This window comes from Collinsella sp. TF08-11AT, from assembly GCF_003437035.1.
Classification (GTDB): domain Bacteria; phylum Actinomycetota; class Coriobacteriia; order Coriobacteriales; family Coriobacteriaceae; genus Collinsella.
Map to the genome: position 1 here is coordinate 288,357 of NZ_QSRL01000001.1, position 115,343 is coordinate 403,699.

83 protein-coding genes and 1 tRNA gene (1 of these 84 only partly in view) are annotated in these 115,343 nt (G+C 60.3%); 19 read left to right on the forward strand and 65 right to left on the reverse strand.

Annotated elements, in window-relative coordinates; translation table 11 throughout:
* The 11 genes from DXC79_RS01190 to DXC79_RS01240 form a co-directional block, all read right to left on the reverse strand.
* On the reverse strand, positions 1–1,657 hold the 5' portion of the coding sequence (locus DXC79_RS01190; protein ID WP_158550935.1) for a histidine kinase N-terminal 7TM domain-containing protein. It extends 143 nt beyond the left edge of the window; the window shows 1,657 of its 1,800 coding nt (coding positions 1–1,657); it begins with the start codon at positions 1,655–1,657; its stop codon lies off the left edge, out of view.
* A 396-nt stretch (positions 1,658–2,053) separates the two neighbouring features.
* A complete protein-coding gene (locus DXC79_RS01195; protein ID WP_117634553.1) occupies positions 2,054–3,484 on the reverse strand; it encodes a 6-phospho-beta-glucosidase in 1,431 nt (476 codons plus the stop codon).
* A 343-nt stretch (positions 3,485–3,827) separates the two neighbouring features.
* Positions 3,828–4,472 (reverse strand): DUF4867 family protein, encoded by a 645-nt coding sequence (locus tag DXC79_RS01200; protein ID WP_117634555.1) that lies wholly within the window; start codon positions 4,470–4,472, stop codon positions 3,828–3,830.
* A gap of 144 nt (positions 4,473–4,616) precedes the next feature.
* A complete protein-coding gene (locus tag DXC79_RS01205; RefSeq protein ID WP_117634557.1) occupies positions 4,617–5,105 on the reverse strand; it encodes an S-ribosylhomocysteine lyase in 489 nt (162 codons plus the stop codon).
* A gap of 135 nt (positions 5,106–5,240) precedes the next feature.
* Entirely contained in the window at positions 5,241–6,731 is a 1,491-nt protein-coding gene (locus tag DXC79_RS01210; protein ID WP_199408611.1) for a glycerol kinase GlpK, read from the reverse strand.
* Between the two features lie 56 nt (positions 6,732–6,787).
* Positions 6,788–7,729: a transketolase family protein gene (locus DXC79_RS01215; RefSeq protein WP_117634561.1), complete on the reverse strand. Its 942-nt coding sequence runs from the start codon at positions 7,727–7,729 to the stop codon at positions 6,788–6,790.
* The gene (locus DXC79_RS01220; protein WP_197736868.1) at positions 7,722–8,558 is read right to left on the reverse strand and encodes a transketolase; all 837 of its coding nucleotides are present in this window, start codon (positions 8,556–8,558) and stop codon (positions 7,722–7,724) included. Before DXC79_RS01220 ends, DXC79_RS01215 begins: the two co-directional genes overlap by 8 nt.
* A 2-nt stretch (positions 8,559–8,560) precedes the next feature.
* Positions 8,561–9,961 (reverse strand): L-fucose/L-arabinose isomerase family protein, encoded by a 1,401-nt coding sequence (locus DXC79_RS01225; RefSeq protein WP_117634563.1) that lies wholly within the window; start codon positions 9,959–9,961, stop codon positions 8,561–8,563.
* Between the two features lie 257 nt (positions 9,962–10,218).
* Positions 10,219–11,229 (reverse strand): LacI family DNA-binding transcriptional regulator, encoded by a 1,011-nt coding sequence (locus DXC79_RS01230; RefSeq protein ID WP_117634565.1) that lies wholly within the window; start codon positions 11,227–11,229, stop codon positions 10,219–10,221.
* 203 nt (positions 11,230–11,432) lie between these two features.
* Positions 11,433–12,407, reverse strand: coding sequence for a nucleoside hydrolase (locus DXC79_RS01235; RefSeq protein WP_117634567.1), 975 nt, complete (start codon positions 12,405–12,407; stop codon positions 11,433–11,435).
* A gap of 4 nt (positions 12,408–12,411) precedes the next feature.
* On the reverse strand, positions 12,412–13,407 hold the full coding sequence (locus DXC79_RS01240; RefSeq protein ID WP_117634569.1) for a ribokinase: 996 nt from the start codon (positions 13,405–13,407) through the stop codon (positions 12,412–12,414).
* Positions 13,408–13,594: 187 nt separating this feature from the next.
* Here DXC79_RS01240 and DXC79_RS01245 point away from each other — a divergent pair, with 187 nt between their 5' ends.
* Positions 13,595–15,811, forward strand: a complete 2,217-nt coding sequence (locus DXC79_RS01245; protein WP_117634571.1) for an acyltransferase family protein — start codon at positions 13,595–13,597, stop codon at positions 15,809–15,811.
* A 544-nt stretch (positions 15,812–16,355) separates the two neighbouring features.
* Here the strand turns inward: DXC79_RS01245 and DXC79_RS01250 are convergent.
* The 8 genes from DXC79_RS01250 to DXC79_RS01285 all read right to left on the reverse strand — a co-directional run bounded on the left by DXC79_RS01250 (position 16,356) and on the right by DXC79_RS01285 (position 25,583).
* Positions 16,356–17,552 (reverse strand): Nramp family divalent metal transporter, encoded by a 1,197-nt coding sequence (locus tag DXC79_RS01250; RefSeq protein ID WP_055252163.1) that lies wholly within the window; start codon positions 17,550–17,552, stop codon positions 16,356–16,358.
* A 74-nt stretch (positions 17,553–17,626) separates the two neighbouring features.
* Complete coding sequence (locus DXC79_RS01255) at positions 17,627–19,471, reverse strand: magnesium transporter (protein ID WP_117634573.1); 1,845 nt, start codon at positions 19,469–19,471, stop codon at positions 17,627–17,629.
* A 328-nt stretch (positions 19,472–19,799) separates the two neighbouring features.
* Positions 19,800–21,206: a polysaccharide deacetylase family protein gene (locus DXC79_RS01260; RefSeq protein WP_233502635.1), complete on the reverse strand. Its 1,407-nt coding sequence runs from the start codon at positions 21,204–21,206 to the stop codon at positions 19,800–19,802.
* Between the two features lie 72 nt (positions 21,207–21,278).
* The gene (locus DXC79_RS01265; RefSeq protein WP_117634575.1) at positions 21,279–22,034 is read right to left on the reverse strand and encodes a PRC-barrel domain containing protein; all 756 of its coding nucleotides are present in this window, start codon (positions 22,032–22,034) and stop codon (positions 21,279–21,281) included.
* Positions 22,034–22,423 carry a YtxH domain-containing protein gene (locus tag DXC79_RS01270; protein WP_099432470.1) on the reverse strand — a complete coding sequence of 130 codons (390 nt, stop codon included), beginning with the start codon at positions 22,421–22,423 and terminating at the stop codon, positions 22,034–22,036. The genes DXC79_RS01265 and DXC79_RS01270 overlap by 1 nt, the downstream gene beginning before the upstream one ends.
* 136 nt (positions 22,424–22,559) lie before the next feature.
* A complete protein-coding gene (locus DXC79_RS10140; protein WP_222847415.1) occupies positions 22,560–23,393 on the reverse strand; it encodes a hypothetical protein in 834 nt (277 codons plus the stop codon).
* Positions 23,394–23,417: 24 nt separating this feature from the next.
* Complete coding sequence (locus DXC79_RS01280; protein WP_117634577.1) at positions 23,418–24,791, reverse strand: hemolysin family protein; 1,374 nt, start codon at positions 24,789–24,791, stop codon at positions 23,418–23,420.
* Between the two features lie 108 nt (positions 24,792–24,899).
* Complete coding sequence (locus tag DXC79_RS01285; protein WP_187361909.1) at positions 24,900–25,583, reverse strand: hemolysin III family protein; 684 nt, start codon at positions 25,581–25,583, stop codon at positions 24,900–24,902.
* Between the two features lie 186 nt (positions 25,584–25,769).
* Here DXC79_RS01285 and DXC79_RS01290 point away from each other — a divergent pair, with 186 nt between their 5' ends.
* On the forward strand, positions 25,770–26,735 hold the full coding sequence (locus DXC79_RS01290) for an alpha/beta hydrolase (protein ID WP_117634579.1): 966 nt from the start codon (positions 25,770–25,772) through the stop codon (positions 26,733–26,735).
* Between the two features lie 131 nt (positions 26,736–26,866).
* Here DXC79_RS01290 and DXC79_RS01295 read toward each other — a convergent pair whose 3' ends face one another.
* From DXC79_RS01295 to DXC79_RS01320, 6 genes are all read right to left on the reverse strand, one after another.
* Complete coding sequence (locus DXC79_RS01295; RefSeq protein ID WP_117634581.1) at positions 26,867–28,072, reverse strand: DUF362 domain-containing protein; 1,206 nt, start codon at positions 28,070–28,072, stop codon at positions 26,867–26,869.
* 217 nt (positions 28,073–28,289) lie between these two features.
* A complete protein-coding gene (locus tag DXC79_RS01300; RefSeq protein WP_117634582.1) occupies positions 28,290–30,956 on the reverse strand; it encodes an ABC transporter permease in 2,667 nt (888 codons plus the stop codon).
* Positions 30,957–30,964: 8 nt separating this feature from the next.
* Entirely contained in the window at positions 30,965–31,678 is a 714-nt protein-coding gene (locus tag DXC79_RS01305) for an ABC transporter ATP-binding protein (protein ID WP_117634584.1), read from the reverse strand.
* A 290-nt stretch (positions 31,679–31,968) separates the two neighbouring features.
* Positions 31,969–33,174, reverse strand: a complete 1,206-nt coding sequence (locus tag DXC79_RS01310; protein WP_117634586.1) for an ABC transporter permease — start codon at positions 33,172–33,174, stop codon at positions 31,969–31,971.
* Positions 33,161–34,348 carry an ABC transporter permease gene (locus DXC79_RS01315; protein WP_117634588.1) on the reverse strand — a complete coding sequence of 396 codons (1,188 nt, stop codon included), beginning with the start codon at positions 34,346–34,348 and terminating at the stop codon, positions 33,161–33,163. The genes DXC79_RS01310 and DXC79_RS01315 overlap by 14 nt, the downstream gene beginning before the upstream one ends.
* Before the next feature lie 9 nt (positions 34,349–34,357).
* Entirely contained in the window at positions 34,358–35,296 is a 939-nt protein-coding gene (locus DXC79_RS01320; RefSeq protein WP_117634590.1) for an ABC transporter ATP-binding protein, read from the reverse strand.
* Positions 35,297–35,507: 211 nt separating this feature from the next.
* On the opposite strand from DXC79_RS01320, the gene DXC79_RS01325 reads away from it, so the two are divergent.
* Together DXC79_RS01325 and DXC79_RS01330 are read left to right on the forward strand one after the other, a co-directional pair.
* Entirely contained in the window at positions 35,508–36,653 is a 1,146-nt protein-coding gene (locus tag DXC79_RS01325) for a sensor histidine kinase (protein WP_117634592.1), read from the forward strand.
* The gene (locus tag DXC79_RS01330) at positions 36,650–37,279 is read left to right on the forward strand and encodes a response regulator transcription factor (protein WP_117634594.1); all 630 of its coding nucleotides are present in this window, start codon (positions 36,650–36,652) and stop codon (positions 37,277–37,279) included. The genes DXC79_RS01325 and DXC79_RS01330 overlap by 4 nt, the downstream gene beginning before the upstream one ends.
* Positions 37,280–38,077: 798 nt before the next feature.
* On the opposite strand, the gene DXC79_RS01335 is transcribed toward DXC79_RS01330, so the two are convergent.
* From DXC79_RS01335 to bilR, 12 genes are all read right to left on the reverse strand, one after another.
* Positions 38,078–38,419, reverse strand: a complete 342-nt coding sequence (locus DXC79_RS01335) for a 4Fe-4S dicluster domain-containing protein (protein WP_117630030.1) — start codon at positions 38,417–38,419, stop codon at positions 38,078–38,080.
* Between the two features lie 7 nt (positions 38,420–38,426).
* Positions 38,427–39,515, reverse strand: coding sequence for a nickel-dependent hydrogenase large subunit (locus DXC79_RS01340; RefSeq protein WP_117634596.1), 1,089 nt, complete (start codon positions 39,513–39,515; stop codon positions 38,427–38,429).
* 5 nt (positions 39,516–39,520) lie between these two features.
* Complete coding sequence (locus DXC79_RS01345; protein ID WP_117634598.1) at positions 39,521–40,240, reverse strand: NADH-quinone oxidoreductase subunit C; 720 nt, start codon at positions 40,238–40,240, stop codon at positions 39,521–39,523.
* On the reverse strand, positions 40,240–40,857 hold the full coding sequence (locus DXC79_RS01350) for an NADH-quinone oxidoreductase subunit B family protein (protein WP_117634600.1): 618 nt from the start codon (positions 40,855–40,857) through the stop codon (positions 40,240–40,242). Before DXC79_RS01350 ends, DXC79_RS01345 begins: the two co-directional genes overlap by 1 nt.
* 12 nt (positions 40,858–40,869) lie before the next feature.
* Complete coding sequence (locus tag DXC79_RS01355; protein WP_117634601.1) at positions 40,870–43,752, reverse strand: proton-conducting transporter membrane subunit; 2,883 nt, start codon at positions 43,750–43,752, stop codon at positions 40,870–40,872.
* A 180-nt stretch (positions 43,753–43,932) separates the two neighbouring features.
* Positions 43,933–44,328 (reverse strand): helix-turn-helix domain-containing protein, encoded by a 396-nt coding sequence (locus DXC79_RS01360; RefSeq protein WP_117634603.1) that lies wholly within the window; start codon positions 44,326–44,328, stop codon positions 43,933–43,935.
* A gap of 455 nt (positions 44,329–44,783) precedes the next feature.
* A complete protein-coding gene (locus DXC79_RS01365; protein WP_117634605.1) occupies positions 44,784–55,475 on the reverse strand; it encodes a hypothetical protein in 10,692 nt (3,563 codons plus the stop codon).
* A gap of 40 nt (positions 55,476–55,515) precedes the next feature.
* Positions 55,516–56,460 (reverse strand): hypothetical protein, encoded by a 945-nt coding sequence (locus DXC79_RS01370; protein ID WP_117634607.1) that lies wholly within the window; start codon positions 56,458–56,460, stop codon positions 55,516–55,518.
* A 14-nt stretch (positions 56,461–56,474) separates the two neighbouring features.
* Positions 56,475–57,314 carry a hypothetical protein gene (locus tag DXC79_RS01375; protein WP_117634609.1) on the reverse strand — a complete coding sequence of 280 codons (840 nt, stop codon included), beginning with the start codon at positions 57,312–57,314 and terminating at the stop codon, positions 56,475–56,477.
* Complete coding sequence (locus DXC79_RS01380) at positions 57,315–58,364, reverse strand: hypothetical protein (protein ID WP_147327462.1); 1,050 nt, start codon at positions 58,362–58,364, stop codon at positions 57,315–57,317.
* A 296-nt stretch (positions 58,365–58,660) separates the two neighbouring features.
* Positions 58,661–59,965, reverse strand: coding sequence for an ATP-binding protein (locus tag DXC79_RS01385; protein WP_117634613.1), 1,305 nt, complete (start codon positions 59,963–59,965; stop codon positions 58,661–58,663).
* Between the two features lie 234 nt (positions 59,966–60,199).
* Positions 60,200–62,230: a bilirubin reductase, long form gene (bilR, locus tag DXC79_RS01390; protein ID WP_117634616.1), complete on the reverse strand. Its 2,031-nt coding sequence runs from the start codon at positions 62,228–62,230 to the stop codon at positions 60,200–60,202.
* A 901-nt stretch (positions 62,231–63,131) separates the two neighbouring features.
* On the opposite strand from bilR, the gene DXC79_RS01395 reads away from it, so the two are divergent.
* The 5 genes from DXC79_RS01395 to DXC79_RS01420 all read left to right on the forward strand — a co-directional run bounded on the left by DXC79_RS01395 (position 63,132) and on the right by DXC79_RS01420 (position 68,536).
* On the forward strand, positions 63,132–63,548 hold the full coding sequence (locus DXC79_RS01395; RefSeq protein ID WP_117634618.1) for a tyrosine-type recombinase/integrase: 417 nt from the start codon (positions 63,132–63,134) through the stop codon (positions 63,546–63,548).
* Between the two features lie 135 nt (positions 63,549–63,683).
* Positions 63,684–64,598, forward strand: a complete 915-nt coding sequence (locus tag DXC79_RS01400) for an ORF6N domain-containing protein (protein ID WP_117634620.1) — start codon at positions 63,684–63,686, stop codon at positions 64,596–64,598.
* Positions 64,599–65,317: 719 nt separating this feature from the next.
* A complete protein-coding gene (locus DXC79_RS01410) occupies positions 65,318–66,880 on the forward strand; it encodes a PTS transporter subunit EIIC (protein WP_117634622.1) in 1,563 nt (520 codons plus the stop codon).
* A 38-nt stretch (positions 66,881–66,918) separates the two neighbouring features.
* Entirely contained in the window at positions 66,919–67,188 is a 270-nt protein-coding gene (locus DXC79_RS01415) for a hypothetical protein (protein ID WP_117634623.1), read from the forward strand.
* 19 nt (positions 67,189–67,207) lie between these two features.
* Positions 67,208–68,536 (forward strand): 6-phospho-alpha-glucosidase, encoded by a 1,329-nt coding sequence (locus tag DXC79_RS01420; protein WP_233502673.1) that lies wholly within the window; start codon positions 67,208–67,210, stop codon positions 68,534–68,536.
* A gap of 72 nt (positions 68,537–68,608) precedes the next feature.
* On the opposite strand, the gene DXC79_RS01425 is transcribed toward DXC79_RS01420, so the two are convergent.
* Complete coding sequence (locus DXC79_RS01425) at positions 68,609–69,466, reverse strand: MurR/RpiR family transcriptional regulator (protein ID WP_117634627.1); 858 nt, start codon at positions 69,464–69,466, stop codon at positions 68,609–68,611.
* Between the two features lie 438 nt (positions 69,467–69,904).
* Positions 69,905–69,981: transfer RNA gene (locus DXC79_RS01430), tRNA-Met, on the reverse strand.
* A 196-nt stretch (positions 69,982–70,177) separates the two neighbouring features.
* On the opposite strand from DXC79_RS01430, the gene DXC79_RS01435 reads away from it, so the two are divergent.
* Positions 70,178–70,951 carry a type III pantothenate kinase gene (locus tag DXC79_RS01435; protein ID WP_117634629.1) on the forward strand — a complete coding sequence of 258 codons (774 nt, stop codon included), beginning with the start codon at positions 70,178–70,180 and terminating at the stop codon, positions 70,949–70,951.
* 99 nt (positions 70,952–71,050) lie between these two features.
* On the opposite strand, the gene DXC79_RS01440 is transcribed toward DXC79_RS01435, so the two are convergent.
* The 4 genes from DXC79_RS01440 to DXC79_RS01455 all read right to left on the reverse strand — a co-directional run bounded on the left by DXC79_RS01440 (position 71,051) and on the right by DXC79_RS01455 (position 75,779).
* Positions 71,051–72,247: an ATP-binding protein gene (locus tag DXC79_RS01440; RefSeq protein WP_117634631.1), complete on the reverse strand. Its 1,197-nt coding sequence runs from the start codon at positions 72,245–72,247 to the stop codon at positions 71,051–71,053.
* A 252-nt stretch (positions 72,248–72,499) separates the two neighbouring features.
* On the reverse strand, positions 72,500–73,201 hold the full coding sequence (locus DXC79_RS01445) for a hypothetical protein (RefSeq protein WP_117634633.1): 702 nt from the start codon (positions 73,199–73,201) through the stop codon (positions 72,500–72,502).
* Positions 73,202–74,932 carry a dihydropteroate synthase gene (gene folP, locus DXC79_RS01450; protein ID WP_117634635.1) on the reverse strand — a complete coding sequence of 577 codons (1,731 nt, stop codon included), beginning with the start codon at positions 74,930–74,932 and terminating at the stop codon, positions 73,202–73,204.
* A gap of 94 nt (positions 74,933–75,026) precedes the next feature.
* Positions 75,027–75,779, reverse strand: a complete 753-nt coding sequence (locus DXC79_RS01455; RefSeq protein WP_117634637.1) for an NAD-dependent protein deacylase — start codon at positions 75,777–75,779, stop codon at positions 75,027–75,029.
* A gap of 113 nt (positions 75,780–75,892) precedes the next feature.
* Here DXC79_RS01455 and DXC79_RS01460 point away from each other — a divergent pair, with 113 nt between their 5' ends.
* Positions 75,893–76,711, forward strand: a complete 819-nt coding sequence (locus DXC79_RS01460; protein ID WP_117634639.1) for an exodeoxyribonuclease III — start codon at positions 75,893–75,895, stop codon at positions 76,709–76,711.
* Positions 76,712–77,244: 533 nt separating this feature from the next.
* Here the strand turns inward: DXC79_RS01460 and DXC79_RS01465 are convergent.
* From DXC79_RS01465 to DXC79_RS01475, 3 genes are read right to left on the reverse strand one after another with little or no spacing between them, the layout of a single operon-like run.
* Entirely contained in the window at positions 77,245–77,958 is a 714-nt protein-coding gene (locus tag DXC79_RS01465; RefSeq protein ID WP_117634641.1) for a DUF6580 family putative transport protein, read from the reverse strand.
* 4 nt (positions 77,959–77,962) lie between these two features.
* The gene (locus DXC79_RS01470) at positions 77,963–79,606 is read right to left on the reverse strand and encodes an ABC transporter ATP-binding protein (protein ID WP_117634643.1); all 1,644 of its coding nucleotides are present in this window, start codon (positions 79,604–79,606) and stop codon (positions 77,963–77,965) included.
* Complete coding sequence (locus tag DXC79_RS01475; RefSeq protein WP_233502918.1) at positions 79,606–80,493, reverse strand: energy-coupling factor transporter transmembrane component T; 888 nt, start codon at positions 80,491–80,493, stop codon at positions 79,606–79,608. The genes DXC79_RS01470 and DXC79_RS01475 overlap by 1 nt, the downstream gene beginning before the upstream one ends.
* Positions 80,494–80,692: 199 nt before the next feature.
* On the opposite strand from DXC79_RS01475, the gene glmU reads away from it, so the two are divergent.
* The 6 genes from glmU (at position 80,693) to gltA (ending at position 88,479) form a co-directional block, all read left to right on the forward strand.
* Positions 80,693–82,105, forward strand: a complete 1,413-nt coding sequence (gene glmU, locus DXC79_RS01480) for a bifunctional UDP-N-acetylglucosamine diphosphorylase/glucosamine-1-phosphate N-acetyltransferase GlmU (RefSeq protein WP_117634645.1) — start codon at positions 80,693–80,695, stop codon at positions 82,103–82,105.
* 191 nt (positions 82,106–82,296) lie between these two features.
* The gene (locus tag DXC79_RS01485; RefSeq protein WP_089573682.1) at positions 82,297–83,283 is read left to right on the forward strand and encodes a ribose-phosphate pyrophosphokinase; all 987 of its coding nucleotides are present in this window, start codon (positions 82,297–82,299) and stop codon (positions 83,281–83,283) included.
* 455 nt (positions 83,284–83,738) lie between these two features.
* Positions 83,739–84,866 (forward strand): hypothetical protein, encoded by a 1,128-nt coding sequence (locus tag DXC79_RS01490; RefSeq protein ID WP_117634648.1) that lies wholly within the window; start codon positions 83,739–83,741, stop codon positions 84,864–84,866.
* 371 nt (positions 84,867–85,237) lie between these two features.
* Complete coding sequence (gene pth / locus DXC79_RS01495; protein WP_199408613.1) at positions 85,238–85,867, forward strand: aminoacyl-tRNA hydrolase; 630 nt, start codon at positions 85,238–85,240, stop codon at positions 85,865–85,867.
* 372 nt (positions 85,868–86,239) lie between these two features.
* On the forward strand, positions 86,240–87,079 hold the full coding sequence (locus DXC79_RS01500; RefSeq protein WP_117634650.1) for a sulfide/dihydroorotate dehydrogenase-like FAD/NAD-binding protein: 840 nt from the start codon (positions 86,240–86,242) through the stop codon (positions 87,077–87,079).
* Positions 87,070–88,479, forward strand: a complete 1,410-nt coding sequence (gene gltA, locus DXC79_RS01505; protein ID WP_089572633.1) for an NADPH-dependent glutamate synthase — start codon at positions 87,070–87,072, stop codon at positions 88,477–88,479. The genes DXC79_RS01500 and gltA overlap by 10 nt, the downstream gene beginning before the upstream one ends.
* 404 nt (positions 88,480–88,883) lie before the next feature.
* On the opposite strand, the gene DXC79_RS01510 is transcribed toward gltA, so the two are convergent.
* Both DXC79_RS01510 and DXC79_RS01515 read right to left on the reverse strand, forming a co-directional pair.
* Positions 88,884–89,954, reverse strand: a complete 1,071-nt coding sequence (locus DXC79_RS01510) for an LPXTG cell wall anchor domain-containing protein (RefSeq protein ID WP_199408614.1) — start codon at positions 89,952–89,954, stop codon at positions 88,884–88,886.
* Between the two features lie 309 nt (positions 89,955–90,263).
* A complete protein-coding gene (locus tag DXC79_RS01515; protein WP_147327463.1) occupies positions 90,264–91,880 on the reverse strand; it encodes an LPXTG cell wall anchor domain-containing protein in 1,617 nt (538 codons plus the stop codon).
* Positions 91,881–92,096: 216 nt separating this feature from the next.
* Between DXC79_RS01515 and DXC79_RS01520 the strand changes: the two genes are divergently transcribed.
* Entirely contained in the window at positions 92,097–93,500 is a 1,404-nt protein-coding gene (locus tag DXC79_RS01520; RefSeq protein ID WP_158550936.1) for a helix-turn-helix transcriptional regulator, read from the forward strand.
* 42 nt (positions 93,501–93,542) lie between these two features.
* Here the strand turns inward: DXC79_RS01520 and DXC79_RS01525 are convergent, their stop codons facing one another.
* From DXC79_RS01525 to DXC79_RS01585, 13 genes are all read right to left on the reverse strand, one after another.
* A complete protein-coding gene (locus DXC79_RS01525; protein ID WP_117634658.1) occupies positions 93,543–94,166 on the reverse strand; it encodes an AAA family ATPase in 624 nt (207 codons plus the stop codon).
* A gap of 167 nt (positions 94,167–94,333) precedes the next feature.
* Positions 94,334–94,972 (reverse strand): amino acid ABC transporter permease, encoded by a 639-nt coding sequence (locus DXC79_RS01530; protein WP_055285379.1) that lies wholly within the window; start codon positions 94,970–94,972, stop codon positions 94,334–94,336.
* A 3-nt stretch (positions 94,973–94,975) separates the two neighbouring features.
* Positions 94,976–95,722, reverse strand: a complete 747-nt coding sequence (locus DXC79_RS01535) for an amino acid ABC transporter permease (protein WP_035136546.1) — start codon at positions 95,720–95,722, stop codon at positions 94,976–94,978.
* A 25-nt stretch (positions 95,723–95,747) separates the two neighbouring features.
* Positions 95,748–96,623, reverse strand: a complete 876-nt coding sequence (locus tag DXC79_RS01540; RefSeq protein ID WP_117634660.1) for a transporter substrate-binding domain-containing protein — start codon at positions 96,621–96,623, stop codon at positions 95,748–95,750.
* Positions 96,624–96,631: 8 nt separating this feature from the next.
* Complete coding sequence (locus tag DXC79_RS01545) at positions 96,632–97,363, reverse strand: amino acid ABC transporter ATP-binding protein (protein WP_055251548.1); 732 nt, start codon at positions 97,361–97,363, stop codon at positions 96,632–96,634.
* A gap of 350 nt (positions 97,364–97,713) precedes the next feature.
* Positions 97,714–98,157 carry a GatB/YqeY domain-containing protein gene (locus tag DXC79_RS01550; protein ID WP_089572631.1) on the reverse strand — a complete coding sequence of 148 codons (444 nt, stop codon included), beginning with the start codon at positions 98,155–98,157 and terminating at the stop codon, positions 97,714–97,716.
* Positions 98,158–98,211: 54 nt separating this feature from the next.
* A complete protein-coding gene (locus DXC79_RS01555) occupies positions 98,212–99,432 on the reverse strand; it encodes a peptidylprolyl isomerase (protein ID WP_117634662.1) in 1,221 nt (406 codons plus the stop codon).
* Positions 99,433–99,566: 134 nt separating this feature from the next.
* Positions 99,567–100,031, reverse strand: coding sequence for a PTS sugar transporter subunit IIA (locus DXC79_RS01560; RefSeq protein ID WP_117634664.1), 465 nt, complete (start codon positions 100,029–100,031; stop codon positions 99,567–99,569).
* A 65-nt stretch (positions 100,032–100,096) separates the two neighbouring features.
* Positions 100,097–100,564, reverse strand: a complete 468-nt coding sequence (locus DXC79_RS01565; protein ID WP_199408615.1) for a PIN domain-containing protein — start codon at positions 100,562–100,564, stop codon at positions 100,097–100,099.
* A complete protein-coding gene (locus DXC79_RS01570; protein ID WP_117629795.1) occupies positions 100,561–100,905 on the reverse strand; it encodes a type II toxin-antitoxin system RelB/DinJ family antitoxin in 345 nt (114 codons plus the stop codon). Before DXC79_RS01570 ends, DXC79_RS01565 begins: the two co-directional genes overlap by 4 nt.
* Before the next feature lie 151 nt (positions 100,906–101,056).
* The gene (gene purN, locus DXC79_RS01575; protein ID WP_117634666.1) at positions 101,057–101,755 is read right to left on the reverse strand and encodes a phosphoribosylglycinamide formyltransferase; all 699 of its coding nucleotides are present in this window, start codon (positions 101,753–101,755) and stop codon (positions 101,057–101,059) included.
* A complete protein-coding gene (gene purM / locus DXC79_RS01580; RefSeq protein ID WP_117634668.1) occupies positions 101,745–102,848 on the reverse strand; it encodes a phosphoribosylformylglycinamidine cyclo-ligase in 1,104 nt (367 codons plus the stop codon). The genes purN and purM overlap by 11 nt, the downstream gene beginning before the upstream one ends.
* A 157-nt stretch (positions 102,849–103,005) precedes the next feature.
* Positions 103,006–104,676 carry an amidophosphoribosyltransferase gene (locus DXC79_RS01585; RefSeq protein WP_117634670.1) on the reverse strand — a complete coding sequence of 557 codons (1,671 nt, stop codon included), beginning with the start codon at positions 104,674–104,676 and terminating at the stop codon, positions 103,006–103,008.
* 294 nt (positions 104,677–104,970) lie between these two features.
* Between DXC79_RS01585 and DXC79_RS01590 the strand changes: the two genes are divergently transcribed.
* Positions 104,971–106,200, forward strand: coding sequence for a putative ABC transporter permease (locus DXC79_RS01590; protein WP_117634672.1), 1,230 nt, complete (start codon positions 104,971–104,973; stop codon positions 106,198–106,200).
* Positions 106,201–106,290: 90 nt separating this feature from the next.
* Here the strand turns inward: DXC79_RS01590 and DXC79_RS01595 are convergent, their stop codons facing one another.
* The 4 genes from DXC79_RS01595 to DXC79_RS01610 all read right to left on the reverse strand — a co-directional run bounded on the left by DXC79_RS01595 (position 106,291) and on the right by DXC79_RS01610 (position 114,910).
* A complete protein-coding gene (locus DXC79_RS01595) occupies positions 106,291–106,707 on the reverse strand; it encodes a molybdenum cofactor biosynthesis protein MoaE (RefSeq protein WP_117634674.1) in 417 nt (138 codons plus the stop codon).
* Between the two features lie 67 nt (positions 106,708–106,774).
* A complete protein-coding gene (locus DXC79_RS01600) occupies positions 106,775–107,779 on the reverse strand; it encodes a class B sortase (RefSeq protein WP_117634676.1) in 1,005 nt (334 codons plus the stop codon).
* A 35-nt stretch (positions 107,780–107,814) separates the two neighbouring features.
* Complete coding sequence (gene purE / locus DXC79_RS01605) at positions 107,815–108,279, reverse strand: 5-(carboxyamino)imidazole ribonucleotide mutase (protein WP_006235810.1); 465 nt, start codon at positions 108,277–108,279, stop codon at positions 107,815–107,817.
* A gap of 217 nt (positions 108,280–108,496) precedes the next feature.
* Positions 108,497–114,910 (reverse strand): discoidin domain-containing protein, encoded by a 6,414-nt coding sequence (locus DXC79_RS01610; protein ID WP_158550937.1) that lies wholly within the window; start codon positions 114,908–114,910, stop codon positions 108,497–108,499.
* Between the last annotated feature and the right edge of the window lie 433 nt (positions 114,911–115,343).

Here is a 115,343-nt window from a genome sequence, read left to right on the forward strand (position 1 = left end):
AAAAAAGCGTGGCGCGCAGCTCGACACTGCACCGGTCATGGTCGCCCAAGTGATACATAAGCGCCGGATGGTCGGTGGTGTAGGCAAAAAACGCAAAGTCATACACGCAGTCGTACAGGGCGCTTACCGTACTGGCGTGCATCGGGCGCCGTATGGCGATAATCGAGGCGCAATCGACATCGATGGTGCGCAGGTCACTTGCGAGCTCGTTGGCGATGAGCTGAATGCGGTCGCGGTCAAAACCGCTCTCCCCGTGCTGTGCCAACGTGAGCGACCCCTTGCGTTTGCAATAGGCGACGAGCATCTTGGCGCGCTGCAGCATGCGGTAACGCTCGTGCGAAGATGCCTCATCGGTCAACGGCGGCAGCGAGCTCAGCAGGTCGTACATCCCTTCGAGCGCACGGGCAAGCGCTTGGTCCACGTCTTGGACCAGCAAGGTCTCGGCCTCTTGATCTGCCAGGTGCGTCTTAAGGTCGTAGTCGGCGGCGAGCAGCTCGTTTTGACGCTGCAGTTCCATGCGACGATGTGCCAGTTCACGGTTAAGCTCGTTGAGATCCGACACGTCTTGGGCAAGCAGGGCCGATCCGCCCAGCAGTGGAAAGGCACGGTACACCGCATCGGGATCGGACGCCACAGCAAAGGCATGGGCGTGGCCGTGCTCCTGGGTCCGCAACTCCTCGCGCACGCCTACCGGCATTGGCTTTGACGCCGGCGTGGCATAGACTTCCTGCAGGTCGCGCGTTAGAACTTTGAGGTCGAGCGGCAAGGTGTCGAAGATGCCGGCGATGTCGTGATACGACGGAATGACACCGCAATCGAGACAGATTTCCATCGCCACCACGCACAGGACGCAATAGACGAGCGAAAAGTTGAGCCTCCATGCCCAGGGCACGCGCAACGCATACGAGACGGCAAAGAATGCGCCACCCAGCAGTACGAGCGCCGCCGTGCCCGAGAAACGCTGGATGCGAAAGGACGAGGACCGACCCACCAGGATAAAAAAGGCCGCGAAGTTAAAGGCTGTCCATACCAGAACGGTACCGTAGCCCCAACCATATGTGTAATCGTTGCTCCAGGTTCCACTCGATCGATCGAAATGGAAGACCTGCTGATGAACATCGTTAGTAAGCACAAAGCCGATAAGCAGGACAGCCATGACCCACAAAACGGTGCGGTACCGACGCCCCATACGATGCTGTTCCAAACCCGCGAGGCGCAGACCGCACAGCTGGTAGATCAGCGGAATGAGCGTCATGGGCACGTAGTACAGGTACCACAGCACGGTGGCATAGAACGGCGTGAACGACTTATATTTGAGGATGACCTCGATCATCCACAGGGCACAAATGGCGGCGATGGCAACAAGGCGGCGGCGCAAGACGTAGTCCAAGCAGCGTAGGTACGCCAACACACCCCAGATTGAAAATGCAATTGCGGCGACAAGCAACGGGAGAGAGCTCGAGTGGACGAGCGCATCCACGACCTCTTCGGACACCTCGCTATAGGCGGGCACGGCGTTGGAAAGCTTGGGGTCGGAGGCAAACAGCGCCGGCAAGACTGCCAAAAGCATGAGGAACAGCACGGTGATGGCGCCGGCGATAGCAAAGACGCGGTGACGGTACACCTGATGTGTTATACCAACAAGGAATCGCGGCATGGCGAAGAGCCTGCCGCCCCTGGGATCCGCCACGGGTGCGGATCGGGCGGTCGCGTGGCCGATATGTCGCTCGCGGGTACCCATAGTGCCTTTAGTGTACCGACAGGCAGGCCCAAAAAGCGGGCCACATGTCCCAAAATCCGCCGACGGCAAAGGGTGTCCCCAGCTGCCACTCATTTAAGTGCGTCCCCAACGAGTGCAAATGACGAGAGTGGATAATCTCCCACTTTGAGCCCACAAACAAGCCAAAAACGGGAGATTATCCACTCTCATTCTGCGGGCACTCATTTAAGTACGTCCCCAATGAGTGCTTTCGCTTCTTTTAACAAAACGCCCGGCGGGCATTAACTGCTCGCCGGGCGTTTTGGTTAGGAGGCTGTGGTTGTTGGGAAAGCCTTAGGCCAGGTCCTCGCCGTTCGTCTCGATGACGTGTTTGTACCAGTCGAAGCTCTTCTTCTTGGAACGCTTGAGGGTGCCGTTGCCTGCATCGTCGCGGTCCACGTAGATAAAGCCGTAGCGCTTGGACATCTCGCCCGTGCCGGCCGAGACCAGGTCGATCGGACCCCAGGTGGTGTAGCCCAGCAGGTCAACGCCGTCCTCGGTCACCGCATCGCGCATCGCGGCGATATGCTGGCGCAGGTAGTCGATACGGTAGTCGTCGTTGATGGAGCCATCCTCCTCGACAACATCCTTGGCGCCCAGACCGTTCTCGACCACAAACAGCGGCTTCTGATAACGGTCGTACAGGTCGTTGAGGGTGATGCGGAAGCCCAGCGGATCGATGGCCCAGCCCCACTGGCTCTCCTGCAGGTAGGGGTTCTTGGCGCCGGCGAAGGCGTTGCCCTGGGTGCGCTCGACATCGGGGTTATCGGCACCGGCGGAGCAACGGGTGCTGTAGTAGCTAAAGCTGATGAAGTCGACGGTGTTGGCGGCCAGGATCTCGCGGTCCTCATCCGTCATGCCCACATCGATGCCCAAACGCTCGAGCTTCTTGACGGCATAGGCCGGATAGTAGCCGCGGCTCTGAACGTCGACGAAGAAATAGTTGCTCTGGTTGTCAATCTGCGCCTGGCGCACATCGCCCGGACGGCAGCTGTAGGGGTAGTAGCTACCTGCGGCAAGCATGCAACCGATCTTGACCTCAGGGTCGATCTCGTGAGCGATCTTGGTTGCCCAAGCGCTGGCGACGAGCTCGTTGTGGGCGGCCAGGTACTCGACGGCCTCCTTGTTCTCGCCCTCTTCAAAGACCAGACCGGCACCCATAAACGGCAGGTGCAAGATCATATTGATCTCGTTGAAGGTAAGCCAGTACTTTACCAGGCCCTTGTAGCGGGTGAAGATCGTGGTCGCGAGGTTCTTGTAGAAGTCGATGAGCTTGCGGTTGCGCCAGCCGCCGTACTCCTTGATGAGGTGAATCGGGCAGTCGAAGTGCGTGATGGTCACGAGCGGCTCAATGCCGTGCGCCTGACACTCGCGGAACACGTCCTCGTAGAAGGCCAGGCCGGCCTCGTTGGGCTCAGTCTCGTCGCCGTTGGGGAAGATGCGGGTCCAGGCCAGGCTCATGCGGAAGGTCTTAAAGCCCATCTCGGCAAAGAGGGCGATGTCCTCCTTGTAGTGGTGATAGAAATCGATGCCGGTCTGCGCGGGGTAGTAATAGCCGTCCTCGAAGTCGAGCATCTTGCGCTGGCCGGAGACCACCGCATAGCGCTCGGGGCCGTGCGGGGCCACATCCACGTTGGCCAGGCCGCGGCCGTCCACGTCGTAGGCACCCTCGCACTGGTTGGCAGCCGTTGCGCCGCCCCACAGGAAGTCTTTACGGAAAGCCATACATCGATCCTTTCACACGCTGTTTGTCGTGGTTTCAGTATCCCCGTAAGCAGCGCGCTACTCAACGGCAACGACGCAGGCCGACACTTCTTTTCGCACACGGCGGCCCGGCAGCCGCCCCTGCCTGACACTTTCTGATACCGCCGCCCCAAACCACCACAAAGGGGACAGACACCTTTGTGGTGGTTTGGGGCGGTTTGTCTCGATCTGTAACAGGTAGGCAGCCAAAACCGGGCTTGGTGTTACAGATCGAGATTTTCGGGCAGCCCCCGCAGTTTGTCTAAATCTGTAACAGGTAGAGACGATTTAGCCCGCTAGATGTTACAAATCGAGACGGAAGATGCTAGTCACAGGCGATGTCGAGGTTCTTGCCGACGAGGCCCACGTAGCCGCCCTCGGCAGCCTTGGGACTATCTGCGTGGCAGAGAACCCACTTGTCGGCCTTCCAGTAGCAGTAGCTGTCACCGGCCGCGGGCATGTCGGCCGCAGCCTCGGGGCGCGGGCCATTGGTGCCCGCCGGCAGCGCCACCATCACCTGGAAGCCGCCGTCGTCGACCATGCAGGGCGTGTAGTGGAGCGTGGTGTTGAAGACTTCGACGACCGTACCCGCCGGCACGCGGAACGCCTTGACGCACGCGGTGTCGAGCTTGCCGTCCTCGATCTCCCAGCGATGCGCCACGAGCAGGATAAAGTCGCGGGCGCCCAGGTTAAACTCGCTGGCGCGGTGATACTCCAGGCAGTTGAGCTGCGTGTTGTGGCCGTTGCACCAGCCGAGCTGGAAGGGGCGGCCGCCAAACATGAGAAAGCCCAGTTTGCCGGCATCCTTGACGCCCTCGAGCTCCGGCGCACTTGCTACGTACTTGCTGCCCTCGGGAATGGGCGTGGCAGAGAGCGCCTCGAGCACGGGCGACGTGAGCTCGGACGGAACGTCATCCCAAACGTTGCCATAGGATTTGAACTCGGGATCGTTGACAGAATAGATATGCATGTTCACTCCTGTTCGTAAATGTGACTATACGAACATTCTAGAACAAACATGAGCGATTTTGAACACTCGTCCCGACCACTCAACAAAAAGGCGCCCCCGCATAAGCGAAGGCGCCCAATGCGCGCGCTTTGGGCGATAAAGCCCTTACGCCTGCTGGTAGTGAAGGTGCTTCTCGTCGATATTGGCCAGGTCGCGGTCGAGATAGCGACGCGCAAGCCAGTTTGCCATGGGGAGGTTCTGGTCAAGGTAGTTACCGCACTCCTCGGGAGCGGCACCGGGAACATCGCCCTCAAAGCCCGCGACAAACTCGAACAGCTCGCGCACGAGCGGCAAGATCTCCTCGCTCGTCAGCTCACCAAAGACAACCAGGTAAAAGCCCGTGCGGCAGCCCATGGGCCCAAAGTAGACAATGCGGCTCGACCACTCGGCATGATTGCGCAGGAACGTCGCACCCAGGTGCTCGATGGTGTGGCACTCGGCCGTGTTCATGACCGGCTCCTTGTTGGGCGTGGTCAGGCGCAGATCAAAGGTGGTGACGGCGGCGCCGGTCGCCGGATCGCGGTCGATGCGGCTCACATACACGCCGGGCTCGAGCAGCAGATGGTCAACGGAAAAACTCGCGATACGCTCCATGGCAGTTCCTCTCGGTAGTCAATTTAGGACGGGGCTCTTTTAGCTGGTTCGAATGATCGCACCAATCATACCAGTCAAAAAAGCCCCGTCCCAAATGAGCTACCCGGGAATAGCCTGCGGGCGCCGCGCAGCCGCCTAGGCAGTGTAGGCGATGGTCGCGTCGACGGCGTGACGCCAGCCGGCGATCTTTTTGGCTCGCTCGTCGGCAGGCATGGCAGGCTCCACGATGCCGCGGGCGCCGTAGACGTCAACGACATCGCGCGTGTACATGCCCAGCGCAATGCCGCAGGCCCAAGCCGCACCCAGACCGCTCATCTCGTCGTTGCTCGCAATGCGGATGGGCGAGCCGACCAGGTCGCTCTCAAACTGCATCAGGTACGCGTCGCGCGTGGGACCGCCGTCAACACGAAGCTCGGCCAGTGCCGCGCCCGAATCCTCGACCATCGCATCGATCACGTCGAAGATCTGATAGGCGATCGACTCGTCGGCGGCCTTTACGAACTCCGCACGGCCCGTGGTGCGCGTCATGCCAAAGATGCAGCCCTCGGCATCGCTCGCCCAGTGCGGCGCGCCCAGGCCAGTGAACGCCGGCACGAAGTAGACACGGCTTGCCGGATTGGCGGCGTAGCACAGGTCGGTGACTTCCTCGGGATTGTTGATGAGTTCCAGGTCGTCGCGCAGCCACGTCTTGACGGCGCCGGCGTAGCTCACGTTGCCCTCGAGAACATACTCGGTCACACCGTCCATACGCCATGCGAGCGAGCTCGAAAGCCCATGCGAGCTGGCGACGAACTCGTCGCCGACGTTCATCATGACCGAGCTTCCGGTGCCATAGGTCGCCTTGGCCATGCCGCGGCTATGGCAGCCCTGGGCAAACAAGGCGGCATGGCTGTCGCCGAGCACGCCGTGAATGGGCACGGGCGCCGGCAAAAAGCCGCCCAGGTCCGTTGTACCGAACAGGCCATCGGAATCGGTCACCTGCGGCAGACACGCCGGATTGACACCAAAGGCCTCGCACACCGGCTCGCTCCAGCAGCCACGGCGCAGGTCAAAAAGCTGCGTGCGGCTGGCATTGGACCAGTCGCAGCGGAACTCCGCGCCGCCCGTGAGCGTCCAGACCACCCAGGCATCGATGGTGCCCAGGCACAGCTCGCCCGCCGCCGCGGCCTCGGCAGCCGCGGGAACGTTCGCGAGGATCCAGGCCATCTTGCCCGCCGGATAGTAGGGCGAGAGCACCAGACCCGTCGTGTCACGCACCAGCTCGGCCACGCCTTCGCGCGCAGCCAGCTCGTCGCACAGCTCGCGGGCGCGGGCGCACTGCCACACCACGGCATCGCACAGCGGCTCGCCCGTCGTGCGATTCCAGGCAACGGTAGTCTCGCGCTGGTTGGAGATGCCGATGCCGGCGACGTCGGCCGGATCGACCCCGGTCTCCTCCACCACGGCGCGCGCCACGGCCAGCACGTTGGCGGCGATCTCGGCTGGATCATGGCTCACCCAGCCGGCCTCGTTGACAATCTGGCGATGCGAGCGGTCGGCGCGATGGATCAGATGGCCGCCCTCGTCCACCAGCAGCGCCTTGGTGCCCTGCGTGGATTGATCGATTCCGATGATGTAGCGGCCCATGGCCACCCCTTTCAAAACGAATGTGACAAAGGGGCGGTCCCTTTGTCACATTCCAGTTACTCTGCGGGCAAGAACTCGGCGACGGTCTGCGCGATTCCGGCACCCGTCAGGCCGTAGTGCGCAAAGACCTCGGGGCTCGTGCCGGTGATGACCGGCGCATCGGGCAGGGAGAGGCACTTGACCGGACACGGGCAATGCTCGCCCACGACCTGCGCGACCATGGAACCCAGGCCGCCGAAGGGGCTGTGCTCCTCGACGGTCACGACGGCGCGCGTGGCACCGGCGGCCTCGATCACAGCCTCAGCATCGAGCGGCTTGACGCAATACATGTCGAGTACCGTTGCCGAGATGCCCTGCTCGGCCAGCAGATCGGCGGCGTCCACGGCATGGCGGACCATCTCGCCGGTGGCGACAATCGTCACATCGGCGCCGCGACGCACCCAAGTGGCGCGATCCATCTGGAACGGGCACTCGTCCTCGGTGTACACGTCCTCCACCGGGTTGCGGCCCACGCGGATGTAGGCCGGCTTGTTGTCGGCGACCAGGGCGCGCACGAGCTCGGCGGTCTGGAATCGATCGCTCGGCAGATACACGCGCATGTTGGGAATCGCGCTCATGGCGGCGATATCCTGCGCGGAGTGATGGCTCATGCCTAAGGCGCCGTAGGACACGCCGCCCGAGATGCCGATGAGCTTGACGTTGGTGTTGGAGTACGAAACGTCGACCTTGCACTGCTCATACGAGCGCGTGGTCGCAAAGGACGCCGGCGAGGCGGCCCAGGCCTTCTTGCCGCACGAGGCCATACCGGCGGCGATACTCACCAGGTCCTGCTCGGCGATGCCGACCTCAATGGACTGCTGGGGATACTGATCGAAGAACGGCGTGAGCGATGCGGAGCCGCGGGAGTCGGAGCACAGGACGACGATGTCTTTATCGGTTGCGGCGGCCTCGAGCAGCGTGTCGCAGATAGCCTTGCGGTTGGCGATCTTGTTAGCCATTGATAGCCTCCTTATGGGCAGCGAAATCGGCGATGATCTGGGCATATTCCTCATCGTTGGGCAGGTGATGATGCCAGGCGGCCTTGTCCTCCATAACCGGCGAGCCGTAGCCCTTCACCGTGTTGAGGATGATGACCGTGGGCTTACCCTTGGTCTCGGCGGCCAGCGTCAGCGCGGCGTCGATGGCCTGGACGTCGTTGCCCGGAATGGACAGCACGTTCCAACCGAAGGCGGCCCAGCGCTCCTCCTGCGAATCCTGCTTCATGACGTCCTCGGTGCTGCCGCTGATCTGCAGGCGGTTGCGGTCCACGAGCGCGCACAGGTTATCGAGCTGGTAGTTGCCGCCGCTCATGGCGCCCTCCCAGACCGAGCCCTCGGCAAGCTCGCCGTCGCCCATGATGGTGTAGACGCGGTAGTCGCGGCCATCCATCTTGCCGGCAAGCGCCATCCCGACGGCCACGGGCAGGCCATGACCCAGCGAGCCCGAGTTCATCTCGATGCCCTTGAGCTTGTTGTTGGGGTGGCCGATGTAGGGGCTGCCGAACTTAGAGAAGCGGGCCTTGACGTCGTCGAGGTCCAGATAGCCCTCGTGGCAGAGCACCGCGTAGTAGGCCTCCATGGCGTGGCCCTTGGAGAGCACGAAGCGATCGCGGTTGGGATCGTCGACGGTCTCGGGAGAAATGTTGAGGTGATTGGCGTAGAGGGTCATCAGCGCATCGATGACCGACATGTCGCCGCCGATGTGCCCGCCGGCGCCAGCCATGATGATATCGACGCAATCGCGGCGAAGGTCCCAACGCAGGGATTCAAGCTCTTCGATAGTTGCCATTTCTACTCTCCTCGCAGGTAAGCTTTGACGTCTTCTTCGATGGGGTCGTACAGGTCGGGGACAATGCCGATGTACTTGCACGCCTCGTAGAGCACCGGCACCACGTTGGCGTGAATGGCGACGCAGTGGTGGATGTAGGGACCCTCGACGATCTTGGCCTCGAGGCGCTTGAGGTTGTCGACCTCGACCCACAGGTAGGTGCCCATGCCGGCCGGGCCGTCGATGCCGCGGGCGTTGCCCAGCAGCAGCGAGTACTCGCCGTTGTCGCCGTCAAAGCGGGCAAGGGTGAGGTCGCCGTGCTTGGCCTCGGCCGTCAGCGCGCCGGGGTGATCGAAGGCCAGCGGGTAGGTGAGCTTGGGCTTGACGGCCGCGCAGCTGCAGGGCCAGGGGCCGCAGTGCTGCAGCAGCTCGCCGTTCTCGTTATCGGGATGACGCACGGTCCAGTCGGCGAACATGCCGCGGTGACGGCCCAGGTCGGCGGCCTCGACCATCAGCGCGGTGATAGCGCCATGGATGTCGGTCTCGCAGACGATGGGGATGCCCATCTCGTTGAGGATTGCGTTGGCGGCGCAGGGCATAATGCCCAACTCGTCCTGCAGGGCGTTCCAGCACTGGATGGCGCCGGCGTTGCAGCCGTACTTCTCGACCAGGCGCTTCATGGCAATGGCGAGTCCTGCGACCGCAGGAACCTTGTCCTCGGGGATGCAGATCTCAAAGCTGTCACCAATGTGGGCGAGCATGGCTGCCATGGCCTGCTCGTCAGCCTGGGCGTCGCGCACGGTCTGGACAAGCTCGGTCATGGGGATGGGCGAAAGCTGGATGTTGAACTTCTCGAGCAGCTCGCCCTCGTTGCACATGGTCGACCAGAAATCGAACGGACGGGTGGCCATCTGCAGGATGCGGGTGTGCTTGAAAGTCTTGACCACGTTGCACACGGCCAAAAAGTCCCAGACACCGCGCTCGAACTCGGGATCGGTCAGACGGCAGTTGGTCATGTAGGTGAAGGGAACCTGGAAGCGGCGCAGGACCTTGCCGGTGGCGAACAGACCGCACTGGCTATCACGCAGACGGGTGCCGTCGGGCTCGGGGCGCTCGTCGCGCGGCCCCCACAGCAGCACGGGCAAGCCGAGCTCGCGGGCAAGGCGGGCGCAGACATACTCGGTACCAAAGTTGGCGTGGCAGAGCATGATGCCGTCGACGCCCTCGGCGCGGAACTTCTCGACGATAGGCGCGATATGGCTGTCGTCGAACAGCAGGCCCTCGTCGTTGATGTCGTCGATATCCACAATCTCGACGCCGATCTCGCGCAGGCGATCAGCCGTCAGACCGCGATACTTGATCGCGTCCGGCGCGCTAAAGATACTGCGGCGCGTGGGCACAAAGCCGAGCTTGATCTTGTCCATGTACGTCCTCCCCTAGTCACATGTTCAGTAAACAGACGCATGTTTCGTTTTGTTCTGTTTACTAAATGTTTTACTCTTCTGTTTAGAAGTTTAGCGCGAAATACCCGTAGACGGTAGAGAAATCAGCCTAAACGGTATGTAAACAAACTGAATATACAAGGGAAACAAAAAGAGGACCCCGAAGGATCCTCTTCTGAATGGCACTATGTTAACTGCCCTAGCGAGCTTTGGCACGCTGCAGGCAATGCCGTCTCCGCCTAGATTTCGCGCACGCTCTGGCGCTCGACAAAATAGGTCGACACGGCCGTTTTGCAGGTATAGCTCTTGGGATTGCGGATGTTGCCCACCAGACGGCGCACCGCGATCTCGCCCACCTCGTGTTTGGGAACATGCACCGTGGTGAGTGGCGGGTTGGAGAAGGCGCCCAGAGATAGGTCGTCAAAGCCGATGATCGAGACATCCTCGGGCACGCGAATGCCGTGCTCGTTGAACGCGCGCATGGCACCCACGGCGAGCACGTCGTTCTCGGCAAAGAAAGCCGTCGGCAGGTCGTCGCGTGAGACGCTGTCGAGCCATGCACCCATATCGCGATAGGCACCTTCGAGCGTGGTGCCCAGCGTGACGCGCCATGCCGGGTTTGCCTCGAGGCCCGCATCCTCAAGTGCTTGGCGATAGCCGCGCTCGCGATCCTTAAAGTTGCGGATACGAAGATCGCCTGCCAGATAGCCGATTTGCCTGTGACCCTTCTCGATAAGGTAGTCCACGGCGCGCAGCACCGAATCGGTATTGGCAATGACTACGGCATCAAAGTACTGGCGGTCGCTCCAGCCATCGAGCACAATCAGGTGGGCGGCGGCGTTAGCGAACAGGGCGTAGTCCTCCTCGCCCAACTCCGTACCCATTAGTACAATAGCGGCGGCCGGATCGGCAATCAGGCCCTCGACCTGCGGACGCACGGCGTCTAGGTCGCTAAAGTCGAGCGAGACAAAGCTCGTGCTCATGCCGTGGCGACGCGCCTGGCGCTCCACGCCCTCGATGACCGCGGGGTGGAAGGTGCTCTCGTCCAGGATGGCGCCCGTCTTGCGCGCGAGCACAAACTGGATGCTCTCGAGCTGCGTCGACTGCTGATAGCCGAGCGACTGCGCGCACTCCAGGATGACTTTGGCGGTCTCCTCGCTCACGCTGCGCTTGCGGTTGAGCGCGTTGGACACGGTTGCGGGCGAAAAACCGGTGATGCGGCTGATCTCGCGAACACTTGCCTTGGCCATTGTTCCCCCTAGTAACGGTCGCGGTCGAGCATCGTGGCCTGACCGCCCCGTGACTCGACAACTAAACGACCGCAAATTCAATCTAAACAGAATAGTAAATGTTTAATAGCTAGTTTAGCCTGTTGTCAAGCGAAGCGACGCGACTATTCCCCCAACGGGCGTATTTACTCGGTAGCTAATCTGGAACGGGGCACAGAAACCGTTTAGCCAAGGATGCGAGCCATGCGTGCCTTAAACTCCGCGAGGAAACGTGGGGCGTCCACGGTGAGCGCCACGAGCGCGCTCTTATCTGGATCGGACAGACGGTGCTCGTCGCAGATGGTGCGGCCGCGATACTCGCCCAGCAGGTCGACACGCAGGTTACAGCCGAGCGCACCCACGAGCGTGGGATCAATCGCCACGGCAACCGCCAGCGGATCGTGCAGCGCGCAGCCGCCCAGGTAGGGCGCGTTCATTTCGTACGAACCGATATAGTGCTCGACCATGCTCGCAAACGCGCAGCCAGCCATAGTGCCCGAGCCCGTCCAGCCGGCAACGTCGCGGCGCGTGAGCACCACGCGGTGCGTCACATCCAAGCCCACCATGGTGAGCTTGCGGCCCGAGCGCAACACGGCGTCGGCAGCCTCGGGGTCGCCCGCCATGTTGGCCTCGGCGCCCGCGCTCACGTTGCCGGGCACGGTAAGCGCACCGCCCATCACGACCACGCGGCCGATGGACATCATCGCCGCCGCATCGCGCTCCAGGGCAAGCGCCAGATTGGTGAGCGGGCCGGTCGCAACGTAGGCCAGATCGGGACCATAGGTACGCGCGGCATCAATCAGGTAATCGACCGCCGCATTGCCATCGGCCGACGTCGCGCCCACCGGCTCGTACGGCGAGGCGGGCACGCTTGCGCCGCCAATGCCGTTCTTGCCGTGGATAAGCGTGGTGGACGCCGGCGGCGTGTAGGGTTCGGTCGCTTTCACGGGACGATCGGCGCCCAGGTACACCGGCACCTCGGGACGACCCAACAGGTCGAGCACCGCCAAGCAGTTGTGCGCCGACTGCTCGACGCGCACGTTGCCAAAGCACGTGGTGATGCCGACGAGCTCCACCTCGGGGCTCGCGATGGCATAGGCGAGCGCCATCGCATCATCCACACCCATATCCAGATCAAGGATCAGCTTCTTGGTTGCCATTGTTCTACTCCGCTTCTCCGTCTACATCCAAACCGTCTAAACCAAACTTGTGCTCGACTTCCGTACGCGTGGGAATTGATTGCTGAGCGCCCAGGCGCGATACCGTCACCGCCGAGGCGCGAGCACCCGCGGCCATGCACTCAAAGAGCGGCAGACCCTCCAGACGAGCTGCAGCAAGCGCACCAATAAACGTATCGCCCGCGGCCGTCGTATCGACCACCGCGCTCGAAAGCGCCGGCATGCGCAGCGGCTCACCGCCATCGCCGAGCGTAACCGAGCCGGCGCCGCCCAGCGTGATGACCGCGGCGCCGGCGCCCTTGTCGAGCAGCGCATTGAGCGCGGCGACGCAACTCGCATCATCTGTGGGCAGAATGCCCGTCAGCATCTGGCACTCGGTCTCGTTGGGGCAGACCAGGTCGACCGCAGGCCACGCTCCTGCCGGCAGGTCGCAGGCGGGCGCCGGGTTAAAGATCGTATAGAACCCCAGCTCGTGAGCACAAGCAAGCGCCTCGGCCGTCGCCGCAAGGTCACATTCGCCCTGGGCAATAAAGACGCTTCCGACAGCCGGGGCAATCTCGCTGGCATCGCCGTCGAGCTCGTCGGCCACCAAGCGCCTCAGTGCGCGGGCAACGTCCTCGCCCGCAAGCGCATGGTTGGCGCCCGGCGACAGCACGATGCGGTTGTCGCTCTCACAGCGAATGATAGTCGCGGTACCGGTCTCCACGTCATCGCGACGCGCCACAAACTCAACGCCCACGCCGGCATCCTGGAGCCCTGCCACAAGCGCATCGCCAAAGGTATCGCGCCCAACAGCGCCGATCATGCACGTGCGCGCACCCATGCGCGCAGCGGCAACGGCCTGATTGGCTCCCTTACCGCCGGCGTTGGTGATAAAACCGCTGCCACCGACGGTCTCGCCCGCGCGCGGCATGCGCTCGCACGCCACCGAAAGGTCCATGTTCATGCTGCCGAACACCGCAACGATGCTGTGATCCGCCATGGAAACCTCCTCGTCTTCAGGCTTTGCGCCCACCGTCGACCAACGATTGTGCACTCTCGCACCCCCTATAACTTTAGTCCACTTTGATGTGGACGCGCGCTTGAGCTTGCGCCAGCAGCAAGCATTCACAGGGGCAGGCAGCTACAATGAATACGTGCTGATTATTCTCGTCATTGGATGATGTTTTATGGAACAACTCTCGCAATCGGGCTCGCGCGGTCGACGCCGCACGGGCAATGAGCCGGCGCCGCACGAACGCGTGAAGGGCGGGCGCCGCGCCAACGAGCCGCGACGCACCGCGAGCCCCCATCGCGCTTCTGCCAACAACGCGGGCCGCGCCAACACTCCCGCCGCGGAGCAGACGCCTGCTCGCCCCAAGTCCCGCTACATCCCTGCCCTTGACGGCCTGCGCACGCTTGCCGTCGTCGCGGTGGTGCTCTATCACCTCAACCTCACGTGGGCTCAGGGCGGCCTGCTCGGCGTCACGATCTTCTTTGTGCTTTCGGGCTATCTGATCACGCGCTTGCTGCTCAACGAAGTCGCTAAGACCGGCCGCATCGACCTTAAGAGCTTCTGGATTCGCCGCATCCGTCGCCTGGTCCCCGCCGTGGTAACGGTAGTGTTCGTGACCTGCGCGCTGTGCACCATCTTTAACCACGTGATGCTCACCAAGATGCGCCCCGACATCCTGCCGTCGCTGCTGTTCTTTAACAACTGGTGGCAGATTGCCCAAAACGTCTCGTACTTCAATGCTCTGGGCGATCCCTCACCGCTTACGCACTTTTGGTCGCTCGCCATCGAGGAACAGTTCTACCTGGTTTGGCCCCCGCTGCTGCTCGCTATGGTATCCATGCACATGAGCAAGCCCAACACGCGCCGCATGGTTCTGGGCCTGGCTGCCGTCTCCGCAATCGCCATGATGGTGCTCTATAACCCCGCCGCCGACCCCAGCCGCGTGTACTACGGCACCGACACCCGCGTGTTCTCGCTGCTGCTGGGCGCCTGGATGGCCTTTATCCCCGATCGCGACCTGGCTCCGGTGCGCCTCGCCCGTCGTTTGGGGCTCAATCGCCTGGCTGGCGCCGCCAAGCACGGCAAGAACGCCGAGGGCAAGCTTGGCGAGAAGGCCGACAACGCAGCCGAGACCGTCCCGGCACAGCCGAGCGCCCTCGTGCGCTTTTGGTCCTCGCCCGCATCCATCGATGTGTTGGGCGTCGTGGGTCTGGTTGGCCTTGCCGCCATGGTCGCGCTCACCAACGGCTACACCGCGTTCCAGTATCGCGGCGGCACGCTGCTATGCTCCATCCTCACGCTCATGGTTATTGCGGCATGCGTGCAGCCCCAGGGAATGGTTGCCCGCGCGCTGTCAGCCGAGCCGCTCGTGTGGGTCGGCAAGCGCTCGTACAGCATCTACCTGTGGCACTATCCGCTGCTGTTGCTCATGAACCCGGTCGCCAACATCAACGATACGCCCTGGTGGCAGTACATTTTGCAGGTGCTGCTGGTGGTCGCCGTAGCCGAGTGCTCCTATCGCTTTATCGAAACGCCGTTTAGGAAGGGCGCCTTCGGCCGCACCGTCGCCGAATTCCGCGATGGCACCACCACGCCCGCCAACTGGGCTCGCGCGCACGTCCCTGTCTGCGCGGCCTGCGCTGTCGTGTTGGTCGTTGCACTGGGCGGCCTGATTTTTGTGCCCGAGACGTCTGCGCTGAGCGGCGAGGGCGCCGAAGTTCTGAACAAGGAAGCCAAAAACACCGCGCCCACCGACCAGCAGGCGGCCGACGACATCGACAAGGACAACGACGGCTTCCCCGATGGCTCCTACGACCTGTTGATGATCGGTGACTCCGTGTCGCTGCGCGCCGTTGATTCCTTTGACGGCGTGTTCCCGCACAGCCATATCGATGCCGAAAAGGGCCGCCAGTTTGATGCTGGCCGCGCGACATTTGAGGGCTATATCCAGCAGAACCTTGCCGGCAAGATCGTGGTCTTTGCCCTGGGCACCAACGGTTTGGTAACGGACGCCCAGGTCGACGCGATCATGGCCGACGCCGGCGAGCAGCGCATTGTCGTGTTTGTAAACACGCGTAGCCCGCAGCCGTGGGTCGGGTCCACGAACCAGGCCATCGCCAACGCCGCCACGCGCTACAAGAATGTACGCGTTGTCGACTGGTACGGGTACAGCGCCAACCGCAACGACCTGTTCGACGGCGACGGCACGCACCTGTCGACCACCGGCGTGACCGAATACCTCAACCTGATCCACGATGCGGTCAAGAAAGACCTGCCCGTGCACCCCGAGGACCACGTCAACGATCCGCAGCCGGCAGCCGTCAAATCCGCCGCCGACGCACTCGTCAATGCCCTCGCCTACAAGCCACACAAGCTGGGCACCGACAAGTAGCACGCGGCCAAATCTGCTTCCACCCGCAGGGGGCGTCGGCCGTGGCCGACGCCCCCTGCGGCAGTTAGGGACGCTCCTTTTGCACCGGCACCTTGAGGCACTTCTGGCGCAGCCAATGAAGACCTCTAGAGATGAATTTCAAGCCGCTCCGCCGCTCCAGGCATCGTTTCCGCGCCTCGCGCCTGCCCCAAACAATCAAAACAAGCCCTTTTCGCCGCAACCTCAAAGGTCTGTGGGCAAAAAAGGGCAAATATGAGTACTGTTACCATTTTAGTAGCAGGCAAAACCACCCAAAATGACGTCCGAGCAACCCCTACAACCCCCTAAAGCAGCCAACCTGACTTGTTTAAGGTGTATTGGAGCCAATTTTAATGAACATACTATAGGTTATGTTCATTATCTTCTTGGCCGTAAATGTCATCAGTCTAGCAACAGTACTCATATTTGGCATTTTTTGCCCATCGTTATATAACTGACCCCCTGTAGCGGGCAAAAAAGAGGCCGCAGCCCATGGCCGCGGCCCGCTCGAAACCCAAAAGAGGCGCTACGCGCTGTAGCCCATCGCTTGCAGCACAAACATGACGACCGTCAGCACCGTAATCACGCCGATAGTCGCCCACGTGAGCACGTTCCACACGCGACCGTTGCGGTTGGCCCCCATAATGTGGCGATCCGCCGCGATAACCACCTGGAATACCAAAACTACGGGCAGCAGCACGCCGTTGATGACCTGCGAGGTCATCATAATCTGGAACAAATCGACGCCGGGCATGAGCACCAACACGGCAGAAATGCCGATGATGGCCGTAATGATGCCGCGATAGACCGGGGCCTCGTCCCAGCTGCGATCGGCGCCTCGTTCCCAACCAAATGCCTCGCAGATGGCACTCGACGTAACGCCCGGCAGCACGCAGGCAGCCAAAAAGCTCGCTGCGACCAGGCCCGAGGCAAACAACACCGTGGACCACTGGCCCGCGATGGGCTCCAGCGCGCGGGCGGCATCGGCGGCATCGCTAATCTGAATACCCGCCGGGAACAGCACCGTACCGGTCGTGATGATAATGAAGCCCGCAATGATATCAGCAGCAATCGAGCCGCTCACGGTATCAATACGCTGCAGCACGATGTCGTCCTCGCCCGCATTCTTATCGACCACGTTGTTCTGAGCCAAGAAGATCATCCACGGTGCGATGGTGGTACCGATCGTTGCGACCACGAGCGACACGTAGCTGGGGTCGTTTTGAATATTGGGGACGACCAAGTCGACCGCGACCTCGCCCCAGTTGGGGCCGGCCATAAACGCGGCGACGATGTAGGTCACGAACACGCAGCTTACCAGCAGCAAAATCTTCTCGATGCGCTGGAAACTGCCCGACATGGTAAGCATCCACACCAGCAGCGCCACGAGCGGCACCGAAATGCTCGCCGGCACGCCAAACAGGGCAAGTCCGCTCGCGATACCCGCAAACTCCGAAATGGTCACGGCCGTGTTGGCGATCAACAGCGCCGCCATGGCCAGCACGCTCTTGCGCACGCCAAAGCGCTCGCGAATGAGCGACGCCAGGCCCTTACCCGTGACGCATCCGCAGCGCGCCGCGGTCTCCTGCGTCACGATGAGCAGCACGGTCATGACGGGAAGCATCCAGAGCATCTTGTAACCATAGCTGGCGCCCGCGCTGGAATACGTGGCGATGCCGCCGGCGTCATTACCCGAAAGCGCCGCCAACAGACCGGGGCCCATAGCGCCAAAGATGGCGGCGATGGTCAGCTTTTGCTTGGCGCTCGCCTTTTGCTTCGTGTTTTGCACGCGACCACCTATCCCATGACCGACATGGTGAGCAGCACCGCGGCGATGCAGTACGCCACACACGAGATCATGACGGCGATAACGTTCATGGCGGTACCCGACGTGTTAAGGTCGTGCTCGTCGCGCCAGAACAGCACCATCAGGTAAATCACGGCGCTCATGTTGCCCACCAGGCAGATGATGGCGGCAATGTTAAAGCAGCCGGTAAAGAGCTGCTCCTCAAACATAGAGGCATCGGGGAACGCAGCGGTGCGCACCAGCTGCGCGCACAGGTAAGTAACAAGCGAAAGGATCAGACCCATGCCCGTGCTCTGGAAGAAGAATCCCAGGTACGGTTTGGGCTCGTCGTCGTGACCGTCGTACTCGAGGAAGTAGTTCTTGACGAACGACACCATGCGCGAGGCAGCCAGCAGCACGAGCGGCATGGCGCACATGGGGAACACCACCAGATGCGCGGAGCCCAGCGCCGTCCCCAGCACCGTCGCCATAATGCACGAGGCGATGCCCCACACGACAACCCAGTACTGACGATGCACGAACCAGCTGAGCACGTTCGTCGAGTCGTCGGACGCGCTATCGCCCGAGCCGACACCGGCGATCTGCAGGTCCTCCTGATGCTCCTCGGCGATAACGTCCATGGCGTCGTCGAAGGTCACGATACCCAGGATATGACGGTTCTCGTCGCAGACGGGGATGGCAACCAGGTCGTACTTGGTCATCTCGTCCGTCACGTCTTCCTGGTCCTCGTCGGGCGACACGTAGACCAGATCGCGATAGGCGAGCTGGCCCAGCGTGGCGTCGCGGTCGGCCACGATCAGCGTGCGCAGCGAAAGCACGCCCGTCAGCATGCCGCTCGGATCCTCGGTATAGACGTAGTAGACGCTCTCGAAGTCCTCGTCGAGCTCGCGAATCGCCTCGATGGCGTCACCGACCGTTGCCGTGGCGGGCAGGGAGACAAACTCCGAGGTCATGATGCGGCCGGCGGTGTTGTCCTCATACCCCAGCAGGTTACGAATCGCCTTCTCCTCCTTGACGCCCATCAGGCGCAGGAGCTTCTCGGCCTTCTCGTAATCAAGCTCGTCGATCAGGTCGGCAGCGTCGTCCGGGTCCATCATGGCCAGCATCGACGATGCGTCCGTGTCGGACAGGCCCTCGAGCATCTCGGTCATAAGCTCGTCGTCATCGAACTCCGAGATAGCTTCGGCTGCCTGGGCGGTATCGAGCTGCGCAAACACCTGCGCACGTAGGCGCGGGTCGAGCTGCTCGATAATGTCGGCGATGTCGGCAGGGTGCAGCTCGCCGAGCGTCTTGTGCGACACCGAGAGTTGGATGTTTTTAGTCGAGCGGTCGAGCAGGTCCATGTAGGACCAAGCGATGATGTCCTCGCTGAGCGGCTTGCCCAGGTGCTTCATAAAGCCCTCGACGATATGCTCGAGTGCGGGGCTGATCGCGCGCAGCAGACCGCGGGCACCGACCTCGGCACCCAACAGGCGCAGCTGGTTTTCGCCCGACATGGAAAACTTGATGTCGTTGACGCGCACGACCTTCATGCCCTGCGTGTCGACGATCTGCTTATTGAGCACGTCGCGCGCCAGCAGGAGCTCGGTCGGCTGCAGGTACGAGAAGCGAATATTGGTGGCAGACGTGTTGAGATACACGCCCGTCTCGTCGATACGGTCGACCCATTTGCGCCAGCTGATCATAAACGGCGTCTTGCCGGGGCCGCGGAACGCGAGCGACGTCACGTGCGGAAAAACTTCGCCGGTAGCAATGCCAAAATCGTTGACCACGCCGAGCTTTTCGCCGTCGACGTCCAAGACCGGCAATTTGAGCATCTCACTCAGATAATTCAATGGTGCTCCCCATCATTATTCCTCCGGACGCGGCCGCGCGTGCGGCGTCCGGGGGCTTCTGGATATGTATACGCATGCGCGGGCGGCACGCCGCTCGACGCTTACACCCCGTGCATGCGCAAAAAGCACCTGCATGGGGTCATCGACTGTATGGTCGAGGTTTGGATTTCACCTGTAACCTTTCTCTTGACCCTCATTAACCGCAGTAACTATAGCATCAGCATCGCCCTGCGGCATCGAATTTATGCGCTGCACATTGCAGGCATACCAAACGCTGACGTATCCGTGACATAGCCCTTGGGGACGTTCTTAAACGACTACCCAATGACTACTCTGTGGTGTCATCGTCCTCGGCAAGTTGGGGGAACACGGCGTCCTTGGGCATGGTGACCTTCGTCAGCGAGGTGAGCTTTTTGCTGAGCGATGTGTCCGTCTTGACCAGGTCGCTGAGCGTCACGATCTTGTATCCGTCGGCGACAAGACCGTCGATAATCTGCGGCAGCGCCTCGAGCGTCTGCTCGGCGCATTCGTCTCTATCGGTGAGCAGCACGATATTGCCCGGCGTCACCGAATCGAGCACCGTTGAGACCTGCTCGTCGGCACCGTTGAGCAGCCAGTCGCCCGAGTCAATATTCCACGAGACCACGGCGGAGACCAGGTCCATCGCATCAATCCAGTTTTGCTCGTCAAAGGCAGCGTAGGGAGCACGCAGCAGCATCGTCTTCACGCCGGTCGCCGACTTAATCGCATCGGTGCCTTTCGTGATCTGTTCGCGTACCGTCTCACGGTCCTGACCCTTGAGCGAATCGTCGCTGTAGCTGTTGGATCCGATCTCGCACCCGGCATCGACAATCGCCTTGGCCGTGGCAGGCGAGGCCTCGGCCGCATCGCCCGAAAGGAAGAACGTCGCGGTAACGCCCTTTTCCTTGAGCACCTGCAAGATCTGTTTGGTGGCGCCGCTCGGACCCTCGTCAAACGTCAGCGCCACGTACTTTTTGTTGCCCTTGGGCGCCACGCTGGCGCACGCAACGACGCAATCGGTGGCGGGCACAACCTCGCCGCGGTCCTGCGTCTTGCCCGATTGCTCGCCGACCCACACCTCCGAGCGGCCCTGGACACCCCACGTCTGCACATACTCGATAGCGCCCGTGCCCTCGACCTTGAGCTTGGGCTCGATAACCGTAGCCTGAACCTCGTGCTTCTCGTAGGTGTTACGGCCATCCTTGACCGTCACCTTCTCGCCGCCCTCAAGTTCGCGGCTATCCCATTTGCCCTGTTTTATGCGCTTGCCGTCCACCTTAACCGACAGCTTTTCGCCGCCATGGCGCTTGAGCACGCTGTCATCGACGGCCAGCAGGTCGCCTGCGTCGTAGGTATCGGTCAACTCCTGGTCGTCGATGAGATTCTGCAGCGTAGAGCCCACGCGCACCGCGGTCTTTTGCCCGTTAAGTTCCACGTCCACGCTGCGGTTGACGTAGCCCACGACGGCAGCGATAAACAGCACGAGCGCACAGCCCACGGCAATGAGCGCATAGGGCAGACGGGACGGTCGGCGCGGCGAGCGCCCGTTGCCGATGCGCGCGCTGCGGTCGCTAAACCCGCGGCTATGGTTGAGGTACATCGCGCCGGGCTTACGGCGGCGACGGCGCTGACCGCTGGGCAGCTGCCCCAGGTCGCGGCGCGCCGTCGGACGCGCACCCGAACGCCCGTTTAAGTTGGATCCGTTTTGGCGCATGTGCCCTCCCCCATAAACACAGCAAGCCGGAGCAACAGGTCTCCGGCTTGCCTCCCATCATTTGGTACGTCGCTATTTTGTAGCTTTTGACGAGCCTCCGCTCGCCTTTTGGTATTCGTCCTTAAAGGCCTTGAACATGCCGCGCGTCTTGCCGAGCTGCTTGCCCAGTGCGCGACTGCCCTTGTCCACGGCAACCGATCCCTTGTCATCGAGCACCTTGGCGCCCTTCTTGACCTTATCGCCCACCACGACACTGGCCTCGGCAGCCTTGGCGGCCGCGCCGCCCGAATACCCGAGCGCCTTGACCTCGTCCGAGACAATCATCGCGCCGTTCTCGTAGCCGCGCAGCATCGTCGGCGGCACCTGCGTGTCACCAACCAAAACACTCGAAGCAGCACCGGCGGTCACATAGAATGCCTGCACGATGCCCGAGCGCGGCTTGAACTCGACGTCCGAGCAATAGCCCACGACGTCGCCCGATTCCGTGCGCACGTCCATACCGACCCAGATGATGCAATCGTCCAGGTTGATGTCGAGGCGCTTGGCGGCGGCGGCATCGTACGTGTCCTTGACGTCATCGACCGCAATGGCGCCCTCGTAGACACCAATGGCGTCGAGCGCTACGAATCGATCGGGACGCTCGATCATGCCCGCGATATCGGACTGGCGGACCATAAAGCCGACCACGCGCGTACCGCCCGGGGTAAAGACCGGAAAGTGAATCTTTCCGAGCTTTTTAGGGCTGCGCGGCGTGCCGTCCTTTTTGGTGCGCTTGTCCTCGGTAGGCTTGCGATAGATCTTGGCGCCGACAAAATCCCCGGCGCGCATTATGCCTCGGTCGAGGGCTCCGCAGCCTCGGTATCAGCCTCGACGGCGTTCTCGACCACGACGTCGGCGGCAGGCGTCACGTTGCCACCCGAAATGGCGTCGTTGAGCTGCTCGCGCAGCTGGTCCATGCGCTCGCGGGCCAGGTCGACCTTGGCGCGCAGGTCGTCGGTCTTGGCGTCGACCATCGGGCCAAAGTCATTCACCGCAGCACGGGCCTCCTCGGCGCTGTGCTCGTAGGTGTCGCGCATATTGTCCCAGGCGTCGTTGGCGATATCGGCAGCCATGGCGCGGGTCTCGGCGCCCGAGCGCGGGGCCAGAGCAACACCGATAATAGCGCCGGCAGCGGCACCAAAAAGTGCGCCAGAGACAAAGCTGAAAGTCTTACCCATGATCATTCCTCTCCTGCGGGCACGTCGGTGCCCACCGTTTGAATGCTGTCCATTATACCCGCAGCGCATCACTTGCCGCTCCGCTCATCTGCGTACGGCAAAGGTGCAGGTACGTGATGGTGATAAACGCGTAGGCCTACTCCTGAGGCATAGCCGGCATGGCCACCGTGGCACCCGGGTCCTCGCCGGCGCCGTCCACGAGCGGCAGGCCGCCCTCATGCGCAGGTCCTGCCGGAACCGTCGCCGCACCGCCAAAGACGGCAGCGGAGGCCTCGTGGCTCTCGGCAACCGCGCCCTCGGTATCAATCGCCACCTGGGGCTCGTCGTCAAAGTTGGGGACGCCCTGGGGCTCGGTGGGAACGGGCTCGGCGGTCGCATCGGCAACGGGCTCGGCGTCGACCGGCACATCGCCCTCGTCAGCGCCCTCGTCCTCGGCAGCATCTTCGCCGTTCGCAGCGGCGACGGCCTCGTGAGGATCCTTGCCCTCGGCCTCGGCGCGCATGCCCAGCACCAGGTTGCGCAGGCCCGCGACCGTGCCTTCCACGTCGGGGGCAGGCTGGTCGGCGTGCAGGTACGCCCAGTCCATCATAAAGGTGGCCGACGACAGCGCACCGATGGCCAGTGCGTCGTCGGGGCACGAAAGCTCGACCTCAAAGACACGCTCGTCATGCTCGCTTACGCGCGTGCGGCCGCACGAGATGCTACCGGCAAGACCGGTCTCGTTCATGAGCTCGACCGTCACGTGCTCCAGCAGGTGGCAGAGCTCGGTCTGACCCATGCAGTCCTGGAACTCGCGGCCGGAATCACCCAGGCACAGGTGCTTGGCAATCGCCGGTACCAGGTAGTACACGCGCGCCGTGGCCTCGATGTCCTCCGAGGTCATGAGCGGCATGCCGGGGTTCACCAGCACATGCGCGCAGATCTTGTCCTCGCTGACGGTGACCTTAAGGATGTTGAACAGGCCTGCCATAACTCTCCCCTACTCTTCCTTGCCCTACTCGTCGCCGTCGTGCGGATTCGCGGAACCCGCACCCGACGTCGTCGGCTCGTTTACCGAAGACTCGGAATCCTTCTTATCGGTTTCGGCCGGAGCGATCACGCGAATGAGCGAGATGCGCTGGCCACGCATCGACTGCACTTTAAACTTGTACCCCGCGACCTCAAACACCTCTCCGATGTCGGGCACCGAGTCACAAAGCTCCAAAATCCAGCCGGCGATGGTCTCATAATCATCGCTTTCCTCGAGCGGCCAACCAAGCTCAATCGCGTCATCGCACGAAAAACGCCCATCGACGAGCCACTCGCGGCGCGAAAGGCGCGTGAGGTACTTGTTGTCGGGGTCGAACTCGTCCTCGATCTCGCCGACGATCTCCTCGACGATATCCTCGATGGTGATGATGCCGGCCGTGCCGCCGTACTCGTCCACGACCACCACGATCTGGTCGTGCGAGGTCTGCATCTCGGACAGCAGCGGCAGGATGTCCTTGGTGTCGGGCACAAAGGTGGCGTCGCGCAGGTAATCGGCGATGGGCTGGTCGCCCTTGCCGTCGAGCGCGGGCTGGATCAGGTCCTTGATGTGCGCGATGCCCGCGACGTTGTCGGGGTCCTCGTGATAGACGGGGATGCGGCTGAAGCCGGTCTGGCGCATGGTGGACAACACGTCGGCGACCGTCTCGTCGTCCTCGCACATGGTGGTGTCCACGCGCGGCACCATGACCTCGCGGGCAACGGTGTCGCCCAGGTCGAAGATCTCGTGGATCATACGCTTTTCCTCGTCGAGCAGGTCGTCCTGCTCCGAGACCATGTACTTGATCTCTTCTTCCGAGACGTTCTGACGGTCGTCGGCACTCTTGATGCGCAGAATGCGGGCCAGGCCATCGGAGCAAGCGCCAGTCAGCCACACGAGCGGACGGGCGATCTTTTGGAACACGGAAAGCGGTCCCACGACCTGCTTGGATACGCCCTCGGCATTGGCCAGGCCGATGCGCTTGGGGACGAGCTCGCCGATCACGATGGACACGAAGGCGACCGCGACGGTGATGATGACCGGCGCCAGGCCGCGCGCGATGGCGGAGAGCGGCGCGATGCCAAAGCTCATGAGCCACGTGGCGAGCGGGTCGGACAGGCTCGTCGAGGCAACGGCGGACGAGGCGAAGCCCACGAGCGTGATGGCGACCTGGATGGTAGCCAACAGCTGATCGGAGTCGGCGGCGAGCTGGACGGCGCGCTCGGCGCGCTTGTCGCCCTCCTCGGCATCGTGTTCCAACACGGCGCGCTTGGCCGTGGTGAGAGCCATCTCGGACATGGAGAAGTAGCCGTTGATAAGCGTCAGGACAAGCGTGGTAATAAGGGAGATGGTTATGTCCATCGGGAGTTTCTCGAACCTCCAAGATTCGGGACGTTGGGTAGTAAGCGTAGGTGACGGATAGGGCAATTGCGCCGGTCGCCCGTGGGAGCGAGGGCATGGGCGCGGTCGCTAGATTACGAAGAGAATCACCGCCATGAACTGGAAGATGCTGCCGGCGAGCACCCACAAGTGGAAAATACTGTGCAGATAGCGCACGTTTTTGGCGATATAGAACGGCACGCCTGCGGTGTAGCACACGCCGCCGACGGCGAGCAGGGCAAGTGCCACGGGGTTGAGCAGTGCCACAAGTACGGGCAGCTTAAAGACAACGAGCCAGCCCATCAGCAAGTAGACCAGGCCACTTACCCAGTGCGGTTGACGTTCGCGCATAAAGCACTCGAGGGCGATGCCGATAATGGCGATGGCCCATACGGCAAAGAACAGCGCAGGGCCGCCGTCGTTTGCGAGCGTGATGAGGCAAAACGGGGTATAGCTGCCGGCAATGAGCAGGTAGATGCAGCTGTGGTCGATGATGCGAAACACGCGCTTGGCGCGCGCGGGCTGAATCGCGTGGTAGAGCGTGGAGGCTAGGTATTCGAGAATAATGCTGACGCCATAGACAATTGCCGCGGCCATGTGGGCCGAGCCTCCGCCGCGCAGGGCGGCGAATACGATCAGGAGCACCAGGCCCGCGATACCCAGCAGGCAGCCGACACCATGGGTGACGGAGTTCATGATCTCCTCACCCACCGTGTAGTGTGGAACGGCCGCGGTCTTGGGTCGCGGCTTAGAACTGTCGCTCGAATCGGACATGCCGGTTACATCCTCCAATGTAAAGAGTTCTCAACACTATATCAAAGCGTCTGGGTACGTGCGAAATTTGCACCTTACGTGACCCTTTGTTTACCCATTCTTTGCTTGTTGACGCATCAACGGCGAACATCCATAATGCGCTTGCATTAAATGTTGATGTATTAACATCTTATAGGAGAATACCGCATGGCTCAAAACGCACACCCCCATCGAAAGCTCAAGATAGCAGGCATCGTTGCACTGGTGGTTGTCATTGTGCTGCTCGGATTTGCCGGCAACTTTCTGTTTGACTTCGCGCTGAATCCCCGCGCGCCATACACCATGAAGATGATGCAGGACGGCAAGGACGACAAAGAAAGTGAGCAGCCGGATGCCGAGGACACCGAGGCACGGGCATGGTTTAAAAAGAATCGCGAGAGCAGCAGCCTCACCGCAGATGACGGAACCGAGCTCTCCGCTTGGTATTTTGCCGCCTCGGAGAACACCCACGATTACGCCGTCTGCCTGCATGGATATACCAACGAGCCCATCGGTATGGCCCGATACGTCAAGCGATTCCACGACCGCGGCATGAACGTGCTCGCACCTGCCGCCCGCGCCCACGAGCGCTCCGGCGGTGACTACATTGGCATGGGCTGGCCCGAGCGACTCGATGTCGTCGCGTGGATCGGACGGATCGTTGCGGCCGATCCCAAGGCGCGCATCCTGGTCTTTGGCGAGTCGATGGGCGCGGCGACTGCCATGAACGTAGCGGGGGAATCTCTGCCCGCAAATGTGAAATGCATTATCGAGGACTGCGGCTATACAAGCGTTTGGGACGAGTTTTCCCTGCAGCTCAAGGACGTGTTCGGCCTGCCCAGCTTTCCCTTGCTCGATGTAGCAAACTTAGTGTGCAACGTGCGCGCAGGCTACGACTTTCATAAGGCGAGCAGTGTGGACCAACTCGAACACGCGACGGTTCCCATGCTGTTTATCCACGGCGACCAGGACACCTTTGTGCCGTACGACATGCTCGACCAAAACTACGACGCGTGTGCCAGCAAGGTTAAACAGAAGCTCACTATCCACGGCGCCACCCACGCCAAGAGCGCGCAAGTTGACCCCGAGCTCTACTGGAACACGGTCGACGACTTCCTCGACAAGAATTTTTAAGCAAATAGTACGGTTTACTGGTCTATCTGGCCCCTAGCACTTCCAAAAAGCCGCCCGTGGGCGCTGTGCTCACGGGCGGTTTTTACTAACGTTGCGCTACAAAAGCGCTTGATATGTCCAATAGCTAGGCGCTATTTGACCTCGATGAGCTCGTACTTGCTCGTGCCCAGGCCGATCTTCTCGGCATGCGCGATGCACGCGCGCCAGTCGGTGTCGGGATGCGTGATGCAGAAGGGATCCTTGGCCTGCTCGCCCTCCAGATGCTCGTGATTATGCTCCATCTTGGCCGCGCTGTCGGTAAGCTCGGTGTTAGGCAGCGGCTCGGACGCCAGGACGGCGTCGGCGCAGGCCTGGTCGATGGCGACCGGGTCGAAGCTCGCAAACATGCCGATGTCGTTGACGATGGGCGTGTCGTTCTCGGCATGGCAATCGCAATTGGGGCTGATATCCATGGCAAGCGAGATATGGAAGCTCGGGCGGCCGTCGACAACGGCCTTGGTGTACTCGGCGATCTTACAGTTGAGCACGTCGGCCGCGGCGTCATAGCCGGGCTTGATGGCGTCCTGGTTGCACACGCCGATACAGCGGCCGCAGCCCACGCAGCGATCGTGGTCGATGGCAGCCACGTGAACCGTGCGGGTGCTGCCGTTGGCAAGCTCGCGCTCATGCGTACCGTCAAACGTGATGGCGCCGTGCGCGCAAATCTTCTCGCAGGCACGGCAACCTACGCAGTTGGTGGTATCGACGCTCGGCTTGCCGGCGGCATGCTGCTCCATCTTGCCGGCACGGCTGCCGCCACCCATACCCAGGTTCTTCATGGCGCCGCCAAAGCCCGCCTGCTCATGACCCTTAAAGTGCGTAAGGCTGATCACGATGTCGGCATCCATGAGTGCCTGGCCGATCTTTGCCTCGCGCACATACTCACCACCCTCGACCGGGACGAGTGCCTCGTCGGTACCCTTGAGGCCGTCGGCGATGATGATCTGGCAACCCGTGGCATACGGGGTAAAGCCGTTCTGGTAGGCGGTGTCGATGTGCTCGAGCGCGTTTTTGCGGCTGCCGACATAAAGCGTGTTGCAGTCGGTGAGGAAGGGCTTGCCGCCCAGCTCCTTGACGACATCCGCGACGGCGCGGGCGTAGTTGGGGCGCAAAAAGCTCAGATTGCCCAGCTCGCCAAAGTGAATCTTGATAGCGACGAACTTGTTCTCGAAGTCAATCTGCTCAATACCGGCGCGACGGATGAGACGCTTGAGCTTGTCGAGCTGGCTCTCGCGAGCATGCGTGCGCAGGTTGGTGAAGTACACCTTAGCGGGTGCTGCGGGTGCAGTTGCGGTCATAGATCTATCCCCTCGGTCTATATGGCGTTACAGACATAGAGGATGGTACCCGTTAAAGTAGGGTCGAAGTCAAGCGCAACGCCGAGTCGTTAGGCACTCATTGGGGACAGACTTAAATGAGTACCGCCAGGGACAGTCCTTGCCAGCCCGGCCAGCGAGCCGGCGAATCGTCAAAGACTGTCCCCGATGACCAGTCATTTAAGAACGTCCCCGATGACTACTCTTGCACCTTGAGGGCCTCGGCTAGGCTGACGCGCTTGATAGAGCGCGTGTGCAGCAGCGCCACGACCAGGTAGGTCGCAAAGCCAATGCCGACGCATGCAGCCATGGACCAAGCGGGCACGTAGATCTCGATATTGCCGTTGTAGGCGAGCAGCATCGAGCGGAAGATGGCCGTGAGCGAGCCAATAATGACCGGCAGGCTCAGCACGAGCGACGCCGCCACGCACAGCGTGATCGAGCGGATGTACAGATGCGAGATCTCACTATCGCGATAGCCAAAGACTTTCATGTAGCTGATCGAACGGGCGCTGTGGTCGATCACCGCTTTGGTCAGCAGGTACATAAACAGCAGGAAGATAAACACCGCGAGCCCGACCATCATGCCGATCATTTTGCTCATCATGCCGATGAACTGGTCACCCACGGCGCGCATGTCGTCGGGCGTGGTGTCGCCGGCAAAGTAGCGCGCGTCGAGGTCGAGCTTCTCGTCGCTCACATAGCCGTTAAAGTAGGCGGCGTCGTTGTCGAACAGCTCGTTAAAGTCGTCGATACTCATATAGATGTTCATGTCCGACTTGGAGCCCCAGGCACAGTCCTTGCCCGCGTACTCAAAGGAATAATGCTCACCCTCGTACTTGTCGCTGAGCGTGACCTTCTGGCCCTCGCTCCAGCCAAACTTATCGAGCAGACCGCCGCCAAAGACGACGCGGCCATCGCCGATGTTGAGGCCCTTCCAGTAGCGCGAATCGGACGAGATGCCGTAGACAGAAATCGTCTCCTCGCCATTACCGTCGCCACGGTCGTACTGCAGCTGGTAAACGGCATATTTCTCGGCCTGCGCGATTGCGCCCGCGCCGTTGTCGGTCGTATTGACCGGGTGGATATCGTCGTTGTCAGTGTCGATCTTAGAGGCCTTGTCGATCAGGTCGATAGCCTCGTCGCGGTCGCAGCCAAGGGCATCGGCAAGATCGTCAAGGCGCGCGTAGAGCGCATCCTTCTTGTCCTGGACCTTGGCAAGCGCATCCTGCGCTGCGGTCAGGCTCTCGGCAGACGGAGATGCGGTCGCGGCATCGGCTGCCGTCTGCGCCGCATCGGCCGCGCCGTCAAGCTCGTCATCGGCATCCTGGGCGGCAGAAAGCAGCGCGCCGTCAACCGACTGCAAGTGCTCGAGTGCCGACCACTGCTCGCGCTCCTCGGCAGTGCCCTCGAGCTCCAGCGGCGCCTTGAGTGTGTACTGATGCTCGGCGACCAGGCTCGTCTCGAGGTTGTCCGCATAGTGCGTCATCGTGGGCAGGATCGCCAGACCAAAGAGCAAAAGCAGCGACCCAAACGCGATGCCCACGAAGAGCGTGGCGAAGTTGCCTAGGTTGCGCAGGAAGATGCGCAGGCGGAAGCGGGAAACAAAGCCCATGCGCTCCGGCAGCTGCAGGCCACGCTTGGTGCCCGATTTGCCGCTCGCCTCGTGGCGAAGGAACTGCAGCGGCGTCTTGCCCATCTTGCGAAGCAGGCCCACCAGCGTGATAAGGATGAGCGCGGCGGCGGGAACCACGGCGCACTTCACAAAGATCTCCCAGCTCCAGTACACCTGGAAGGGCGGCAGGCTGTACGAACCGTAATAGAGACCGCGCATGGGCTCGGTAAAGAACGCAACGCCGAGCGCGGTGCCCAAAAGTGCCGCGAGCACGCCCACGATGGCGGGAAGCGCGAGGTAGTGCAGCACGATCTCGCGGCGGCGATAGCCGCTGGCGAGCAGCGTGCCGATGATGGCGCTCTCCTCCTCGATGGTGGCGTCGGTGAGCACCACAAAGACAAATGCCATGATCACGATGATGATGTCGAGCAACGTCATCCACATCATGGCGTCGCCGTCCACGTCGTCGCGCGCATAGCCAATGCCCTGATTGGAATCGGCATCGATCAGATCGTCCACGCGCGCATCGGCATCGGTCAGCGCCTCGACCATATCCTGCTCCGCATCGATGCGATCCGCGGTGGGGAGATCGCGGTCGTTAAAGGTAAAGGAGTACGTATAGGCGGGTGCGCCGCCGGCAGCCTCGAGCGCAACAAAACCGGCGTCGGTGACCTCGGCTACGCCATACGTGATGGTGTTCACCGTAAAGTCCGAATTGTCGAGGAACAACGCCTGGCTATCGGGCTGCGTCATGATCCCGCAGATGGTATAGGTGCGCCCCTCGAGCTCGACCTTATCGCCGATGGCGAGGTCGTTATTGGTGGCAAAGACGCGGTCGATGGCCACCTCGTCGTCCGCCTTGGGTTCCTTGCCCTCACAGTAGGACGCAATGTCCACCTTAGCGCGGTGCGCATAGGTGCGCAGGGTCCGCTTGGTGCCGTCGTCGCCAGCCGCCTTTTTGATGATGGCGTCGATAGAGAAGTTCTTGTAGAGCGTAACGCCGCCGACGCCCTCCGCCGCGTCCTCGGCAGCCTTGAGCTGGTCTTTGGTGGCCTCGAAGGAGGTGGTCACGCGGCCGTCCTCGATCGTGTACGCATCGCGCATGTCGTCAATGAGGCAACCGATGGAATGCGCCGCGAGCAAAAAGCCCGAGGTAAGGGCGATGCTTCCGCACATAAGCAAAAAGATGCCCAGGTACTTGCCGATATTGCGGCGCAGCTCGCGCGGGAGACGTTTTGCGAGAGGTGTCATGGCGCCGCCTACCAATCGAGCTCGGCGGCCGAGACGGGCGACTCGTTGAGCCCATCCTCGACGATGCGCCCGTCGCGCAGGCGCAACACGCGATTGGCCATGCGCGCGATGGCGGTGTTGTGGGTGACGATGATGATGGTGCAGCCGTAAGTGCGGTTGACGTCCTCCATGAGCTGCAGAATTTCCTTGGACGTCTTGTAGTCGAGCGCGCCGGTGGGCTCGTCGCACAGCAGCAGGCCCGGATTTTTGACGAGTGCACGGCCGATGGCGCAGCGCTGCTGCTGGCCGCCCGAGACCTGGCGCGGGAACTTGTTGCGGTGTTCGTAGAGGCCCAGCGAACGCAGCAGGTCGTCGACATTGAGCGGGTTTTTGGACAGGTGCGCCGTGACCTCGATGTTCTCCTTGATGGTGAGATCGGGCACCAGGTTGTAGAACTGGAAGACAAAGCCCAGCTCGCGGCGTCGGTATTCGCCCAGATCGGCAGGCTTGAGCACGGTGAGGTCGCAGCCGTCCACCATGATGGAGCCGCCGTCGGCATCCTCCAGGCCGCCGATCAGGTTGAGAAAGGTCGACTTGCCCGAGCCCGAGGGCCCCAGCATGACGCAGATCTCGCCGCGGTTGATGGACGTGTCGATGCCGTCGAGTACCGTCAGGCGCGCATCGCCGTCGCCGTAGTGTTTCTTGAGTCCGTTGACCTGGACGTAGGCACGCTTTGTCGCCATGCTATCCCCCGTTGTTAGCCTTCTGCTACTTTTCTAGGCTAATAGTAAACCCGGGCGAACTATTTTTAAGCGACGTGCGCGGCTTTTTTCCAACCTACTCATTGGGGACAGACTTAAATGAGTGAAATCGCTCATTTAAGTCTGTCCCCAATGAGTGCCGGCAGGAAAGGAACGTCCCCAAGTGCCGACATATTGGGACAGTCCTTGCCAGCCCGGCCGGCGGGCCGGCGAATGGGCAAAGACTGCCCCCAGCGACCAGTCGTTTAAGAACGTCCCCAATGACTAGGTGGCTAGGCGTGGGATTTGGCGCGTGCGAGGGCTAGGCCTACGGCGGCGATGGCCACGGCAAAGAGTGCCGTGATGCCAAGGTCGCAGGCGATGTCACCCAACACGGCGGACGTCAAATCCGAGGCAAGCGCCTTGCCGATCGCGTCGTTCACCCAAAACGTCGGCACAAAATGCGCCACGGTCTGCACGGCCGAACCCATGAGCGACAGCGGCATCCAGGCGCCGCCCAAAAACGTCATGAGCATGCCAAGCAGGTTGCCCACACCGTTGAGTAGCTCCTCGCGCGCACCCAGGCTCGACAACGCAAAGCCAACGGCCAGCGGCGTACACGCCAGGGCAAACGTCGCTGCCAGCGCCAGGCATACACGGCCCACGCCGACCTCGGCGACCGCGCCGGCAAAGCCCACGACACCCATCATGCTCGACACAAACCAGATACAGACGGTGAGCACGGCGGCGGCCGCAAACACGGCAAGCGAACGCTGGCGCTCGGGGATTGGGCCGGCATCCATACGACGCACGCGCTCGGGCGCGTTCATGCCCGAGAACACCAGCCCCACCGACACGATGACCGACGAGATAATCGCGTACGCACCAAAGTTAAAGTACGACTCGAGCGTGGCGGCGGCAGTCGAGTCGACTTTGACCTGCTCGATCCCGACCTCCGCGCGCTTCGCGGCCGCATGTTCAGCAGCCTTGGCAACGTCACCGTTGGAGGCGGTGGGCTCAAGTGCCGCCGCAGCACCCGCGAGCGAGATCCAACGCGAGGCCTCGGCAGACGAAAGCGCTGCCGCCATGGTGCCGGCACCGTAGGTCACATCGAGCTTGGGCAGGGCCTGCCCCGCGCGAGCGGCTGCAACGAGGTCGCCCTCAAACCCCTCCGGGATAAAGAACACGCAGTCGGCGCTGCCCTTGGCGCTGTTGCTCTTGGAGAGCGCGTCCGCAAGGTCGTAGGTGTCGTCGCCGACGCCCGTGACCAGCTCAAAGCGCGAACCCAGATGCTTGGTAAGCGCCCGCGAAAGATCGCTGTCGTCGCGGTCGACCACGATCACGTTGGCATCGTAGGGCTTATACTCGGTGAGCTGCGACGAGTTCCAGCTCACCGATGCCGCGATAAACACACCCAGCAGAGAAATAAACACCGTGTAGATGAGCAGATAGAGCGGGTGCGCGAGCGCCATGCGAAGCGCAGTCTTAAAGGTGCTCATAGCGGCTCCTTCCAAAGATCAGCGTGGCGGCGGCAACGAACAGCAGCGCCATAAGGACCAGCGCGCCGGCGCGAACGGCAAAGGGGCCCAGGTCCTCAAAGAAATACAGGCGGTTGAACATGTCGCAGATGAGCTTGACGGGGTTGAACCAGCACTCGGCCGGGCAGGCGCGGGCAACATCGTCGGCAAGCGCCATCGCCGGCTCGCCGTAGAGGCCGGCGAACAGGGCGCACGTGGTGGCAAAGCCCGTGAGGATGCCCGACTTGGACGCCTTGCCGCCCTTAACGGGAAGCGTGCCCACAAAGAGCCCCAAGCCCGTGGCGGCAAGCGCGGAAGCGGCGGCGCCCACCAAACACAGTCCCTCGCGCCCGCCAAAGTCGATGCCCACGACCAGGCGCACGTAGCCAATCGCAATCGCCATCGAGGCAAAGGAGACCAGCCACGAGCCCACAAAGATGCCAGCCAGCGACGCCGTCTTGGAAAGACCGCCCACGCAGCGACGTGCGCCGAGGCCCGACAGATTGGGCTGCAGATCGACGACGCTCAAGGCGGCAAACTCGGCAGACATCATCGCCACCAGGCCAAAGAGCGCGTAATAGTAGATGACTGTGCCATCGGGCGTGGTGCGCGTAAGGCTCACGCGGCGGGTGCCGCCCTCGAGCGACAGGGCGCGCGCAACCACCTCCGGGTCGGCGAGTGCCGCCGGGTTGTTCTGGGCAATCTGGGACATGAGCTCGGCATTTTGCGTATACGAGCTTGCCACCGTCTCCAAAATGCTACGGTCGGTGAGCACCGATGAGGCACGCGAGCTGTCGTAGCTCGATAGCAGCGTGAGCTTGGGTGCGCCTTCGGCGTCAACCGTATAGATGCCCGCGACCTCGCCGGCCTTAAGCGCACGGTTCGCATCGGCTGCGTCGTCGCACTCATGGATCTCGAGCAGTTGGTCGTCGCCCTCCTCGTCGAGCGACGTCGCCACGCTCTTAAAGGTCGAAGCGTCCCAGGCCTCGTCCGCCACGACGGCAACCGGCACCGGATCGACCGTGCCGTCGGAGCTGAGGTTCGCAAACATAAACATGAACATCGTGGAAAGCGCAATGGGAAAGAGAGCACCCCAGACCCACGTGCTCGGCCGGCGCAGCAGCGTCTTGACCGTGATAATAATGGTGTTGAACATGGCTGCCCCCTAGTCGCGCAGCTCGCGGCCGGTGATCTCGAGGAACACGTCGTTGAGGGTCGGCGGCTCACTCCACACGCGGCCGAGCGCCACGTCGGCGGCGCGCAGCGTGTCGAGGATGTCGACCAGATTGTGCGGACTCGCTTCGCAGGTGCAGACGAGCTCACCGCCGGACAGCTCAACCGAAAGCACATGCTCGAGGGCGCGCAGTCGCTCGACCGTGGCGGGCTCGACGGCGCCGACCTCGACGGTCACACGCTCGCCCATCTGAATCATGCGCTTGAGCTCGTCGTTGGTGCCCTGCGCCAGCACGCGCCCGCCGTCCATGATCATGATGCGGCTGCAGATTTGCTCGATTTCCTCCATGTAATGGCTGGTATACACCACCGTGGCACCCTCGTCGCGCAGGCGGCAAATGCCCTCCAGGATGGCGTTGCGGCTCTGGGGGTCGACCGCCACCGTGGGCTCGTCGAAGAAGATGAGCTCGGGCTTGTGCGCGATGCCGCAGGCAATGTTGAGCCGGCGCGCCAGGCCGCCCGAGAGCTTACCGGGGCGGAACTTGGCAAAGTCGCCCAGACCGACAAAGTCGATCGCCTCGTCCACGAGCGCACGGCGGCGCTTGCGGTCGTTGACGTAAAGACTGCAGAAATAGTCGATGTTCTCACGCACGGTAAGCTCGTCGAACACCGCCACCTGCTGCGGCACCACGCCTATGCGGCGCTTGAGGTCGTAGCGGGCGGGCGTCATGGGCTCGCCGAACAGCTCGATGGTGCCTTTGTCGTAGGCAAGCAGCTGCAGAATGCAGTTGATGGACGTGGTCTTGCCCGAGCCGTTGGGGCCGAGCAGTCCAAAGATTTCGCCGGGGGCGATGCTCAGGTTAAAGTGGTCGAGCGCGATAAGATCGTCATAGCGCTTGACGAGGTTTTCGACGTGGACGATGTCTGTCATGAGGCGGCCCTTCTGTTGATCGTGGCCCGGTACGATTGCATCATCGCAGGAGTGGGCGGCGCGCACCAGTGAGCTTTGTCACGAGTACGAGGGGGCGGAGGCGAAACCCCCGCTCGCGCGAGCGATCGACGCCGCTTTGCCGCGCGGGAGGAATGTCACGGTTGCCCCGGGCGGCGCCTCCCCCGCGCGCAGCATCGCGTACAATACCCGTATGAACAGGCTTTTCGACAAATCGATTGTGCTGGCGTGCTGTATTGCGGCCGCCATGGGTCTTGCCGTGGACGCTCGTCTGGTTGTGGCGTTTTGCCTTGGCGTTATAGCCACCTCGGCGTCGGAAGTCGCACGAGAAGAACACGCCCATCGCGCGAGCGAGGCCGCGAGCTACGCTTACATCATCGCTGCCGTCTTCGTGCCGCCATTTATGCCGTTCGCACCCCTTGCCTTCTATGACATCGCGCGACGCGTGCGCCGTGAACGCATCTGGCCCGCGCTGGCGATTGGCGCCGTGTTTGTCTGCGCGCTTGTCGCGGACCTTCGTGGCGGCGTGCTCACCACCCGAACGCTGTTGCTAACCGCCATCCTTTCGATCGCTGCCACGTTGCTGTCGCTGCGCACTGCGCAGCTGGAGCGCGAACAGGAACGCATGCGTCGCACCCGCGACAAGCTGCAAGAACGCGCCCTGGCACTCGAGGCACGCAACCGCGACCTCGCCGACCGCCAGGACTACGAAGTCGAGCTCGCAACGCTCGCCGAACGCGCCCGCATCGCGCGCGAAATCCACGATAACGTGGGCCACCAGCTCACGCGCGCTTCGCTCCAAACCGAAGCCTTGCGCGTGGTCCACGCCAACGAGCCCGGCGTCGCCGCCGATTTCGCCGATGTCAAACGCACGGTTGACGAGGCGCTCCAGCTCGTGCGCGCCAGCGTCCACGCGCTCAACGACAACGCCGTCGACCTTTCCGTGCAGCTCGAACGCATCGTTGAAGGCGCGCGCTCGGACGGCGGCCCGCAGATTGAGCTTGAAGTTATGACTGAACATACGCCCGCAAATGTCGCCAACTGCTTTGCGGCGGTCCTGCGCGAGGCGCTCTCCAACACCATGCGCCACGCTTGCGCCCATGCTGTCACTGTACGATGCATGGAACATCCGTCATTTTACCAGCTCATCGTTACCGACGATGGCACTGGCGGGACCCGGACGGGTGGTCGCCGCGTCGCAGAAGGCATGGGGCTCGTCTCCATGCGCGAGCGCGTCGAGGCGCTTGGCGGAACCTTCACCGCCGGCCTGCGCGCCGGCGCCCCCGGCTGGCGCGTGTTTGCCACCGTCCCCAAACAGCAAGGAGATGACGCCCGATGAGGCTCATAGTTGTCGACGACGACCGCTTGGTAGTCGATTCGCTCAAGATTATCCTGGGCGCCCAGCCGCAGATCGAAGTGGTTGGCACCGGAGCCGACGGCAACGACGCGGTGGCACTTTACGCCGAGCACGCGCCCGATATCGCGCTGCTCGACATTCAGATGCCGGGGCGCGACGGCCTTTCGGCGGCGCGCGAGATCCTTGAGCACGACCCCGCGGCACGCGTGGTGTTTCTGACGACATTCTCGGATGACGAGTACATTGTGTCGGCGCTCAAGCTGGGCGCCCGCGGTTACCTGATCAAGACCGATGTCGCCGCCATTCCGCCAGCGTTGGCGCAGGTCATGGATGGCAAACGCGTGCTCGAGGGCAAGGCGATCGAAGATGTCGATTTTGATGGGGCGAACGCTGAGGCCGGTGCGACTCGCCGGCCCGCGGCCTTTGCCGGTCTGACCGACCGCGAGTTCGAAGTCGCCGAGCTCATCGCCCGCGGCCTCGATAACAAGGAGATTGCCGCCACGGCTTATATGGGAGAAGGCACGGTGCGCAACCACATCAGCTCGATCCTGGCCAAAATGGGCCTGCGCAACCGCACCCAAATCGCCATCGCCTACCTGCGAGGGTAATTACCCAACGGCCGACCGCTCCGGCATAGCAAAATGGATGCTACCGATTTAATGCCATATCAAAACTATGCCGGTTTACTACGATGAATCGCCCACCTTCGACCACGGTAAATTGTGCGCTTGCAAAACCGCAGGTAGAACGCTTGTAATATTTAGAAAAATGCAGTCATGGTCGGAAATGTCGAATTCATCGTAGTAAACCGGCATAGTTTTGTTCGGTCGGCCCTGCACGAGCGCCTCCGCAAGGCTCGCGGGACCAAAATGATCCGTTTTCTTCCGCCCGCGGAGATCGGCTGACGGCGCCCGCCACGAAATGGGCCCATCTACTACGTTTGACCCGATACCCCTGACCATAGCCGCGTTTCATGAAAAATCGCAGGCGTTCTACCTGCGGTTTTCATTTCACATTACTTGCCGTGGTCGAGGGCTGCCGTCTAAACGTAGTAGATGGGCCCATTTCGTGGCAGACGGGTCACGCGGCAGCCCTCGCAAGGCCAAAATGATCCGTTTCCCTCTGTCCACGGGAGATCAAAGGCTGTTACGGATATGGTGCCATTCCAAAACTACGCCGGATTACGGAGCTAAAGTCGGAGCCCTCATCCATACCCCCTATTTTTGAAAAACAGCAAGCAGTCTACCTGCGGTTTTATTATCTTGGTTTTCGATATGGTCGGAGGTTCGCTATCCAGCCCCGTAATCCGGCATAGTTTTGTTCGCGACGGCCCAACCGCGCGTTTAAGCGCGGGGCCGGTGGGGCAATTTTGCCCCACCGGCCCCTATTCCAGCTCAATTCCAGCGCTATTCCGGCTTGGTTTCTACCGTGGGGGTCTTGTCCGCTGCGACTGGGGTGCGGGCGGTGTCCATAGTCAGGCAGTGCTTGGGGCAGCTCTCGATGCACTCACCGCACACCACGCAGGCATACGGGTCGATCGACCACGTTCCACCCTTGCGATCGACTGCGAGCGCGCCCGCCGGACAGCGACGCGCACACATGCCGCAGCAGATGCACGCGTCCATGTCGTTGACGATATGCCCGCGCAAGCGCTCGGGTGCCGCGAGCTTCTCCTGCGGATAGCACACCGTTACCGGCTGCTTGACCATAGAGCCCAAGGCCGTCTTGGCAAATGTCAGCAAACTCATGCCGCGCCTACCTTTCCGTGCAGCTAATGCAGGGGTCGATGGTCAGGATAATCATGGGCACGTTGGCAAGGAGCACGCCCTGCAGCGCATGTGTCAGACCCGCCAGGTTCTGCGACGTCGGCGTGCGCACGCGGAAGCGGTCCAGGTTCTTGGTGCCGTTACCGCGCACATAGTAATACGCCTCGCCGCGCGGCTGCTCAATCACAACCTCGCCGCGTGCGCCGTCGGCCGGCGTAAGCTTGGTGCGCCCGCCGATCCCGTCGTGCGGAATCTTGCCCACAAGCTCCTTAATGATGTCCATGGCCTGCGTGACCTCGGCACAGCGCACCTGGCAGCGGGCATAGCAATCGCCATCGGTGGCGACAACCGGCTCAAACGCAGCCAGGTCCGCATAGGCACCGTCGCTAAACATGCGCACGTCGTAGTCCACGCCCGAGGCGCGCCCAAACGGGCCGACCATCGACAGATCCAGCGCGTCCTTCTTGCTGATCACGCCCACGCCATGCAGGCGCTCGCCACAGCTGACGTCGTCCAAAAACGTATGCACCAGGGCCTCGTAGTCGGGACGCATGGCATCGAGCGTCTGGACAATGCCAGCCAGCTCGGAGTCCTCAATGTCGTGCTTTAGGCCGCCGATCTCGTTAATCGAAAGGATCACGCGGCCACCGCACGTGCTCTCGAAGATCTTGAGAATCTGCTCGCGCAGGGTCCACGACCGATAGAACAGCGCCTCAAAGCCAAAGGCATCGGCGAGCAGGCCCAGCCACAGCAGGTGCGAGTGAATGCGCGAAAGCTCGTGCAAAATGGTGCGGATATACTGCACGCGCCCGGGCACCTCGATGCCGAGCATGCGCTCGCAGGCGCTGGCATAGCCGTAACTGTGGCCCACGGCGCAGATGCCGCAGATGCGCTCGGCGATGTAGCCAAACTGATGCATGTCGCGCTTTTCGGTGAGCTTCTCGAGTCCGCGGTGCACAAAGCCGATCTGCGGAATTGCCTCGAGAACGCGGTCGTCCTCGATCACCAGGTCCAGATGAAGCGGCTCGGGCAGCACCGGGTGCTGCGGGCCAAACGGAATAACGGAGCGATGTGCCATGGACCTTACGCCTCCTTTTTCTGCTTGTCGCGGACGACCTTGGCGGCAAGCGCCGCGCGGACCTTGGCCGCTTTCTCGGGATCCATGGCGGCGAGCTTTGCCTCCATCTCGGCGGCTTTAAGTGCGGCCTTGGCCGCGGCCTCGTCATGCTGAGCATCGGAGCCGGCAGCCGCAGCGGGCCGAGCGACGGCGGCGCCCGCGGCATCACCAGCGCCCGCGGCGCCCTCCCCTGCAGCAGCCGCAGCAGCGGCGGCCTTCTCGGCCACGGCCTTGCGCGCCTTGGCCTCGGCAGCGGCACGGACCTTCATGGCTTTCTCTCGCGCAGCCTTCACCTCGGGCGTGATAACGCTCATGGGCTCGGCAGTCGAGACCTGGTAGAAAAAGCCCTTAAAGTCGATCTGCATATCGGTGATGGCAAGACCGAATAGGTCGTGCGCTTCGTTTTCAAACGGGAATACCGCCGGATAGTACGAGCTGATGGACGGAATCTCCTGGTACCGATCAATTCCCTCAACCACCAGGTTCTCGATCGCATAGCTGCCGTCCTGCGCAATATGCTCCTGAGCAGCACGAACGTTGATAAACGTATAGACCAGGCGATACGATCCGTCGTCCACACAGCGCTCGGCGTGCATCTGCACAAAGCGGGCACCGGCGCCCTTGAGCGCCTGGACATGCGACAGAAGCTCGTCGAGCCCAGCGGTGGTATAGATAGCCTTTTGCATTACTCGGCCTCCTTTGCAGCGACGGGCGTCTCAGCAGGTGCGTCGCCAGCAGCGGGTGCGGCGGGCTTCCCGGCAGGCGCGTCACCGGCACCGTCAGTCCCGGCCCCCGCAGCCACAAACCCGTCCTCGCCCAGCTCAACGCCACCGTCCCAGGTGGCGGCGCCGCCCACGGTGAGCGGATCGCCGCCGGCGCGCATCACGGCCTCCTTCTGGTCCAGGATACCGCACGCCTCCACGATGGCATCGATCACCGTTTCGGGACGAATGGCGCACCCGGGCGCGTACACATCCACGGGAATCGCGCGGTCCACGCCGCCGATCACGTTGTAGGCATCGCGGAATACGCCGCCCGAGCACGCGCAAATGCCGCATGCCACCACGCACTTGGGCTCGAGCATCTGGTTGTAGATCTGGCGCACGATGGGCAGGTTCTGGGCATTGACCGACCCCGTCACCAAAAAGATATCCGCATGCTTGGGGTTGCCGGTGTTGACCACGCCAAAGCGCTCCGCATCGAACAGTGGCGTGAGCGAAGCAAGCACCTCGATATCGCATCCGTTGCAGCTCGAGCCGTCGTAATGAATAACCCACGGCGAGCGCGACATTTTATGATCCATGGATGCCGCCTCCTAAATAAACACGTCGACGAGGATGGGCATAAGGTTGAGCAGGCCAAACACCAGCGCCACGCCCCAGCCGAGCTTAAAGCAGCTGCGCCAGGTGCTGCGTGCGAAGGTGTTGTCGATCAGCACCTCGACAAAATACGTCGCGGCCATCACGACCAGGGCTACGACCCAGCTCACCGGGTTGTCCCAAACAAAGAACATGCCCACCCACATCAAAAACAGCACGGTCTCGCACCAGTGCATAAGGGTCATCTTGGCCAGCGTGCCGCCGCTCATCTCGGTGGCGATGCCCTGGACAATCTCCTGATGCGCGTGATGCGAGTACGAAAGGTCAAACGGCGACTTGCGTAGCTTGATGGTGAGCACCGCAAGCAGCGCCAGGAAAATGGGCGCACTGTACACGATGATGGGCGCCGACTGCCCGGTCACGGCGATGGAATCGAAGCTATCGGTGGCAAGATACAGGCCCACGCTCATCAGCAGAACGGCGGGCTCGTAGCTCATAACCTGCAGCAGCTCGCGATCGGCGCCGACCTGCGCAAACGGGCTTTGCGTCGAGGCGGACGCCAGCACCACAAAGATCGCGGCGAGAGTCACCATAAAAGCGCACAGCAGCGTGTTGGAGCCCGACACAAAGATGCCGCCGCCCACGACGGTAAAGATGAGCGCGCACGCCATATAGGTATCGTCCATGGTGTTTACGCTGGCAGGGGCCTTGCGCAGCAGCTTGGCAACGTCGTAGAAGGGCTGCAGCAGGCGCGGGCCCACGCGGCCCTGCATGCGAGCCGAAAGTTTGCGGTCGATGCCGTCGATCAAGCCGCCCGCAAGCGGCGCCAGCAAGGCAAACGCCACGGTGCCAATATAGATGCCCACGACGCCCGAACCTTCGAAATACTTGCCGCGCAGCACCGAGGGCGCGCTCATGGCAAGCCGCTCGGGCCCAATCCATGCGCAACACAGCAGCGCAAACAAGATAATGCTGCAGCATACGACGCTACCCGCGGGGCCAATACGCTTCTCGCCAAGGGCGTCCTCCGAGTACCAATTGCGCTTTTCGGCCTTCACCTCGTGTCCCATCGAGCCGCGGAAATGGCGATATTTGTCGGTTCCCACGCCCGAAAGGTACACGTTGACGTGCGGTTTGTTGCTCACGCGGAATGACGTCAGCAGCACCACGGCGATAAAAGCCACGATAACCACCATCAGATACATGGCGTCCTTGCCAATAACGTACGGCACGCGGCCAAACACCATGGCCAAGTAAGGCGACACCAGGCCGCTCGAGATGAGCGGGAACGCCACGCAGCAAAGAATCAGCAGCGCGGCGATGGTGTTGAGGGCCATCCATTCGGTCTTATGGACATTGACCTCAACGTTTTGAGCCGTGGGGTCGACGCCCGAAAGCTTGGCAAGCCACTTGCCCCAGAAGAAGAACGTCGCGGCCGAGCCAAAGGCAAGCACCATGATCATGAGCACGTTGCCGGTCTGCGCGAACGCCACCAGGGCGCCCCACTTGGACACGAGCATGCCAAACGGTGCCACGAACATGCCCATGATGCCCAGCATCATCAGACGCGTAAGGTGCGGCATGCGGCTGAACATACCGTCCATGTCCTCGATATTGCGGCTGCCGATATGATGCTCGGCCGTGCCCACGCACAGGAACAGCAGCGACTTGGCCACCGTGTGGAACAGGATCAGGAAGATGGCGGCCCATACGGCCTCGGGCGCGCCGACACCCAAGCAAGCACTGATGAGGCCCAAGTTGGAAATGGTGGAGTACGCGAGGACGCGTTTGGCGTTGCTCTGCGAGATGGCCATGAGGGCAGCGAGCAAAAACGTGATGGCACCCACGCTCGTGACCATAAAGCCGGTCACGGGATAGATGGCATAGAGCGGGCTGAGCTTGACCATCAGGAACACGCCGGCTTTGACCATGGTTGACGAGTGCAGCAGGGCACTCGTGGGCGTGGGGGCAACCATGGCACCCAATAGCCAAGTGTGGAACGGCATCTGTGCGGCCTTGGTGAGCGCGGCAAGCGACAGCAACAGGACCGGCATCACCAGCAGCGCGGATTGCGCGGTTCCGGCGCTGGAAAGCTCGATCATGCCCGAGATGGTCAGCGGCATGCCGTTAACGTGCAGGTACATGAGTCCGGCCAAAAACGCGATGCCGCCCAGCATGTTGAGGATGATCTGGGTGAAAGCGTTTTTTATGGCCTCGGGCGTGCGCGTGTAGCCAATCATGAGGAACGAGCACACGGTGGTGATTTCCCAGCCACAGAACAGCCACTCAAGGTTGTCGCTTGTCACGATGACGAACATGGCCGAGAGGAACAGGAACATAAGCGCCAGGAACTGCGGGCGACGGTCGGGCGCGGTCTGCCCGCGCAGCGCAGCCTCGTGCTCGTCGTGGGCCTGGAAGTCCTTCATGTATCCCAGGGCATACACGCAGATCAGGCTGCCGACGATGCCGACGGCGAGGACCATGATTACGCTCATGTAGTCCAGGTAGAGCGGGGTTGCGGTAACGGCTTCAGTCGCGGGCAGCGTCATGGCTGCAAAGGCGAGCGAGCCCACCAGCTGGACTATGCCGAGCACCGTGGTGAGCGCGTTCCTATATTCGTACGCGTTGTACAGGATGACGGCGCACAGGATGACGTCGATAACGGAACTGATGATCGAGAGCACATGCGAGGTGCCGGGAGCAACCTCAAAGCTCTGTGGACCCGTGCCAAAAAACATGACGGCGACTACAACTGTCACCGCCATAATAATGCCGGAGCCTATGAGCCCCACCGCATCGCGGGCGCGGTCACCGCGCGCGAGCAGCATGCCCAGCGCCGGTACCAGCGGAAACAGGGTAAGGAAATACAGTAGCGTCATACCATCACTCCCCCATGCAAAAACGCTGCAATTGTTTAACGTTATAGCTCAGTTGAGGAGTAGCGGCGGCAGGTTTTCGGTCAACTGGGGAGTTTTAGGCGTACGGGGTAAGGGCACGCCTGCTTTGGAGCAGAGGCGCGGCAAGAAAAATGCGCCCCTGTGGGCGCACCATCCCGTTCGCTATTCCGCCTTTTTAACGCGCGGCTTGCGTCCGCGCGGCTTATCGACCAGTGCGGCCTCGCCGCCGTCGCGATACTGGCGGCACCAAGCCTTAACCGAAGACTCACTGGGGATCTGGTGCTTGATCATAGCCTCGCGAACCGTCAGGCCGTTTTCCAGGCGATCCTTAACCACGGCGAGCTTAACCTCGTACGAATACGTGTGATGATGAGCGCCCGCGTTGAGCACGGCATCGGCGCCGCCCACGGCATACGCACGGGCCCACTGACGAGCCGTGGCCTGGGGAATGCCAAGCTCCGCGGCGAGGGCGCGATGGCCGACCCCCTCTTGAAGGATCTCGACGGCGCGCTGCCTAACCTTGGGCGCATGCGTGCGAGTCCTAGTTGCTTCTGACATACCTGCCACTTCTTAGCCTCAACCGTTAATCTGCTTTCTTACGTGCATGTTAGATAGTAGCATTTTGCTGTTCCCGCGTAACAGTTAATCGAAAATAGCAACGGCGGCATCTGGACATTTGCCATTTATTTGCGACATTTCTTTACGTTCTATTTACGCAGCTAGTTAGCTCGCGGCTCATTGACGGTGTTTTACCAACCAGATTGGTATCTTTTTGTTTGGCTGGTATGGTTTGTGTAATTATTAACCCCTCTTCAGCCCGCACCTACATGTCAACTTTCCACTTACTTTCCAGCTTTCCACCTAGCTTTCCAGCTTTCCACTTAACTTACCACCTAAGGTGGAAAGCTGGAAAGCTAGGTGGGAAGCTGGGGCAGCAGCAGGCCAGGAGAACAAGAAAAGGGGCGGCAACCGGGTGGTTGCCGCCCCCTTTGCGAAGCCAGTTGGCTTCGGAACTAGTGGTCGATGCCGTTGAGGTTCACCCTCGTGAGCGTATAGGTCACATAGTCGGGCGATTGAGGCGTTGCGCTCGCCACGTCACCCTTAACCAGGCTCGCTGTCATCACCAAGCGATAGTTCGCGTAGAACTGCTCACGCTGTTCAACCTGCGTGTTGACCTTAACGGTAAAGGGCAGGCTAAACGTCGTATTACCGTTCTTCGTTTTGAACTTGCCGTTCTCCTTCGAGTCAGTGAAGGTGATCGTGCTACCGGAGGGAGCGACCGCGGCAAGCTTACTCTCCGTCACTGTTACGTAGTTTGAGATATCATCCGTTACGCTCTCATACGTGCCGTCGGTTCCGCGGCGCTGAAGCGAGAGCGTGTACACAACAGAGTCTGCGTTCGCAATTGCCTCGGCGGCGTTGCTGAGTCCACCCAGTTCATACGTGGCACCCAGACCAATCGTGCCATTCGCGATCGGACGCAGGTCGTCCACGTTAATGCCAAGCTGCGACTTATCTGGCGCAGAAAGCGTAATGGTCGTATCACCCGTGTCCATGCGATAGTACCCGACGTTACCGGGCTTCGTCTGCGTCAGGCTCGAGGTATTAAGGCCTTCCTTACGCGTCGAAAGCTTGGCAGTATAGGACATCTTGGTACAGGCGTCCTCGCCAGACTGCTTGGACAGGGAGATAACCTTGTTGCAGCCGTCCGGCGTAAGGCGAATCTCTTCCACCACCGTATGCACGGTAAAGGATCCGTCCGTTGCGATCTTGCGGATTCCGGCGAGGTCATGGTCGAGCGTGAGCTTCAGCGAATCATCGCCTGTATCCGTCACGGTCTGCGTGAACGCAGGCATCGAAGCGTCACACGGCTCCCAATCGCCGCCATTCCACCTGTAGTTCTGACCGCCGATGGCAACATAAAACTTCGCAATTGCCGAGGTTCCGCTCGGGAAACTACTTACTCCCATTAGGTTGTTGTTGGCGCCATAGCGACACAGCGATGTATCGAGCTGATAGAACAGATGGTCGCTCTCTGTATAGTATTGGCTCGGGCTAAACGTAACCGTATCTTTGACGTCAAGAGAAAGAACGTAGGCGGCACCGTCCTCCGACTTCGAAACCGGAATGCACGCCCCATCTTTTTTGTCGACTACATTCTGCTCATAATTGGACAAGATGCTGTATGTCGATGCCGTACTGTTTTGAATATCGTCGCTGCCATCAGTGCGTAAAACATGATGCAGATTCCAAGATATGCGGCCACCCGAAGAATTCGAGTCAATAGACGAAGCCGTAAAACCGTTGATACTAGCTTGCGTCACGCCGTCGCCCGACTTGGGCACGTTGACAACTAGGTAGACGCTCTCCGATGCACGCTTCTCTCTGCCGGTATCCTTCTCCTTAGGTACCTTTAGCGTATAGCGACTGTTGCTGGGAACGTCAGCACCCGCAACCTTAAACAGCGTCCACTTGCCATCGAGTTTCGCCTTAGCGGTCGCCTCAGCCTCCTTATCACACTTAGTCCATGTGCCGGCGCCATCCTGCGTGGCCGACACATCCAAAATCTCGCTCAGCCATCGCTCCTGATATGGATTGCGCGCAGAATCCCTAAAGCCGTCGTTTCCGCTCAGCGAAACGCTCGTTGCTCCGCCTTCGCCCACCGTATAGTGATACTCTCTGCCACCGGCCTTGCCGTCAACGTTCGCATCGATGAGCGTAAGCTGGGTGCCCTGGGGCAACCTTCCGTCGGCACCATTGAAGAGGATGCTCTTGCCGAGCCCCTTCATCGAGCCGCCGGCAGCCATATAGCTGTCCCAGCCAAAGTCGACTTCCTTCCCATTAGCAGAATTGTATGTCCAGGTAAGCAGGCCCGTCATCGGCTCACCAAAGCTCGTAAGCACGTGTGCGTCTTTTCCGAGGTTTTTGTAATCGCTTTCTTTAAAGTTGGTGCCGTAATCATACGTTGCAGTGAAATCAATCTCGAGCTTGCGCTTAACGACGATCGGCACCTGAACGTTGTAGCTCTGACCCGCCTCGGTAAAGGTAACGGTCAGGAGCGTAAAGCGGCCCTTGCCGTTGTCCCAATCGGAGCTTGGGCTAAACGACATATTGTTCTTGCCGTTGTTCACTACGCGAAGCGTGGGATTGTTCGACGCGTCATCGTCCTTAACGAATACACCGTTCTTGAGTTGGAACACCTCCGCCTTGGCCGTCACGTGCGGATTGGTGCCATTCTCGTTATTCAATCTGCAAGCGTCGGAGAAGCCGCCGTTCGTGATGATGTTTAGATAGCTCTTGACCGTCGTGTTGTCGTTGCCAGAGATCACCAAAACGGGGAAATCCGCTGTGGCTTGGTTGCTGCTTGTATCATTATTCGAATTGAACTTACTGGCCACGGATGAGGCATCGTAGCTCGACTTATTTTGATAGGCGCCGTTGTCATTAATGCCGCCGATATTCGTGTAGGTGTAGCGATCGGCAACACCGGTGCCTGCCTCGCTCTGGACGGTCGCCGCGGTGTCGATGGTGGCGCCGTCGCCAAACAGGTAGCGATCGGTGGTGTCGTTGTCGGAGGCACGCGCCGCCAGCGTGCTTACGGGGCTCGTGGTCACATACGGGCTCGCTGCCGTGGTGGCGGTATTGTCCGCGCCGTAGAGCGTGATCCCCTTGTCAGGTGCTTCCAGTGTGTCGTTATAGTCACCAAACGCGATATACGACTTCATGTTTACGGCGGCCGCATTGGTCGTGTAAACCATCGGCGGCAGATCACGCGTGGTCTTGCCGTTGCCGAGCTTTACGTTCACGCCCGCTGCGGAGAGGCTATAGCCGTTTGTGTCAACCTCGCCTAAGAGCACGCCCTGCTTAGAGCCCAATTTGTAGGTATTGCTGTCCATGAGCACGTTTACCAGATGGAACTGGCCGCGTCCGTCGCCCGCAATGCCGCCGTTGGAGGTTCCGCCAAACGTTGTGTTAGATACCTTTGTGTTGGTGACGTTGATGACGTCGGCACCGCTGTTAATCGCGCCAAGTAGACCGCCGCTCCACCTGCCCTTGATCGTGGCGCTCTCAATCGCGATATTGTTGCAGGCTATGTTCACATTGCTGAAGTAGTAGCCGATAAGTCCGCCCGAGCATTGGTCGGTGCCGGCAATGTTGATATTCTCGACGCTACAGTCCTCAAACCAGTACGTGTTGGGGCTGCCACTGCTCGTGACCTCGCCAATCAAGCCGCCCGCATTACGGATGCTATTGTTCGTTCCGGTGGCATCGCCGATGATGGCGCTCTTGGCATCGCCTCCGGCATCAATGCGCACGTTGCTTATAGAAATAACGCCTCTATAGGCGCTTCCGACCACACCGCCGGCGCCCATGTACTTATCGGTGTTCGACCCGGTGGCGAGTACATTTACCCCAGAGATGACTGCCGTGCTCGATGCGACGGCTTCCGTGATGCCAATTTTGGTGTTCACCGATACGTTACTGGAGGTATAACCGAACACGCCGCCCACGTAGGGTGTTGTACCCGTGGCGGTTATGGTCGAGTTTTTGCCAATAGTCTTCTCGTATACCCCTGTGGCCGCGGTTGTCCACACGCCGCACGGCGAGGCGATCGCACCCACATAGCCGCCAACGTACTTCTCGCCCGTGACGCTAAGGCCAGTGTATGAGCAGTCACAGAGATTCGCGGGCGCCTGCGTGCCGGAGCCGAAATTGACCATATAGGTCACGTCGTTATCCGTCCTTCGGCTGGTGCGGCCCGAGCTGCCAAGAAGCCCTCCTACGCTCTTTGCGCCCAACACGGTGCAGTTCTTCATCTGTACGTTGCGGTAGACGCCACGCGTGTTGCCGTCGTAGTTGGCCGTTGCGCCCGCCAAAAGGCCGGTGCCGATGAGGTCGTTCGATGCCGGTCCCGAGGCAATGCTACCGTTGGCGTCTTTGTACGTGAGCGATACGTTGCAGTTACTAAAGGTGAGGTCTTTGACCTGAGCGCCGTCATTCGCGGTGACGCTCTGCCCCACATTGGTTGAGGTGAACATCACGGTGCTGAATAGGCCGCCCACGCCCGAGACCTTATAGTCGTCATCGGCATATTCGACGACGCCGTAAGTGGCATCTTTGGTGCCTACCGTGATGGTGGCCCCGTTGCCGTCGATCGTTGCCACGTGCGGCGTGATGCGGTCGCGATCGGTGGACGCCTCGTTCGAGCTGCAAGCATTGGAATAGTAACGGCCGCTGAGACCCACGTATCCCGTGCCGTAGCCGGTCATATCATAGGTGGCATTTTCCTTGAACTCCAGGCTCATGCCGATCGATTTCGACGCGCACACGTAGCCCGTTTGGTAGTCGGCAGCGTAGGACGCCACCAGGTAGGGCGAATTTACATCGTCATCATGGTTGAGCGGGCCGTGCCACCCCTGTTTGCCCGGGGCCTTCTGGTCATCGTTTTTGGCGGTTTCGAAATCGCCGGAAGCGCTCGCAGGCTTGCCCACGCAGTCGTAGCTGGCATTTCGCACCTTACCATATTCCTTGTTGCCAAACAGGTAGCCGTTTATCGCCGGGTCCTGCTTATCGCTGCCCCAGTACGCCTTGGAGCCGCGGAACACGCCATAATTAGCGTAGTCAGTATGTGCCGCTCCAGCACCCGCACCCGAGCTAATGATGGCCGAGAGCACCAAAAGGCCCTGGGCGTTTTCCACCGTGGTCACGGGTGCCTCGGCATCAGTGCCGATATACTTGTTGTCGGTGCCCGTGGTAGTGACGCAGGCAGCTCCCTTGTTTGTGAGCTCGTTGATCTTGTAGTTAGCGTTACCGTTTTCGACTTTGCAGCCCTCGCTAAAGGCATAGCCATCAATCACACGACCAACGTAGGGATTGTCGTACTGCCGGAAGTTGCCCGTTCCAAGACCCTGAGACTTGTCGCTGGTTCCAGCGCGCCAAGACGTCCCTGACATATTGCGGAAGATCACACCGCCGCCCGCAATGGCACCAACGTAACCGCCGATGGGAACAAGATGTGGCTTAGTTCCGCCACCAGCAACCGTAAAGCCGGTTGTGGAGTTATCGGGCGTTGTCCCATTCACGGCCACACCGTCGATAATGTTATCGCCGCCAAGGATGCAGCCGATAACGCCACCGAAGAACGACGTCGGAACACCGTCGGCATCCTTGGCAGAATAAGTAATAGTCGCCGACGCGTTCACATAGCGAATATTCAGATCGCGCACCACGCTGCCGTAACTATAGGGAATAAGGCCGCGAAGCGAACCCTCGTTATTCTCTATCTTGATGGTTGCCTTTTTATCACCTTTAGGGTTGCCAACGATGACGCCACGGAACGGGTTGGCTTTGTTGCCAAAACCGCCAAACGATGCGCCGTCGAGGGTGATCGTATTACCCCCGGTAGGTTCAATACTGTAGTACGCGCTTTGGATATAGCGGTGCATCATCTCGTCGGAAAGTGTGGCCGAAGGATCAGTGGTGTCGCCGGTCTTCTTTTCCCACTTCTTCCCAGTGTCTTTCGCCTGCTTATAGACGTACGTAACCTCATTGTCGGTTTTATTGTCGCTGCGGCGAGTACAGAGCGTACTCTGGTTGACGGCAATGGTGACCTCCCAACCGTCGAGCGCAGTTTGGTTGTTGATGTAGTTGGCGATGGCGTTCATCTCAGTCGCGTCCTTAACGGCATACGGATCGCCATATGTGCCGCATCCCTCTACCAGCTTTGGAATGCGCTGGTTGACTTTAATTTCATGATATTGGACGCCGCTCTCGGTGGCCTTTCCCTTATAAACATAAGGAAGATAGCCACCAAACCAAGGCCTGACGTCACCGTCCTTCTTACCATCAACCGTCACATAGCCGCTCACGGCACCATACGTCGCTTCGTCGTAATACCAAAGCTGCTTGCCCGGGTACTCCGTACTCCCATCAATCTCAGATCCGTATGTCACCTTGCCTGCATCGGCATCGGCATCGGCCTTAGTAAAGGTGTAGTCCGCAGAGCCCGTGCTCGTGCTTCCGTAGCCAAAACTCTCCAGCAGGCTCGCATGGGTGAAGATCGTTTTGTTCTTTTGGCTGGGCAAGCTGATTTGCTCAAACTTTGCCGTCACCTGATCGGCCTCACTGCCTACACCAAGCTTTCCGAACAGCGACGTAGCCGCCTTGGTGTCACTCGTGTACCCAGTAGTCTTGATATTCTTCGCGTTCAGGCTCACGTACTTCTGCATCTCGTTGATGAGCAGAGGCATATAGGCGTTAGCATCCGTGGCGCTGTTGGCGCCGTCGACAATCAGATTGTTGAGCGTAAGACCATCAATTGAGATCTTTCTAATCTTGGTGCCATTGCCGTCGCTGGACCCATACACGTAGCGGCACACGAGCGCGCCCGAAGAGCTTCCGCTTGCTCCATCAGTGTCTTCAGAGCTCTTTCCGTCATTAATAACGGGCCCAACAGTACCACGCAAAGTGACGTTTTTTACTGTGAGATCGCCGTTTGCCACCGTTCGAAAAAGACCGCAGTGCATGTTCTCGTGCTGGGTAGCATCGGAATTTAGCTTGTTGCCATTCTGCTCGGCCTTGATCTTGGAGTAACAGAAGGTAATGGTCGCATTCTCAACCGTCACCTCTCCGCTCGGCTGAGTGGGATAATAGCTGTAGCCGGCCAAATCGATTGTACCCGTTATGGTTATGGAATCATCGAGCCCTGTCGTGCCATTGGGAACGATTGTCGAACGAATACCTTCGGGAGCATAACGGTAAGCAGACCATAAGAGCAGCTTTTCCGCTGTATCGATTTGACTGCCACTAAAGCCGCCTTCACAATTCTTAGAGGCTATGTCGAGGTTGTAGAAGTAGCGGGTATTGCCGTTCGTATTCTGGCTTCGACCGAAAGACGAGCGATTATGGTAGCTGTTGTCTTTTGTGGAATCGCCGTCCATGTCCAGCTTGTTTTTCTGTGTGTGTAGCGAAACGACCGTGTTCCAGTCGGCGTCCATGAGCTTGCTGCCGTTGTTTGGTTTTACACCGCTGCCAACCCATTCATCGAAGGACGTTACGCCCGACGCAACGATGGCCCCCTCGCCGGTGGGCACCCTATAGGCGGTATCCCAATAAGCCCTGTCCTCCAAGTACAGGCCTAGGTAGCTCTCGACGCCATATGTCGTCTTATCATCCACCTTGCAGCCGCGGCAAACTAGAACGCCGAGCGTCTGAGCGGCGCCCGCATTAATGGTTGTGCCCGAGAGATCGATGGCATAGTTGTTGATAATCCAGTGGCCGCTCGCGGCGTATACAAGACCACCGAGTTCCTTGGAATCATCCGCAGTCGCGGTTATAGAAGCGTTGGTCGTTTTCAGAGCATAAGAGTTTTCATTCTTGTTAATGCTCTCATCTCCGATAGTTACGACCGCGTTGCCCCAGCTATAACCCAAGAAACCACCCGTGCCATTGAGCTTATCGCCGTTCCTGCCGACTTTCATTTCGAATGAATTGAACGAAAGGCCCGAAATGTTCACGTACTTATCAGCTGAGTTGGCTATTGTCCCTGCATTGTAGGTACTCTGTGCGATGCAGCCGATAAGACCACCGACTTGGGCAATCTTGCCGCCGGCGCAATCGCCAGTTTCGATTGATCCGGCGACTTCGAGGCCCGCAACATTGAATGACGAGCCATAATCGCCCGCATAACCAATGGCGCCGCCAATGCGACTATTGCCGTTAAGCGTTTTAGTTGCAGCGATGGTCGCTTGAGCCTTGCTGTTATCCTTAAACGCAACCGTAGAAGCCGCCAGCACGCTGCCCGCAATACCGCCAATGTTCACGTCATTGGCAAACGTATCATCGCACGCGATATTCGTTTTGCACGTTACGCCAGACAATGACAGGTTGCCGACGATGGCACACGCAAGCGACCCGGCATCGATAGCCGAACCGTTATCGAACTTCATGGAGCCAGCGATTGTGACGTTGGAGATGGTTGCACCGTTGACGGCCGCGAACAAGCCCAAGCGGCCGTGGCGGTAGATTTTGCCGTTGCCGTTGCTCGTGTTATTGCCGTCGAGCACGTCTTCACCACGCTTGCCGTACGCCTCGCCGACGGCAAGATTGATTGTGCCGCCACCGTTCAACGTTCCCGAGAAAACTTGCGAGCCGTCTGCACGATCCTGCGTGAAACCCGTCAGGCCCGTGCCCTTGAGATCAATAGTGCCGTTCACCGTAATGGTCGAGGACTGCAAGCCGTTAAGGTTGTTTTCGGTAACGCCGTCAACCATCGAGTAGTAGCCGTTGGTTTGCCAGGTAATCGCAAGCTTGGCGAAATCCTCAGCTGTGGTTAGGGCGTAGGCACCGTTAGCTGCCGTCAGCGAATCCGGCAAGGTCAACTTATGAGTGTCCACATCAAGCTTAATGAAGTCGCCGCCCAGACGAACAACTTCACCGTAGGTCGCGATGTCGTCCGTCTTTGAGGCTGAGTTGCTACGCTTGAAGGTCCAGACCGCAGCGCCCTTGTCTCCCAGATCACCATTAGAGCCATTGCCGGCAGCGAAGATCAGCGCGTTGTGGTTCTCGTATACGAGCTGACCCGTCGTGGCGTTCTCGGCAAAACTTGCGCCCGACAGATCCGTGATGCCGCTGAATTTGATTACAGCATTCCACGCGGATCCCGCAATTCCCGCGGCACGGTTGCTTTGCGCCTTACCGATAGGATTGTCGCTTGTAAGTTTGAAATCTCGCACGTCAAGGACATTGCGCGTATCGACAACGCCCACGGCGCCACCGAACTTTCCGGTACCCGTTCGCGCCGAAGCATCTCCCTTGCACGCAACCGTCACGCCGTTGAAGACAACGGCAACGGGCTGCGAGTTAGGATTTGCGCTATCGCCAACATAGCCAACAACGCCGCCTGCGTCGGACAACTTGCTCGCAAGGTCAAACTCAATTGAGCACGTATTCTTATTATCTGCATCCTTTTCAACAACAAAGGCGCGCAAAGCGCCGTCGTCGTCCGTTTTCGTCGCGAACACCTTGCCGACAAGGCCGCCGTAGCTGCCGTTGACACTAACATCTTCTGGTAAGGCGAGTTTGCTCTTATACGTCCCGCCTTGCACCACGATGTCTCCATTAGAGATATCGGCCATGCCAAAAAGAGCGCCGGCGCGCTGCGACGCACCAAGAGTCACAAGGTCGCCCAGGTCGAACATATTGGACGTAACGGCAAATCCTTGCGCAAAGCTCACGTCGCCGATAACGCCACCAGAGCAAGCGCTGTTCTCGTCGCCAATATTTAGAGGACACCCAATCTGCTTATTATCCGCGCCCAGTGTGAGCACGGTCGCTTTACCAATAAAACCGCCGCTGGCAGTTGTGCCCTTGACGGTGAGCGCGTGTAGGTCGAGAGCTTTCGCGACGTTGACCATGGCACCCGTGCTCGAGCCAACGAGTCCTACAACGCCACCGGCGGAGCCGTTCGTAGACTGGACGGTGGCGGTGGGAACGTTTGCCAGAGTGCCAATGCTCAGGGTCGCACCGTCCTTGACTTCGCCTACGAGCAGGCCAGCGTTGCCAGAGCTCGTTTTGACGGCTCCGCCTGAGGTCAGATCGTTGGGGAATGTGACGGACTCAACCGTCAAGCTCCCGCTCTCGACCGTGTTGGCAATCAAGCCAATGTTGCCCGTCGCATTCGCGTTGAGATTCTTTCGAGAATCGGTGAGGCTATAGGTAACGTTCGCAGCAAGGTTGCCCGTCGTCGCACCCAGGAGGGGTGCCGTCAAGGCGGAAGTCGTATCCTTCACATCAACGTTCACGGGTTCCACGATGTCAACCGACGCGTTAAGCGTCTTGCTCTCTTCGCTGTTTTCCGCACCGCTGACCTTCGAAGCGACCATCGGCGCGCTATAGCTAGTCGCGCCCACCCACTTCATCTTGACCATATTGTTTTGGTCGGTCAGCTTGAGGCTATTAAAAACCGTCCGATCAGTCGTGAGCTCGACGGGACTATCAACGCCATTCAGCGACCTATAGATCCTGCCTTCAAACGGATGCTCATCGCTGCCAAAGCCCTGGAAAGATATATCGTTCTTTGCCCCGTTCTTGGCCGTCTCGGTGAGCTTCGCATCGCCCGTGATGATAACCTTGATCTGCGCATCATAGTAAAGCGAAGCGTCGGCGTTAGACAGGGCGGCGAACGCCTCCGACGACTTGACATTGAGGCTTTTGATTCCACTGTTATCTTCTTTGAGCTCGATGCCTTCCGCACCATTAGCCTCGAGCAGCTCGACAAGCTTTTTCAAATCCGTGATCGTCGCACCCGCCTGGGCCTCAGCGTCCTCCGAAGTCGCATCATCGGCATCTTGCTCGGCGTCGTCAGCGGCGGCATCGTCAGCGGCATCGTCGCCTTCCGTCTGGTCGCCCGTGGAATCGGAACCCATGGCGCTATCGGTGGTATCGCCTGCTGCAGCGTCATCCTTCGCCGCGTCATCCCCAGCACTGTCGCTGTCGGCGCCGGTATCACTCGACCCAGACCCGATCGTGACATCGCCGTTGGTCTCGCCGCCCTCGGCAGTATCCAACGCCTTCGCAGATGCGGCAGCAATCTCGTTCGAGATGTTCTGCCAGCCTGCCGCCACAGCAACCACCGTGGGCGAGCATGCTTGGAGCACCATGACCACCGTCATGAACTCTGCGAGTATGCGCTTTGCCGTTCTCATCGATTCCGTACCTCTTATCCTAAAAACTCTGCTTCCAGAGTTATTGAGTCTCCGTCGTGCCCGTCAGGGTAGTTCCGCTCACGCTAATGCCCAGGTCACCCCAGCCACCGGGCGTTTTGCCGTCCGCTCGGTAAAAGTTGACGACCATCGAACCCGGCTCCATGGTGAACGTAGCCTTGCGAGCTGCAGCATCCACCGTCGCGCCATGGTTGATCTCAAAGAACGGGTCGATCTCCACGTTCTCCCCCCACGCGAGCGTGACGTTTGCCGGTGCGCCCGTAACCGTCACGCGGTAATTGTACGCAGCGTAATCAGCAAACTTGCCAGCCTCATAGACCAGCGCGCCCTCAACCGCAGCGGTCTTGACCTCGGCCCTCTTTGACGGCACGACTTTCGCCGCCAGACAGGCTAGCTCGGTGCCGGGGCTCTGCTCCGATACGACCGTGGCCTTAATCACAAAGTATGCTTGTCCCAACTTACCCTCGGGGAAGGTCACGGTGTAGTCGTTCTTGGTAGGTTGATTCTCCGGAAGCGTGACGCTGCTACCGGGCTGGGGCGCATAGCTCCACGTGGCGCCATCGAGCCCGTGCCCCTCGACCGTCAAGGTGTATGTCACATTTTTGTCGTTGCAGAAGTTGCTGTTGCCCAGCAAGTAGTTGTAGATGCTAAAGGTAAAGTTGCACTGCCCGTTGTTGGGATACACCGTAACGGAGCGCTGGGCACGGGCGAGCTCGTCGGGGCTAGGCGCACTCATATAGCCCGTGAGCAAATCGCTTGCAAATAGGCTCTGCGCAGTGCCCGTTGCGGCGACGGACTTTAGAAATCCGTTGGCGGTGTAGGCGGAATAGGTAAAGTAGCCACCCGTCACGAGCGCCACGGCGCAAATAAGTGCGATTGCCGCCACAACCAGCTTGTTCTTGACTAGGCTCTTACTTTTTGCCAGCTGCTCGCGCTCGGCATCCTGCTGTTTCTCTCGCTTCTCCATGTGCGCCCCCTCTCCTACTTGCCGCTCGTGTTGCGCGCGATCAGATAAATCACGTCGGTCTCTTTGGCGCTCTCGTCCCACGAAAGCTTGATGATAAAGTTGAGTGTGTCATTGCCAGTCGAGTTGTCGAGTGTCTTAGCGTTGAGGTCGCCTTTGTTGAACACCTTGAAACGGTAGAGTGGACGCGCGTTGCGTTGGACGTTTTGGTACTCCTTGAATGTAAGGTCGCTTGCGCCGGGGACCGGCTCGGTTGCCAGGCCATCACCCGCGTCGTTGATGGGCATGAAGCTCGTCAGCAGGTTCTCTCCGGTTGCTATCCAGCTATAAGATTTGCCGCCTGCGGTACCGCTCACGTCGGGCGTCTGGAGCGCAGACGTGTTCTCGGCTCTGTACAGCTCAATAGTAAGACCTTTAATGTTGGTCGTATTCGCAAGCTGCAGCTCAAACCCATCGCCGCCCGTCTGCACGCAAAACGGGCGCTTGAGCGTCACCGTGTTGCCGGTCTTGGTATCGCCGTATTCGGGGTTGTAACTCAGGTCGATCTGCTCGGCTGCCGTAGCGTTGGGGCCCAGCACCTTGAGCTCTGCCGGCTCCTTGATCTTGCCAACGGTGGAGCCGCGATTGGCATCGACGAACCATCCGAGCGTCAATCCCAGCAACACGAGAAGCACGGCCACCAGACCCACGATGGCCAGGGATTCGCGACGGTGGTCGCTCACCCAAGCCTTGATGCGCTCGATGCGGCCAGCCGGACGCGCTTCGCCGTGCGAGCCGAACCCGTTGCCGCCGGGGTTTGCCGCTCCTTCGTTGTGTTTGATATCGCCCTGTTCGCGGGCATTAAGCTGCTCGTCCATTTATTTATCCGCCTCCTTGGCGGTAAAGCGCACGCGAATGTACTTGACGTTCTTGCCGATAATCTCGTCGGCGTTGTTGTAGTAGCTGGCGCAGGTTTCCACATCCGCAGAGGACATGCCGGCTCCGACAGGCGGAACCGCGCTAGGCGCCTGACCTGGCACGCTCGTGCTATCGGCGCGGAAATAGCGCGCGTGGTTATTGTTGATGTCGCCGACGAGGGTTGTGTATCCCCCCTCGTCGCCTGTGTTAGCGAAAAGGTTGCCACCGTAGCCGGCGTTGCCCGTGTGAACATAGCTCTTGAACTGCTCCGGCCAAATCCAGTAGAGGGTTTTGGTGACGGTTTCGGTCGTGCTATTTGAGTCCGCAGCGTAAAAGCTCGACTTTGGGATGGTAAAGCTCTGCGTAATGACGGTGACGCTGGCCCCGTCCTGGGTCACCGTGGTGGTCGTGGGGACCAGCGGATTCGAGTAAAAGCCAGAGGCGTCTTTGCCCTGAAAAACCAGGATATGACCGCGCACCAAATCTTTAAGCGAGTTGATGATCTCTTCGTTTTTCGATGCATCCGCAGCAGTGCCGCCCGTGCCCGCAACGCTCGTCTGAACAGAAATTTCCCAGGTCATCTCCACCGTGATATCGTGCAGGTCATTGCAGAGCGGCCTGACGTTGAGCTGGAGCTGGCCGGCCGACCCCGGAGAGAGACCGCCATCGGCGCTCATGTTATTGAGGTTGAAAAGATTGTTCACGGCAAGGCTTGTACTGTCCGACGCGTAGTTGTCCTGAGTGTCGTACTTACCCGCCGTGCCGCCCTGCGTTCCCGAGAGCACAAACCGCGGGCCCTTCGCCGCGATCGTGCTCCCCGTGGCGCTCACTCGGTTATTCGCGGCAAACCAGGCCAGGCATGCAAAGATGGCAACGATGGCGGCCAGCACAAACAGACCGCTCACCAGGAAATCCTTCCAGAAATCCTTGAGGGTCCGCACATGCTCGTCGGCAGCTTGGCGGTACTCGGCCGCCGTCTTGTGCTGCTGGAGCTCGCTATGTCGGTCCATGCCACTCATCGCTTGCGTTTGCCCTGCTAGCGGGCGTGCCATCCTTTCCGCTTGGTCGCGATCAATCCGTTGCTCGTAGGCATAGAATTCAGGCAGAATACAACACCATACGATAAGGTAAAAGAATAGCATTGACCTGCGGTTTGCTCCACAGCGCAAGCCTTAATGATGTCTTAAAAGTCAAATCCTTGGTGCAAGGGGGTCAGGTTACTTCGCACCAACATGGTGCACACAAACCTAGCCCCCCCTTGTACTAATCCGTAGCACCGGGCAGCGGACGCACGGCGTGCCGTCCCTTAACGCCCCAACGCACGCACGGGTATCACGTAGATACCGTCCTCGACCTCGCGAGCGTACTCACCCACCCCCACAATCACGGCCATAAACTCCGGTTCGCGTGTGCGTGAACGAGGATTTCCACAGACCTTTTTGCGAACGCGCTTGAGACTCTCGACGCCGGCGCTCGCCTTATCTTCACTCACCTTAATCTCAAAGGCGGCCCACCGTCCATCGGCTAGCTGCACGATAGCATCGCACTCAAGGCCCGAATCGTCGCGATAATAGCGCACGGGCGTGCTATCCAGCAGGTCGAGCGAACGTGCGTAGACCGAAAGGTCGCGTATGACCAAATTCTCAAACACCAGACCAAATGTCTGCCAGTCGGCAAGCAGCGCCTGCAAGGACATACCTAGCAAGGCGCAAGCAAGGCTTGGATCTGCCAGATAGCGCTTGGGTTTGACGGCAAAGCGTCGTTTGTCGCGCGCGGCGGGAACCCAACCGGGGACCTCCTCGAGAATGAACATGCCTTTGAGGGCATCCAGGTACCTACGCACCTTGGTCTCGTCGGCAAACGCTGCGGGTTCCTCCTCGGCACCGAACATATCCATAAGAATCGTTTTATACGTGGTTGCCTGTCCCAGATTGCGCGCGATCGATGCGGAGACTCGACGAGCAATATCGGGGTCGAGACCGACCGCCGGGAAGCTGCTCGAAAATGTGGTGTTGAGATATTCGCGGGCGATGAGCTGGGCGTCAGCCGAAACCATATCGATCGCCTCGGGCCAGCCGCCGCGGCAGGCGGCTTCGACAAGCCCCGGCGTATCGCCATCGCACCGGCAGGGCTCAAAACGATGCTCAAACAAGCCCGCCAGGCTCACCTTGCCGTTGGACTCACCTGTCTCGGCAAACGTCATGGGGTGCATGCGGACGCGGCCGATGCGGCCGGCTCCACTATGCGCGGGCGCCTCCGCCTTTGAGCCAAACGCAGGCGTGGCGGAACCCGTGAGGATATAGGCGCCGCGCGTGCCCCGGGTGCGGTCAACCTCGTGTCTAACGTAGTCCCAAATCTGGGGAACGCGCTGCCACTCATCGATAATATGCGGACGGTCTCCCAGCAACATCATCGCCGGGTCGGCACGCGCGAGGTCGAGATTCTCGTCGACATACGAGACGGACGCCCCGTGCTCGAGCGCGGCCCACGTCTTGCCGCACCACTTGGTGCCCGCAATCTCGACCGCGCCAAAGACGCGAAGGTAGCGTTCGATTTGCGCATCCACGATACGCGGGATGTATCCGTCCCGATGTAGCCTCTCGCCCGCCATGAGCCACCCCCGCAGATTTCCAGTTCCTGCTTTCTGGTTCTTCTATTCCACTGTAGCAAATTCGGATTTTCGGGTGGTTGCGATTCGGATTTTCGTGTTCATATAATTCGGATTTTCATGTTCTAAGAAGTCGGATTTTCTGAACCCGCTGGTCAGGGGCGCTCTCATTGGCAAAAAGGCGGGGAGCACCGATACGGCACTCCCCGCCCACTCAATACGCGATGGCTTTCTTACTTAGAGCTCGTTGGCCGCGTGATATGCCGTGCGAATGGCGCTCGCAATATCGGCGGTGCGCTCGCCCGAGCAATCGCCCACGCAGGTCACGGGCACCGTCACGCCGTCCAGGTCAAACGCGTTGGCCTTGGAGCCCACGGCCATCACCACGTAATCGCAAGCGATCTTCACCGGCTCCTCGGCGCCGTCCTCGGTGGTGCGGACAGCCTCCACGCCCTCGTCGGTAATGGCGGTCAGGCGGGTCTTCACGTGCTGCTCAACGCCATGCTCGGCAAAGTCGCTCATAATCAGCGGCAGGATGGTCTCGGACTCGCCCGCGGCAATCTTGTCGAGCATCTCCACGATCGCCACCTCGCAGCCGTGCTGCAGCAGGTACTCGGCAGTCTCGGTGCCCACCAGGCCACCGCCGATAACGGCGACGCGGCCCGTAAGCTCCACCTTGCCGGCCAGCACGTCCCAGCTCGAGACGACCTTCTCCGAATCGGCACCCGGAACGGGGATGACCACGTCGTGCGCGCCCACAGCCACAATCGCGGCGTCGGCAGCGTTGAGGTCCGCGGGGCTAGCGGTATGGTTGAGCTCAACCTTCACGCCCAGGCCGGGCAGAATCTTCTCGTAATACTCGACCGAGCGCATGATCTCGTCCTTGCGCGGAGGCGCGGCTGCCAGCACAATCTGGCCGCCCAGATGATCGCTCGCCTCGTAGACGGTCACGTCGTAGCCGCGCTTGGCCGCCACGCGCGCGGCCTCCAGGCCGGCAATACCGCCGCCCACCACGGCAATCTTCTTGTCGCCCTCGCCCGGCTTAATGGCGATGGTCGCCTCGTCTCCGTTCTCGGCATTGAGCACGCACGAAATGTACTTGCGGTTTTGGATCGCATCGACGCAGCCCTTGTTGCAGTTGAGGCACTCGCGAATGGGCTCGCCCGTGGCGGCCTTGAGCGCAATGTCGGGGTCGCACATGAGCGAACGGCCGTAAGCGATGATGTCGGCCGATCCGTCTTCCAGGATCTTCTCGCCGGCCTCGACCGAGACAACGCGGCCGACGGTTGCCACCGGCACGGAGACCAGGGCCTTGACGCGCTCGGCCACGGGCAGCGTCCAGTTGTAGGGCATGGCGCCCATGGGCGGAATGGTGTCGCCCATGTTGCCGGTGTGGTTGGCCTGTGCGACCTGGATCATATCGATGCCCGCGCCCTCGAGCAGCTTGGCAAACTCGCAGGCCTCGTCGGGCAGCAGGCCGCCCTTGCCGCGCGGCGTGCCGTCGGGGTTCTCCATGATCACGGGGAGCTTGTACTCCACCATCAGCTCCGGCGCGGCTTCCTTAATGGCGGCGACGACCTCCAGCGCATAACGGACGCGGTTCTCGAACGAGCCGCCATACTCGTCCGTGCGCTTGTTGAGGATGGCGGAGCACAGCGAACCCACCAGACGGTCGCCGTGGACCTCGATGGCGTCGATGCCAGCCTGCTGCGCGCGGGCGGCCGAGGCGGCGATGGCCTCCTTGATCTGGGTGAGTTGCTCCACGGTGGCCTCGTTCACAAAGTGCTGCATGTCGTGGTGCAGTTTGGCGTAGGCCTGCTTGCGGATCTCGTTGGACTCGGCCATCTTGGCGGCGAAGGTCTCCTCGTCGCCGGCGGCCTTGGCCTCCTGCGCGGCCTTGGCGGCAGCCATGGAGCCCATGACCATGCGGCCGACACCGGGCACGTCGTACTCGGGGTGGAACAGCTGCAGCGCGACCTTGGCGCCGTGCTTGTGGACGGCGTCGGCCAGTGCCTTAAACGTGGGGATCTGGGCGTCGGTCGCCAGCTTGGGCGTGGGGCTCGCGGTCATGACGGGAGCGACGTCGCCGATGACGATGTAGCTCACGCCGCCACGGGCCAGACGCTCGTAAAAAGCCAGGCTGCGCTCGCCGATGGAACCGTCGCGCTCCTCGTAGCCGGTGGTCAGCGGCGGGAACATAATGCGGTTCTTGAGCTCAAGGGGGCCAACCGTAATGGGCTGGAGCAGCTTGGATGCAGGTGCGGTCATGGATATTCCTCTCTTGTAGGCGCGGCGGCGATGATGCCGCGTAGTTGTCTAGAGGATATGGCATGGGAGCACGGCGACGCAACGGAAATCGGCGGATAGCGGGTGAGGGCTGGTGGATGGGGCAGGGTTGGGTTGGGGGTTTGTCTCGATCTGTAACAGTTACTCGGCAAATACCGTTCCTCGTGTTACAGATCAAGACATTCCCCTCGGCCCATCCTCAACAATCTAAATCTGTAACAGTTAGACCCACTTTTGACCTCTACCTGTTACAGATCAAGACAAACCAACCCGGTCTGCCAGAACATCTAAATCTGTAACAGTTACTCGGCAAAAACCGTCCCTTGTGTTACAGATTTAGACAAACGGAGGCCGGCTGCTGGCTTGTCTCGATCTGTAACATCTAGCCGCCCAAATCGGGCCTACCTGTTACAGATCGAGATTTTGTTTGAGAGGCTAGAGACCAGAAGCCCGAGTGGAAAAGCGGACAGGCCGACGGCATCGCCCCGCCGTCATACCGAGGACCGCGCCACGGCAGCCCGGGCGTGGGCCAACCCCGCAATTCCGGACATTTCATCCCTTTTCCGGACATTTTTAGCCCGTTTCCGGACATTGTCCGCGAATGTCCGGAAACGGGACCGTCATGTCCGGGATGGGATTTGGCCAACGGCAGCCCCCAGTAAAGGTTCCCAACCCCACAGCAGAGTTCCCTAATTCACGCCGCGCCGGTGCACGCCGGCATTAGTTAGCCATGGGGAGCGACAAAGGGGTAACCCCTTGGGTCATCGATGCCACCGCGGCCAAGGTGCGACATTACTGCGACAGAGGTGCGACATAGAGCGACCACTCTATTCGACCGACGAGCGCTTCGACCGGATATTCCGCCCGCTCGAAGGCGAGGCGGATGCAGGTTCAGGGCCTCTCCCAGACCCCGGACACCCCGGTGTGCTCGGACAGCGACTTCGGTTTCCACGACCCCGACAACTTCTCGACGTGGCAGAAGGGCCACTTCATCGAGCACGGTCTCGGCAGGATGGAGGAGGCCGAGGAGGGCGGCCGCAAGCGGAGGCTCTACGTCGGCTACGACTTCCACGAGCTGAGACACACGCAGGCCACCTTCCTGATCGGCAACGGCATCGACCCGAAGAGCGTGCAGGGAAGGCCCGGCCACGAGGTGTCGAGCATGACGATGGACGTGTACGCGCACATGATGGGAGGGAACGACCGCGAAGCCGCCGATCTTCTGGAGATCCAGCGCGAGGCGGGCGCGCCCATCACCATCGACGGGAGCCGGATCACCGTCATGGCGAGGGAGGCTTAGGGCAGACGTCGCCACGACGAAGCACACTCCCTCCCTAACGTCAGGGGTCATCGCCGCTGGACCGGCAGGCGATAAAGCCCAGGATGATAAAATGCTTTCGACGCAGGAGCGTCCCCATCTTTGAATCGAGGAACCATGAGCGATTTTGATGCCGAGGACGAATCGGTCGAAACGAGCGCGCCGATAGCCCCGACCGATTCCGCAAACATAGAGCCCCTAATCCATACCGTCCGTGGGCAGCAAATCATGCTCGACACCGATCTCGCTCGGTTATACGAGGTAGAGACAAAGAATCTCAACCGCGCCGCCGCACGCAACGCCGACAGATTCCCCGAGGACTTCCGTTTTCAACTGACCAAGGAGGAGGACGAGTCTTTGAGGTGCCAAATTGGAACCTCAAAGACCATGGAGGGCCGCGGCGGGCGACGTTACCTCCCCTATGCCTATACCGAGCAGGGCATAGCCATGCTGTCCGGCGTGCTACGCAGCGAAGTGGCGGTGCAGACCAGTATCAGTATCATGAGGGCGTTTGTCGCCATGCGCCACCTCCTCGCCGAAAATGCCACCCTGTTTGAGCGGCTGCGCGGCGTCGAGTTGAGTCAGGCGGCGTTTCAGCAATCGACCAACGAGCGTTTCAACCAGGTGTTCCACCTGCTCGAAGGCGAGGTCGAGAAACCCCAGCGGATCTTCTTCGCCGGGCAGATGTTCGACGCCTTCAGCCTGCTGACAGATCTCGTGGGCCGCGCCGAGCGCGAAATCTCCCTCGTGGATGGCTACGTAGATGTCCACACCCTGAACATCCTCGCAAAGAAGCGCAAGGGCGTCGCGGTGACCGTCTACACGTCCGGCAACCGGCTCACGCAAGGCGATGTCGACGTGTTCAACGCACAGTACCCGCAGCTCACCGTCCGCCGCACCAGAACGTTCCACGACCGCTTCCTTATCCTCGACGGTGCGACCGCGTATCACATCGGCGCATCCCTCAAGGACGCGGGAAAGAAGTGCTTCGGCATAGACCTCATCCAAGACGATGAGCATCAAACGGCTTGAGCGTTATCCGACCTCTTGCCACAAGCCCTAAAGTTTGAGCATGATCGCTGAAAGCCTCGTTAGTCAACATGTCAAAGTAGGCCCTGGTCCGCAAGCCCTCGATAATGTTTGCCGAGGAGCGTCAACCGGCAGAACTTGCTCTCCATCGCCGCGTTCCACATATGGTCGGCGCCAACTGGAACCAGAAGACCATGCCGGTTGTATTTCTGGAGCAGTGAGAACACCCGGTTGTTCCTGGGCTCTGCTGGAGGCATAGCGTCTGTTCTTCCTTCGTCCTTTGGCCCATACGACGGATCCAGCCTGTATTCATAGTCCTCTGTTGGGAAGAACTTTTTCGACTCCCCCTCCTTTCCTCCAGGATACACGGATGGCAAGAGTCGAAACGCCTCCTCAATATCCAGACTTCACACGAGCCTGATGCAAATAGAGATAGACGGATTCCAGACCTGGCAAATCAAGACACGACCAGCCGCTCGCACCCAAAGCCGTTTGCCTAAAAATGTATACCGCTGGCCGAAATGGAAAGATGGTAACAGCGAAAAAGACTAGCCGAGCTCGTTTTAAGCACCGTTTGTTCCGTCCCGCATGTTTTGTGAACACTCTATCTATCATGAAGCCAGTAAACAGAGGTGGACATCAACATCCAACGCCGGCAAGCATGTGAGCGCCTCCTCTGTCCAAGGGGCAAGCCCCCGAGATTAGTTAGGAGAGGGGAAGAGATGGATAAAGTCAAAACGGCCTTCCAGAACTTTGGCCGCGTTATCGTCGACCCTATTTTGTACCTTTCGGTAACGGGCATCATTTTGGCCATCGCCACGGTATGCTCGCTCGGCAGCGGAGTTGTCGCAGATCTGGGCACGCTGCTCTCCGCGGCAACCAACTCCGCGGTGATCGGCAACCTGCCGGTGATTTTCGCAGTCGGCCTAACGGCAGGCTTCGCAAAGAAACAAAAATCCAACGCGGCAGTGTTTGGACTTATTAGTTACCTCATGTTCCTGTATGTCAACAACGCCTACCTGACGCTCACCGATCAGCTGGCAAAAGCCGGCGCGATGGGTCTGTATGGCACTGGCCAGGCAACGGTGCTGGGTCTTCAAGTTACCGATGTCAACGTCTTCGGCGGCGTACTCATCGGATGCTTCTGCGGTTGGCTCTATAACAAACTGATCGACGTAAAGGTATCGGAGTATATCCGGATTTACGGCGGACCCCGCCTGGCCCTTCTGGCGATGGTTCCGCTGAGCATTGTCTTCGGCATCGGAGCGACTATCGTGTGGCCCCCTATCGCCAACGCCATCAGCAACTCTTCTTCATTCATCGCAGCCTCGGGTGGTCTGGGCGTTTTCATTTACGGCTTCCTGAACCGCGTCCTCGTACCTCTCGGCATGCACCACTTTATGTGGATGCCGTTTGACTACTCCGCGATTGGCGGCACGGCGGTCATCGCCGGCCAGAGCGTTTCTGGCGCAGCAAACATCTTCTATGCCGAGCTTCCTCTTATCGCCGACGGGTCCCTCACCACAGTCGACCCCTCTGTCCGCTTTGCCATGTTCGGCTTTGGCAAGGAATTCGTAACCCTTGGCACCGTGCTCGCAATGATTGCAACCTCCCGTCCTGAGAATCGAAAAGCCGTTGCAGCCATGCTGGTGCCTATTTACATCACAGCCATGCTCTCCGGCAACACCGAGCCGCTTGACTTCATGATCCTGTTCGCGTCTCCGATTCTCTGGGTTGCCTACAGCCTGTTCTACGGACTGGGCGAGATGCTCCTGTTTGTCCTGGGAGTCCGCTTGCTTAACATGTACGGTGGCATCGAGCTGCTCACGCTCGGCCTGCCTTTGCCAATGGGCGTCACCAAGTTCCCGATTTACATCGTCTTGGGCATCGTGTTTGCCGCCGTTTCGTTCATCGTTCTGGCGATGGTAATCAAGAAACTCAACCTCATGACGCCCGGCCGTTCCGCAGAGTGGTCTGCAGAGGTCTCCGGAGACAACAATGCTCTCGAGTCCTCCGGAACGCCGGAAGTCGACGCAAAACAGCAGGAGATGGTGCAGAACATCATCAACGGCCTTGGCGGCAAGGACAACATCAACACCATGGGCTGCTGCATGACTCGTCTCCGTGTCGAGGTCAAAGACCCCAGCAAGGTCAACGAAGAGACCATCAAGAAGGCTATCGACAAGGGCTTGTTTAAGAACGGTACCAATGTCCAGATTGTTGTGGGAACCAACGTGCACTCCGTCTACGACCTGCTGCGTCCCATCCTTAATCTGGAAGATTAACGATCGCCTAATCGACGGGCGATAAGCGAGGAGACCTCATGCTAACCAAGACGTTTCATTCAATCCAAGACATGTTCGAACGTTTGCTCAACATGTATAAAGAAAAGTCGACAAAGGGTCTTCTCGCTCTCATGGCTGCATTCGTATGTGGTTTTATCTGGCCGCTCCTTGGTCTGCTCGCAGCGGTTTGGACCCGGCATTCAGGAAGGCACACGGACGCAGGCAGCATTGCAGGCATGGCAGCGGTTATCAACATCGCTACTTACTTCATACAGATAGTGGTCAAGATTATCTGCGGCTCAATTTGATTTGAAAGGCATGAACAACATGAACGGATACAAGATTGTCATCTGCGGCGGCGGCAGCACCTATACCGCCGGCATCGTCAAAGACCTGATCGACCAAAAGGATGAATTGGGGATTCGCGAGCTTTGGCTCTATGACATCGACGAGGAGCGCCAAGATACGGTCGCCGTGGTGGTTAAAGCAGTCATCGATGACCTTGCTCCCGAGATTCCCCTGCATGTAACCGTCGACCCCAAAGAAGCATTTACAGATGCGAACTTTGTTATGGCGCAGATGCGCGTGGGCGGGCTCAAGATGCGTATCCAGGATGAGCAAATCAGCCTGCGCCATGGCGTAGTCGGCCAAGAGACCTGCGGAGCAGGTGGCATGGCATATGGCATGAGAACCATCTTCCCCATGTGCGAGCTTGTCGATTTCTGCGAGGAGTACGCCTGCAAGGACTACTGGATCGTCAACTACTCCAACCCCGCTGCCATCGTAGCCAAGGCAATGCACAAGCTGCGTCCTAACGCTCGCATTCTCGACATCTGCGATATGCCAGTGGAGATTGAAGCCCGCATGGCAGAGATTTTAGGGTGCGAACTCAACGACATTGAGGTCGACTACTTTGGCCTCAATCACTTTGGGTGGTTTACCAACGTACGCTGCAAGGGCGTCGACGTTACGGACAAGCTCAAAGAACATGTGCGCAAGTACGGTTACATTTCCGAAGCAAGCCTCAACGATGCCTTGGTGAAGGACCCAGATTGGGCCCACACCTTCAAGAATGCGGCAACGATTTCTACGCTATTCCAGGATTACCTCCCCAACACCTATTACCAGTATTACCTGTTGCCCGACGCCTGCGTGGAGTACATGGACATCAATAACACGCGTGGCATGCAGGTCGTAAACGGCCGCGAAAAGCGCATCTTCGACGCATCTGCGGCGCTTAAGCGCGGTGAAAAGGTCGATCTCACGCAGTTCTACGTAGGCGTGCATGGCAAGTTCATTGTCGATGTCGTCAAGTCTCTGGCAAAAGACCTGCGCCATCGCCAGCTGGTGATCGTGCCCAACAATGGTGCAATCGAGAACCTCTCGGACGACGCGACAGTCGAGGTTCCGGCGTACATCACTGATCGAGGAGCCGAACCGATTCGCGTCGGGAAGATTCCCCGCTTCTATAAGGGCCTTATCGAACAGCAGGATGCCTGTGAAGGCCTTGTGGTCGAAGCCGTTATCGAAGGTTCCTACCAGAAGGCACTCGAAGCCTTTGCCCTCAATCGCACGATTCCCTCAGCACGCGTGGCCAAGGAAGTCTTGGACGACATGATCGAGGCGAACAAGGGCTATTGGCCTGAGCTGAAGTAGAGGAACCGCCCAAATACCAAAAGCACAAAAGATGGCCCCAAGGCAATTGCCTTGGGGCCATCTTTTATATGCCTAGATCTCAGCAAAACTCGTGAAGATGAATGAATCGGCCTCGTGTTTTACACGATAGTTCTCTTGATAGTCCTGATTGAATATAAGCGAATAAATAACCTGAAGCGTATACGTGAGCGAGACCAAAGAAGAGTAATTTGCCACCTTTCCAATCACGCGTTCTGATTTTGGAATGGGCAAGACAGTATCGCATTGCCTGGCGAGCACCGAATCAGAAAACGCCGTAATTAGACACGGCTTGATTCCGCGCTCGGAAAGAGTGGCAGCGTATTTGGAATAGTCATAGTGAATGCCACTGTAGCTTAGGAATAAAAACAGGTCGCCGGGCTTGCCGTTTTTAACATGCAGTGTCTGCAGGCCTCCGTCGTCCGCCATGGTGACATGACGATCGAGCTTAAGAAGATTGTTGCGAAAGATGCATCCCGCCAGGTAGCTTTCCCCTTTGGCAAAGATGTAAATTCGTGGGGCGCTAAGAACCGCCTTAGCGATTATGCTTAATTTGGCGCTATCGAGCTCGATTTTCGTTTGATCTATGATGCCCTTCAAGAGATTCGCAAGGTTACCCTCGATGGCCTCAATTGAGTCGGTGCTGTCAAAAGGACGATTGCGATCAACGGTGGCAGCCAGAAGATAATCCCCGCTTATCTCCTGGATGAGTTGCATGATCAACTCTCGATAGCCGCTTAGGCCCAGTTTCTTGCAAAAGCGGATGATAGTCGCGTTCGAAGTATAAGTCTCCTGTGCGAGCTTTGCCATAGTGAGGGTCTTAAGGTCGCCGGTATGATTGAGCAGATAGGTAGCAATAGCTCGGTCGGTTTCATTAAAAGACGCGCTGTTACGCAGGCTATCAAGAATCATGGTCGCTCCGATCGCTTTAGTTTGCCGCTTAATTATGTCATTATCAAAACGACGGGCAGCCCTTCATGCACTGACTTACGCCCTGCGATCTCTCTTCTGATATTCCGCATATAACGGCAACATTAATTGCGAGGAGCGTGTCGCTCAGTTCCTAGAGAACAAATGCGAAGAGGTTCGATTGCCTGAGTTCACTGCCCGCCTTGAGGCAAAGAGACGGCCCCGGCCAAGCTCCATGCGGATTTGAGGCAGCATGGTGCTTGTCCGTCGGCATCCTACAACCCGTAATCCCTACCCTCTGTTTCTGTGCTGGCTGGTTCAGGCAGGCGCCCTGTTCAAAATAGGCTGTTTAAAATTGATTTCGACCAAAATTCGACCAAGATTGAAAGTCAAAAAAGAAAACAGCCCAGAGGAACAATGCCTCTGAGCTGCTAAAAGTCTTGGTCGCGGGGGCAGGATTTGAACCTACGACCTCCGGGTTATGAGCCCGGCGAGCTACCAGACTGCTCCACCCCGCAATGTCTGGGCGCCTCATGTGCGCAAGAAAGAATATTACGCGGGAGTTCGGTAAGCGGCAAGGAAAATCTCGTAGAGCATAATTCCTTCATATTTAAACCCCTCAGCCCATATCACCGTAAGCGAATCGCGGCTCAGCGGCCCCGACGGCGCGTATACAATGGTGCGCGTCCTTTTACGCCGACACCTGGAGTAGACATGCTGCTCGCTATCGATATGGGAAACACGCAGACGGCCATGGGCCTGTTTGACGGAGACAAGTTGGTGCAGTCGTGGCGTATGCCCACCGACCGCTCCTATACCGCCGACGAGATCCACGTGCGCCTGATGGGTTTCTTTAAGATGTACGACCTCTCGCTCGGCGCGGTCGACGCGATCGCCTTTGCCGGCGTGGTGCCACAGCTCTCGCGCGAGTGGCACGCCGTGGCCAACCGCATTGCCGCGGACGCCATCGTCATTGGGCCGCAGACGGCGGCCGTGACCAAGCTGCGGGCGGCGCGTCCCCAGGCCGTTGGTGCCGACCGCATCGCCAACGCCGTCGCTGCCGAGACCTTCTACGGCGCCCCGGCGATCGTGGTGGACTTTGGCACCGCAACCAATATCGACGTCATCGACGAGGACGGCTATTACATTGGTGGAGCGATTGCGCCGGGCATCCGCATTTCGATGGACGCGCTCGCCGCCCGAGCCGCCAAGCTCGCCAGCGTTCCGCTCGAGGCGCCCGAGCACGCCATCGGCCGCGATACCGAGGAGTGCATCAAAGTCGGCGCCGTAACGGGCGCCGCCGCCATGGCCGAGGGCTTGGTCGCGCGCATGAAGCGCGAGCTGGGGCGCGAGGACGCCACCGTTATCGCCACGGGTGGCCTCGCCAGCATCGTCGCCGATTCAACCGACGCCTTCGACGTGGTCGACGGGCAGCTCACCATCAAAGGCATCTGCGAAATCTACCGCCGCATGCAGAGGCTGGGGTAAGGCGGGGTTTAAGTCGAGCGCGAGCGGCGAACTAGGCAACGCATCGGTCCTATTCCTCAAAATCAAAATTTTTTCGATTTTGAGGAATAGGACCTTTTGCTAAGCCTCGCCGCACAACCACCTCGCCAGGTCCACGATCTGCACCCCATCGCGATCCGTGGCCTCGTGATGCGTGCGGGCGAGAATCATCTTGGGGTACGCGTCGCCAATGCTCAGCAGTGGTGAAATCTCGCGTTCAAATGTCTTATCCGAGCTGATGTCGTCGCTCACCTGAATATAGAGCTTCTCGCTCCGTTTGATTGCTACAAAGTCTATTTCCTTTTTATAGAGCACGCCGACATATACCTCGTATCCGCGGCGCAGCAGCTCGACTGCCACCATGTTCTCGTATACGCGTCCCCAATCCATATCACGTGTACCAAGAAGCGCATATTTAAACGCATGGTCCGCCAGATAGTACTTCTCGCCGCTCTTAAGGTATTTTTTGCCACGAATGTCGTACCGACGAACTTTATAGAAGGCAAACGCATCGCACAGGTACCCCATGTACGTGCCGACCGTCTTGTTCGTAATCTTTAACCCATCCGCATTTAATGCATCAGTAATGTTGCGTGCCGACGTAATGTTGGAAACGTTGTCCATCATGTAATCGGCAATGCGCAGCAGCGCCGATTCGTTTCTCACGTTATGCCGCTGCACGATATCTCTCACAATGAGCGTCTTGACGACGTTGGAGAGATATTGATAGCGCTGCTCCTGCAGTGGATAAGGGTAAGAGCCGGACATACCGCCGGTTCTCGCGTACTCATCGAAGTCGCGGTCGACCTCGCCCTCGTCGCCATAGAGACGATACTCCTCAAACGAGAATGGGAAAACCTCGATCTCGAACGTACGCCCCGTAAAGAGCGTCGACAGATCGCTCGACAGCAAAAAGGCATTCGATCCGGTAATGAATATGTCGTACTGCTCGGATGCGTGAAGGCTATTGATCGCACGCTCAAAACCGTCGCACATCTGAACTTCATCGATAAGCAGAAAGTTTTGTTTGCCGGACACTCGATGCTCTTTTACATAGGCGAGCAGCGCGTGATACTCGAGCAGGTTCTCGAACTCATCGAGGTTGTAGTTGATATGGATGACATTCGAATTGGACAGATGTGCCTCCACGTAATCGCGGAGGGCCTCGAGCAATTTTGATTTACCGCTACGACGGATGCCCGTGATGACCTTGATGTCCGGCACGCCAATAAGACTCGTCAACGTGTCCATATATGACGTTCTATTGATGAGTTTCATCGGGGCCTCCTCGCGGTCTTTTATCGCTATTCCTCAAAAACGAAAATTTTTCAGTTTTGAGGAATAGGCTCTATAGCGAATATACCTCGCGAAAGACCGAGCTGCCTTAATCCTATTCCTCAAAAACGAAAATTTTTCAGTTTTGAGGAATAGGATGCTGGCAACCCATTCCCCAGATAGGCGAAACCCTCCCCGGCACAGGCCGAGGAGGGTCTTGTTGTCATCGTTATCTTTGAGCGCTGGCGCCTCTCGTTACAGCCCGCGAATTCGTACGGCCTCGGGCGGAAACTCTTGCTCGCCGGCGTCAGTCTTAATGGTCGCGCGACCCCAGATGTCCAGGCCCGCAAACACGCCGACCGCGAGCGGCAGGCCGTTGGGCGACACCGCCGCGACCTGACGACCCAGCAGCGGCACCATATCGAAATACTCGCCCAGCACCGGGGCCAGCGGGCCGGCAGCGCCCTGTGGTGTGTTGGCGGCAACCGCCCAGGCGTCAACGCGAGCGAGCACCGCCGCGGCCAATGCCTCGACCAGTACCTCGTCGCCCATATCCACGCCGAGCTCGCCCAGTACCGAACGCTCAATATCCACCGTCACCGCGGCAAACATGCCCGCGGCACCGGCACCGCCGTTGACGGCGACGCGCGCGAGCGACGTCTCAAACGCAGGCGCGCCGCACACGATGTCACTCGGCCACTGGATGCCCACCTTGCCGGCAAGCCCCAGGCCCGGCGTTGCGGCCGTGCCCGCGAGCGCGTCCATCATGCCCATTGCGGCCACAAACGGCAGACCGTGGAAGGCGTGCATGTTCACATCGGGGCGCACGACCAGCGAAAACGTCAACGACGCCTCGCCCGCGCTCCACGCGCACCGGCCCGCGGACGCACCCTCGCGCCCCGCGTCGCGCGCCGCGTCGAGCTCGGTACCGGCGGCAACAGCATTCATCTCGATCATCTACATACGCCCCAATTCGCCCACGATATGGCCCACGCGATCCTCGGGCTCCTTGACCTCGACGCCGTTGTAGCGGAAGAACCGCGCCGGGTCGTGCATCAGGTCCTCAAGCGGCACCAGCACAAAGTCGCGCTCGCCGATCAGTGGATGCGGCAGGCGCAGCTTTTTGCCGCCGTGGGTCTCGCCGTCCATCCACAGCAGGTCCAGGTCGATGGTGCGCGGACCGTTGGCCTTGGCCTTTTTGGAGCGGTCGCGGCCCAGCTCGGCCTCGATCTTCATGAGCTCGTCGAGCAGCACCAGCGGCGCCAACTCGGTCTTGATCTCGATGACGGCGTTGGCAAACGCGTCCTGGCGCGTCTCGTAGGCCGGCTCGCTCTCGTAGATCTTGGAGGAGTTGGACACGCAGGTAAGTGGAATCTCGGCGATCATGTCGCGTGCGGCGCGGATGTTGTCGCAGCGATGCCCCAAGTTGGATCCCACGGCCACAAACGCGCGGCGCGGCTGCGGCTTGGCAACCGCCCAGTAGCCGTTCAGGAACTGCGCAAAGCCCGCGGCGTCGTGCACGCGCACGATGTTGGCACCGGCCTGGATGGCGCCCAGGCACACGCCAAACGTAGCGGCATCGCGCTCGGCGGCCTCGGTCACGCCCGAGACGGCGCCCACAAAGCGCTTGCGCGATACGGCGCACATGAGCGGATAGCCCAGTGACGCCATCTTGGCAGTCTCGCGCTGGATGACGATGTCCTCGTTGGCCGTCTTGCCAAAGCCCGGACCGGGATCGATGCAGATGCGGTCGCGCGACACGCCGGCGTGGATGAGCGCGCGGGCCTGGTCGGACAGAAAGCCCATGACGCGGCGCATGATGGGCGCCGAATCGGGCAGGGTGAAGCGGCGGAGCTGCGAGGTGGGCACGTAGGCTTCCTCGCGGCGGGCGCTGCGGCGCATCATGGCGACCAGGCGGTCATTGGGCTCCGATGCGGCCTCGGTGGCCTCGGGCGCGGGCGCGACGGTCTCGGCGGCAGCAGCCTGCTCGGCGGCCGGCGTCTCCTGCTCGCTTGCAGGCTCGGTCGCGGGCTCAGGTTCGCCAAACGGCAACGAGGGCTGCACCACGCCACCCGGAAGCTTGGCCTCCGGCTTAGGCTCACCCAGCAACTTGCCGCGACGGCGGCGAGCCGGCTTCTCAGCCTCACGCGCGGCCTCGGCAGCCGCCTCGCGCGCCTTCTCGGCAACAAACGCCGCAGCCGAGGTATCGAGCTGCACCGTTGCGTGCGTGCGGGCGGGCGCGGCGACCTCGCCGGCATGCATCACGATGACGCCGCAGGTGCTCGTCTTAACAAACTCGACCATCTTGGGGTCGGTGAAGCCCGTCACATCGTTGACAATCGAAGCACCGCAGCGCACCGCCGCCTTGGCAACCGCCACATGACGCGTATCGATCGAGACGATAGCGCCCTCTTTGGCGAGCGCGCGCACGACGGGCAGCACGCGACGCGCCTCCTCGTCGGGGTTGACCGGGGTAAAGTCGGGGCGCGTGGACTCGCCGCCCACGTCGATGATGTCGGCGCCGGCATCGAGCATCGCCAGGCCGTACTCGATGGCGGCATCCGGGTCGAAGTGCTCCCCGCCGTCGCTAAACGAATCGGGCGTCACATTGAGGACGCCCATGATGCGCGGACGATCAAAGCTGAGCTCGTACTTTCCGCACCGCCATGTCTTGCTGTCGTTCGCCATGAACATCCTCCTAAAATGCCCACGCCGCCGCGCTCGGGCGCTGACGGCGGGGTCGCTTTGCAATCAGTCTTTCTATTGTATCCGCGCGCGCGGGCTAGAACGCAAACGCGGCCGCGATGTCGCAAGAAATCAGCAGGTCGGCATTTGCATCCTGGTCGGTGGGAGCAAGATTGCAAATCGCCAGCGTATCGCCGGTAAAGTAGCGCGTAAGGCCCGCCGCCGGATACACCACGAGCGAGGTCCCGCCCACAATGAGGGCATCGGCCGCGGCGATGGCGGCAACGGCGCCGGTAAGCACGCGCTCGTCAAGCGGCTCCTCGTAGAGCACCACATCGGGTTTGATGCGGCCGCCGCACGCAGGGCACACGGGCACGCCCGCGGCATCCTCGTGCTCGCGCGCGCAAATCCATTCGGCGCTGTAGACCGCGCCGCACGACTGGCAAATGTTGCGGTGGACCGAGCCGTGCAGCTCAAACACGCGCCGTGAACCGGCCACCTGATGCAGGCCATCGATGTTTTGCGTCACCACGGCGTCGAGCTTGCCGGCACGCTCCAGCTCGGCCAGCTTGGTGTGGCAGCAGTTGGGCTTGGCGCCAAGCGCGATCATCTTGGTGCGGTAGAAGTCGAAGAACTCCGCCGGATGCGTCTCGTAAAAGCTGTGCGAGAGCATAGTCTCGGGCGGATAGGAAAACCGTTGGTGATACAGACCGTCCACGCTGCGGAAATCGGGAATGCCGCTTGCCGTGGAGACGCCCGCACCGCCAAAGAAGACCACGTGACTATGGGTTTCGAACAGCTCCGCCAGCGCGGCAGAGGCCTGTTTGGGATCCGATATTGCCTGCGTCATATATGTCCTCCGTCCGTGTCTCCGGGACGGCGGCGTTCGCACTATCACTCGCGGACTCCGCCCCGCTCTAGTTGCGTTAATCTTAAGCCTGCCAACCCCGTCGAAAGGACACCATGCCTCAGACTTACACTTTCGCCTCGTGGAACGTTAACGGCCTGCGCGCCGTGCTCAAAAAGGACCCGAGCTTTACCCAGATCGCACAGGAACTCGATGTCGATATCCTAGCGCTGCAGGAAACCAAGCTGCAGGAGGGCCAGGTCGATATCGACCTGGCCGGCTATCACCAAACCTGGAGCTACGCCGAGCGCAAGGGCTACTCGGGCACCGCGGTCTTTAGCCGCCAGGAACCGCTGCGCGTGCTGCGCGCCGATGCACTGCTGCCCTACGCCGGCGAGGGCGAGGCGGCCGAGCTCGTCGCCCAAGCCGCAACCGAGGGCCGCGTCTGCGCGCTCGAGTTCGACAAGTTTTGGTTTGTGGACGTCTATACGCCCAACGCCCAAAACGAGCTCGCGCGCATCGACGTGCGCATGGCCTGGGACGATGCCTATCGCGGCTTTTTGAGCGCGCTTGAGCGCGAAACCGGCAAGCCCGTCGTAACCTGCGGCGACTTTAACGTGGCACACGAGGAGATCGACCTTAAGAACCCCAAGTCCAACCGCGGCAACGCAGGCTTTTCGGACGAGGAGCGTGGCAAGTTTACCGAGCTGCTCAACGCCGGTTTTACCGACACTTGGCGCGCAGCCAATCCGGACGTCGAGGGCGTCTACAGCTGGTGGAGCTACCGCTTTAATGCCCGCAAGAACAACGCAGGTTGGCGCATCGATTACTTCCTGGTGAGCGACGCAATCGCCGGCAACGTACGCGACACCGGCATCCGCGGCGACATCTTCGGCAGCGACCACTGCCCCGTCACGCTCGCCCTGGAGCTCTAGCCCAACTGATCTCCCAAAGGCGGAGAAAGGCGGGTCGTTTTCGTCTTGCGAGCGTGTTCGCGCAACCCGCCCGCCACGAAACCTGCCCATCTACTACGTTTAGGCCGCCATCCTCAACCACAGCGAACAACGCAAAAAGAAAACCGCAGGTAGAAAGCCTGCGGTTTTTCATAAAACGCGGTTGTGCTTGGGGGTGTCGGGCTAAACGTAGTAGATGGGCCAGTTTCGTGGCGAGCGCCGTCAACTGATTCCCTGGGGACGTCTGGGGACGGAAGAAAACGGATCAATTGACCCTCTGAGGGCTATGATGCCCGTCATATCAACCGGCCATTTCAAAACTACGCCGGTTTACGGGGCTAAATCGCAAACCCCCAACCATACGCAATTCCGAAATAATAAAACCGCAGGTAAACGGCTTGCTCTATTTCGAAAAAAGCCGGTATGGTCTGCCTGTGCCAATCTAGCCCCGTAAACCGGCATAGTTTTGAAATGGCACTTCGGCAGTATTGATTCCCGCCCCGGCGCAACCAGCCCTACAGCCCGTATTTCATGACGACGCGGTTGATGCGGCGACGCCAGGGCTTGTACAGAGCGGCCAAGAACGCGCAGGTCGCGAGGCCATGCGTGATGTCGAACGGCACCGCCGTAGCAAGACGCGCTATGGCGCCCGCCCACGTGAGCGGTTGAACAAAACCGATGATGTCATACGCGTTGATCACAACGCCGTAGAGCAAGCCCGAGGCAAAGCCGTACGCCATCAGCGCCGGCATGCGCACGGTTCCATCCGCACGGTCGAACGCGCCCGCATGCGCCAGCGCGCCGCCAACATAGCCAACCAGACCCCAGGCATACATCTGCCACGGCGTCCACATGCCCTGTCCAAAAAAGAAATTGCTGGTCAGCGCCGCCAGCGCGCCAACCATAAAACCATTGCGGCGACCAAGCGTCGCCCCCGCGATAATGGCGATGGCGCTCACCGGTTTAAAGTCGGGAATGGGGCCAAACAAGATGCGCCCCGCCGCGGCCAACGCCGCCAACACCAGCGTGGGCATAATCTGGCGCAGGCCCGGGCGCGACACCTCGTAACCCGCAAAGAACAGCGCAAGCACCAGCGCCACCACGACAAGCATGGCCAACGCTGCCTGCTCAACGCCCGCCAGCAACGCCGCAGCCATCACGGCTGGCACCGCCAGCAGCAGCGGGATCTCCAGTTTTGCAAGCAAGCGCGAGAAACGACAGTCCGTCATCCTATCACGCCCTGTAGAACACGTTGTCGGCAAAGAAATCTGCCGGAGGCTCCGTGCAGGCGATCTCGCCGTCGAACATCATGGCAATGTCATCGGCAACCTGCTCGGCGAAATCTAGATCGTGCGTAGCCATGATGACGGTGCCTCCAGCCTTCACACGGCCACGCAGGGCGCGAGCGATGATGCGGCGACTTGCCAGATCAAGGCCCTTGGTGGGCTCATCAAGCAGCAACAGCTCCGGACCAATCAACAGCAGCTTTGCCAACGCAAGTAGCTGGCGCTGACCGCCCGAAAGATCGTACGGGTGACGCGCCTCCAGGCCCGCCAGGCCCAGGCACGCCGCCTGCTCCTGTGCTGCGGCCTCGTCGTATCCGCAGGTCGAAGCCCATTCCATCAGCTCGTCGCGCACCGTTTCGGCGACCAGCAATGCCTTGGGATTCTGCGGCAGCAGCGCCGCCGAAGCCGTCCCACGCACCATGCGGCCACGCTGCAGCTTAGCCGTCTTGGCCAGCACCGAGAGCATCGTCGACTTGCCGCAGCCGTTTCCGCCCACGACCGCATGCACCGCGCCGGCCGAAAACGTCACATCGAGCCCGCGCAGCACCCAACCGCCCGCGCGATCGTAGCGAAACCAGCCTTCCGACAGGGTGGTAGCCGACCCGCCGTGCATTTTTTGGAGTATTCTGCTTCCATTCGTGCGCGGGAAGGCTTCCGAGCCGTTCTCGAGCAACATTTGCGCCACAAATTCGGACGATTTGTCCAATTCCGAACTTCTTTTCGCGCTCGATACGTCCCCGAGCGGCTCCAGAGAGCCCAAATTGTCCTCACGCCTGCTGAATACTCCGTTTTTTGCACATCGGATGGCACCCCACCCCAACATGTCATCGGAAAACAGCGATTCTCGGCGTCCCAAAGAAGCCGTATCCGCCACCTCGCGCACGCGACCGCCCTCAATCCGGTTCGCACACGTCGCGTATTCGAGCATTGGGCGCGGCTGATGCGTAGCCACAACAACCGTGCAGCCCAGCTCACGGTTCACGCGAAACAGCGCGTGCAGAAAATTCTTCTCGGCAACGGGATCGAGCTGAGACGTGGGCTCGTCGAGCAGCAGCACGCGCGGGCGTAGCGTCAGAACGGCCGCCAACGACAGCAACTGTTTGCGACCGCCCGAAAGCGTGTCAGTATCGCGGTGAAGCCAATCTTCCAGTCCAAAGAAATAGCTGGTCTCAGCTACGCGACGGCGCATCTCGTCGCGCGACACACCCAGATTCTCTAGGCCAAACGCCATCTCGTGCCACACGGTTTCGCACACGATCTGGTTCTCGGGATCCTGGAACACATAACCCACGCGCTCCGCCGATGCCCGCACGTCCATGTCGGCAACGTTCTCGCCCAGCACGCGCGCATCACCAGTGCGCTCGCCCGCCGGCGCGATCTCGGGCTTGAGCAGCGACAGCAGCGTCGACTTGCCCGAACCGGTACCGCCAACAAGCAGCGCAAATGCACCTTGGGGAACACGCCAATCAAGCCCCTCGAGCACCGGTGCCTCGGCCCCGGGATAGGCAAAACTAAGGCCCTGCACCTCAATCGCCGGAATATCCGGGCCGCACGCCGCGCCCGACACCGGGCCCCTATCCAACCGAGCCATCAGCCAAACCTCTTCTCGTCAATCGCGTGCAGCACACAGGGCAACACCATCCAAGCCGCGTACACAATATAGCCAGGCCACGGCGCCGGCACCGAAAGCTGCGGGTAAAACGAATACTGCGTCGTCGCGGTCCACGCCACCGCCACCGCGACAGCACCAAACAGTGCGAGCCCGGCCAGCGCGGCAACGTCGCTGCGCGCCAGCCGATACCGCGCATACGTCGTACGACGCGTCGCGGCACCCCACCCGCGCGAGCGCATCGCGTCCGCGCGCTCCAGCGAATCTTCCATGCCCCAGCCCATCAACACGCTCGACGCCCGCAGGCGCGAGCGTACGGGGTCGGCCGGCGCGCGGCCCGGCACATCAATCGCATCCTGCACCGCCAGCACCGTACGACCGCGGCGCAAAAACTGCGGGATAAGCCTCATGCACATCGAGATCATGAGCGCAATCACCGGTGCGGCATTGCCCAGCAGCGCGAGCACCTTGTCGTATTCGAGCATCGACGCCGCCGCCTCAAACCACAGCACGCTCGCCACAAACAGCCCGCCCATGCACAGGCCGTATACCATGCTCTCCAGATACACCGCGCGCATGCCAATACGGAACAGCTCCGTCGAGCCCGAGGCGCTAAACAGCGGATTGAGCACCGCGACGATCAAAATCACCGGCAGCTGCCAGCGGAGCGCGCCCAGCGTGCGGGCAGCCCCACGCGTCGCAAATCCATACGCCAGCCCGCCCGCAAGTGACAGCGCAATCAGTACCGGCTGCATCGAGAACATAGTGAGCCCCAGCGTCAGCACTATATAGAGTGCCGGCACAGCCGGATGCGACATCGAGAATGCCGCGACGGGCTCGCCGCCAAACTCCTCTCGTATGTTGTCCACGGGCACCCCCGTTCCCTCGCTCAAACAACAGCTCCGCAGCACCGCCAACGCCGCACGCACGCAGTGCAAACGCCACGCCGGCGGTGCAAGCCTCAACCGCCGCAAACCAATCGTTACGCGCTCGTCATATGCCTGCGGTATCATATTGCGCCGTGTATCGTTTCCAAACACACGTCTCTATAACGTAACAGGAGATCACATGGACGCAACCGCAATTATCCTCGCTGCCGGCGAGGGCACCCGCATGAAGTCGAACCACTGCAAGGTTTCGCACAAGATCCTGGGTAAGCCCATGGTCCAGTGGATCGTCGACGCTACCATCAAGGCCGGCTGCAGCCGCGTCGTGGTTGTCATCGGCAGCCACGCCGACGAGATGCGCGCCCTCATCGACGGCGCCTACGCCAACAGCGCCACCAAGGTCGAGTGCGTCGAGCAGACCGAGCGTCTGGGCACCGGTCACGCCGTGAAGGTCGCGCTCGAGGCCTGTGGCATCACGCAAGGCCCCGTCGTGGTGCTCAACGGCGACCTGCCGCTCATCACCGCCGACACCGTCGCCAAGTTCGCGCAAACCGTCGCCACCGGCGAGCTCGCCTGCACCGTCATGACCATGACCCCGCCCGATCCTTTCGGCTACGGCCGCATCAAGCTGGGCGCCGATGGTCAGATCGAGCGCATCATCGAGCAGAAGGACTGCACGCCCGAGCAGGCCGCCACGCTGCTGGAGTGCAACGCCGGCTGCTACGCCTTCGACGGCGCGCAGCTCGCCGCCCACATTGACGAGATCGGCAACGACAACGCGCAGGCCGAGTACTACCTGCCCGACATGCTCGAGATCCTCAAAGGCCATGGCCAGGCGGTCTCCATCTTCCACTGCGACGACTACCGCGATGGCCTGGGCGTCAACAGCCGCATCCAGCTCGCGCAGCTCACTGCCATCGCTCGCGACCGCATCAACGAGCACTGGATGGCCGAGGGCGTCACCTTCATCGACCCCACGCAGGCCTGGATCGGCCCCGACGCCGTCATCGGCCGCGACACCGTCGTGTGGCCGCAGACGCACCTGATCGGCCACGTCACCGTGGGCGAGGAGTGCCAGCTCGGCCCCAACAGCCGCCTCACCGACACCACCGTCGGCAGCGGCTGCACCATCGATGAGACCATCGCCATCGAGGCCGTCATCGAGAACGGCGTCGACTGCGGCCCGCGCGCCTACCTGCGCCCGGGCACTCACATGCTCGACGGTTCCAAAGCCGGCACGCACGTGGAGATCAAGAAGTCCACGATCGGCGAGGGCTCCAAGGTGCCGCATCTGTCCTACATCGGCGACACCACCATGGGCTCCGGCGTCAACGTGGGCGCGGGCTCCATCACCTGCAACTACGACGGCGTGCACAAGCACAAGACCGTCATCGGCAAGGACGCCTTCATCGGCTCCGACACCATGATGGTCGCGCCCGCCCAGATCGGCGACGGCGCGCTCGTGGCCGCAGGCTCCGTCATCACCGAGCCGGTCCCGGCCGACGCACTTGGTCTGGGCCGCGCCCGTCAGGTAAATATTGAGGGCTGGGCCGCCGATTATCGCCGCCGTCTGCACGAGGACGACGAGGTATAACGTTTTACCAAGCACAAAAGGAGCTGTTCCATGGGGACGGCTCCTTTTTTCTATCGTGACCTGCGCGACCGGATGAGTGGTCGGTTCGTGTCCGTTGACGGTAAAGACGTTATCAAGACCCGATAAACCCCGCCGCACGGTTACAATGCAACAAGGCATCTATATGGCATTCGATATAAAGGAGAAGGGTAATGCCGATTAATGATCCCGAGAAGTCGGAGAATATGCGCAAGTCCATCCGCGTGTATTCCGGTTCCTCCAACCGTCCCCTCGCTCAGAAGATCGCTGAGTACCTTGGGGTCGAGCTTTCGGGCCTTACGCTAAAGCAGTTCGCCAATGGTGAGATTTACGCCCGCTACGACGAGACCGTCCGCGGCGCCGACGTCTTCCTGATTCAGTCCGTGGCCGGCGGCAACGTCAACGACATGCTCATGGAGCTGCTCATCGCCACCGACGCTGCCAAGCGCGCATCCGCCCGCTCCATCACCGCCGTTATCACCCACTACGGCTATGCCCGCCAGGACCGCAAGGCCGGCCCGCGCGAGCCCATCACCGCCCGCCTCGTCGCCAACCTGCTCGAGCGTGCCGGCGTCAACCGCATCATCACCCTCGACCTGCACCAGGGCCAGATCCAGGGCTTCTTCGATATCCCGGTTAACCACCTGTCCGCACTGCCGCTATTTGGCCAGTACTACAACGACATGCACTTCGACACCGACAACCTGGTTGTCGTCTCCCCCGACGTGGGTCGCGCCAAGGCCGCCAAGAAGCTGTCCGACATGCTCGGCTGCGACCTGGCCATCGCCCACAAGGGCCGTCCGCGCCACAACGCCGCCGAGGTCATGGGCATCATCGGTGACATCAAGGGCAAGACCTGCATCATCAACGACGACATGATCGACACCGCTGGCACCCTGTGCGCCAACGTCAAGGAGCTCAAGGCTATGGGCGCCGGCGACATCTACGTCTGCGCCACCCACGGCATCTTCTCCGGTCCGGCCATCGAGCGCCTGAACGATGCCCCCATCGTCGAGTGCGTCGTCACCGACGCCATCCCCGTCGAGGTCGGCGGCAAGATCAAGACTATCTCGGTCGCCGAGGAGTTCGCTCAGGCCATCTCCGCCGTTTACCACGAGGAGCCCGTCTCCACGCTCGTCGGCGGCGACTTCGCGCTGTAATCCAACGCACATCGCATCATCTTTGATGTTTCAAAGGGGGTCGGAAGTTCGCTTCCGACCCCCTTTCTATTCCTCGCCAACCCGCCTTGGACAGTTAGTTCAAATTTGTATTTTTCTGAGCGCTCACACGGGTCACTTGATACGCCAAAAGCCCTCTTGTCGGCATAATATTGGCCAATCTCTCTTCTAGCGGACGTCTTCACTATGTCATTTGCTCCATTTTGCCCACTGAACCCTTCAGTAATGGCAAAATGCCCCGGTCGTTTTATACAAATCTGAACTAACTGTCCAGCACCCATCTCGGTCCATACCTTCAAGGCCAAACCAGCGCCCCGCGCTCCGTTTTTCAAGGCCCCTCGCACAATCGCGCTACCGTCCGCGGCACACGACGCTCCTTTGAGCGAAAAGAACGGCACAGCCATATCATTTCGCCAACGGCTGAGTACCTTATAGCTATGACCGCCGTGATCTCACATTTCTCCGCCCTCCGCGCAATTCGCCGCGCTCGACGGGCGTACTCTGCGCTTCCCTGGAGCGCCATCAACGCCGAACAACAAGCACAAGCCCTTGCGGGCTGCGTTCCCAATAAAGACGCCATAGACTTTGCGGCTCTTTCGATGCTTGATGCCTGGAACGAAGACGACTCCGAGCGCTTAGACCTCCTTGTTGCGGATGGTAACAACAGACGCCCCGACGAACGCCTTCTCCAGCACTCCATCACCGCCCCGCTTCCCGCAGGGGCAATCATGCACATCGAAGCCGACATCTACGCAACGTCTCCCGCCATGACAGCCATGTTGTACTCTAGGAATGAGCCCGTAGCCAAGGTCCTGATGCTTCTCATGGAGCTACTCGGCTCTTACTCCCTCCCGCCCGAGGCAACCTATCCCATCGCCCATGACGACACGTGGCCCAAGGCCGATAGCTTCAAAGTGCTGGACGATCTTGATTGCCAGGGCGACCAACCGGCAGCCGAAAAACAAAACGAAACCCGCTACGAGCAGGCACACTACAAATGCGAGCCTGCTACAACCATAAAAGAGCTCGAGGCAGTCGCACAGTTTGCCAAAAGCAGCTCCTACGCCTCGTTTCGCACGGCCGTCAGGCTCGCCCGAGCCGGATCCGCATCCCCAGCGGAATCCTTAATGTTCGCCGTCCTAGGCGCACCCATGCGTTTTGGCGGATTCGGATGTTGCAGCCTGCCCATGGGAGGTCTGCTGCTCAACTATCGAATCGACTTCGACACCCTTGCAGTCAACATGTCCTCGGGCATCCCCTATGCCATCTGCGACTTATATTGTCCGGCCGCAGGAGTCGACAACGAATACAACGGAATTGGGCACGAGCTCCAGAACGCTCGCATCCACGACGGAAACCGCAACAACGGCCTTAAAGCCATGGGCGTTCACGTTCTGGTTATCAATCGCGACCAAATGAAAGACCTTGTTGCACTCGAAGCCTTCGCCCAGACGATGCATCGACTTGCCGGTATTCGATTCCGCTATCGCATCAAGGGCTATCGCAAGCGTCAAGCTGCATGGCTCAACGCTCTTCGGGCCGGAATCGGCCTCGCGCCGGTCTAGAAAGCGTATCTCGACAACATCGCCGAGCAAGGCTGGACAGTTAGTTCAGATTTGTATAAACAGACGGCTTATTTCAAGGCGCTTTGCTGCCATCTCGGGGCCAATCACCTCATTTTAAGGCTCGAATGGCTTCGAAATAGCGCAAAACGTGCGCCCCAAAGCACCGAAACGGCTCCATGTCTCCGATTTTGGCAGCCGAGAGCCTCTTGCTTTATACAAATCTGAACTAACTGTCCACCCCGGTTTCCTGCAACCGCTCAAACGCCCTCAACTCACCTCAATCGCCCTCAACTCACCTCAATCGCCCTCCATTTGACAGCGGCAACGGGGTCGCTCACCATAGCAGACGATAAATCGACGAAAGGAAGCACATGGCAGCTGCACAGCCGCTTAAGATTCGCATGGTTGCCGGACTTGGCAACCCTGGCGAGGAATATGCCGAGACCCGCCACAACGCCGGCTTTAAGGCGATTGACGAGCTGGCCCGTCAGGCCGGCGTCACGTACTGGAAAAACCAGGCCGGCGCCGAGGTCGCGCTCATCAACATCAACGATGCCGAGGAAGAGGGCGGCAAGCGCCAGATCGTGCTGGTCAAGCCGCAGTCGTATATGAATACCTCGGGTGGCCCCATCTCCAAGCTCTGCCGCGAGTACAAGATCAAGGCCGAGGAGCTGCTCGTGATTCACGACGAGCTCGACATTCCCGCCGGTGACGTGCGCGTCAAGGTGGGCGGAGGCCATGCCGGTCACAACGGTCTGCGCTCCATCATCGACAAGATGGGCAGCCGCGACTTTAGCCGTATCCGCACCGGCATCGGCAACCCTCCCGGCAAGATGGCCGTGGCAGACTATGTGCTCAAACAGCTGCGCGCCCGCGAGGCCGATGACTTCCAGGACACCTGCGCCCGCGCCGCCGACGCCGCCGGCCTGGCCATCGTGCACGGCGTGATCTATGCCCGCGACCACGTCAACGGCGCCGCCTCCGCCAACGGCAAGCACTAAAACCTACCGTTTAGGGATGTTAATTTTGGCAGGTTTTATCTGCGGAAACGCCGCGGTGGCCGCATCGCAATAAACCCCGCGCTGCCATACACGCATAACACCCCAAAGGGGGCCGGCCTCATCACAACCCGAGGCCGGCCCCCTTTGCCGTTTTGCCTGATAAAACCGACCAAAATAAACCTATCCCTATTTGGTAGGACGAAGTGGATAAGCCCTTTTCCCAACCGCCGAAGACGCACGTAAACAGCATGTCCATGAGGGTATAATTTGTACCGTATGTCTGCACAACGCCTGTGCGCGTACGGTTTTATTCGGGCTACCGTCCATTTCCGTGGAGGCACGGTTCGGCGGCCCTAACAAGAGAGGGGTTCTATGTATAAGATCCTGGAGAAGACGCAGTTCTCGGAGAAGGTGTTCAAGTTCCGCATCGAGGCGCCCGCAATCGCCAAGCATGCGCACGCTGGACAGTTCCTCATGGTCCGCGCCAACGAGACGGGCGAGCGCGTCCCGTTTACCCTGGCCGGCTGGAACGCTGACGAGGGCTGGGTCGAGTTCATCTTCATGGTGATCGGCAAGACCACCGAGATGCTGTCCACCTACGAGGCCGGCGAGTCGCTGCGCGATGTCGTGGGCCCGCTGGGCGTTCCCACCGAGATGGCTGAGGGCCCCTGCGCCGTCATTGGCGGCGGCGTCGGCCTGGCAATTGCCTTCCCGGTCGCCAAGCACCTGGTCGAGACCGGTCACGAGGTGCACGCCATCATGGGCGCCCGCACCAAGGACCTCCTGCTCATGGAGGACCAGTTCCGCGAGCTCCTCGACGAGGACCACATCCACATCACCACTGACGACGGCTCCTACGGCGAGCAGGGCGTTGTCACCGCTCCGCTGGAGCGCCTGCTGCAGGACAAGGCCGTGAGCCAGGTCTTCTGCGTCGGCCCCGTTCCGATGATGAAGTTCTCGACCCTCACCGCCCAGAAGTACGACACCCCCATCACCGCGTCGCTCAACCCCATCATGGTTGACGGCACCGGTATGTGCGGCTGCTGCCGCGTCGAGGTGGGCGGCGTGACCAAGTTCGCTTGCGTCGACGGCCCCGACTTCGATGCCACCCTGGTCGACTGGGATGACCTTCGTGCCCGCCAGGCCGCTTACCGTTCCGAAGAGGGCGAGTCCCTCAAGGCCTATGAGGAAAAGAGCTGCGCATGCCACTAGTTAACGGTCGTTTCGTTGCCGATATGAAGTCGCCCCGCACCCCCGATAACGAGGAGCCGGCTGCCGAGCGCGCCTGCGACTTCCGCCCCGTCGACAAGGGCTTCACCGAGGAGATGGCGCTGGCCGAGGCCGAGCGCTGCCTCAACTGCAAGAAGCCGTTCTGTGTTGAGGGCTGCCCCGTCAACATCAACATCCCCCGCTTTATCGAGCAGATCCGCGCGAAGGACTTCGGCGGCGCTCTCGATACCATCCGCGAGGACTCCATGCTTCCCGCCATCTGCGGCCGCGTCTGCCCGCAGGAGAACCAGTGCGAGGGTAAGTGCATCCGTGGCAAGAAGTCCGAGCCCGTGGCTATCGGCCAGCTCGAGCGCTTCCTGGGTGATCGCCCCGAACTCGCCTCCACGCCCAAGATGGCCCCCAAGAACGGCAAGAAGGTCGCCGTCGTCGGCTCCGGCCCGTCCGGCATCACCTGTGCCGGCGAGCTCGCCCGCAACGGCTTTGACGTCACCGTCTTCGAGGCTTTCTTCACCGGCGGCGGCGTGCTGGTCTACGGCATCCCCGAGTTCCGTCTGCCCAAGGCAGTCGTCAAGCGCGAGATCGACGGCCTGGAGGACATGGGCGTCAAGTTTGAGTACAACTCCGTCGTGGGCAACATGGCCACGGCCGAGGAGCTGTTCGAGCAGGGCTTCGACGCCATCTACGTGGCGACCGGCGCTGGCCTGCCCAAGTTCCTCAACGTCCCCGGCGAGAACCTGCCCAACGTCTTCTTCGCTAACGAGTACCTCACCCGCGTGAACCTGATGAAGGCCAACAAGTTCCCCGAGTACGACACCCCCACCAAGCACGGCAAGAACGTCGTCGTCTTTGGTGGCGGCAACGTGGCTATGGACGCCGTCCGTACCGCCAAGCGCCTGGGTGCCGAGCACGCCATCATCGCCTACCGTCGTACCGAGGACGAGATGCCCTGCCGTCGCGCCGAGCTGCACCACGCCAAGGCCGAGGGCGTCGAGGTTCTGCCGCTCGTCTCCCCGCTCGAGTTTGTCGCTGGCGAGGACGGCTCCGTGTGCGCCGTCAAGGTCCAGAAGATGGAGCTCGGCGAGCCTGACGAGTCCGGCCGTCGTCGCCCGGTGCCCATCGAGGGCGCCATCGAGGAGATCCCCTGCGACGTCGCGATCTCGGCTATCGGCACCAACGCCAACCCCTTCGCTGCCAAGATCGGCGGCAAGATGGAGCTCAACAAGTGGGGCTACATCGTTGCCGACGAGGAGACCGGCCAGACCACCGATCCCCGCATCTGGGCCGGCGGCGACATCGTCACCGGTGCCGCTACGGTCATTCTGGCGATGGGCGCCGGCAAGAAGGCCGCCGCTTCCATCACCAAGAGCCTGCTGGGCGAGTAATCACCTGCAGTGCTAGCCACCAAACGGCAAGGTCCCCGTCGAGCACACGCCCGGCGGGGACTTTTTTATGCCGGCCAACCCATCACCACAAAGGGGACATGCACCTTTGTGGTGGTCGGGGACTTGGCCGGCGAACCAATTCCGACGTTTGTCTCAATCTGTAACAGCCAGACCCTGTTGAGCCTCGTAGTTGTTACAGATCAAGATATTGCTCCAACCGCCTCCGCTTTGTCTCAATCTGTAACAGTTAGAGGTTAAATATCCCGCTACGTGTTATAGATCGAGATGTTAGGTTGGCGGCCGAACAGTTCATCTCAATCTGTAACAGTTAGAGGCTAAATATCCCGCCTGGTGTTACAGATTGAGATTGTGCTGAAGCCGAGGATGGGCGCCGTCGCCAAAACCTAACGCTTGCGGCGCTTGGTCGCAGCGATGCCTGCCGCGGTAACGGTTGCGCCGGCGATGCCCAGGGCGGCGACCGTCATCGCGGCGCTATCGCCCGTGGCGGCCAGGGCGGTGTCGGCTTTCTCGGCCGGAGCGGCCTTGGCGACCGTTTTGGTCACCGTAATCGTCTTAGCTGACGTTACGGCAGGCTTGACCTCCGGTTTGATCCCCGGCTTCTGCTCGGGCTTCACCTCGGGCTTCACCTCGGGCTGCGGCGCCGGCATCTCCGGGTCGACCGGGACCGGCTTAGCCTCGGGCGTAAACGTCAGGTCGGTGATTAGCCATAGCGTACGGAACAAGCCGGGAACAGGCGCATGCTCGCTTGCCTTATCCACCCGATAACTGCACTCCACGCCATTGACCATCAGTTTAATGTTAGACGTAAAGAAGAAATCCCACGCCGGCTTAAAGTACAGGCCATAGCGATAGGTCACACCAGATTTAAAAGCGTCGATGTGGTTGGTGATTTTCCGGTCCCAGAATATATCGGAGTTCACTTCACTGCCATCGCTGCCCGTCCAGAACTCACACTGAAGAATGGAGTTCGAGCCCGCCGGAGTGTCTGCCGTAAAGTCCGGTTTATCGCCCGCCCTAAAGATGGTGGTGGCGTCGTCAATCTCGATAACGTCGATAGTTTGCCAATCATCAACCGGCTGCTCGCACAGCATATTGGCCGCATTGGGCGCAAACACGCCATCGACGGTCTTATCTGTCACGTCGGTCACACCATGCGACGTAATGGCGTCGTTTGCCGGCGCGGCGGCGTTGTCGCTGGGATTGTTTTGTTCAGCGGGTGCCGCATTGTTAGACTCATCGGCGGCGTCAGCCGGAGTCGTCTGCTGAGGTTCGGCGACAGTTTGTGCCGCCAGAGCAGCGTCGGTTGCAGGCGTGGTCGCCGGAGCCGCATCCTCCGCAACTGCCGGCGTCACCAGAGCCGCGGCAACCTCGCCCGTCGCGGCGGCGGAATCCGCGCACTCGGTCGCGAGCGCCACGCTCGGCAGCAGTAGCTGGACGATCATGAGTGCGCGCACGCACCGACGCTGGCAATCTTCACGCCCACGCAACGCCAAGTACCGTGAACGAGCGAGCAAGCGCGCTCGCGCTGGGTTTGCTTATCAAAGTGGCTTCCGTTCATAACGGCCTCCCTAATCGAAGGATTAACGCCACTACAAAGGCGCCTGTCCCTTTGCGGTGGTCCTGTACAACCAAGATGCGCCAAATGGCCCCGTACGCCTAGGTTCGTACATGCGAGCCCAGGCTGTTACCTACGAAAATACAAAAAGCTGCCGCGAAGACACTTATGCCCACACAGCGGATGAAAATGGCTGTGAAAGCTAATGCTAGCTGCTGCGGCGCTTGGACGCGACGAAGCCGGCGCCGATGACGGACGCACCGGCAATGCCGAGGGCCGCCGCCGTCGTCGCGGCGTTGTCACCCGTGGCGGCCAGAACACCGGAAGTGTTTTTGGCTCCGGCAGCAGTCTTGGTCGCAACGGTCGTGGTGGTCTTTGCGTCCTTATCTACGGGCTTGAGGTCAGGCTTCTGCTCGGGACTTGGCATGGGATCGGGCTCCGGAGTCGGCTCGGGGTCCGGCGTCGGCTCCGGCTCCTGCCCGTCTCCAAAACCAATCACTACATCATGGGCGACCTCAGAAGAACCGACGATATCCGTAATCGCAGACGAACCGGCAACACCGACGACCTGCCCGTTCTGGGAACTCGGCCATTGCCCTGCATCGACAACCTTTTTCACATCGCGCACGGCACCATCCATCGGAGTCGTAATCGTCGCGCTCCCGCGCAAATCGTTCACGCTCAAATCAATCATCGCGGCACGGAACAGTGTCGCATTCGCGACGTTGCGGTTGATCGCATAGATTCCCGCAGTCGCGCCCGAAGCTTCAATTTTCGATTTGCGAATCTTGATACGAGGCGTTTCTGAACCGGTGTTTGCCTCTGCCATGATTCCAAAACTTTGATTGCGGGCGGCATCGATGCCGTTTGCAGCAGACAGGCTTCGAGACGTAAGATTCGACTCCTCGACAAGCATCCACACCGCACCGCCTTGCGAACGTGCGCTGATGCCCGCCGAGAGCGAAGCCGCACTGCCGGCGGAAAGCGCGACATCGGCTCCGTTGATAATTTTCATGAGGGTATTCTTCTTGATACCGACCGTATTGATGCACGCGGAAACCTGCCAGGCATCGGCTGTCTTGATCGACAGACTGGCGGCATCGATGGTGACATCGGCACCGCGCTCGTAAGCGGAATCCGGCTCTTCCTGCTCGCCTTCCTGAGCAGCGTGTCTGTTGGGAATGTTATCGGCAAAGATACCGTAGATGCCCTCCGCTGGACGCCAAGATCCTTCTGCCGATTTTGCCTCGATTTTGACATCGGCGCCCTTATCGATCGTCACGTTGCCGGCCGTCGCGCGAATGCCCGTCGCCTTGCCCGCTGCGCCCGAAGCCGTCACGTTGACGTTGGCGCCGCTAATGGTCACATCGCCGCCCGCATTGCCGTCGCCTTCCGCCGCAATCACATCGGTCTGAGCCGTCGCATTCAGGGTGCCGTCGCCGGTAATGGCAAGGCTACCGTTCTTAACAGCAATGGCACTCTGCCCGGCGTCGGCCGTGATGGTGTTATTGCCAGCCACGCCGATAGTGAGGTTTCCCTGAGCACTGATGCCAGCACCGTCGTAGCCGTTGAGCTTCATGTCGTCGGCGCCGTCCCAGGACCAGGTTCCGGCATCGTCGCCGGCGGCAGTGCCCCTGTTGTACTGCGTGCCGCCGACGCTGACCCACTCGGCGGCGAGCGCCACGCTCGGCAGCAACAACTGGCCGACCATGAGCACACAGGCCCCCGCGCAGGCGAGTTTTACGCCCACGCGGCGCCATGTTCCGTGGGAGAGCGAGCACGCACGGGCGCGGTCGATTGGGTTGTCATGGATTTGCTTTCGCATGTAAGCCTCCTTGTCGTAAGGGGTGCTTCTGTAACACCATGTTACGGGAAGATAGCCGGATCCCGGGGCACAAATTCTCAAGTGGCGCATCTGCCAGCGCAAAAGGCAACGAGCATGCGATTGCCAGGCGCACCCCGCCCCCCCCCGAAAGGCCCACCCCTACCGCCATGGTCTACAATCGAGGGCACAATCATTCGTCCACCCAAAGGACCGTCCTTGAACCTGAGCAGGCCTAAAATCAACGCGCTTCTGGCACTCGCGCTCTTCACTTTCGCCTTCCTTGCCGCCGAGTTTCGTTTCGACGTCAATGTCGGGCTACTCGCCGGCGCCGAACGTGTTGTGCTCGCACAGGGCTTTATTCTAGGTGCGAGCGTGCTCGGCTTTATCGGATACGCGCCGCTGCTCGGGCTCGCACAGCGCAAAGGCCGGCCTCGGGCAGTTGTCAGCGCCGCCGTCCCCATCGCCATCTTGGGGTTAACTCAGATTCAGTCCCCCACGAGCCCGCTTGCGCTCGAGATTCTGGGATGCCTCGCATTCCTCGGGCTCGGCCTACTGGGTGGCGCGGCACACCATGCCTTCGCAACGACATTCCAAGACGATCCCAAGCTCGCCACCGGTGCGGGAGCAGCCTATGCCGCGGGCATCCTGATGCAGTTCGCCATCAACCTGCTCAATTGCGGCGGCATCGCAGAGCTCATCGTCCTTGGCACAGCGACGATCGTCATCTCCGCCCTCAGCGTCGTTCCCCAAAAGGCTGCTGAGAGCTCCAGCCCCGTCATCAATCCCCTTGTTGAGCCATCGCACGCCCTTGCCAAGCAGGCGTGTTGGAGCATCGCGCTCGTCATGATTCTGGCCTGTCTGTTCTCTACTCTCGATAACGTGGTCACGTTCTCCAACGCCCACGGCACCATCGCCGTGCAGACCTGGCCGCGCCTCTTTTTGGCAGCGAGCGGTCTTGCCGCCGGTCTTATCTTTGATCTTGCCGAGCGTCGCTACATGGGACTCGTCATGTTCGGCGTCACGGTACTCTCCACTATTTCGATCTTAGCCGTCGAAGCAGGAGCCAATCCCAACCTGGGCCTCATTGTCTTTTACCTGAGTTCGGGCTTTTTCGTCACGTTCTTTACTGCCACGTTTACTCAGCTGGCACCGCGCATGCACGCGCCCGCCTTCTGGGCCGGCATGGGACGCGCCGCCAATAACGTGTGCGCGTTCACCACGTCGGGCGTCTCGCTTGCGCTTGTGACCTCGGGCAATGTTGCTCTCATCATGATCGGTGCGCTCGTTTTGCTCGTCGCCGCCTGCGCGGCATTTGTGGCAGCCGGCCTGTTCCGCCTACCCCAAACCGAGCAGGAGCGCGAACATCAACAGCTTGCCGAGGAGGCGCTGGCAGCACCGAGTATCGAGGAGCAGCGTCAGGTCTTCATCACCGATCACGCTCTCACCCCACGCGAAGTTGACGTGCTGGTGGCTGTGACCCAAGATGAGCGCCCGCTCAAACAGGTCGCCGAGGAGCTTGGTATCTCGATGCGCATGGTGCAGCGCCACCTGAGTTCCATTTATCAAAAGACCGGCACGCAGACGCGCGCCGGTCTCACCAAGGCCTTCCCCTCCGCCTAAAACAAACCACCACGAAGGTGCCTTTGTGGTGGTTTTGATTGGCTAGGCTTCGAGCTGGGCGACTTTGTAGCGGTAGGCAGCGGCGATAACGTCTTTGCAGCCTTCGCGGCCCAGCTTGGCGCGGTTGACGACGATGTCTTTACCGCTCGTCATCTTCCACTTTCCGGCGCTGTAGCGCTTATAGAACGCCTCACGCGCCTTCTGCTGCTGTTTGACCAGTTTGGCGCCCTTCTTTTTGTTGAGGCCGCGCTTCTTGCGCACGATCTCGACGCGGTCCTCAAAGGGTGCGGTCACCAACACGGCAATGTGGTTGGGGTTGTTACGCAGCAGGTAATCGGACAGACGGCCTTCGATAATGCAGCTCTCGGTCTCACCCAAGTCCAAAATCACCTGGCTCATCTTTTGGAATAGCTTGTCCGAGTACGAACGGGCATCGTAGCGGTCGGGCAGAAACGCCATGTTCTCCACAGCCAGGCGCTCGTCGTAGGCGGCCATCTTGTCGAGCGACTCGCCCGCACGCAGCGACGCACGCACCAGCAGTTCGTTGTCGTACAGCGGAATCCCCAGCTCGTTGGCAAGCATTCGGCCAATCTCGTGGCCCTCGGCACCAAAATCGCGCGCGATGGTAATGACCACAGGATTCTTCTTGTTCTCCAGATCGCTCATCGCGATTCCTTTCTAACAAATGAGAAAAGGGCTGTTTATCTCTTATTCCCACGATACCGTACCTGGGTTTTCCTGGTGCCCAAGATTGGCCTGAAAGAGGAGCGACGCGTACTTTGGTACGCGAGCGACGGTTTGAAGGCCAAGGTTGGGTGCCAGGGAAAGCCAGGCTATGCGGCTACGATGCGGCGTTGGTAAGCTCGGACCAGCAGCGAGATACCAAAGTTGAGCACAAAGTACATCGCAAACACCAGTCCGTAGAGCATAAGCACCTGCGACAGATCAATCGCGTGGGCCATCACAACGTTTGCCGTGTACATGAGCTCGGCCACGTTAATGCCCGAAAGATACGAGCTGTCCTTAATGACGGTCGTGCACTGGCTAAACAGCGCCGGAATGATCGTCTTAAACGTCTGCGGCAGAATGATGTAGCGCATGGTGGCAAAGAAGCCAAAGCCCTGGCTCTGTGCCGCCTCAAACTGGCCGCGCGGAATCGAGTTGAGACCGCCGCGCACAATTTCGGCCATAACGGCGCTGGTAAACAGCGTAAAGGCGATGGTCGAAATCACGATGTCCAAACCCTGCACCGTAAAGTAGATAAACAGAATCCACAGCAGGTTCGGCGTGCAACGGAACAGCTCGATATAGGCGCTCACCAAAATACGGAACGGGCGGGGCGCATAGCTTTTAACAAGCGCCAGCACCGTGCCAAAGATGAGCGAGAAAAAGATCGACAGCGCCGAGATCTCGATTGTCTTAACAAAGCCGCCCCAAATGTAGAGCAGGTTGGTCGCGTTGAAGATTTCCATGCGCTAGGCCTCCTCTACGTTGTCGAGCCCCAGCTCGGCGAGGCTCACGCCGCGCGGACGCTCCTTGGAGCGGCGCTCGAGCCACTGCACCAGCATGGCGAGCGGAAAGCAGATGATGAAGTACATAAGGCAGCAGACGATGTATCCCTGCAGGTACCCGTACAGACTCACAAAGTTGTCGGAACGGTACATAAGGTCGCCGCCGGCCACAAGCGCCAGCACCGACGTGTTCTTGACTAGGTTGAGTGCCTGGTTACACAGCGGCGGCAGAATGATCTTGAATGTCTGGGGCAGCACGATGTACCAGTACGCCTGCGCACGGGTGAAGCCCTGGCTCTGCGCCGCCTCCATCTGACCGCGCGGAACCGCCTCGATACCGGTGCGGATGACCTCCGAGATGTAGGCCGCGTGATACAGGCCCACGCCCAAGAAGCCCAGCACGAACGGCGCGATGCGCACCGGCTGGTCGGCACCGGTTATGGCCTGCAAAAACTGCGGACCGGCCATGTACATAAAGAGCACCTGCACGGGCAACGGGGTGTTCTGGTAAAACTCCACGTATACGCGGCTTATGGCGCGCAGCACGCGCGAACGGGTGGTAGAGAACACACCCAGCAGCGTGCCCAGCACCAGCGACAGCAGCAGACCGGCAACGACCACCTGTAGCGTCACGCCAAAGCCCTCCCAGAAGGGCCCCATGTTTTGAAATGTCGTCGACCAACGGTCGGCGTCAAATAATCCTTCGAGCATTTGATTCCTTCCTTGGACGATGCGCCTATACAAGACCCCAGGTCTTGACCTCTTGGTCGAGCCAGCCGTCGGCCAAGCGATCGCAGACCACCTGATCGACCACGGCCGAGAGGTCGCAGCCCTTCTTGGTCGCCACGCCGTAGCCCTGCTCGCCAAACTTGACCTCGGGCTGCAGTAGCTCGACAGTCTCGTTCATGTAGCCGGCCAGCGTGGAGCGGTCCATGGCAAAGACGTCGATATTGCCGGCGTCGAGCGAACTCTTGATGATGGGGTAGCCGCTAAAGGCCCTAAATTCGGGCTCGCAGGTAAAGCCGTTATCCTTGATCATCTGCTCGATCAGGCCCTGCGTGGTGGCACCCTGACTCACGCCGATGACCTTGCCGTCCAGGTCCTCAATCGAGGTAAAGCCCGAACGTTTCTTGACCATGAGGCCCACGTAGTCGGTGCGATACGGCGTCGAGAAATCCCAGCTCTTCTTGCGCTCGTCGGTGATGGTGTAGGTCGCCGCGACCACATCGAGTTGGCCGTTGTCGATCAGCGGGCCGCGCGTCTTGGGCGTTACGTCGGTAAACTCGACCAGCTCCTGGGCGCGGGCCTCCTTGTAGCTCACGCCAAAGACGGCAGCGGCGATCTGGTAGCACAGATCGACCTCCATGCCCTCAAAGCGACCCTTGGCTGTGTCGTAATAGCCGTAGCCGGGAACATCCTTCTTAACGCCGGCATTCAGGTGCCCACGCGACTTGATGGTCGCAAGCTTGGAGCCCTTGTCGGAGCCGTCGCCGCCGGCGGAGTTACCGCAACCGGTGAGCGCGGTCCCCGTCAGCGCGAGCATGCCAGCGCCCGCCAGCTGCAAAAAGTGACGGCGCGACACGGCCGCCCTCGTCATATCCGTCATGTCCATCACCACGCCTAGTGCAGGATCTTGGACAGGAACTCGCGGCAGCGCGGGTTCTCGGGGTTATCGAAGAAGTGCTCGGGCGTGCCCTCCTCCAGAATGCGGCCGTCCTCCATAAAGATGACGCGGTCGGCCACCTGGCGCGCAAAGCCCATCTCATGCGTCACGCAGATCATGGTGATGTCCTCCTGCGCAAGCTCAATCATAACGTCCAGAACCTCCTGGACCATCTCGGGGTCGAGCGCCGAGGTCGGCTCGTCAAACAGGATGATGGGCTGCTTGGTACACAGGGCACGGGCGATGGCGATGCGCTGCTGCTGACCACCCGAGAGATTCTGCGGATACTCGCCGGCCTTATGCGCCATGCCGACGCGCTTGAGCGCGGCGATGGCGATCTCGGTCGCCTCCTCCTTGCTCTTCTTTTGCAGCTTGATGGGCGCGAGCGTCAGGTTGCCGAGCACCGTCATGTTGGGATACAGGTTGAACTGCTGAAACACCATGGAACTATACTTGCGAGCCATCTCCAGGTGGTTCTTTTTGGTGAGCGGCGTACCGTCGATGATGACCTCGCCCGACGTGGGCTCCTCAAGATAATCGACACAGCGGATGAGCGTCGACTTACCCGAGCCGGAAGGCCCGATCATTACGAGCTTCTCGCCGCGCTTGACGGTGAGGTTGATATCTTTGAGCACATGCAGGTCGCCAAAGTACTTGTTGAGATGCTTGATCTCGATCATGTCTGCCATGAATGTCCCTTCCCTGCGTTTACACGAGTTGAACTATTGTACGGAAAGAACCACGTTTCCGCAGCCCACACTACATTCCCGTAAAGAACCCGCAACCTTCCGCCCACTCATTGGGGACGGACTTAAATGAGTACCTGCTCATTGGGCACTCATTTAAGTCCGTCCCCAATGAGTGCCCAACCGTCCTTGTTGAGCATAAGTCAGCGAAAACCCGTACACGCGAGCAAGGTGACGTGAAATGAAAGGGCGCAGACCTTACGGTCGCGCCCTTGAAATTGAACGTCAGATTGCCGCGTGTACGGGTTTGCAGCGTCGAGCCGTTACGCGGTTTGGTAAAACCGCGTAACAAATTACGCGAGTTTGGCTCCAACGATCTTTGCCGCTGCCGGCTTGTCGAAGTTGCCGCCGGTGACCTTGCCGAGTGCTCCCATGACCTGGCCCATCTGCTTCTTGGACGTGGCGCCCAGCTCGGCGATGACCTGCTCAATCAGAGCCTCGAGCTCCTCGCCCGAAACCTGCGCGGGCAGCAGGCTCTCCAGAATCTTGACCTGCTCGGTCAGGTTGTCGGTACGCTCTTGGTCGGTGCCGGCCTTGATGGACATCTCCAGCGTCTCGCTCGTCTGCTTGATCAGACGCTTGATCATGCTGTTGACGTCTTCCTCGGTCACATCGCGGCGCTCGTTGACCTCGATATTCTTCACCTCGGCCTTAACCTGGCGAATGATGGACAGGCGAACCTTGTCCTTGGCCTTCATGGCCGCGATCATTTCCTTCTGCAGCTCTTCGTTGGTCATCTGCAAATCCTCTCTAATAGCGTGGGCGGCACTCGCGCGAGCACCGCCCCATGATTACTCAGCCGTCGACGAATCGTCGGTCGAACTCTTGGTGACGCCCTTCAGACTGACGTTGTATGGCACGTCTTTGGGCATGGGGTTGACGGTGATGTCGGCATCCTTCTTGTACTGCTCCAGCCACTCGCTGTACGCGGTGCTGGCCGCTTGCGTCTTCACCACGTTGGAGACGTACTTTTTGATGGCCTTGGGCACCTGGTTGATGTCATCAACCTGATTATCGACATGGAAGTAGTCGGTGCACTTGATGATGTGGTAACCATAGGTCGACTCGACGACTTCGCTCACATCGCCCTTGTTGAGCCCCTCGAGCGCCGTCTGGTAGCTGTCGACAAAGGTGGTGAGCTTATCCCAGCCCACATCGCCCTTCTTCTCCTTGGAACCGGTGTCCTCGGAGTACTGTTCAACGGCGTCCTCAAAGCTCAGCTCACCGGAGTTGATCTTGTCCAGGCACTCCTGCGCCTTGGCCTTGGCGGCGGCCTTGTCCTCGTCGGAAGCGTCGGAATCAACCTTGATCAGGATGTTCGACGAGCGGCGGGCGTCGTTGTAGCTGGACAGGTTTTCGTTGATGTAATCGACAATCTCGCTGTCCTTGGGCTTGCTCGTGGGCGCGACGGCATCCTTGAGTTTCTGCTGCGCCAGACTCTCCTTGAGCGAATCCTTGTAGGTGTCTTCGGTATAGCCGTAGGTCTTGAGGGTCTTCTTAAAGGCCTTGGCACCGCCCGCGCTCTTGCACGCGTCCTTCCAAGCCTTCTCGACCTCCTCGTCCGACACCGTCACGCCGTTCTCCTTCTGTGCCTGTTGAAGCAGAATCTGCTGCGTGTAGGAGTCGATGAGTTGCTTGCGGTACTTCTTGGGCGTGAGGTCGTTGTCGACCAGATACTGCGCCCAGTCCTTGTCCTTGGTGTAGCCGTAAGACGTGCGCATGCTCATGATCTGCTTTGTCACGGTGTCCTCGGTGAGGTTGGTGCCGTTGATAGTGGCAGCCACACCGCCGGTAAGCTTGTAGCCCGAGGTATCCTCTGCCTGCGACATAAGGCCGGAGCATGCCATGGCCGAGACGGAAAGCAGCATCGCCAGCACGCCGATGACCACCAGAACGATCTTGACGGTCTTAGACACGTACGTCTTGCGCTGCTTCTTACGAGAGCTCGACGCGGCGCGGGCCTGCTGCTCGGGCGTCGGTGCGGCCTCGGAGTTCTTTTTCTTGTTTGCCATAGTTGGCCTTTCGCATCACGAATCGAACAAACGCCATTGTGTCACAACGCAGCCCCCGCGACAAAGGGGCAACCCTGGCACTTGGGGACGTTCCTTTTCTGCCGGCAGTTAGGGACAGTCCCCAAGTGCCGGCTTTAAAAGTGGCGGCGGATGGCGTCGACCATGCCTTGGGGCGTGGTCTGGCCGAGCACATCGGCTGCGACGTCCGCGTCCATAAAGATATTCATGAGCGCTTGCAGGGCCTCGACCTGGCCGCCCGGCTCGGCAATACCCAAATTGATGACGATCTGCGCCGGCACGGGGGCACCCATGCCGGCCATAGCATTGAACGTCACGGGCGCGGCGGGCTTTACCACCGCGATATAGGGCTTGGCCACAAACCCCGGGTCGGTGTGTGGGATGGCGATGTTGGCCGCCGGCATGGCAAGGCCCGTGGGATAGGCATCCTCGCGCGTGCGGACGGCGTCGAGCCAACCGGTGCAGATGTAGCCGCGCGGGGCAAGTTCGCCTTCGAGTCGCGCAAACACCTCGGCGGGCGTCGCGCACTCCCAATCAAAAAACACCAGCTCAGGCGTAAACAGTGCTTCGTTATCCGCCATACCGTCCTCCAAAGTTGCATGAGGGCCACAATGCTCAATATGATAGCGAAACGGGGTATGCAAGGTTAGCCGAGGATCCCGATGAGCTCGAGTGCGCGCGCGGGCGTCAAGCATACCTCGGGCATCGTCTCCAACATGCGTCGGTCGCTCGTGACTACGTAGTCAACATCCGCCGTATCGCCCGAGGCGATAATGAGATTGTCCTCGAGGTCCGGCATGCGCTTGCCAAGCATGCGCGCCATCTCGCACTCCGCCATCGAAAGCGGGGAAGCCGTTGCCACCTGCATCATATGCTCGACGCATGCCCATGCAGCCGGACCGAACGAAGCGTTAATCCCATTCACATTCCGTCGAGCTAGACGCCGAGGCAAGATGTAGAACACGTCCTTTGCCGTCGTTGGCGCGTACAGAAGGTCGATCTTTCCCGCTTCGGCCAGTTCAACCAATCTTCTCACGTTGTCGAATGCGCCCTCTTGCAGGTAGTAATCAAGCCAAACATTCGTGTCCACCAAGAGCCGCTTTGCCTCGATCATCGGCAATTCGCCTCGATGTCGGCAATCATCGCGTCATACATATCATCTCGTACGGCATCCCAGTCTTCCGCAGATGATCCACCTGGCGCAAAATCCGAAGCGCTTAGCCCCAACGAGGAAAAAGCTAGGCCACACCCCTGCTCGGCCAGGCTCTCCGCACGGGGCGCCTCGCGCTTATCCGCCACCATAAATCCCGGCAACGTTTGATGCTCGACAAGATAGACCCAAAGCGCACGAATAGCATCGCTCGCCCCCAATCCATTGCGAGTTAGGACCGCGTCGCCACCAGCCTTGAGCATAGGATCGATTCGCGTGTTGAGCTGCACCGTTGCTGTACCCATAGCGGCTCCTCTCTATCTGCTAGCAGTATAGCAAACATGAAAGGCCACGCAAAAGGGCCCCGCCCGCACACGGACGAGGCCCTATCAGATTTCTTGGTTCTGATGAAGCTTTTACATCTCAAGGAAACCAAGGAGACCCTTTTTCAAGCGACTAGCGCGCCGGGTCAACTGCCACCTTGCCGTTCTCCAGCACGTGGATGCGACCGTCGGCGAGCATTTGCACGACCTCGGGATACAGCACGTGCTCAATCGCGTGGATGTGCTCCTCGAGCGTGTCGACATCCCAGCCCTCCTCAACAGCCAGTGTGCGCTGGGCGATGATGGGACCGTTGTCGTAGATCTCGTTGGCAAAATGCACGGTCACGCCAGTTACCTTGACGCCGCGCGCAAAGGCATCGTCAATCGCATGCGCACCGGTAAAGCTCGGCAGCAGCGCCGGATGCAGGTTGACCACGCGATTGGGGAACGCCGCCAGCAGCGGCGTGTGCACCATGCGCATATAGCCGGCCATGACCACATACTCGCAGCCGCGCTCGAGAAGCTCGTGCGCGATGATCTCGTCGGCGGCAATAGGGTCGGCGTAGACATCCTTGGACAGCGTGAGCGTCTGGATGCCCGCGCGCTCAGCGCGCTGCAGGCCCTTGGCCGAAGGACGGCTCGACACCACAAGCTCAATCGAAGCGTTGAGCTTGCCGGCGGCGATCAGATCGATCAGCGCCTGCAGGTTGGTACCCGAACCGCTGATGAGCACACCGATCTTGAGCGGCTCTGCCGTATCGGTGCCGGTCGGACGGGTGTAGGGCACAAAGCCCAGGCCCTCACTAGCAGCCATCTGATCGTTAGCGCTCATCGGAGTACACGACCTTACCGGAACCCTCGACGCACTCGCCCACGCGGAACGGCTTCTCGCCCAGCGCGACCAGGGCCTCGGTAACCGCGGCCTCGTCCTCGGGGGCGACGATCAGGCACAGGCCGACGCCCATGTTGAAGGTCTTGCATGCCTCGTTGGGCGCGAGCTCGGCCTGGCGCGACACGTAGGTGATGACGGGCGGAACGTCCCAACCCATCTCGGCACCGTTGCGGGTGACCACGGCGTCGACGTCGTCGGCAAGCGCGCGGTTGAGGTTCTCGGTGATGCCGCCGCCGGTGATATGGGCAATGGCGTGAACGTTGGCGCCACCGCGGAGCAGCTCCAGAATCGGCTTGACGTAGATGCGCGTGGGGGCCAGCAGGGCGTCTGCCAGCGATGCACCACCAAGCTCCTCGAGCGGACGGCTCAGTTCCTCGGCCTTAGCGGCGGCCTCGGTCGTACCCGGCTTGATGCCGTCAACGCCGATGACCTTGCGCACGAGCGAGTAGCCGTTGGAGTGCACGCCGGTGGAAGGCAGGCCCAGGATCACATCGCCGGGGCGAACGTTCGCGGGGTCGAGCATCTTGGGACGATCGACAACACCCACGGTAAAGCCGGCGAGGTCGTAGTCGGCCGGAGCCATGACGCCCGGGTGCTCGGCCATCTCGCCGCCCACGAGCGCGCAGCCCGCGAGCTTGCAGCCGTCGGCCACACCCTTGATGATCTTTGCCATGTGCTCGGCCTCGATGTGACCGATGGCAACGTAGTCCAGGAAGAACAGCGGCTCGGCGCCCGAAGCCAAAATGTCGTTGACGCACATGGCGACCAGGTCCTGGCCCACCGTCTCGTGACGGTCCATGATCTGGGCGAGCACGAGCTTGGTGCCGACGCCGTCGGTACCGCTGATCAGGATCGGGTCTTCCATATCCTTGAGCGCGGCGGCCGAGAACAGGCCACCAAAGCCACCGATGCCGCCGATAACCTCGGGGCGGTTGGTGTCCTTGACCATCCGCTTAATAGCGTCGACGGCGCGGCCGCCCTCGGCGGTATCGACGCCGGCGTCCTCATACGTCACATGCTTGCTGTCGCTCATCTGAGCCTTCCTCTCCCATTACCGTGGCGCCGCGCGGGCGCCAAGCGGTGCTCATAGTTGCGTTCATTTCGGCGCGCGCCATAACAGCACGCGCCGTCATATCAACAAAACAGCAGGTGAAACCTACCAAAATAAACCTGTCCCTAAATGGCAGGTTTTAGGCCCCGCCGTGTTCCTCTTCCCAGCTGCGGTCGTCGTATTTCTCGATCACGGCGTCGTCGTCAAAGTGCAGCGGCTTGTCCAGGTTGCGGGGCTTAAAGCCCTCCATGAACTTGTCGCGGCCAAAGCTCTCGGGAATCGCCACGGGGTAGCGTCCAGTAAAGCACGCATCGCAGTAGCCGCCCTTGGGCATGACCTTCAGCAGGCCCTCGACCGAAAGGAAGGCCAGCGAATCGGCGCCGATATACTCGCAAATCTCGTCGACCGTCTTGTTGGCGCTGATAAGCTGCGACTGCACGTCGGTATCGATACCGTAGAAACACGGCCAGATGACCTCGGGCGAGTTGATGCGGATATGAATCTCCTTGGCGCCGGCGTTGCGCAGCATCTTGACGAGCTGCACCATGGTGGTGCCGCGCACGATGGAGTCGTCGATGACGACCAGGCGCTTGCCCTCGATGTTGTCGCGCAGCGGGTTGAGCTTCATGCGCACGCCCATGGCGCGCAGCTCCTGCGTGGGCTCGATAAACGTACGGCCCACGTAGCGGTTCTTGATGAGGCCCTCGCCAAAGGGAATACCGCTCTCGTGCGAATACCCCTCCGCGGGCGGCAAGCCGGAGTCGGGCACGCCGATGACCAGGTCGGCCTCGACGGGCTCCTCGTGTGCCAGCTGACGACCCATGTCGTAACGGCAGGCATAGACGCTCTTGCCGTTCATGATGGAGTCGGGGCGGGCAAAGTAGACCTGCTCAAAGATGCAGTTAGCAGGCTCTTCGGCGGCAGGCACGCCCTGCTCGGACACAAGGCCCTCGGCGCTGATGCGCAAAATCTCGCCGGGACGGACGTCACGGACGTACTCGGCACCCACGATGTCGAGTGCGCAGGTCTCGGAGGCAACGACCCAGCCGCCGGCGCGCGTGACACGGACGGCGGAGTCGACCGTCGCGGCGCCGTCCTGCGACGGCAGCTGCGAAACGGATGCGGCATCGGCCTGGTCCAGGCCCTCGTCCACCAGCTTGCCCAGCACGAGCGGGCGAATGCCGTGCGGATCGCGAAATGCGTAGAGCGCCTGCTCGTTGATGAGCGTCATGGCGTAGCCGCCGCGCACGAGCTCCATGGTCTTGCGAATGCCCTCACGCAGATGGCCCGTACGCTGAGTAAAGTAGCCGATAAGCTTAGTCGCGACCTCGGAATCCGAATTGGAGAGGAACGGCACGCCCAGCTCGATCAGCTGACGGCGCAACTCGTCGGTGTTGACCAGAGTGCCGTTGTGAGCAAGCGCGATAATGACGCTGTTGATGGTGGAAAGATGCGGCTGCGAGGCTTCCCAGCTCTTGGCGCCGGCGGTGCCATAGCGCACGTGGCCCACGGCCAGCTGGCCGGAGAGCGTCGACAGGTCGGCGTTGGAGAACACGCGATCGAGCAGTCCCAGGTCTTTGCGAACCATAACCGTGCCGCCGTCGCCCACGGCGATTCCCGCCGATTCCTGGCCGCGATGCTGCAGCGCGCGCAGACCAAAGTACGTCAGTCGAGCCACATCGCGATCGGGTGCCCACACACCAAAAATGCCGCATTCCTCATGCAGCTGGTCGGAGTCCGGATCATACGTCGACATGGTCTTCACCTGTCCCGCGGCACGCTCGGCCGCGTGGATGGTTTCTTGAGACATGGCATCCCCTCAGAGCCTCGTTATTTGGCGTTACCTGCCCTATTATACGCACGGCAAGACAAGCACTCCCGCGCATGAACAGCGCTTTTTAAAAGCCCACCGAGCTTATAATCCGTTTTGCAGCCAAACATTTTATTGGGCAACCGCCTCGGGGCCGACGATCCCGCATACTTCCGTTACGACGCGTCTCGCCCGCCGTTGGGGCTTGCATTGTTGCAATTGGGACGTTCGTCCTGTCTTTTGGCAGGTCGGCGGCGTATCCTTGTACCTACAGCAAAACGAGAAAGGTTATGTATGGATCGAAACGAACTCGACCCCAGCGTCCCCAGCGCCACGGAGGTCAAGAAGATCCCCCTCATCATTAAGGTGTACGCCGTCCTGTGCATCCTGTCCGGCGTGGGCACGCTCCCTTCGGTCGGCGCCTTTATGTGGCAGGTCATCACCGCGCTCATCAACGGCAACGCCGCCGCCAAGCTCGGCGACAACACGCTCGTCGCGGTCGGCCTTATCGTCGCCGGCATCATGCTCTCTGCGGCAAGCGCCGTCATCCTGATCATCTTTGGCCTGGACCTTATCAAAAACCAGCGCCGCAACGCCGCTCGCCTGTCCTATATCCTTATCGCGTTTACCGTCGTCGAGCTTTTGGTTGACGTGATGCTCCAGGGCATCGGGCCCTTCTTGCTTCGCCCTGCCATCCAGCTCGGCATCCTCGTCGCGCTTTCGGCCACCGTCGACCCCACGCTGCGGCAGGAGCGCGAGCTGCAGCGCCGCCTGCAGGAGATGCTCGATCGCGACGCCGCCGCCGAGGGCATGCTCGGGCGCGATGAAACCGGCGAAGGCTACATCAAGCTCAACTACTTCAACCTGTTCTGGGTATTCTTTGTCTGCTGCATACTCGGCCTGATCGCCGAGGACATCTGGCACATGACGGTCGACGACCCGGGCGTCTACCAGAACCGCGCCGGCATGCTGTTTGGCCCCTTCAGCCCCATCTACGGATTTGGCGCCGTGCTCATGACCATGGTGCTCAACCGCTTCTATAAAAAGAACCCCATCATTATCTTTTTGGTGAGCGCACTGCTCGGTGCAAGCTTTGAGGTGTTCGTGGGCTGGTTTATGCAAACCTCGTTTGGCGTGGTATCGTGGAGCTACTCGCATATGAAGCTCTTTGGCATGCCCGATCCGCTCGCCGTCCTTACGGGCGGACGTACCTGCACGGGCTTTGCCTGTCTGTGGGGCCTGGGCGGACTCATCTGGATCAAGCTGCTGCTGCCGAGGCTGCTCAAGCTCATCAACATGATTCCATGGAAGAGCCGCTACTCGGCTACCGTCATCTTCACCATCATTATGCTGGTCGATGGCGTTATGACGCTGCAGTCGCTCGATTATTGGTATCAGCGCGTCAACGGCACGGAACCGGATATTCCCGTTGCGCAGTTCTACGGCAAGTACTTCGATAATGACTTTATGGAGAATCGCTTCCAGAGCATGACCATGAGCCCCAAGGATGCGACGCGCGTGTAGCGCCAACCGCGCCCAAAACGCAAAATGCCCGCCGGTATCACACGTACCGGCGGGCATTTTTATAAACGATCCTTCTATCGACGCAAGCCTCTACTCCTCGCGCTCGACCTCACTCACGCATTCATTCTTGATGGTGCCAACGAGCGCCTGCAGCGCATCGACCACGTGCGGGCGAATGTCCCCGCCGATGAGCACGAGCATGATGTCGTCACCTACGGCAAGCTCACCGCTTGCCAGCCACACGCGCACATAGCCGATACCCGGCATCGCGCGCGTCGCCTCGATGGCGGCCTGTACCTTGCTGGCGTCGTAGCCAAACACCATGCCGCCCACCTTGTGGCCCGGCGCCACGCCATCGGTCTCGACTCCGCGCACCTCGGCCTTGGGCGTCGCACGCACCACACCGTTGTGTGTCAGATACATACCGCACGCAGGTGCCGACGAATCGGCCTTGGCCTCGCGCAGCCAAGCATCAACCGAAGGCATCGTTTTGCCATTCTCGAGCATTATTTCTCCCTTACCGTCGTCGAGTAGCCAATTTGGAACGGGGCTTTTTTAGCTACTCTCGAACAACTTATTCCTCGACCGGCGTGAGCACCATGACAGCACGCGTGTTGCTCAGCGATAACGAACGACAGGTCACAAGCGTTACGACCTTGGTTGCCGAGGCGGCGCGATCGCCCGCATCGCTCGCCACGGCAGAGGCACCGTCGAGCATCTCGGACAGGTAGTTCTTGAGCCCGTCGTCGCCCTCAAAATTGGGCGTGCGCGCCTTGGCATACGTGTCCTCGACAACTTTGGTCGCCAGTGGTCGCAGCTTATACGTAGCATCCCGTGTGATGTAATACACGAACTCGATGCTATCGAACGTCGCCTGATCAGTGGTGTCCGAAATCACATTGAACATCGATCCGTCGTTCATATGGTGGCCGTAAATCGTGGTCTGCTGGTCAACCATTCCCGGCGCGGTATCGTCGCTGTCCAAGAAGATCGCACCCGATGCATTGGACGTACCGTCAAACAGCGTGTTGAGGTATTTGGAGTTGTTATTGGTCTGCACCACGGGATAGTTGATGTTGGTTCCCGGCACGTAAATCCAACCCACAATCTCGGGGTTCGTCTGAGCAAGCGCATCAAAGTCGATAATCGGCACGCCGCTGGCGTCCTTATCGCTTACATATTGCTTCTCGATTTTCTGGTACGAATCGCTCGCCTGCTTATAGCCAATCTGAGCATTGATAAAGATGGCAGCGGCGGCGACAATCAGACCGATGCCCACGATGATGAGCAAGATGGGAATGATGGATCGGCGTTTCTTACGCGGCTGCTCGGCATAGTTGGACGGCGCGTCACTCAGCTGCCTCGTCGTCCGAGCCTGCTTCTTTGCCGTGCCATATGACGAAGGGCGATACGCAGCCGGCGTATCCTGGCGGCGATGGGACGTCGGCGTTACGGAACGCGGCGCGCGCGGCTGCTGAGGAGAGGATGTCCGACCCTGCTGTGCCGCATGGGCAGCACCCGGCTTCGACGGATCGGGAATCTGAGAAGCCTTGAATCGTTTTCCCTGATAATCGGACATGGCTCTCCTTATACTGCGGTGAAACGGCGGAACGCCTAGGCGTCGGCCATCTCCTGCTTCATTTTCTCGATAACCTTGCGGTACTCGGGGTCGCAAGCACCCAGAATCTGCGTGGCATAGATGGCGGCGTTCTTGGCACCGTTGATGGCAACGCAGGCCACGGGCACGCCCGAAGGCATCTGCACCATCGACAGCAGCGAATCCATACCGCCCAGGTCACTCGTCTTCATAGGCACGCCGATAACCGGCAGCGGCGTAAAGGCAGCCACGACACCACCCAAGTGGGCGGCCTTGCCGGCAGCGGCGATAATCACTTTGATACCGCGATCGGCGGCAGTCGAAGCCCACTCGTGGACCTTCGCCGGTGTGCGGTGTGCGCTCGCAATGACAAGCTCATAGGGCACGCCCAGCGCCTCGAGCTCGGCGGTGCAACCTTCCATAACGCCCAGATCGGACTTGGAGCCCATGATGATCCCGACAACCGGCTTTTGATCTGCCATAAACAAAGACCTCCTGTTGAGAGCGGTGACGCGGCGGATCCGCGACCCTTAACTGCAAATAAATCAAGTATAGCCGCCGATGCTGATGTGTTCGGCGGGAGACGGAACGCTTTGCGAGATTAGGGCCGAAGGGTCGGAGCTTTCTGCCTACATTCAAAAAGCGTGCCCACCGTCCTTGGGTGGGGCGGCGGGCACGCTTGCTTAGCTGTTGCTGGGGCTACTTAGCCTTGCTGCGACGATGGAAGAAAGCGCCGATCGCGGCGATGATGGCGCCAAGACCACCGACGGTCGCGACGGTCGCCGCCGTCTGGTCTCCGGTATTGGGAATCGCCGAACCGTTCTTCTTGCTGCCCTGGGCCTTGTCGCCTGCGGGCTTGCCCGCCTGGTTGCCGCCGTTCGAGCCATTGCCGGAACCCTGGTTGCCCGAGCCGCCCTGGTTGCCGGAATCGGCATCCTTGAGGCTCTCAATGGCCAGCTTGAGCTGGCCATAGGCCGCCTGGATCTGGGTGTCGGAAGCATCCTCATCACCCAAGACGTCCTCGGCGTAGGTAATGGCATCCGTCAGGGCCTTGACAGACTCGGCCGTCTTGCCCCTGGTGTCAGTCTCCTTCGCCTGCTTGACCAGAGCCTTGAGCTGCTTCTTAGTCGGATTCTCGACCGGGGCCACCGGGGTCTTCTCGAGCGCGCCGCGGGCGCTCTCGAGCGCCCTGAGCGCCTGGTCGACCTCGTCCTGCGTGGCGTTCTCGTCACTCAAGATGGCGCGGGCGCTCGCCAGGGCGTTCTCGAGCGCCGTCCAGGAGGCCTCGGTGTAGTCACCGGCCTTGAGGTCGCCGGCAGCAACCTCGGCATCAACCTTTTCGATCGCGGTAGCGAGATCATCCTTCGCCACCGGATCGGGGACGGCCGTACCGTAGAACTTGAGCTCCGCCATGCTGCAGTAGGCATCAACGTCGCCACCGCCGGCGTGAATCACCTTGACGGTCACGTAGCGACCGCGCGCGGCGCCAAAGCTCATCTGCTTCCAGTCGCCACGGTCGGTGAGCACGCGGCCGTCGTTGTCGAAGGCGAACGTACCCATCGACGCGGCGGTGCCCATCTCATAACCGTCGGCAGTGTCGGAGACCAGTATCTCGGCCTCGAAGATATCGCCGTTAGTGCCGCCGTCCTGGCGCGGCAGGAATGTAACGTCGGTGAGATCGTAGTCGCGGCCCAGGTCGACACTCAGATACTGGGGCATACCGGTCCCATGGGCCCAGTCGCTGTGCCAAAGCGTCCGCTCGTCGCCGTCGAGAGCGTTGACGGCGTTGCTGCCCTCGTAGTCGGCCTCACTCGAGAAGTCGGCCACCTTGACGTTCTTGCGGTTCTCGGGCGTGTTGATGAGGATCTTCTCATCGACAGGGCGCATCTTGAGGCCGTCGATTGCCTTCTCGATCTTGGCAGTGGCGTCTGCGACATCCTTCTTGCTATAGCTGCCCTGGCCGCTGTCGAGGAGCTTCCGAGCCGCCTCGACCGCAGTGGTGAGAGCTGCATAGGAATCCTTGGTGTAGACGGACTCGCTGTAGCCCGCGGCCTTGGAAAGCGCTGCCACGAGCGCAGAGGTATCGACACCAGCCTTGACCTCGACCTCATAGGATGCGGTCTTGGAGGGGTCGAGTACCGACGCCACCGTGATCTTTGCCTTGCCGGCCTTGTTGGCACGCAGGTAGTAGCTCACGCTATCGCCAGCCTGAACAGCGGAGACGCTTACCACAGAGGGGTCGGAGCTCTCGACCGTCACATAGGGGTAGCCAGCGCTCTCAGGCGTAGCCTTGGCGTCGACGGGCGTAATGTCGCCTTCAAAGAACTCGGTCTGGTTCTTGCCTAGCTCGACACCCTCGATGGCCTCGACACCCTGCGTGTAGTTGAAGTTGACCTCACGCAGTGTGAGCATCTGGTCACCCGATGCCTCAAGCGGCGTGACCTCGACCTTGGTCGCCTTCTTGCCCTTGTTCTCGGCAGAGAGGTCAAAGGCGTAGCGAGCCAGGAAGGAATCGTACTCCCCGCCCGCGAACTCTTGGATCGAGCCATCCTCGAACGTCACGACGGCCTTGATCTTCTGTACGGTTCCGTTGCCGCCGTTGCGGTTAACGACCTCGACGCTATCGAGTTTCGACGGCGTCTTAAATGCGAATGTCATCGTGGTGGGAAGCTTCACGTAACTCGGTAGCTTACCCTCGCTGTCCCAGTTGCCACTCCAGTTCCACAGGAACTCAAAGCCGTTGTCGCCCTCGTTATTATCGAACAGCGCGTTATAGCTCTTCTGCTGGATAAGTTTCTCGACGTTGGTCCCGTCGTCGGTCGTGAGCTCATCGTTGGTCATCGTGATGTTGAAGGCATCCTGGGCGTACTCGGCGACCGTTGGCTGAGGAACGTCCGGCATCGTCACCGTGCCGTCGCTCGCAAACTCAAGTGCGTCGCATGCCGGGCCGATAAGCCAAGATGTCGAGGGCAGTTCGACCTTTCCGGCGGTCTTGGCCTTGAGCTTGAAACTCGCCACCGCGCCAGTACCGTTGTAGAGCTTGCCATCGCCGCGGTTGGCAAAGGCGAGATTGATAGTCTGCGTTCCGTCCACGAACTGGACCTTCTCGCGAGACAGGTTCTCCATGCCGGCAGTCGAGCCGTCCTGCGCGATGCTCTCGGACACAAACTCGAACTGGTCGCTCTTGAAGTTGACGAGGGCGCCCAGGGCGTTGACGTTCTTGGCGTCGGCCGCATAGACATCAACGGTGATCTCATCACCGGCCTCGACCTCGGTCTTGCTCGGAATCACCGCGAGCGAACCTGCGACCTTGCCCTTTTGTTTAGTGCCGCCGTCAAGACCCGCCATGGTGAACGAGTAATCGTAGACGTCGTAAACGCCGTTATCGTTGAGGTCGGCGAAGTGGTCGCGGATCTGCGAACCGAACGTCGGGGTATCGGGCTCGCGATTCTCGAGGCCCAGATAGTTCTTCATGTTGGAGTAGTCTCCGTCGGAGATCGTGGCCTTGTTGAGGTTGGAGCCCACGGCGAAGCCATCCGTGCCGTCGGTCTTGTAGATGGCAATCTCGGACGCGGAGAAGAAATTGCCGACCGAGGCGAGCGGTGTCATGCGCACGTAACGGGCGGCCACGGTGCCGTCAAACGCTACCGTCTTACAATCAGCGGAACGTGCCCAATCGACCTCCTGGCTCGTCCAGTGGACGCCATCGAGACTCGTCTCAACACGCATCTTGGTCACGGTGCCGTTGCCGGCGTCATCGCGCGGATAGTACTCGAGCTTATCGAGCTTGTAAGCGCGTCCATAGTCAACGGTAAGCGCCTTGCCCAGATCGTTGCCACCGGAGTGGAAACCGCCGTCGCCCGACTGGAACTCATGGTCGAAGGCGAGCTCGGCCTTATGGCTGCCGTAAAGTGAGCCCTCCCAGGTGATTTCCTCGGCGTCGGGGACGTTCCGCCACGGATCGAGTGCGGAGTTCGCCTCGAGCACATCGCTCCAGGCGGAGTAACCTTCGGCGTTGCGCGAACGAATCTGGTAGGTGTGCTTGCTATTGTAGGCGAGGTCGGTGTGCGTGAACTCGGCCGCATCACCCACGGCAAACACAGTGCCGTCGACCTTAAGGTCGTAGGAGGTAGCACCATCGACCTTTCCCCAGGTGAGCTTGATGCTCGTTGGGGTCGTGGCGTCCTCGGGGGCAGCAAGGTTCGTGGGTGCGGAGAGGCTCTCGTTGAGGCGATCGGCTGTGAGCGTGGCGTCGGCGTTCACGAAACCGCCCAGCTCGAGCGTCTGCGCCGCCGCAGCAACATCGGTCTTCGCGAACTTGACGTAGACCTTGGGGTTCGTGGTGATCTTGGTGTTGTTAAAGCTCTCGCCCCGCTCGGCCTCGGTGCCGTCCACATCGCTGCCGTAGTGGTTGAGGTTAGGGGTCTCGCTGTAGAAGTAGACCGCCTGGCCGGCCTCGGGGGTCGCGGTGTCAAAGGTCTCCTGCGAGTCGACCTCAACCACGTTGAGCGCGGATCCGCCGTTCTTGGCGACGACGCTCATGGGCTTGGCGGACACGTTGGCCACGAAGGTCGTGGTGCGATTGGAGTCGTAGCCGTTGTAGCCACCCTGCGAGGCTTCGGCGGTAAAGGTCGCGGTGCCGCCTGCGGCCTTGGATCTGTAGACGGTGCTCACATGCTCACCGTAGGAGATATTGTCGATCGTACCGTAGGAATCGTCCTCAGTCGTGTTGTTCTCGATGGAGGAGCCGTCGTCCTCGTACTGCGTAAAGGTGCCGTCGCCCTCGGTGGCGAAGAACTCGACGATACGCTGGCTGCGGTCGGTACCCTTGGTGTTGGTGTCGCTCACGGCCTCGGGGTTGTTGTTCTCGGCGTACATCGGCACGATAGCGTTGGCCTTCACAAACAGCGGCAGCTTCCAAAGCGGAGCCTCGTAGTTGTTGAGAACCTGGCCGCCGCGATACTGCTTACCCGAGAAGTAATCGATCCAGATGGTGGGATTCTCGTCGGTGCCGTAGTTGGGGAGGTAAATCCCATTGCGAATGTCGTTGCCGTTCTCGTCTGCCTGGGTATCCTGATACACCGGTGCCACTAGGAAGTTCTCACCGAACATATACTGGTACTGCGTCGAAGTGCTTGCGGCGTACTCGGAGTTGTCGGAAAGCAGCATGGCGCGGATCATGGGCAGGCCGGCATCGCCGTTACCCGTGTCGATGTTGGCCGCCGAGGCCGCGCTCGTGTAGATATAGGGCATGAGCTGCGCCTTGAGCTTGAGGTAGAAGCGCGAGATGCCTGTGTAGGGATCGCCGTGCGTCATGGGCGATTTACGGTAGGTGCCCCAACCGTCCATGTCGAGCATAGAGGGCGTGAACGTCTTCCACTGGTAGTCACGCGCAGAGATGATGGGGTCGCCGCCAAAAATGCCATCCATGTCGGAGCCGATGTTGGGGTTGCCCGAAAGACTCTGACCGATATACGTGGGGATATGGAAGCGAATGTACTCCCAGTTACCGCCATACTGGTCGCCGGTCCAAATGCCACCAAAGCGCTGCGTGCCGGCCCAACCATCGAGCGTGATGATGTTGGGGCGCTTGTTAGCGCCGGTCGTCACCGCGTCATAAGCTGTCTTGATGCCATTAAGACCAAAGGAGTAGCCAGATCCAACCCAGGCAACGTCGGTCTTAAGGGTAGTGATGCCTCCCGTCTTGACCTCGGCGTCGAAGTCGCGAAGCAGATGCCACGGGGTCTCAGGGTTGCTGTCGGGCTCAAGGTTGGACTGGGTCCACAAGCCCGTGCTCACACCCTTTGAGTTGGCATACTCGGTGAACTTCTTAAGGTTGTCGACGTTGGCACGCACAGCGTTAAGACGGTCGGCCGAGCTCGCTCCGTCGGAGTTGACGCCGCCGGTCTTGTAGTAACCGTTCTGGCCATAGCCGGCGCCGTAACCGTCGTTCGGCAGGAACCAGCCGAGCGGCATGTCGTTGTCCTCGTAGTCATCGATAACCTGACGAGCAGAGAACTGGCGGTCGAAATCGGTCGCTTTCATGTTCTCGGTATCAACCGTAGGGCCCTCACCGTTGAGCGTCTCGGCCGCAAGTGTGCCGTCGAGCTTGTAGCCCGTCGACATGCCAGACTCGTACTTAACGTCGCCCTTCTCGCTCGAGGACTTGCTGCCCTTGGTCTCCCACTTCTTTTGACCCGAGGTCGTTGACCAGCCATCACGGTTATAGGCATTAAGATGACCAAGGTAGAACCCGTACTCGGGCAGCAGTACCGGGTTACCGGTCACCTTGTAGTAGTCCTGCAGCATCTCAGTTGCCACGTTCGAAGCTCCCTCGTTGGTCGCCACGAAGTAGTAGGCATCAAACTCATTCTCGCTGTGCAAAGTCGTGACCGTCGATGAGTCCGTGGAACCGAAGTCGTAGGAACCCTCTGCAAACGTGTTTCGGAGCACGCCGTAGCCGTCACTCGTCCAATAAAACGGGTTGGGCGAGGCAACGCCGCCATCGGTCCAGTTGTTCGTGTTGGAGATGGCGATGGTCTGGTTGGTGTGCAGGAAGCGTCCGTTCTGGGTGCCGCCGCCAAAGAAGTTCTCGGACTTCTCCTTGGCGAGCGTCTGGACGGTACCCTTCTTATCAAGGTCGAGGGACGCGGACTCGGAAACCACGACACGGTCGCCTGACTTGATACTCATCTTGCCAGTCGCCTTGTCCAGGATCACGGTCGCCTTTCCGCCGGTGATCTCGATAGTGTCGCCCTTGTCGGCAACCGTCGCACTCGGCTTGCTGTAGGTGTCCGAGGTATCGGGCTGAGCCTGGATTTTAGCCGTGTGGGACTTACTGCGCGGTGTGGCGTAATCGGAAAACTCACCCTTGGGGTCGACGTTATAACGGAAAATACCGTCCTCGAGGAACGTAATACGGCCCTTGATGCCGTCAGCGAAATCGATGTCGACGACATTCGAGGCAGACTGGGACACGGTCGCTGAGTCGACGCCCTTGAGTGGCGTGGCAATCGCCTGTTGGGGGTTGGCAAACACGAGCGTCGCTGCAGTGGCAACGAGGACCGCGCTTCCCTTCACCCACCGTTTCGTAAAAATGGAATTCCTGCGCACCTGGTCTCCTTTCTTCCGAGATGCTGAGGTGCCGAGGACGCCCCCCGGCAGCATGGGAAAACGTATCAAACGGGGATGTTCGGTACATTCCGCACAATGGGGCCACCCGTTACCAAGGGGCCAACTGGTAGTAACCAGATAGCCACCTACTAGGTCATATCAATATATGGGAGCACTTGCGCAACCAAGTTCGGAAGTCCACCAGCGGCAGTAAAATGAGCGTCAACGGCAAGGTGGGCTTAATAAGCCATACCAATTGGTTCTTCAGTCAAATACCAATCTAGCAAAAATGTACTGTTTATCTGGTATTACACAGACCATACCTTTCCCTCGGGAACTGGGCTTCGCGAAGTTTCCCGAGAGAAAAGCTCGACCGCCGCCCTGCGACCTACCGGAGATTGCTATGCCGTACGTTGGCTGATTTGGTTTGGAA

Coding starts and splice junctions, on each gene's coding strand:
- DXC79_RS01420 (WP_233502673.1), top strand. CDS start 67,208: ATGAACGGATACAAGATTGTCATCTGCGGCGGCGGCAGCACCTATACC.
- gltA (WP_089572633.1), top strand. CDS start 87,070: ATGCCACTAGTTAACGGTCGTTTCGTTGCCGATATGAAGTCGCCCCGC.
- DXC79_RS01460 (WP_117634639.1), top strand. CDS start 75,893: ATGCCTCAGACTTACACTTTCGCCTCGTGGAACGTTAACGGCCTGCGC.
- DXC79_RS01220 (WP_197736868.1), bottom strand. CDS start 8,558: ATGGCAACTATCGAAGAGCTTGAATCCCTGCGTTGGGACCTTCGCCGC.
- DXC79_RS10140 (WP_222847415.1), bottom strand. CDS start 23,393: ATGGCAGGCCTGTTCAACATCCTTAAGGTCACCGTCAGCGAGGACAAG.
- DXC79_RS01560 (WP_117634664.1), bottom strand. CDS start 100,031: ATGGCGGATAACGAAGCACTGTTTACGCCTGAGCTGGTGTTTTTTGAT.
- DXC79_RS01465 (WP_117634641.1), bottom strand. CDS start 77,958: ATGACGGACTGTCGTTTCTCGCGCTTGCTTGCAAAACTGGAGATCCCG.
- DXC79_RS01410 (WP_117634622.1), top strand. CDS start 65,318: ATGGATAAAGTCAAAACGGCCTTCCAGAACTTTGGCCGCGTTATCGTC.
- DXC79_RS01330 (WP_117634594.1), top strand. CDS start 36,650: ATGAGGCTCATAGTTGTCGACGACGACCGCTTGGTAGTCGATTCGCTC.
- DXC79_RS01240 (WP_117634569.1), bottom strand. CDS start 13,407: ATGGCGGATCACAGCATCGTTGCGGTGTTCGGCAGCATGAACATGGAC.
- DXC79_RS01345 (WP_117634598.1), bottom strand. CDS start 40,240: ATGCAAAAGGCTATCTATACCACCGCTGGGCTCGACGAGCTTCTGTCG.
- DXC79_RS01290 (WP_117634579.1), top strand. CDS start 25,770: ATGGCTCAAAACGCACACCCCCATCGAAAGCTCAAGATAGCAGGCATC.
- DXC79_RS01525 (WP_117634658.1), bottom strand. CDS start 94,166: ATGAGCGATCTGGAGAACAAGAAGAATCCTGTGGTCATTACCATCGCG.
- glmU (WP_117634645.1), top strand. CDS start 80,693: ATGGACGCAACCGCAATTATCCTCGCTGCCGGCGAGGGCACCCGCATG.
- DXC79_RS01445 (WP_117634633.1), bottom strand. CDS start 73,201: ATGATCGAGATGAATGCTGTTGCCGCCGGTACCGAGCTCGACGCGGCG.
- DXC79_RS01250 (WP_055252163.1), bottom strand. CDS start 17,552: ATGGGCCCCGGTCTGTTGGCGGCGCTTTCGGGTAATGACGCCGGCGGC.
- DXC79_RS01280 (WP_117634577.1), bottom strand. CDS start 24,791: ATGGACATAACCATCTCCCTTATTACCACGCTTGTCCTGACGCTTATC.
- DXC79_RS01435 (WP_117634629.1), top strand. CDS start 70,178: ATGCTGCTCGCTATCGATATGGGAAACACGCAGACGGCCATGGGCCTG.
- DXC79_RS01545 (WP_055251548.1), bottom strand. CDS start 97,363: ATGGCAGACATGATCGAGATCAAGCATCTCAACAAGTACTTTGGCGAC.
- DXC79_RS01285 (WP_187361909.1), bottom strand. CDS start 25,583: ATGTCCGATTCGAGCGACAGTTCTAAGCCGCGACCCAAGACCGCGGCC.
- purN (WP_117634666.1), bottom strand. CDS start 101,755: ATGAGCGCTAACGATCAGATGGCTGCTAGTGAGGGCCTGGGCTTTGTG.
- DXC79_RS01365 (WP_117634605.1), bottom strand. CDS start 55,475: ATGAGAACGGCAAAGCGCATACTCGCAGAGTTCATGACGGTGGTCATG.
- DXC79_RS01375 (WP_117634609.1), bottom strand. CDS start 57,314: ATGGACGAGCAGCTTAATGCCCGCGAACAGGGCGATATCAAACACAAC.
- DXC79_RS01590 (WP_117634672.1), top strand. CDS start 104,971: ATGGATCGAAACGAACTCGACCCCAGCGTCCCCAGCGCCACGGAGGTC.
- DXC79_RS01195 (WP_117634553.1), bottom strand. CDS start 3,484: ATGGCTTTCCGTAAAGACTTCCTGTGGGGCGGCGCAACGGCTGCCAAC.
- purM (WP_117634668.1), bottom strand. CDS start 102,848: ATGAGCGACAGCAAGCATGTGACGTATGAGGACGCCGGCGTCGATACC.
- DXC79_RS01540 (WP_117634660.1), bottom strand. CDS start 96,623: ATGGACATGACGGATATGACGAGGGCGGCCGTGTCGCGCCGTCACTTT.
- DXC79_RS01300 (WP_117634582.1), bottom strand. CDS start 30,956: ATGACACCTCTCGCAAAACGTCTCCCGCGCGAGCTGCGCCGCAATATC.
- DXC79_RS01585 (WP_117634670.1), bottom strand. CDS start 104,676: ATGTCTCAAGAAACCATCCACGCGGCCGAGCGTGCCGCGGGACAGGTG.
- DXC79_RS01315 (WP_117634588.1), bottom strand. CDS start 34,348: ATGTTCAACACCATTATTATCACGGTCAAGACGCTGCTGCGCCGGCCG.
- bilR (WP_117634616.1), bottom strand. CDS start 62,230: ATGACCGCACCTGCATCCAAGCTGCTCCAGCCCATTACGGTTGGCCCC.
- DXC79_RS01310 (WP_117634586.1), bottom strand. CDS start 33,174: ATGAGCACCTTTAAGACTGCGCTTCGCATGGCGCTCGCGCACCCGCTC.
- folP (WP_117634635.1), bottom strand. CDS start 74,932: ATGGCGAACGACAGCAAGACATGGCGGTGCGGAAAGTACGAGCTCAGC.
- DXC79_RS01385 (WP_117634613.1), bottom strand. CDS start 59,965: ATGGCGGGCGAGAGGCTACATCGGGACGGATACATCCCGCGTATCGTG.
- DXC79_RS01295 (WP_117634581.1), bottom strand. CDS start 28,072: ATGACCGCAACTGCACCCGCAGCACCCGCTAAGGTGTACTTCACCAAC.
- DXC79_RS01570 (WP_117629795.1), bottom strand. CDS start 100,905: ATGGGTACAGCAACGGTGCAGCTCAACACGCGAATCGATCCTATGCTC.
- DXC79_RS01555 (WP_117634662.1), bottom strand. CDS start 99,432: ATGGCAAACAAGAAAAAGAACTCCGAGGCCGCACCGACGCCCGAGCAG.
- DXC79_RS01265 (WP_117634575.1), bottom strand. CDS start 22,034: ATGCGCGCCGGGGATTTTGTCGGCGCCAAGATCTATCGCAAGCCTACC.
- DXC79_RS01400 (WP_117634620.1), top strand. CDS start 63,684: ATGAGCGATTTTGATGCCGAGGACGAATCGGTCGAAACGAGCGCGCCG.
- DXC79_RS01230 (WP_117634565.1), bottom strand. CDS start 11,229: ATGGCCAAGGCAAGTGTTCGCGAGATCAGCCGCATCACCGGTTTTTCG.
- DXC79_RS01355 (WP_117634601.1), bottom strand. CDS start 43,752: ATGACGCTACTGTATTTCCTTACCCTGTTTCCGCTGGTACCGGCGCTG.
- DXC79_RS01245 (WP_117634571.1), top strand. CDS start 13,595: ATGGAACAACTCTCGCAATCGGGCTCGCGCGGTCGACGCCGCACGGGC.
- DXC79_RS01425 (WP_117634627.1), bottom strand. CDS start 69,466: ATGATTCTTGATAGCCTGCGTAACAGCGCGTCTTTTAATGAAACCGAC.
- DXC79_RS01210 (WP_199408611.1), bottom strand. CDS start 6,731: ATGGGCCGCTACATCATCGGAATCGATCAATCCACGCAGGGCACCAAG.
- DXC79_RS01260 (WP_233502635.1), bottom strand. CDS start 21,206: ATGCGCCAAAACGGATCCAACTTAAACGGGCGTTCGGGTGCGCGTCCG.
- DXC79_RS01200 (WP_117634555.1), bottom strand. CDS start 4,472: ATGCATATCTATTCTGTCAACGATCCCGAGTTCAAATCCTATGGCAAC.
- DXC79_RS01455 (WP_117634637.1), bottom strand. CDS start 75,779: ATGACGCAGGCAATATCGGATCCCAAACAGGCCTCTGCCGCGCTGGCG.
- DXC79_RS01380 (WP_147327462.1), bottom strand. CDS start 58,364: ATGGACCGACATAGCGAGCTCCAGCAGCACAAGACGGCGGCCGAGTAC.
- DXC79_RS01235 (WP_117634567.1), bottom strand. CDS start 12,407: ATGGCAACCAAGAAGCTGATCCTTGATCTGGATATGGGTGTGGATGAT.
- DXC79_RS01335 (WP_117630030.1), bottom strand. CDS start 38,419: ATGAGTTTGCTGACATTTGCCAAGACGGCCTTGGGCTCTATGGTCAAG.
- DXC79_RS01395 (WP_117634618.1), top strand. CDS start 63,132: ATGCAGGTTCAGGGCCTCTCCCAGACCCCGGACACCCCGGTGTGCTCG.
- DXC79_RS01595 (WP_117634674.1), bottom strand. CDS start 106,707: ATGCTCGAGAATGGCAAAACGATGCCTTCGGTTGATGCTTGGCTGCGC.
- DXC79_RS01550 (WP_089572631.1), bottom strand. CDS start 98,157: ATGACCAACGAAGAGCTGCAGAAGGAAATGATCGCGGCCATGAAGGCC.
- DXC79_RS01485 (WP_089573682.1), top strand. CDS start 82,297: ATGCCGATTAATGATCCCGAGAAGTCGGAGAATATGCGCAAGTCCATC.
- DXC79_RS01565 (WP_199408615.1), bottom strand. CDS start 100,564: ATGATCGAGGCAAAGCGGCTCTTGGTGGACACGAATGTTTGGCTTGAT.
- DXC79_RS01530 (WP_055285379.1), bottom strand. CDS start 94,972: ATGGAAATCTTCAACGCGACCAACCTGCTCTACATTTGGGGCGGCTTT.
- DXC79_RS01350 (WP_117634600.1), bottom strand. CDS start 40,857: ATGGATCATAAAATGTCGCGCTCGCCGTGGGTTATTCATTACGACGGC.
- DXC79_RS01215 (WP_117634561.1), bottom strand. CDS start 7,729: ATGGCTAACAAGATCGCCAACCGCAAGGCTATCTGCGACACGCTGCTC.
- DXC79_RS01500 (WP_117634650.1), top strand. CDS start 86,240: ATGTATAAGATCCTGGAGAAGACGCAGTTCTCGGAGAAGGTGTTCAAG.
- DXC79_RS01490 (WP_117634648.1), top strand. CDS start 83,739: ATGACCGCCGTGATCTCACATTTCTCCGCCCTCCGCGCAATTCGCCGC.
- DXC79_RS01440 (WP_117634631.1), bottom strand. CDS start 72,247: ATGAAACTCATCAATAGAACGTCATATATGGACACGTTGACGAGTCTT.
- DXC79_RS01205 (WP_117634557.1), bottom strand. CDS start 5,105: ATGGAGCGTATCGCGAGTTTTTCCGTTGACCATCTGCTGCTCGAGCCC.
- DXC79_RS01225 (WP_117634563.1), bottom strand. CDS start 9,961: ATGGACAAGATCAAGCTCGGCTTTGTGCCCACGCGCCGCAGTATCTTT.
- DXC79_RS01325 (WP_117634592.1), top strand. CDS start 35,508: ATGAACAGGCTTTTCGACAAATCGATTGTGCTGGCGTGCTGTATTGCG.
- DXC79_RS01370 (WP_117634607.1), bottom strand. CDS start 56,460: ATGGAGAAGCGAGAGAAACAGCAGGATGCCGAGCGCGAGCAGCTGGCA.
- DXC79_RS01305 (WP_117634584.1), bottom strand. CDS start 31,678: ATGGCGACAAAGCGTGCCTACGTCCAGGTCAACGGACTCAAGAAACAC.
- DXC79_RS01340 (WP_117634596.1), bottom strand. CDS start 39,515: ATGGCACATCGCTCCGTTATTCCGTTTGGCCCGCAGCACCCGGTGCTG.
- pth (WP_199408613.1), top strand. CDS start 85,238: ATGGCAGCTGCACAGCCGCTTAAGATTCGCATGGTTGCCGGACTTGGC.
- DXC79_RS01515 (WP_147327463.1), bottom strand. CDS start 91,880: ATGCGAAAGCAAATCCATGACAACCCAATCGACCGCGCCCGTGCGTGC.
- DXC79_RS01270 (WP_099432470.1), bottom strand. CDS start 22,423: ATGGGTAAGACTTTCAGCTTTGTCTCTGGCGCACTTTTTGGTGCCGCT.
- DXC79_RS01360 (WP_117634603.1), bottom strand. CDS start 44,328: ATGTCAGAAGCAACTAGGACTCGCACGCATGCGCCCAAGGTTAGGCAG.
- DXC79_RS01600 (WP_117634676.1), bottom strand. CDS start 107,779: ATGTCCGATTATCAGGGAAAACGATTCAAGGCTTCTCAGATTCCCGAT.
- DXC79_RS01320 (WP_117634590.1), bottom strand. CDS start 35,296: ATGACAGACATCGTCCACGTCGAAAACCTCGTCAAGCGCTATGACGAT.
- purE (WP_006235810.1), bottom strand. CDS start 108,279: ATGGCAGATCAAAAGCCGGTTGTCGGGATCATCATGGGCTCCAAGTCC.
- DXC79_RS01535 (WP_035136546.1), bottom strand. CDS start 95,722: ATGCTCGAAGGATTATTTGACGCCGACCGTTGGTCGACGACATTTCAA.
- DXC79_RS01415 (WP_117634623.1), top strand. CDS start 66,919: ATGCTAACCAAGACGTTTCATTCAATCCAAGACATGTTCGAACGTTTG.
- DXC79_RS01470 (WP_117634643.1), bottom strand. CDS start 79,606: ATGGCTCGGTTGGATAGGGGCCCGGTGTCGGGCGCGGCGTGCGGCCCG.